The sequence below is a fragment of the Duganella alba genome (genome assembly GCF_009674495.1).
Lineage (GTDB): Bacteria > Pseudomonadota > Gammaproteobacteria > Burkholderiales > Burkholderiaceae_D > Rugamonas > Rugamonas alba.
This window is the reverse complement of record NZ_WKJN01000007.1, coordinates 1-115,343: the sequence shown is the minus strand read 5'-3', so window position 1 is coordinate 115,343 and position 115,343 is coordinate 1. Positions and strand designations below refer to the sequence as shown.

102 protein-coding genes (1 of these 102 running past the window's edge) are annotated in these 115,343 nt (G+C 60.3%); 70 read left to right on the top strand and 32 right to left on the bottom strand.

The genetic code is table 11. The annotated features are described in order from the left end of the window. Positions 1 to 224: the final stretch of an amidohydrolase gene (locus GJ695_RS09115; RefSeq protein WP_154364008.1), read on the top strand. Its footprint begins 1,042 nt before the window's first position; the window shows 224 of its 1,266 coding nt (coding positions 1,043-1,266); the start codon falls outside the window, past its left edge; its stop codon occupies positions 222 to 224. On the opposite strand, the gene GJ695_RS09110 is transcribed toward GJ695_RS09115, so the two are convergent. From GJ695_RS09110 to GJ695_RS09095, 4 genes are all read right to left on the bottom strand, one after another. Further along, entirely contained in the window at positions 172 to 1,581 is a 1,410-nt protein-coding gene (locus tag GJ695_RS09110) for a DUF3999 family protein (RefSeq protein WP_154364006.1), read from the bottom strand. The two genes, GJ695_RS09115 and GJ695_RS09110, sit on opposite strands and share 53 nt — an antisense overlap. Then, positions 1,578 to 4,847, bottom strand: coding sequence for a DUF2339 domain-containing protein (locus GJ695_RS09105; RefSeq protein ID WP_154364004.1), 3,270 nt, complete (start codon positions 4,845 to 4,847; stop codon positions 1,578 to 1,580). The genes GJ695_RS09110 and GJ695_RS09105 overlap by 4 nt, the downstream gene beginning before the upstream one ends. An 80-nt stretch (positions 4,848 to 4,927) precedes the next feature. Beyond that, positions 4,928 to 6,760, bottom strand: coding sequence for a DUF885 domain-containing protein (locus tag GJ695_RS09100; RefSeq protein WP_154364002.1), 1,833 nt, complete (start codon positions 6,758 to 6,760; stop codon positions 4,928 to 4,930). A 64-nt stretch (positions 6,761 to 6,824) separates the two neighbouring features. Then, positions 6,825 to 7,256, bottom strand: coding sequence for an acyl-CoA thioesterase (locus tag GJ695_RS09095; protein WP_308492540.1), 432 nt, complete (start codon positions 7,254 to 7,256; stop codon positions 6,825 to 6,827). A 161-nt stretch (positions 7,257 to 7,417) separates the two neighbouring features. On the opposite strand from GJ695_RS09095, the gene ychF reads away from it, so the two are divergent. The 6 genes from ychF (at position 7,418) to GJ695_RS09065 (ending at position 14,589) form a co-directional block, all read left to right on the top strand. Beyond that, a complete protein-coding gene (gene ychF / locus GJ695_RS09090; protein WP_154363998.1) occupies positions 7,418 to 8,509 on the top strand; it encodes a redox-regulated ATPase YchF in 1,092 nt (363 codons plus the stop codon). A gap of 158 nt (positions 8,510 to 8,667) precedes the next feature. Further along, positions 8,668 to 9,573, top strand: coding sequence for a flagellin N-terminal helical domain-containing protein (locus GJ695_RS09085; protein WP_154363995.1), 906 nt, complete (start codon positions 8,668 to 8,670; stop codon positions 9,571 to 9,573). A gap of 148 nt (positions 9,574 to 9,721) precedes the next feature. Continuing rightward, on the top strand, positions 9,722 to 11,278 hold the full coding sequence (locus GJ695_RS09080; RefSeq protein WP_154363993.1) for an NYN domain-containing protein: 1,557 nt from the start codon (positions 9,722 to 9,724) through the stop codon (positions 11,276 to 11,278). Positions 11,279 to 11,282: 4 nt separating this feature from the next. Further along, a complete protein-coding gene (locus GJ695_RS09075; RefSeq protein ID WP_154363991.1) occupies positions 11,283 to 12,134 on the top strand; it encodes an MOSC domain-containing protein in 852 nt (283 codons plus the stop codon). A 66-nt stretch (positions 12,135 to 12,200) separates the two neighbouring features. Beyond that, positions 12,201 to 13,370 (top strand): GGDEF domain-containing protein, encoded by a 1,170-nt coding sequence (locus GJ695_RS09070; protein WP_154364198.1) that lies wholly within the window; start codon positions 12,201 to 12,203, stop codon positions 13,368 to 13,370. A gap of 100 nt (positions 13,371 to 13,470) precedes the next feature. Next, positions 13,471 to 14,589 carry an L-dopachrome tautomerase-related protein gene (locus GJ695_RS09065; protein ID WP_154363989.1) on the top strand — a complete coding sequence of 373 codons (1,119 nt, stop codon included), beginning with the start codon at positions 13,471 to 13,473 and terminating at the stop codon, positions 14,587 to 14,589. Between the two features lie 133 nt (positions 14,590 to 14,722). Here the strand turns inward: GJ695_RS09065 and GJ695_RS09060 are convergent, their stop codons facing one another. After that, complete coding sequence (locus GJ695_RS09060) at positions 14,723 to 16,705, bottom strand: monovalent cation:proton antiporter family protein (protein ID WP_154363987.1); 1,983 nt, start codon at positions 16,703 to 16,705, stop codon at positions 14,723 to 14,725. Between the two features lie 139 nt (positions 16,706 to 16,844). Here GJ695_RS09060 and GJ695_RS09055 point away from each other — a divergent pair, with 139 nt between their 5' ends. From GJ695_RS09055 to GJ695_RS09015, 9 genes are all read left to right on the top strand, one after another. Then, complete coding sequence (locus tag GJ695_RS09055) at positions 16,845 to 17,834, top strand: KpsF/GutQ family sugar-phosphate isomerase (protein ID WP_154360317.1); 990 nt, start codon at positions 16,845 to 16,847, stop codon at positions 17,832 to 17,834. Beyond that, entirely contained in the window at positions 17,834 to 18,364 is a 531-nt protein-coding gene (locus GJ695_RS09050) for a KdsC family phosphatase (RefSeq protein WP_154363985.1), read from the top strand. Before GJ695_RS09055 ends, GJ695_RS09050 begins: the two co-directional genes overlap by 1 nt. Positions 18,365 to 18,376: 12 nt before the next feature. Continuing rightward, positions 18,377 to 18,970 (top strand): LPS export ABC transporter periplasmic protein LptC, encoded by a 594-nt coding sequence (gene lptC, locus GJ695_RS09045; protein WP_154363984.1) that lies wholly within the window; start codon positions 18,377 to 18,379, stop codon positions 18,968 to 18,970. 12 nt (positions 18,971 to 18,982) lie between these two features. Continuing rightward, a complete protein-coding gene (gene lptA / locus GJ695_RS09040) occupies positions 18,983 to 19,573 on the top strand; it encodes a lipopolysaccharide transport periplasmic protein LptA (protein WP_154363983.1) in 591 nt (196 codons plus the stop codon). Between the two features lies 1 nt (position 19,574). After that, positions 19,575 to 20,327 carry an LPS export ABC transporter ATP-binding protein gene (gene lptB / locus GJ695_RS09035; protein ID WP_154360313.1) on the top strand — a complete coding sequence of 251 codons (753 nt, stop codon included), beginning with the start codon at positions 19,575 to 19,577 and terminating at the stop codon, positions 20,325 to 20,327. 6 nt (positions 20,328 to 20,333) lie between these two features. Next, the gene (locus GJ695_RS09030) at positions 20,334 to 21,806 is read left to right on the top strand and encodes an RNA polymerase factor sigma-54 (RefSeq protein WP_154363982.1); all 1,473 of its coding nucleotides are present in this window, start codon (positions 20,334 to 20,336) and stop codon (positions 21,804 to 21,806) included. Between the two features lie 74 nt (positions 21,807 to 21,880). After that, positions 21,881 to 22,240: a ribosome hibernation-promoting factor, HPF/YfiA family gene (gene hpf, locus GJ695_RS09025; protein ID WP_154360311.1), complete on the top strand. Its 360-nt coding sequence runs from the start codon at positions 21,881 to 21,883 to the stop codon at positions 22,238 to 22,240. Positions 22,241 to 22,297: 57 nt separating this feature from the next. Beyond that, complete coding sequence (locus GJ695_RS09020; RefSeq protein ID WP_154363981.1) at positions 22,298 to 23,215, top strand: alginate lyase family protein; 918 nt, start codon at positions 22,298 to 22,300, stop codon at positions 23,213 to 23,215. Between the two features lie 9 nt (positions 23,216 to 23,224). After that, positions 23,225 to 24,316 (top strand): enoyl-CoA hydratase/isomerase family protein, encoded by a 1,092-nt coding sequence (locus GJ695_RS09015; protein WP_154363980.1) that lies wholly within the window; start codon positions 23,225 to 23,227, stop codon positions 24,314 to 24,316. A gap of 101 nt (positions 24,317 to 24,417) precedes the next feature. On the opposite strand, the gene rapZ is transcribed toward GJ695_RS09015, so the two are convergent. The 4 genes from rapZ to GJ695_RS08995 form a co-directional block, all read right to left on the bottom strand. Then, positions 24,418 to 25,278: an RNase adapter RapZ gene (gene rapZ / locus GJ695_RS09010; RefSeq protein WP_154363979.1), complete on the bottom strand. Its 861-nt coding sequence runs from the start codon at positions 25,276 to 25,278 to the stop codon at positions 24,418 to 24,420. A 24-nt stretch (positions 25,279 to 25,302) separates the two neighbouring features. Next, positions 25,303 to 26,238: an HPr(Ser) kinase/phosphatase gene (hprK, locus tag GJ695_RS09005; RefSeq protein WP_154360307.1), complete on the bottom strand. Its 936-nt coding sequence runs from the start codon at positions 26,236 to 26,238 to the stop codon at positions 25,303 to 25,305. Positions 26,239 to 26,293: 55 nt separating this feature from the next. After that, complete coding sequence (locus GJ695_RS09000) at positions 26,294 to 26,776, bottom strand: PTS sugar transporter subunit IIA (protein ID WP_154360306.1); 483 nt, start codon at positions 26,774 to 26,776, stop codon at positions 26,294 to 26,296. 283 nt (positions 26,777 to 27,059) lie between these two features. Further along, positions 27,060 to 27,977: an AraC family transcriptional regulator gene (locus tag GJ695_RS08995; RefSeq protein WP_154363977.1), complete on the bottom strand. Its 918-nt coding sequence runs from the start codon at positions 27,975 to 27,977 to the stop codon at positions 27,060 to 27,062. A 90-nt stretch (positions 27,978 to 28,067) separates the two neighbouring features. Between GJ695_RS08995 and GJ695_RS08990 the strand changes: the two genes are divergently transcribed. Continuing rightward, positions 28,068 to 28,904: an SDR family oxidoreductase gene (locus tag GJ695_RS08990; protein ID WP_154363975.1), complete on the top strand. Its 837-nt coding sequence runs from the start codon at positions 28,068 to 28,070 to the stop codon at positions 28,902 to 28,904. Here GJ695_RS08990 and queF read toward each other — a convergent pair whose 3' ends face one another. The 3 genes from queF to ilvA form a co-directional block, all read right to left on the bottom strand. After that, entirely contained in the window at positions 28,905 to 29,738 is an 834-nt protein-coding gene (gene queF, locus GJ695_RS08985; protein ID WP_154363973.1) for an NADPH-dependent 7-cyano-7-deazaguanine reductase QueF, read from the bottom strand. Between the two features lie 61 nt (positions 29,739 to 29,799). Continuing rightward, the gene (locus tag GJ695_RS08980) at positions 29,800 to 30,450 is read right to left on the bottom strand and encodes a zinc ribbon domain-containing protein (RefSeq protein ID WP_154360302.1); all 651 of its coding nucleotides are present in this window, start codon (positions 30,448 to 30,450) and stop codon (positions 29,800 to 29,802) included. 161 nt (positions 30,451 to 30,611) lie between these two features. Further along, entirely contained in the window at positions 30,612 to 32,147 is a 1,536-nt protein-coding gene (ilvA, locus tag GJ695_RS08975; protein WP_154363971.1) for a threonine ammonia-lyase, biosynthetic, read from the bottom strand. Positions 32,148 to 32,311: 164 nt separating this feature from the next. Here ilvA and GJ695_RS08970 point away from each other — a divergent pair, with 164 nt between their 5' ends. The 4 genes from GJ695_RS08970 (at position 32,312) to GJ695_RS08955 (ending at position 37,921) form a co-directional block, all read left to right on the top strand. Beyond that, complete coding sequence (locus GJ695_RS08970) at positions 32,312 to 32,803, top strand: YqaA family protein (protein ID WP_154363969.1); 492 nt, start codon at positions 32,312 to 32,314, stop codon at positions 32,801 to 32,803. A gap of 221 nt (positions 32,804 to 33,024) precedes the next feature. Beyond that, positions 33,025 to 37,041 carry a DUF3683 domain-containing protein gene (locus GJ695_RS08965; RefSeq protein ID WP_154363967.1) on the top strand — a complete coding sequence of 1,339 codons (4,017 nt, stop codon included), beginning with the start codon at positions 33,025 to 33,027 and terminating at the stop codon, positions 37,039 to 37,041. Continuing rightward, complete coding sequence (locus GJ695_RS08960) at positions 37,041 to 37,472, top strand: HIT family protein (RefSeq protein WP_154363965.1); 432 nt, start codon at positions 37,041 to 37,043, stop codon at positions 37,470 to 37,472. The genes GJ695_RS08965 and GJ695_RS08960 overlap by 1 nt, the downstream gene beginning before the upstream one ends. Then, entirely contained in the window at positions 37,469 to 37,921 is a 453-nt protein-coding gene (locus GJ695_RS08955) for a gamma-butyrobetaine hydroxylase family protein (protein WP_154363963.1), read from the top strand. The genes GJ695_RS08960 and GJ695_RS08955 overlap by 4 nt, the downstream gene beginning before the upstream one ends. Positions 37,922 to 37,923: 2 nt before the next feature. On the opposite strand, the gene GJ695_RS08950 is transcribed toward GJ695_RS08955, so the two are convergent. The 4 genes from GJ695_RS08950 to GJ695_RS08935 all read right to left on the bottom strand — a co-directional run bounded on the left by GJ695_RS08950 (position 37,924) and on the right by GJ695_RS08935 (position 40,690). Beyond that, positions 37,924 to 38,184 carry a hypothetical protein gene (locus GJ695_RS08950; RefSeq protein ID WP_154363961.1) on the bottom strand — a complete coding sequence of 87 codons (261 nt, stop codon included), beginning with the start codon at positions 38,182 to 38,184 and terminating at the stop codon, positions 37,924 to 37,926. After that, positions 38,147 to 38,656: a PIN domain-containing protein gene (locus GJ695_RS08945; RefSeq protein WP_154363959.1), complete on the bottom strand. Its 510-nt coding sequence runs from the start codon at positions 38,654 to 38,656 to the stop codon at positions 38,147 to 38,149. The genes GJ695_RS08950 and GJ695_RS08945 overlap by 38 nt, the downstream gene beginning before the upstream one ends. A 67-nt stretch (positions 38,657 to 38,723) precedes the next feature. Continuing rightward, a complete protein-coding gene (locus tag GJ695_RS08940; protein WP_154364196.1) occupies positions 38,724 to 39,629 on the bottom strand; it encodes a sulfonate ABC transporter substrate-binding protein in 906 nt (301 codons plus the stop codon). 8 nt (positions 39,630 to 39,637) lie between these two features. Beyond that, complete coding sequence (locus tag GJ695_RS08935) at positions 39,638 to 40,690, bottom strand: LacI family DNA-binding transcriptional regulator (RefSeq protein ID WP_154363957.1); 1,053 nt, start codon at positions 40,688 to 40,690, stop codon at positions 39,638 to 39,640. A gap of 209 nt (positions 40,691 to 40,899) precedes the next feature. Here GJ695_RS08935 and GJ695_RS08930 point away from each other — a divergent pair, with 209 nt between their 5' ends. The 8 genes from GJ695_RS08930 to GJ695_RS08895 all read left to right on the top strand — a co-directional run bounded on the left by GJ695_RS08930 (position 40,900) and on the right by GJ695_RS08895 (position 50,304). Then, the gene (locus tag GJ695_RS08930) at positions 40,900 to 43,134 is read left to right on the top strand and encodes a TonB-dependent receptor (RefSeq protein WP_154363956.1); all 2,235 of its coding nucleotides are present in this window, start codon (positions 40,900 to 40,902) and stop codon (positions 43,132 to 43,134) included. After that, on the top strand, positions 43,134 to 44,399 hold the full coding sequence (locus GJ695_RS08925; RefSeq protein ID WP_154363954.1) for an LLM class flavin-dependent oxidoreductase: 1,266 nt from the start codon (positions 43,134 to 43,136) through the stop codon (positions 44,397 to 44,399). The genes GJ695_RS08930 and GJ695_RS08925 overlap by 1 nt, the downstream gene beginning before the upstream one ends. An 8-nt stretch (positions 44,400 to 44,407) precedes the next feature. Continuing rightward, positions 44,408 to 45,688, top strand: a complete 1,281-nt coding sequence (locus GJ695_RS08920) for an alpha/beta hydrolase family protein (RefSeq protein ID WP_154363952.1) — start codon at positions 44,408 to 44,410, stop codon at positions 45,686 to 45,688. Positions 45,689 to 45,729: 41 nt separating this feature from the next. Beyond that, positions 45,730 to 46,464: a bifunctional demethylmenaquinone methyltransferase/2-methoxy-6-polyprenyl-1,4-benzoquinol methylase UbiE gene (gene ubiE / locus GJ695_RS08915; RefSeq protein WP_154360290.1), complete on the top strand. Its 735-nt coding sequence runs from the start codon at positions 45,730 to 45,732 to the stop codon at positions 46,462 to 46,464. Positions 46,465 to 46,478: 14 nt separating this feature from the next. Beyond that, positions 46,479 to 47,387: a Tim44 domain-containing protein gene (locus tag GJ695_RS08910; protein ID WP_154363950.1), complete on the top strand. Its 909-nt coding sequence runs from the start codon at positions 46,479 to 46,481 to the stop codon at positions 47,385 to 47,387. Between the two features lie 153 nt (positions 47,388 to 47,540). After that, complete coding sequence (locus GJ695_RS08905; protein WP_154363948.1) at positions 47,541 to 48,140, top strand: ubiquinone biosynthesis accessory factor UbiJ; 600 nt, start codon at positions 47,541 to 47,543, stop codon at positions 48,138 to 48,140. Continuing rightward, positions 48,137 to 49,705 (top strand): ubiquinone biosynthesis regulatory protein kinase UbiB, encoded by a 1,569-nt coding sequence (gene ubiB, locus GJ695_RS08900; RefSeq protein ID WP_154363946.1) that lies wholly within the window; start codon positions 48,137 to 48,139, stop codon positions 49,703 to 49,705. The genes GJ695_RS08905 and ubiB overlap by 4 nt, the downstream gene beginning before the upstream one ends. A 5-nt stretch (positions 49,706 to 49,710) precedes the next feature. Next, the gene (locus GJ695_RS08895; RefSeq protein WP_154363944.1) at positions 49,711 to 50,304 is read left to right on the top strand and encodes a methyltransferase domain-containing protein; all 594 of its coding nucleotides are present in this window, start codon (positions 49,711 to 49,713) and stop codon (positions 50,302 to 50,304) included. Positions 50,305 to 50,310: 6 nt separating this feature from the next. On the opposite strand, the gene GJ695_RS08890 is transcribed toward GJ695_RS08895, so the two are convergent. The 3 genes from GJ695_RS08890 to GJ695_RS08880 form a co-directional block, all read right to left on the bottom strand. Further along, complete coding sequence (locus tag GJ695_RS08890) at positions 50,311 to 50,676, bottom strand: YXWGXW repeat-containing protein (RefSeq protein WP_308492425.1); 366 nt, start codon at positions 50,674 to 50,676, stop codon at positions 50,311 to 50,313. Between the two features lie 99 nt (positions 50,677 to 50,775). Next, positions 50,776 to 51,066 (bottom strand): hypothetical protein, encoded by a 291-nt coding sequence (locus GJ695_RS08885; RefSeq protein ID WP_154363942.1) that lies wholly within the window; start codon positions 51,064 to 51,066, stop codon positions 50,776 to 50,778. 65 nt (positions 51,067 to 51,131) lie between these two features. Then, positions 51,132 to 51,338 carry a hypothetical protein gene (locus GJ695_RS08880; RefSeq protein ID WP_154363940.1) on the bottom strand — a complete coding sequence of 69 codons (207 nt, stop codon included), beginning with the start codon at positions 51,336 to 51,338 and terminating at the stop codon, positions 51,132 to 51,134. 242 nt (positions 51,339 to 51,580) lie between these two features. Here GJ695_RS08880 and GJ695_RS08875 point away from each other — a divergent pair, with 242 nt between their 5' ends. From GJ695_RS08875 to GJ695_RS08810, 14 genes are all read left to right on the top strand, one after another. Then, complete coding sequence (locus GJ695_RS08875) at positions 51,581 to 51,868, top strand: FmdB family zinc ribbon protein (RefSeq protein ID WP_154363937.1); 288 nt, start codon at positions 51,581 to 51,583, stop codon at positions 51,866 to 51,868. Positions 51,869 to 51,896: 28 nt separating this feature from the next. Next, complete coding sequence (locus GJ695_RS08870) at positions 51,897 to 52,532, top strand: DUF502 domain-containing protein (RefSeq protein WP_154363935.1); 636 nt, start codon at positions 51,897 to 51,899, stop codon at positions 52,530 to 52,532. 37 nt (positions 52,533 to 52,569) lie between these two features. Next, the gene (gene aspS, locus GJ695_RS08865) at positions 52,570 to 54,369 is read left to right on the top strand and encodes an aspartate--tRNA ligase (RefSeq protein WP_208023382.1); all 1,800 of its coding nucleotides are present in this window, start codon (positions 52,570 to 52,572) and stop codon (positions 54,367 to 54,369) included. A 50-nt stretch (positions 54,370 to 54,419) separates the two neighbouring features. Beyond that, positions 54,420 to 54,872, top strand: coding sequence for a dihydroneopterin triphosphate diphosphatase (gene nudB / locus GJ695_RS08860; protein WP_154363931.1), 453 nt, complete (start codon positions 54,420 to 54,422; stop codon positions 54,870 to 54,872). 75 nt (positions 54,873 to 54,947) lie between these two features. After that, entirely contained in the window at positions 54,948 to 55,121 is a 174-nt protein-coding gene (locus GJ695_RS08855; protein WP_154363929.1) for a DUF4160 domain-containing protein, read from the top strand. Continuing rightward, complete coding sequence (locus GJ695_RS08850) at positions 55,114 to 55,380, top strand: DUF2442 domain-containing protein (RefSeq protein ID WP_154363926.1); 267 nt, start codon at positions 55,114 to 55,116, stop codon at positions 55,378 to 55,380. Before GJ695_RS08855 ends, GJ695_RS08850 begins: the two co-directional genes overlap by 8 nt. A 51-nt stretch (positions 55,381 to 55,431) precedes the next feature. Beyond that, positions 55,432 to 56,247, top strand: coding sequence for an endonuclease/exonuclease/phosphatase family protein (locus tag GJ695_RS08845; protein WP_154363925.1), 816 nt, complete (start codon positions 55,432 to 55,434; stop codon positions 56,245 to 56,247). Positions 56,248 to 56,256: 9 nt separating this feature from the next. After that, the gene (gene clsB / locus GJ695_RS08840) at positions 56,257 to 57,420 is read left to right on the top strand and encodes a cardiolipin synthase ClsB (RefSeq protein ID WP_154363924.1); all 1,164 of its coding nucleotides are present in this window, start codon (positions 56,257 to 56,259) and stop codon (positions 57,418 to 57,420) included. Then, positions 57,417 to 57,788 (top strand): RNA-binding S4 domain-containing protein, encoded by a 372-nt coding sequence (locus GJ695_RS08835; RefSeq protein WP_166455097.1) that lies wholly within the window; start codon positions 57,417 to 57,419, stop codon positions 57,786 to 57,788. Before clsB ends, GJ695_RS08835 begins: the two co-directional genes overlap by 4 nt. A 205-nt stretch (positions 57,789 to 57,993) precedes the next feature. Next, a complete protein-coding gene (locus tag GJ695_RS08830; protein ID WP_154360278.1) occupies positions 57,994 to 58,617 on the top strand; it encodes a TetR/AcrR family transcriptional regulator in 624 nt (207 codons plus the stop codon). 37 nt (positions 58,618 to 58,654) lie between these two features. Beyond that, positions 58,655 to 60,445, top strand: a complete 1,791-nt coding sequence (locus GJ695_RS08825) for an acyl-CoA dehydrogenase C-terminal domain-containing protein (RefSeq protein ID WP_154363923.1) — start codon at positions 58,655 to 58,657, stop codon at positions 60,443 to 60,445. 12 nt (positions 60,446 to 60,457) lie between these two features. Then, entirely contained in the window at positions 60,458 to 62,860 is a 2,403-nt protein-coding gene (locus tag GJ695_RS08820; RefSeq protein WP_154363922.1) for a 3-hydroxyacyl-CoA dehydrogenase/enoyl-CoA hydratase family protein, read from the top strand. Between the two features lie 11 nt (positions 62,861 to 62,871). Further along, positions 62,872 to 64,068 carry an acetyl-CoA C-acyltransferase gene (locus GJ695_RS08815; RefSeq protein WP_110846491.1) on the top strand — a complete coding sequence of 399 codons (1,197 nt, stop codon included), beginning with the start codon at positions 62,872 to 62,874 and terminating at the stop codon, positions 64,066 to 64,068. A gap of 56 nt (positions 64,069 to 64,124) precedes the next feature. Beyond that, positions 64,125 to 64,898 (top strand): enoyl-CoA hydratase, encoded by a 774-nt coding sequence (locus GJ695_RS08810; RefSeq protein ID WP_154363921.1) that lies wholly within the window; start codon positions 64,125 to 64,127, stop codon positions 64,896 to 64,898. An 815-nt stretch (positions 64,899 to 65,713) separates the two neighbouring features. Here GJ695_RS08810 and GJ695_RS08805 read toward each other — a convergent pair. Both GJ695_RS08805 and GJ695_RS08800 read right to left on the bottom strand, forming a co-directional pair. Continuing rightward, entirely contained in the window at positions 65,714 to 66,100 is a 387-nt protein-coding gene (locus GJ695_RS08805) for a hypothetical protein (RefSeq protein WP_154363919.1), read from the bottom strand. A gap of 7 nt (positions 66,101 to 66,107) precedes the next feature. After that, positions 66,108 to 66,602: a hypothetical protein gene (locus GJ695_RS08800; RefSeq protein ID WP_154363917.1), complete on the bottom strand. Its 495-nt coding sequence runs from the start codon at positions 66,600 to 66,602 to the stop codon at positions 66,108 to 66,110. Between the two features lie 224 nt (positions 66,603 to 66,826). Here GJ695_RS08800 and GJ695_RS08795 point away from each other — a divergent pair, with 224 nt between their 5' ends. The 7 genes from GJ695_RS08795 (at position 66,827) to GJ695_RS08765 (ending at position 75,353) form a co-directional block, all read left to right on the top strand. Next, positions 66,827 to 67,075: a helix-turn-helix domain-containing protein gene (locus tag GJ695_RS08795; RefSeq protein WP_154363915.1), complete on the top strand. Its 249-nt coding sequence runs from the start codon at positions 66,827 to 66,829 to the stop codon at positions 67,073 to 67,075. Between the two features lie 203 nt (positions 67,076 to 67,278). Further along, positions 67,279 to 69,288, top strand: a complete 2,010-nt coding sequence (locus GJ695_RS08790) for a hypothetical protein (RefSeq protein ID WP_154363913.1) — start codon at positions 67,279 to 67,281, stop codon at positions 69,286 to 69,288. Positions 69,289 to 69,592: 304 nt separating this feature from the next. Then, a complete protein-coding gene (locus GJ695_RS08785; protein ID WP_154363911.1) occupies positions 69,593 to 69,805 on the top strand; it encodes a hypothetical protein in 213 nt (70 codons plus the stop codon). Further along, positions 69,805 to 71,847 carry an AAA family ATPase gene (locus GJ695_RS08780; RefSeq protein ID WP_154363909.1) on the top strand — a complete coding sequence of 681 codons (2,043 nt, stop codon included), beginning with the start codon at positions 69,805 to 69,807 and terminating at the stop codon, positions 71,845 to 71,847. Before GJ695_RS08785 ends, GJ695_RS08780 begins: the two co-directional genes overlap by 1 nt. Then, complete coding sequence (locus tag GJ695_RS08775) at positions 71,844 to 73,337, top strand: FtsK/SpoIIIE domain-containing protein (protein WP_154363907.1); 1,494 nt, start codon at positions 71,844 to 71,846, stop codon at positions 73,335 to 73,337. The genes GJ695_RS08780 and GJ695_RS08775 overlap by 4 nt, the downstream gene beginning before the upstream one ends. After that, the gene (locus tag GJ695_RS08770) at positions 73,334 to 74,476 is read left to right on the top strand and encodes an AAA family ATPase (protein ID WP_154363905.1); all 1,143 of its coding nucleotides are present in this window, start codon (positions 73,334 to 73,336) and stop codon (positions 74,474 to 74,476) included. Before GJ695_RS08775 ends, GJ695_RS08770 begins: the two co-directional genes overlap by 4 nt. Further along, the gene (locus GJ695_RS08765; protein ID WP_154363903.1) at positions 74,469 to 75,353 is read left to right on the top strand and encodes a hypothetical protein; all 885 of its coding nucleotides are present in this window, start codon (positions 74,469 to 74,471) and stop codon (positions 75,351 to 75,353) included. The genes GJ695_RS08770 and GJ695_RS08765 overlap by 8 nt, the downstream gene beginning before the upstream one ends. 69 nt (positions 75,354 to 75,422) lie before the next feature. Here the strand turns inward: GJ695_RS08765 and dndE are convergent, their stop codons facing one another. The 4 genes from dndE to dndB are packed head-to-tail and all read right to left on the bottom strand — an operon-like array spanning position 75,423 to position 80,369. Then, positions 75,423 to 75,809, bottom strand: coding sequence for a DNA sulfur modification protein DndE (dndE, locus tag GJ695_RS08760; RefSeq protein WP_154363901.1), 387 nt, complete (start codon positions 75,807 to 75,809; stop codon positions 75,423 to 75,425). Further along, positions 75,799 to 77,778 (bottom strand): DNA sulfur modification protein DndD, encoded by a 1,980-nt coding sequence (gene dndD, locus GJ695_RS08755; protein ID WP_154363899.1) that lies wholly within the window; start codon positions 77,776 to 77,778, stop codon positions 75,799 to 75,801. The genes dndE and dndD overlap by 11 nt, the downstream gene beginning before the upstream one ends. A gap of 9 nt (positions 77,779 to 77,787) precedes the next feature. After that, positions 77,788 to 79,248: a DNA phosphorothioation system sulfurtransferase DndC gene (dndC, locus tag GJ695_RS08750; RefSeq protein ID WP_154363897.1), complete on the bottom strand. Its 1,461-nt coding sequence runs from the start codon at positions 79,246 to 79,248 to the stop codon at positions 77,788 to 77,790. Next, complete coding sequence (gene dndB / locus GJ695_RS08745) at positions 79,245 to 80,369, bottom strand: DNA sulfur modification protein DndB (protein WP_154363895.1); 1,125 nt, start codon at positions 80,367 to 80,369, stop codon at positions 79,245 to 79,247. The genes dndC and dndB overlap by 4 nt, the downstream gene beginning before the upstream one ends. 825 nt (positions 80,370 to 81,194) lie before the next feature. On the opposite strand from dndB, the gene GJ695_RS08740 reads away from it, so the two are divergent. From GJ695_RS08740 to GJ695_RS08715, 6 genes are all read left to right on the top strand, one after another. Beyond that, entirely contained in the window at positions 81,195 to 81,578 is a 384-nt protein-coding gene (locus GJ695_RS08740; RefSeq protein ID WP_154363892.1) for a helix-turn-helix domain-containing protein, read from the top strand. Between the two features lie 309 nt (positions 81,579 to 81,887). Beyond that, entirely contained in the window at positions 81,888 to 82,649 is a 762-nt protein-coding gene (locus tag GJ695_RS08735) for a PDDEXK family nuclease (RefSeq protein WP_154363889.1), read from the top strand. Then, positions 82,646 to 84,649 carry a TnsB C-terminal domain-containing protein gene (locus GJ695_RS08730; RefSeq protein ID WP_154363887.1) on the top strand — a complete coding sequence of 668 codons (2,004 nt, stop codon included), beginning with the start codon at positions 82,646 to 82,648 and terminating at the stop codon, positions 84,647 to 84,649. Before GJ695_RS08735 ends, GJ695_RS08730 begins: the two co-directional genes overlap by 4 nt. Before the next feature lie 2 nt (positions 84,650 to 84,651). Further along, positions 84,652 to 85,632 (top strand): TniB family NTP-binding protein, encoded by a 981-nt coding sequence (locus GJ695_RS08725; RefSeq protein WP_154363885.1) that lies wholly within the window; start codon positions 84,652 to 84,654, stop codon positions 85,630 to 85,632. Between the two features lie 6 nt (positions 85,633 to 85,638). Continuing rightward, complete coding sequence (locus GJ695_RS08720) at positions 85,639 to 87,762, top strand: TniQ family protein (protein WP_154363883.1); 2,124 nt, start codon at positions 85,639 to 85,641, stop codon at positions 87,760 to 87,762. A 437-nt stretch (positions 87,763 to 88,199) separates the two neighbouring features. After that, positions 88,200 to 91,364, top strand: a complete 3,165-nt coding sequence (locus tag GJ695_RS08715; RefSeq protein WP_154363881.1) for a glycosyltransferase — start codon at positions 88,200 to 88,202, stop codon at positions 91,362 to 91,364. A gap of 316 nt (positions 91,365 to 91,680) precedes the next feature. Here the strand turns inward: GJ695_RS08715 and GJ695_RS08710 are convergent, their stop codons facing one another. The 4 genes from GJ695_RS08710 to GJ695_RS08695 all read right to left on the bottom strand — a co-directional run bounded on the left by GJ695_RS08710 (position 91,681) and on the right by GJ695_RS08695 (position 94,016). After that, positions 91,681 to 92,058 (bottom strand): DUF427 domain-containing protein, encoded by a 378-nt coding sequence (locus tag GJ695_RS08710; RefSeq protein ID WP_154363879.1) that lies wholly within the window; start codon positions 92,056 to 92,058, stop codon positions 91,681 to 91,683. A 20-nt stretch (positions 92,059 to 92,078) separates the two neighbouring features. Beyond that, entirely contained in the window at positions 92,079 to 92,348 is a 270-nt protein-coding gene (locus tag GJ695_RS08705) for a hypothetical protein (protein ID WP_154363877.1), read from the bottom strand. Between the two features lie 80 nt (positions 92,349 to 92,428). Beyond that, positions 92,429 to 93,643 carry an MFS transporter gene (locus tag GJ695_RS08700; RefSeq protein ID WP_154363875.1) on the bottom strand — a complete coding sequence of 405 codons (1,215 nt, stop codon included), beginning with the start codon at positions 93,641 to 93,643 and terminating at the stop codon, positions 92,429 to 92,431. Positions 93,644 to 93,869: 226 nt separating this feature from the next. Continuing rightward, the gene (locus tag GJ695_RS08695; RefSeq protein WP_154363873.1) at positions 93,870 to 94,016 is read right to left on the bottom strand and encodes a hypothetical protein; all 147 of its coding nucleotides are present in this window, start codon (positions 94,014 to 94,016) and stop codon (positions 93,870 to 93,872) included. On the opposite strand from GJ695_RS08695, the gene GJ695_RS08690 reads away from it, so the two are divergent. The 10 genes from GJ695_RS08690 to pnuC all read left to right on the top strand — a co-directional run bounded on the left by GJ695_RS08690 (position 94,003) and on the right by pnuC (position 108,584). Next, positions 94,003 to 95,946, top strand: coding sequence for a DUF3500 domain-containing protein (locus tag GJ695_RS08690; protein WP_154363871.1), 1,944 nt, complete (start codon positions 94,003 to 94,005; stop codon positions 95,944 to 95,946). The genes GJ695_RS08695 and GJ695_RS08690 overlap by 14 nt on opposite strands. 1 nt (position 95,947) lies before the next feature. Continuing rightward, positions 95,948 to 97,027, top strand: a complete 1,080-nt coding sequence (locus tag GJ695_RS08685) for a HupE/UreJ family protein (protein ID WP_166455098.1) — start codon at positions 95,948 to 95,950, stop codon at positions 97,025 to 97,027. 81 nt (positions 97,028 to 97,108) lie between these two features. Beyond that, a complete protein-coding gene (locus GJ695_RS08680) occupies positions 97,109 to 98,218 on the top strand; it encodes a catalase family protein (protein ID WP_154363867.1) in 1,110 nt (369 codons plus the stop codon). Between the two features lie 150 nt (positions 98,219 to 98,368). After that, on the top strand, positions 98,369 to 99,148 hold the full coding sequence (locus tag GJ695_RS08675; protein WP_154363866.1) for a DsbA family protein: 780 nt from the start codon (positions 98,369 to 98,371) through the stop codon (positions 99,146 to 99,148). A gap of 57 nt (positions 99,149 to 99,205) precedes the next feature. Next, positions 99,206 to 100,180 (top strand): hypothetical protein, encoded by a 975-nt coding sequence (locus tag GJ695_RS08670; protein WP_154363864.1) that lies wholly within the window; start codon positions 99,206 to 99,208, stop codon positions 100,178 to 100,180. Then, a complete protein-coding gene (locus tag GJ695_RS08665) occupies positions 100,177 to 101,838 on the top strand; it encodes a hypothetical protein (RefSeq protein WP_154363863.1) in 1,662 nt (553 codons plus the stop codon). The genes GJ695_RS08670 and GJ695_RS08665 overlap by 4 nt, the downstream gene beginning before the upstream one ends. Before the next feature lie 127 nt (positions 101,839 to 101,965). Next, positions 101,966 to 104,662: a type II secretion system protein GspD gene (locus GJ695_RS08660; RefSeq protein WP_166455099.1), complete on the top strand. Its 2,697-nt coding sequence runs from the start codon at positions 101,966 to 101,968 to the stop codon at positions 104,660 to 104,662. A 145-nt stretch (positions 104,663 to 104,807) separates the two neighbouring features. Beyond that, a complete protein-coding gene (locus GJ695_RS08655) occupies positions 104,808 to 106,724 on the top strand; it encodes a hybrid sensor histidine kinase/response regulator (protein ID WP_166455100.1) in 1,917 nt (638 codons plus the stop codon). A 69-nt stretch (positions 106,725 to 106,793) separates the two neighbouring features. Next, positions 106,794 to 108,002, top strand: a complete 1,209-nt coding sequence (locus tag GJ695_RS08650) for a M48 family metalloprotease (protein ID WP_154363858.1) — start codon at positions 106,794 to 106,796, stop codon at positions 108,000 to 108,002. 15 nt (positions 108,003 to 108,017) lie between these two features. Then, entirely contained in the window at positions 108,018 to 108,584 is a 567-nt protein-coding gene (pnuC, locus tag GJ695_RS08645; protein ID WP_154363856.1) for a nicotinamide riboside transporter PnuC, read from the top strand. Here the strand turns inward: pnuC and GJ695_RS08640 are convergent, their stop codons facing one another. Continuing rightward, positions 108,585 to 109,370 (bottom strand): response regulator transcription factor, encoded by a 786-nt coding sequence (locus GJ695_RS08640; protein ID WP_154363854.1) that lies wholly within the window; start codon positions 109,368 to 109,370, stop codon positions 108,585 to 108,587. Between the two features lie 182 nt (positions 109,371 to 109,552). On the opposite strand from GJ695_RS08640, the gene GJ695_RS08635 reads away from it, so the two are divergent. Genes GJ695_RS08635 through GJ695_RS08625 form a run of 3 tightly spaced genes read left to right on the top strand, consistent with a single transcriptional unit; the run spans position 109,553 to position 113,628 of the window. Next, positions 109,553 to 110,293, top strand: coding sequence for a fimbrial biogenesis chaperone (locus GJ695_RS08635; RefSeq protein ID WP_229261288.1), 741 nt, complete (start codon positions 109,553 to 109,555; stop codon positions 110,291 to 110,293). Between the two features lie 6 nt (positions 110,294 to 110,299). Next, entirely contained in the window at positions 110,300 to 112,621 is a 2,322-nt protein-coding gene (locus tag GJ695_RS08630; RefSeq protein WP_154363851.1) for a fimbria/pilus outer membrane usher protein, read from the top strand. Continuing rightward, positions 112,618 to 113,628: a Csu type fimbrial protein gene (locus GJ695_RS08625; RefSeq protein ID WP_154363849.1), complete on the top strand. Its 1,011-nt coding sequence runs from the start codon at positions 112,618 to 112,620 to the stop codon at positions 113,626 to 113,628. Before GJ695_RS08630 ends, GJ695_RS08625 begins: the two co-directional genes overlap by 4 nt. 12 nt (positions 113,629 to 113,640) lie before the next feature. Here GJ695_RS08625 and GJ695_RS08620 read toward each other — a convergent pair whose 3' ends face one another. Beyond that, the gene (locus tag GJ695_RS08620) at positions 113,641 to 113,943 is read right to left on the bottom strand and encodes a hypothetical protein (protein ID WP_154363846.1); all 303 of its coding nucleotides are present in this window, start codon (positions 113,941 to 113,943) and stop codon (positions 113,641 to 113,643) included. A gap of 427 nt (positions 113,944 to 114,370) precedes the next feature. Between GJ695_RS08620 and GJ695_RS08615 the strand changes: the two genes are divergently transcribed. Continuing rightward, positions 114,371 to 114,868 carry a winged helix-turn-helix transcriptional regulator gene (locus GJ695_RS08615; protein WP_154363844.1) on the top strand — a complete coding sequence of 166 codons (498 nt, stop codon included), beginning with the start codon at positions 114,371 to 114,373 and terminating at the stop codon, positions 114,866 to 114,868. Between the two features lie 12 nt (positions 114,869 to 114,880). Here the strand turns inward: GJ695_RS08615 and GJ695_RS29585 are convergent. Continuing rightward, a partial coding sequence (locus tag GJ695_RS29585) for an anti-sigma factor family protein (protein ID WP_166455393.1) occupies positions 114,881 to 115,343 on the bottom strand: 463 nt, incomplete at its 5' end.

Sequence of the window (115,343 nt, the reverse complement as noted above, 5' to 3'; positions counted from 1 at the left end):
AAGATTTTTCGCAGTACGTGAACCAGGGCGTGCCGGGCATGTTCTTCTTCACCGGCGTCTATGATCCGAAAGCGGTGGCGGAAGCGGAGCACGGCGGCAAGCCGGTCGCCTTCAACCACTCGCCATACTACGCGCCGGTGCCGGAACCGTCGATCAAGACCGCCGCCCAGGCTATGACGCTGGCGGTGATGAACGTGATGGCCGCACCAGCCGCCAAACCATAAAGCCCAGCACGGCCACGCCCAGCAGCAGCACGCCCCACAGCGCGATCAGGCGCCGCTGGGCCGCCGTAGCGGCTTCCAGGGCCGCGCTGGCGTCCTGCGCGCCGCTGCCTTGCTGCTGCGTGGCAGCGCCGGCGCTGACCTGCTCCAGCTTCTGCAATTCCGAATCCGAAAAACCCGGCGCCACCTGCGACAGCTCGCGCACCGCAGGCACGGCGCGTTCGCGGCCGACCGCCAGCGTGTAGGGGCCGTTGCCGCTGGCGAGGAACACCAGCGTGGCCGGCGGCCAGTTCAGGCGCAAGGCCGGCTTGACCGTCGCCGCTGCGTTGGTACGCAGCACCCATTGCGTCGCGTGCACCGGCGGCACATCCAGATCGCCGGAACTACGCGTCTGGTCATCCTGCATGATGCGGTAGAAGGTCGAGCTGACCAGCGGATCGAAACGCCACGTCGCGCCTTGGCCCACCTGGCGCGCCGGCAGTTCGCGGTACACGCCCAGCGTGCCTGCCAGTACCACATTGGTTTCGCTGAACTGCAAGCCGGCCGTGGCCGGCGCGATGGCGGGCGGCGTGGCGTACACCAGATCCTGCGGCTGCTTGCCAGTGGCGGCCGGAATCACCAGTTGCTCGCCGGCTGGCGCGGTGCTGGTTTCGGTCGGTTGTTCGGCGATGATGCCGGCGAATTGAACCGGCGTGCCGCTGCGCCAGCTCAGGCGCGCGTAATGGAAGCTGCGAGCGTCGAAGGCCAGGCGGTCGTTGGCCAGCGTTTGCGCATCCTTGTTCACCAGCCAGTTCAGCTCGGCCGCGCCGACGGTGTCCCAGCGCTTCATGTCGTTGCTGGTTTCCAGCCAGACCTGCGCGCTGTATTCCTGCACGCCGGCCGGCAGCGTGAAGCGCAGCGCGTCGATCGGTTTGGTGGCCGCGTCCTTGCCCAGATCCAGCACCAGCGCCGCCAGCTGCGGTTGCGCCGTCGAGGCGCCGGCTTCCGGCTTCAGCTTGACGGACAAAAGGCGGCCATCGGTCGAGGTGCTGACGTCCAGATCCATTTTGGATGCGGCGCCGGCTGTGCTCATCAGCGGGAAGATGGTCAGAGACCTGTCGCTGTGGCTGACGCGGGTGGCGAAGCTGGGCGTGCGCAGCGCGAACGGTTGCGGCGTGCCGCTGGCGTCGAACACGCGCAGGTCGTCCAGCATCGGCGAGCGCGCATGCAGGTAGACGTCCTTGGGCAGGCGCAGTTGCAGCACGCCCTGTTTGGCGCTGGTGGTCAGCGGCAGCACGTGGGTGTAGTCCTGCGGCGTGTCGCTGGCCGAAGCGGCAGTCGTCAGTGCGCCGGCGTATGCGGCGATCAGTATTTTCTTCATGCGGTCTCCGCTGTGTTTTCGGTTTGCGTCGGATACGGCGCCAGGTAGCCGATGCCGACCATCAGCGCACCAACGCCGACGAAGGATACGATGCGTTCGACGCCGCCCACGTTCGACAGGTCCACCAGGAACAGCTTGGCTACCACCAAGGCCAGCAGCGTGGCGCCGCCGATCCACACGGTGCGGATCGAACGCTTGGCCGCGAAGCGCATCAGCAGCAGCGCGGTGACGCTCCACACCAGCGACAGCATGGCCTGCACAAACTGCGAGCCGAACATGGCGTCGAATTCGTACGGAATGTTCATGTAGTTCGACACCGTGCGCAGCAGCGCCAGATTGAACCAGCCGTAGGCGACCAGCGCACCTGCCAGAGGCAGCACCCAGGCGGGCAACAGCGTCGCCGGCGTCTGGTGCAGCAGGCGGTAGCAGCTGTTGGCCAGCAGCAGGGCAAAGCAGGTGGTCAGGTCCAGCGGATTGGCCAGCGGGAGGTAGGGCAGCGGCGCCATGGCGCCGTTCTGCGACAGGTTCCAGACGGCGACCAGCAGCAGCGCCCACGTGCACGCCAGCGGGGTCAGGCGGCGCTGATACCACTCTGCAATCGGCGCGACCGGCCATGTGCCGGCACGGCTGCGCTGCATCAGCCAGCCGATCACGCCCATCATCAGCCAGGCTGGAATGAAGCGTGCCCAACTGGCGCTGGTTTCCCAGCCGGCCTCGGCCAGCATGCGCGCTTCCTCGCTGTCGCCGCCGTGCAGCCAGCGCGTGATCCAGATGGCCGCGACCGGCCAGATCATCAGCCACAGGCCGCCGGTGCGCAGGCTGTGCACCAGGCGCAGCGGCACCGCGCCGAGTTGCCAGCCGTTGGCGGGCCAGAGGCGCAGCATCCATTCGCCCGCCAGCCACAGCGCCGCATACGCCAGCCAGACCGAGGCGCGCGGCAGATGGTTGTCGAAATACAGTTGCACCAGCATGCCGGCGGTGGCGACTGCCAGTCCGATCCAGGCCGGCGTCGCCAGCACGCGCAGCGATGGCCATTGCAGGCGTTTCGCCAGAAGCGTCGCCGGGATGGCGCTGGCGGCCACCAGCATGCCGTAGACGGCCATGGCCAGCACGTCGGCGCCGTACCAGTTGTCTTTGCTCAGCAGCTCGTAGCGCACGGCCAGCCAGCCGGCCAGGTCCGGCGCGCTCATGATGTACCACCACAGGCCGCCCCACAGCATGGTGATACGCGACAGCGCGTGATTGACGGTGCCCGGCTTGGCACCGTTGTTGCGCATCAATGCCCAGCTGCTGAACAGGCCGGCTGCGCAGATCAGCAGCGCACCCAGGATGGGCTTGTCGAACAGGTTCGGCGAGACATGAAGCCAGTCTCCTTGCTGCGAGAACAGCACCTCCAGCGACACCAGTACGCCTAGCATCACGCCAACAATGGCTTGCGCGACCAGGGCGAGCGTGCTGGCCAGGCGCCACGTCATCTTGCGGGCGATAAAGTACAGCACCAGCGACGCCAGCAGTGCACTGATCACCAGCAGGTTGGCCTGCGCCACGCCGTTGGTGCGCAGGAAGATCTCCGTCCACGCGCCGGCGATCAGCCACACCGAGGCAAACGCCAGGAACACCGACGCCAGCATGGCAAACAGCCGGGTGCTACTGTCGTCCTGCGCACGGAAGCGCGTCGCCATCAGGAAGGCGGTGATGGATAGCAGGATAAAGCCCAGCCACAGATTCGATTCGATCGCCAGTTGCGGCGACAGGCCGGTGACAGTGCCGAAGAACGAGATCCATGCACCCGCCTGCACCAGCAGGCCGAACATCCACGCCATCTTCTGTTTCTGGCGCAGGCCGATCCAGACGATGCCGGCGCCTTCCAGCGCCCAGGCGCCGGAAGTCCAGCGGCCGTCGAGCGCGAACGGAATCGCCAGCGTGCCGAACACCACGCCCAGCGCGAGGAAGGCGTCCGACAGCAGCGCCAGCTTCGGCCGGCGGCGCAGCATGGTGGTCAGGCCGATGTAGAACAGGCCCAGCGTCAGCGCGGAAAACGCCACGCCGAATTGCATGTCCTTCACCAGGCTGAACTGCAAACCGAAGCCAGCCATCGGCGTGCCGAACACCAGCGTGCCGTCAACGTAGTTCTTCAGCTTGACCGACTGCTGGCGCGCATATGCCAACGGGATCGACACGTAGAAGGCAAAGAACAGCAGCAGGAACAGTTGCACCGACAGGTAGTTCTCCGGCGTGTAGCGCAGCACGCCCCAGGTGGTGCCGATGGCGAAGGTAAAGGCGAAGCCAAGCAGGTTCAGCGGACGCCACGAACGGTACAGCGCCAGGTACAGCACGCCGGCGTTCAGCAGTGCGTAGTAGCTGAACAGCCCGATGTGGCTGCCGCCGCCGCTGGACGCGAGAATAGGTGTGGCGAAGCCGCCGACGATGCCGAAGATCGCCAGCCACATCGCATCCTGCAGCACCGCCAGCAGGCATGTAAAGACGGTCAACACCAGCAACAGCGCGAACGCCATGCCGCCGGGGATCAGGTGGTAGAGCCGGAAGGCGCCGAAGGTGACCAGCATCAGCACCGCCAGCGCGGCGCCTTGCACCGGCAGGCTGATGGCGGGCCGGCGCAGGCGGATGCGCCAGGCCCAGGCCAGCGCCGCGATGTCCGCCAGGACGATGCCGGCCAGACGGAATTCGATCGGCAGGGTGACGCGCGCGGCGGTGTACTTGAGCAGGAAGCTGACGCCGATGAACAGGATCAGCAAGCCGAGCTTGGCGACCAGATTGCCGCCGAAGAGCCAGGTTTTGGCGGCCAGCAGCCATTTCGGCGGTTGGCTGGGCGGCGGTGGCGTGCGGATCGGCAGGCGCGGCGTTTCAGGGACGTCCGCCGGCAAAGTCTCGGCGTCTGGCACCGATGAGGCAGTTGCCGCGGCGCCGACCGCAAGCGCGGCCTCAGCGAGCGACTCCTCCGGCGCAACATGTGCCAGTGGCTCCGGCGTTGCAAGCGACTCCGACGGCGTTGCAGGCTCGGCCGCCGCCGGCGCAACTGATGTCGGTGGCTTGGGCTGCGCGGCTGCTTGCGCGGAACGCGCGACCACCACCGCATCTGGCGTCGTGGGCATCGGCTTGGTGGACGCCGCAGGCAAAGCATCGCGCAACGTCGCCAGCTCCTGCTGCAACTTATTGGCGATCCGTCTCGCTTCGCGGGCTTCGTTGCGCGCACGCCAGGCAACGCCCAGCGTGAACACGCCAAATACAAACAGCAGGAATTCCATCCGGCGGCTCCCTTGAGGCAATATCGCAAACTATCATATTTGCAACATTGTCTCAATCCAAACCGTCAATACGCATCAGCTCATTTTGTGCTTGCGATCCAGCGGTCGACACGCTGCTCCAGGATCGGCAGCGGCAGGGTGCCGTCGCCAATCACCACTTCATGGAATTTCTGATAACTGAATTTGTCGCCCAAGGCCATCTGCGCGCGGGCGCGCAGTTCCAGGATTTTGAGCGAACCGATCTTGTAGCTCAACGCCTGCGCCGGCCACACCATGTAGCGCTCGATCTGGTTGCGCGCGCGCGGCTCGCTCCAGCCCAGCGTATCGACCAGATAGGCGATGGCTTGCTCGCGCGACCAGCCCTTGGCGTGCATGCCGGTATCGACCACCAGGCGCGCCGCGCGCAGCATCTCCGCGTTCAGATGGCCGTAATAGGCGACCGGATCGTCGTACAGGCCCATCTCGCGGCCCAGCGTTTCGCAATACAGCGCCCAGCCTTCGGTGTACGCCGCGCTGTTCGGATTCTCGGTGCTGAACTTGCGGAAGTCCGGCAGGTCCAGTTCCTTCAGCAGCGCCGCGTGCAAGTGGTGGCCCGGCACGCCTTCGTGCAGGAACAGGCTGACCATGTCGACGCGGCTGTATTTCTTCGGGTCGTTCACCACCGGCCAGAACACGCCGGGATGCGAACCGTTGGCGGCCGGCGGCGTGTAGTGGTCGGAGGCGGTGGCGCGTGTCAGTTCCGGCTCCAGATGCAGTTCCAGCTTCGCTTTCGGGATCAGGCTGAAATAGGTTGGCAGCTTGGCCTGCACTTGCGCGTAGATGGTGCGGTAGGCGTCCAGCACCTGTTCGTCGGTGGTGAAGATGTCGAATTTGGTTTGCGCGCCGACCCATTGTGGCAGCTGCTTCTCCGGGCCGTCGTAGCCCAGCTTGGGACCGAGCACGGTCAGCTGCTGCTGGATGCGCGCCACTTCCTTCAGGCCCAGCGCGTGGACTTCGTCCGGCGTCAGCGGCAGATTGGTGCTGTCCTTGATGTGGGCCGCGTACCAGGCCATGCCGTTCGGCAGCGAACTCCAGCCGGTGCTGGCGCGGCTGGCCGGCAGGTACTGGTGTTCGAGGAAGTCGACCAGGCGGGTCAGCGCCGGTGCGATCTTGCTGTCCACCGTTTTCAGGTAGGCGGCGGTCAGTTGTTTTTTCTCGGCGTCCAAGAACGAGGCCGGGAAGCGCGTCACCGGCGAATAGTAGACGCTGGCTTCCGGCGTGGCGGCGCGCAGGTTCTGTAACTGCGGCAGCATGGCGACGGTGATCGCCTTCGGCTGCACGACGCCGGTGCGGATGCCTTCCTTCATGTTGGCGATGGCCTGGTCGATCCAGCCGGGCAGCTGGTTCAGGCGGCTCAGGTAAGCCTGGTATTGCTTGACCGTTTCCAGCGGCTGCGAACCGGTGCCGCCGGCGTAGTTGGCCAGCGTGCTGGGGACGTTGTCGAACTGGTTCAGCGGCAGCAGATGGTCGGGGAAGGACTCCAGCTGCATCGCGTTGTTCAGCTCATAGGTGAGCAGATCGTAGGTCAGCTGCTCCTGCGCGCCGAGCTGGTCGCGGCGCACCGCCATCAACTGCTTCTGCATGCCGCGGTACAGCGTGAATTGCGCCGCGCGCACCTTGGGCGAAATCGCCAGGCCGAGCTGATCGTCGTAGCGGCTGTCGCCGTTTGCGGTGGCAAACAGCAGTGGATCGAACTTGCAGCGCGCGGTATGGAAGGCCGCCGCGATCTTCGCCAACTGCTTCTGCGCCTGGTTGGTCTTGACCGCCGCCACCGCCGGCGTCGCCTGCACCGGCAAAGTATAAGCACCAGCCAGCATCAGGCTGGCAATCAGAACGGAGGTACGCAGCGGCGCGCGGCAACGAGAAAATGGCATGGGGCTTTCCTGATGAAGATGAATTATTTGAGTGCGACGACGAATGAGTCTAGCATCAAACAAGTCAGCCAAGAACAGCCAGCGTATTCAGCACTTCGCGCACGGCGGGTGGCACTGGGACAGCACGATTGCTGACGCGGTCGACGTAGACATGGACGAAGTGGCCGGCGGCGGCGGGCAGGGCGTCGTCGTTGCGGTAGAGGGCGACTTCGTAGCGGACGCTGGAATTGCCCAGCTTGGCGACGCGGATGCCGGCGTGCACCAGGTCCGGAAAGGCGATCGGGCTGAAGTAGGAGCAGCCGCTGTCCACCACGAAGCCCACCACTTCGCCCTGGTGAATGTCCAGCACGCCCGCCTCGATCAGGAACTGGTTCACCGCCGTATCAAAATATGAGTAATAGACAACGTTGTTCACGTGGCCATAGATATCGTTGTCCATCCAGCGGGTCGGAATGGCCTGAAAGTGGCGGAACTGGTCTCGTCCGGCGTCGCGCATCGTCATGCGGGCTCCTGTTTTTTGAAGAGTGGGGGCAAGGGAGGTACAATGGACCCTTGAACGCTGTAATCAGCTAGAACAGCAAGAATATCCAAAAACGCTGCCTGTGGGCCGTTTTCACCAGCCGCTTGCCGGCCATATTGATAATTTAAAGGTTTTTCATGAGTCTCCAATGCGGCATCGTCGGCTTGCCTAACGTCGGCAAGTCCACCCTGTTCAACGCCCTGACCAAGGCCGGCATCCCGGCCGAGAACTATCCGTTCTGCACCATCGAGCCGAACGTCGGCGTGGTCGAAGTGCCGGACCCGCGCATGGCCGCGCTGTCCGACATCGTCAAGCCTGAGCGCATGGTCAACGCCATCGTCGAATTCGTCGACATCGCCGGCCTGGTGGCCGGCGCGTCGCAGGGCGAGGGCCTGGGCAACCAGTTCCTGTCGCACATCCGCGAAACCGACGCCATCGTCAACGTGGTGCGCTGCTTCGAAGACGACAACGTGATCCACGTGGCCGGCAAGGTCAGCCCGCTGGACGACATCGAAGTGATCCAGACCGAGCTGGCGCTGGCCGACCTGGGCACCGTGGAAAAAGCCATCCACCGCGAAAACAAGAAAGCCCGTTCGGGCGACAAGGACGCCGCCAAGCTGCTGGCCATCATGGAACGCATCGTGCCGCACCTGAACGAAGCCAAGCCGGTGCGCGCCATGGGCCTGGACGCCGACGAGCTGGCCCTGATCAAGCCGCTGTGCCTGATCACCGCCAAGCCGGCCATGTACGTGGCCAACGTGTCGGACTCCGGCTTCACCAACAACCCGCTGCTGGACCAGCTGACCGCCTACGCCGCCACCCAGAACGCGCCGATTGTCGCCATCTGCGCCTCGATCGAAGCGGAAATCGCTGACCTGGACGACGCCGACAAGAGCGCCTTCCTGGCCGACATGGGCATGGAAGAGCCAGGCCTGGACCGTCTGATCCGCGCCGCCTACAAGCTGCTGGGCCTGCAAACCTACTTCACTGCCGGCGTGAAGGAAGTGCGCGCCTGGACCATCCACATCGGCGACACCGCCCCGCAGGCGGCCGGCGTGATCCACACCGACTTCGAACGCGGCTTCATCCGCGCGCAAACCATCGCCTACGACGACTACATCCAGTACAAGGGCGAGGGCGGCGCGAAGGAAGCCGGCAAGATGCGCGCCGAGGGCAAGGAATATGTCGTCAAAGACGGCGACGTGCTGAATTTCCTGTTCAACGTCTAAGCGCTCCCGAGCGGCAGTGCAAGGAGGCCCCGCAATGCGGGGCTTTTTTGTTGCAGCGGATGTTTTGAGAAAAAAACCAGCGGTATCCTTAATCTCCTTACAATTGGTGTCGCCTCTATGTAATATAGAAACATTTTCGTAAAGAATGATTGCTTGAAATGCTTAGTCTTCGTACCAGCCTCGCATCGTTGTCCAGTCAAAATGCGCTACGTCGCGCCAGTAGTACCCTGGCCACCTCGCAAACGCGCCTGAGCACCGGCTACCGCGTCAACTCCGCCATGGACGATGCCGCCGGTCTGCAATTGGCGACCCGGCTCTCGGCCCAATCGAGCGGGATGGCGGTCGCCATGCGCAACACCCAAAACGGTATTTCCATGTTGCAGACCGCGGACGGCATGCTCGATGAGGTCAGCAATTTACTGACGCGCTTGGGAGAGCTGGCGGTGCAGGCGGCGGACGGTTCCAGCACCCAGGCAGATCGGGATGCGCTACATGCCGAGTATGTCACGCAAAGCAAGCAGATCGATCAGATCATTAACGAGGGGGTGTACGCGGGCAAATACCTGATGCGATACATCGTTGCGCCGTCCGGTCCCGACGGCCCGGGCACACTGGGGGATAGCGCGATCACCTTCCAGACCGGCGCATCCGCGAAGGAAACCATCAATATCGATTTCCGTCCGTTCCTGGGACGGCTGAATGGTTCGCTGTATTACGCGATCGACGACGAAAGCCTGTCCGGCTTTCCGGTCGACGGCCCCGGCACCGAATTGACCTCGGCCGAGTCCGCCAATGCGCTGATCGGCAAGATCGCCGAGGCGGCGGACGATGTGGGCGCGCTGCGCGCGCAATTGGGCGCTACCAGCAATCGCCTCAACAGCGTCTTCCGCAACCTCGCCAATGTCCGCAACAACACGGAGGCGGCGCGGGGGCGCATCGTCGATACCGATTTCGCCACCGAGGCGGCCAACGCGACCCAAGATCAAATGCTCACGCAGAGCGCCAGCGCCATGCTGAAGCAATCCAATAGCCTGTCCCAACTGGTCATTACCCTGGTCCAGTAAGCGGTGCGCCTGTGCACCGCCGCGCAACGCAAGCTGTGCCGATAGCCGTGCGCGCACCGTTGTTGGGTATAATCGTCGGATTGCCGGATCGCTGGACCGCCGCGTTTGCCTCCCGCCCCCCTCACTCCTATACAAGAAAATACTTTTCATGGCATCTTCCAACGAAAACGTCAGCATGGCGCTGTTCTGCGATTTTGAGAACGTGGCGCTCGGCGTGCGCGACGCTAACTACGACAAGTTCGACATCAAGCCGGTGCTGGAGCGCTTGCTGCTCAAAGGCAGCATCGTGGTCAAGAAAGCCTATTGCGACTGGGACCGCTACAAGGGCTTCAAGGCGCCCATGCACGAGGCGAACTTCGAGCTGATCGAAATTCCGCACGTGCGCCAGTCCGGCAAGAACTCGGCTGACATCCGCATGGTGGTCGATGCGCTGGACTTGTGCTACACCAAGTCGCACGTCGATACCTTCGTCATCATTTCCGGCGATTCCGATTTTTCGCCGCTGGTGTCGAAGCTGCGCGAGAACGCCAAGAAGGTGATCGGCGTCGGCGTCAAGCAGTCCACCTCGGACCTGCTGGTGGCCAACTGCGATGAATTCATCTTCTACGACGACCTGGTGCGCGAGAGCCGCCGCGCCAAGCGCGAAAGCAGCGGCGCCACCGACAGCAAGCCGCAGGTCAAGCGCACGCCGGAAGAGGAACGCGCCCGCCGCGACGAGATGGAAAAACGCCGCAACCAGGCCGTGGAAATCGCCGTCAATACCTTCGAGGCGCTGGTGCTGGAGCGCGGCGACAGCGGCAAGATATGGGCGTCCGTGCTGAAGGAGGCGATCAAGCGCCGCAAGCCGGATTTCAGCGAGTCCTACTATGGTTTCCGCACCTTCGGCAATCTGATCGAGGAATGCAAGGCGCGCGGCTACCTGGAGTTCGGCCGTGACGAAAAATCCGGCGCCTACGTTTATCGCGGTAACGGCGTGCCGCAGGCCGCCGCCGAAGCGCCGCCGAACGCGGAAGGCGCGGCGCCAGCCGCAGCGCCAGCCGAAGGCGGCCAGCAGGAATCGCGCCGCAGCCGCAATCGCGGCCGTACCGCCGCCGAACGCTTTGCCGAGCGCCAGGCGCTGCGTCAGGGCCAGCCACAGCGCGGCGGCCAGCCGCAAGCGGATGCGCCTGCCAGCGAGGTGGTTGAAGTGGTGGCCGCGCCGGAAGTCGTGGCGCCGGTCGAGCCGGCGCCCGTGGTGTTGGAGAACGCGGCGCCAGCCAAGAAAAAGAATGGCGCCAAACCGCCTGCACGCAAGGTGAAAACCGCTGCCAAGAAGGGCAATGCGTCGACCGACGTCGAGGCGCCAGCCGTGGTGCAGGAAGCCGCGCCGGCCCCTGCGCCGACGCCGGAACCCGTGGCTGCCGAAGCCGCACCGGCACAACGTCCGGCCGGCAAGCAGAACGGCGGCAAGCAAAACGCCCGCAAGCCGAACGGCCGCGCCAACGGCGGCAAGCAGAACGCCAAGCCGCAGGCCGATGACGTGGTCGTCGCGGTGGCGGCGCCGGTCGCCGCCCCGGTTGACGCCGCGCCGGAAGCCGCCGCCGACAAGCCGGCCAAAGCCAGGCCGAAGGCCAAGCCTGCCGCCGCCGACAAGCCGGCGCGCAAGCCAGCCGCCCCGCGCGCGCCACGTCCGCCCAAAGCCGCCGCCACGCCAACCGAAGAGTAAGCCGATGCCAGTACTGTCCGCCATTACGCTGTACCCGATCAAATCCTGCGCCGGCATCTCGCTGGACGAAGTCACGCTGACCCCGCTGGGCCTGATGACCGAGCAGATTTACGATCGCGAATGGATGGTGGTGGACGGTAACGGCAACTGCCTGACCCAGCGCGAACATCCGCGCATGGCGCTGATCAAGCCCACGATCAAGGCCACCACGCTGGAACTGCAGGCGCCCGGCATGCTGCGCCTGGAAATTCCGCTGGGTCTGCCGGACCCGGCCAGCGCTCCATCGCTGAACGTGCGGTTGTGGGACGACACGGTCCAGGCCTACGACTGCGACGCGCTCACCGCCGAATGGATCAGCAACGCGGTCGGCGCGCCGTGCCGGCTGGTGCGCTTTCACGCCAATGCCGAACGCCCGGTCAGCACCAAGTGGACCGACGGCGTGCAGGCCACCACCATGTTCTCCGACGGCTATCCGATCCTGGTGGCCGGCAGCGCCTCGCTGGACGACCTGAACCAGAAACTGGTGGCCGCCGGCCGCCAGGCGCTGCCGATGAACCGCTTCCGTCCCAACCTCGTCATCGACGGCATCGAAGCCTTCGAGGAAGACTATGCGGAAAGCTACCAGATCGGCGAGGTGGTGCTGAAGCCGGTCAAGCCATGCCCGCGCTGCCCGATGCCGTCGGTCGACCAGGCCACCGGCGAGTTCGGTCCCGATCCGATGGACATCATGCAAAGCTACCGCGCCAAGCCGGAACTGGAAGGCGCGCTGTGCTTTGGCATGAATGCGATTTTGATTGCCGGCGACGACCAGCGTGTGCGCGTAGGACAAGAAATTGAAGTTACCTTGGCATTTTGATACCTCGGGGCATTCCCAAGCGCCGCAACTTGGCGTAAGGTGAGGGGTACGCAAGAAAGGCCAATGATGACGCACACCGCAACCGGGAAACTACCGCCAGACACCGATCACGCCGACGCTGCGCATGATCTGGCGGCCGAGAACCGGGCTTTGCGCGCGCGCATGGCCTATCTGCTGGAGCAGGCCGAACGCAACCACTCGATCATGACGCGCCACCAGGCCTTCGACCTGGAAATCGTCGGCGCCGGCAATTTCCCTGAACTGGTGGGCACCATCTTCCGCGTGCTGCCCGTCATCTCCGAGCTCGACAGCGTGACGCTGACGCTGATCGACGAAGACGCCGACATCCGCACCGTGATGCTGAAGCTGGATGTGGTGTTCGAAGATTTCCCCGACCTGATTTTTGTTGAAACGCTGGACGAGCTGGGCCTGGACCTGGCGCGCCGCACCGCCTATGCGCCGACGCCCAAGCCGCTGCTGGGCATGTATGACCGGCTGCGCCATGCGTCCACCTTCCCCCACGCGCCGGCCGGCCTGCAAAGCGTGGCGGTGGTGCCGCTGCTGCGCAACAAGCGCATCATCGGCAGCCTGAATCTGGGCAGCTGCGATCCGACCCGTTTCACGCCGAGCCTGGGCACCGATTTCATCGAGCACATGGCGTCCATCATCGCCATCTGCCTGGAAAACGTCATCAGCAACGAGATGCTGAAGTACATCGGCCTGACCGATTCGCTGACCGGCGTCTACAACCGCCGCTACATCGACCGCCGCCTGCTGGAAGAGATTGCGCGGGCGCGCCGCCAGCAGTATCCGATTTCCTTCATGTACATCGACATCGACCACTTCAAGCGCGTCAACGACACCGTCGGCCACGGCGGCGGCGACGAGGTGCTGCGCGAGGTGGCGGCGCGCATCAAGAACGAGCTGCGCACCTCGGACGCGCTGGCGCGCTTCGGCGGCGAGGAATTCGTGGTGCTGCTGATCGACGCCAACCTGGAAAGCGCGGCCTTCGTGGCCGAGCGTATCCGCGCCAGCGTGGCCGGCAGCATGATTACGCTGTCGCCGGAGCTGCAGCTGTCGGTGACCGTGTCGATCGGCGTGGCCTGCCTCGAGGTGGGCATGGCGGAGGGCGATCCGGAAGCCATCGCCCGCAACCTGATCGAGCGCGCCGACGGCCTGCTGTACGACGCCAAGGAAAATGGCCGCAACCGCGTCATCAGCTATCGGGCTGAATGATTTTCGCGATTTCATTGAAAGAGTTAGCTGATTAAGGGGATTTATCTGCGTTGATGCTGGAATAACATGGCTGCAACTTCATTCTCTTTGAAAGGCTGCCATGAAAACCCTGCGTATCGCCGCCGCCCTGGCGCTGGCTTTTTCCCTCCATGTCCAAGCCGCCGAGCCGGTGCCGCAGGAACGTCCTGTCGGCCAGGCCGAGCGCGTGTTTGTCTTCACCGGCGCCATGCCGACCGGTGTCAGCGTCTCCGAGACCGGCCGCATCTTCGTGAATTTCCCGCAGTGGGGCGATGACGTGCCGTTCGGCGTCGGCGAGATCCGCGATGGCCGCGTGGTTGCTTATCCGAGCGCCGCCGCCAACCGCGATTTCTCCAGCGTGCAGAGCGTGGTGGCCGACGGCCAGGGCAAGCTGTGGGTGCTGGATACGGCCGCGCCGGGCTTTGCCGCGCCGAAGGCGGGCGGCCCGAAATTGGTTGCCGTCGATCTGAAGACCGACAAGGTGGCGCAGACGGTGGTGTTTCCCTCCAACGTGATCCTGCCGACCACCTATGTCAACGACGTGCGTTTCGATTTCCGTACCGGCACCGCGTATGTGACCGATTCGTCGTTGAGCGGGCCGGGCGCGATCATCGTGCTGGACCTGGCCAGTGGCGCGGCGCTGCGGCGCCTGAGCGGCCATGCGTCGACCTCGGCCGATCCGGCCTTCGCGCCGATCGTGGAGGGGGAAAACATGAAGGTGCGCAATGCCGATGGCAGCACGCAAGCATTCACCGTGGCGTCCGACGGCATCGCCTTGTCGGCCGATGGCGCCACCTTGTATTACAGTCCGCTGTCCAGCCGCCACCTGTATTCCGTGCCGACGCGCCTGCTGCGCGATCCGGCCGTCAGCGAGCAGCAACTGGCGGCGGCGGTGAAAGACCTGGGCGAGAAGGGCGCATCGGATGGTCTGGAGGCGGACGCCGATGGCGCGGTGTACGCCAGCGACTACGAGCACAACAGCATCCGCAAGCGCGCGCCGGACGGCAGCTGGAGCACGCTGGCCAGCGATGGCCGGTTGCTGTGGCCGGATACGCTATCGATCGGTCCGGATGGCTATTTGTACTTCACCGCCAACCAGCTGCACCGCCAGGCCGGCTTCCATGGCGGCAAAGACTTGCGTGAAAAAGCCTATGGCTTATTCCGCGTGAAAATTAACGCGAAGCCGGCGCCGACGCGATAGCATGACGGGGTAAGTCGCGTGAAAAAGACGCGACGCCAGCGCCGACCCGATAGCATGCTGTCACCCCCAAGCGGCGCGCCGCCGTCGGGGTCTGACCCCGCAGGGGTCAGACCCCTTTCTGGCCCTGCGGGGTTCAGCGTAAAAGGCGTTGCTCCGCGCGGTTGACTGCGTCGGCTTCGCCGCGCAGCACCACCACATCGCCGGCTTGCAGCACAGTTTCCGGCGCCACTTCCAACCCACCCTTGCCGCGCCGGATGCTGGCCACTTCCGCTCCGCACCCCGCCACATCCACCGACCCCAGCGTCCGCCCGACACTGCTGGCGCTGCCCGTCAGCGTCACCGTATGCAACCTCTCCGGATCGGTCTCCTCGTCCGCATCGGTAATCCCGGGGAAATACCCGCGCAGCGACGCATACCGCTCCTCACGCGCCGCCTGCACCCGGTGCACCACGCGCCGCAGCGGCACGCCCAGCATCACCAGCGCATGCGAGGCCAGCATCAGGCTGCCCTCCATAATCTCCGGCACCACCTCGGCCGCACCGGCTGCCTTCAGCTGATCCAGATCCGTATCATCATGCGAGCGCACGATCACCGGCAGCGCCGGCGTCAGCTCGTTCACCTGGCGCAGCACGCGCAGCGCCGAGGCCGTGTCGGCATACGAAATCACCACCGCGCTGGCCCGGTAAATACCCGCCGCCACCAGACTCTCGCGCCGCCCGGCATCGCCATACGACACATGCGCGCCGGCCGTCTGCGCCTCCTGCACCCGTTCCGGATCAAGATCCAGCGCGTGATAATCGATCTTCTCCTCGGCCAGCAAGGTCGCCAGGCGCTGGCCGCTGCGGCCGAAGCCGCATACGATCACGTGCTTGTTGGTGGACATCGCCCGGCTGGCGATCTTGGTCAGCTGCAGCGACTGCATCATCCACTCGTTGCTGGAGAACTTCATGACGATCTTGTCCGACTGCGCGATGATGAACGGCGCCACCAGCATCGACAGCACCATCGACGCCAGCACCACCTGCACCACATACGATTCCATCAGGTTATGCCCGGCCGCCAGGTTGAGCAGCACGAAGCCGAACTCGCCCGCCTGCGCCAGCGCCAGGCCGACCCGCATCGACACGCCGTCCGACGAGCCGAACAGCTTGGCCAGGCCGGCGATCAGCGCGAATTTCATCAGCACCGGCACGCACAGCAGCAACAGCACCAGCCACCAGTTTTCCAGCACCAGGCGCAGGTTGAGCAGCATGCCGATGGTGATGAAGAACAGTCCCAGCAGCACATCGCGGAACGGTTTGATGTCTTCTTCCACCTGGTGCTTGTATTCGGTTTCGGAAATCAGCATGCCGGCCACGAAGGCGCCCAGCGCGAGCGACAGGCCGGCGCGCTCGGTGATCCAGGCCGCGCTCAGCGTCACCAGCAGCAGGTTCAGCATGAACAGTTCCTGCGAGCGGCGCTTGACCACGATGGTGAACCAGCCGCGCGTGACCTTGTGGCCGACCACGAACAGCAGGGCCAGCACCACCACCGCCTTCAGCGCGGCCCAGCCCAGCGTTTCCATCAGCGCGTCCGGGCGCTCGCCCAGCGACGGGATCAGGATCAGCAGCGGCACCACCGCCAGGTCCTGGAACAGCAGGATGCCGATGATCTTGCGGCCATGTTCGCTTTCCAGCTCCAGCCGCTCGGTCAGCATTTTCGAGACGATGGCGGTGGAGGACATGGCCAGCGCGCCGCCCAGCGCAAACGCGGCCTGCCAGCTCAGATGCAGCATGGTCGGCAGCTGGGTGGCGATGGCCCAGCCCAGGATCATGGTGGCGACGATGGTGAGCACCACCTGCGCCATGCCCAGCCCGAACACGATGCCGCGCATGGCTTTCAATTTGGGCAAGGAAAATTCGAGGCCGATGGAGAACATCAGGAACACCACGCCGAACTCGGCCAGGCCGTGGGTGGTTTCGCTCTGCTCGGCCAGGCCCAGCGCGTGGGGACCGATCAGGATGCCGACCGTCAGGTAGCCGAGCATCGGCGGCAGGTGCATCATGCGGAAAGCCACCACGCCAAGCACGGCGCTTCCCAACAGCAACAGTGTTAATTCCAGAGGTGAAAACGTCATTTCAACATCGCCGGTAAAGGTAAAGTTTTGTTGTTTGTGGGCCTATCCAGGCATCCAAGGGCGTTATGTTGCGACTGGCAAGTTTTTTGCTTTCTCAATTCGGCTATACTTGGGCATGAGTGTAACCCATGAAAAAACAATGCTGAAAGCTTTTGATGCAAAAACGGCACTGCGTCTTGCCCGAGACACGCTGCAAAACGAAGCGGATGCCATCAATGCCCTGAACGCGCGTCTGGAAGACGACGACAGCGTGGTGCAGGCCATCTCGCTGCTGCTGAACTGCACCGGCCGCGTGGTCGTGTCGGGCATCGGCAAGTCCGGCCACATCGGCCGCAAGATCGCCGCCACCCTGGCCTCGACCGGCACGCCGGCGCTGTTCGTGCACCCGGCCGAAGCCGCGCACGGCGACCTCGGCATGGTGACCCGCGACGACGCCTTCATCGCCATTTCGTATTCCGGCGAAAGCTCGGAGCTGATGACCATCCTGCCGGTCGTGAAACGCATGGGCAGCAAGGTCATCGCCATGACCGGCAAGCCCGGCTCCAGCCTGGCCACCATCGCCGACGTCCACCTGAACGTGGCCGTGGCCAAGGAAGCCTGCCCGATGAACCTGGCGCCGACCACCTCGACCACCGTCACGCTGGCGCTGGGCGACGCGCTGGCCGTGGCGCTGCTGGACCTGCGCGGCTTCAAGGAAGAAGATTTCGCCCGCTCGCATCCGGGCGGCGCCCTGGGCCGCCGCCTGCTGACCCACGTCAAGGACGTGATGCGCAGCGGCGACGCCGTGCCGAAGGTGCGTGCCGACGTCAAGCTGACCGAGGCGCTGCTGGAAATCACGCAGAAGGGCATGGGCATGACCGCCATCGTCGACGCCGACGACAAGCCGCTGGGCGTGTTCACCGACGGCGATCTGCGCCGCATGATCGAAAAAGTGCAGGACTTCACCCAGGTCGTCATCGGCGACGTGATGCACGCCAATCCGCGCAGCATCTCGCCGGAAAAAATGGCGGTGGACGCCGTGGCCGTGATGGAGCAGTACCGCATCAACCAGATGCTGGTGACCGACGCCGACGGCAAGCTGGTCGGCGCGCTGCACATCCATGACCTGACCCGCGCCAAGGTGATCTGATGACCGCCATGACCTATCTGGAGCGCGCCGCGCGCGTCAAGCTGATGATCTTCGACGTCGACGGCGTGCTGACCGACGGCAGTCTGCATTACGGCGCCGACGGCGAAGCGCTGAAGACCTTCAACGTGCACGACGGCCTGGGTATCAAGCTGATCCAGGAAGCCGGCATCGACACCGCCATCATCAGCGCGCGCAAGTCGCCGCAGGTGATCAAGCGCGCGGCCGACCTCGGCATCAACCACCTGCACCAGGGTGGCCACGACAAGCTGACGCCGTTCAACGCGCTGCTGGAAAAAACCGGCCTCACCGCCGAGCAGGTCGGCTTCATCGGCGACGATGTGGTGGACCTGCCGATCCTGTCGCGCGTCGGCTTTGCCGTCGCCGTGCCGAACGGCCGCCAGGAAGTGCTGGAGCGCGCGCACCACACCACCGTCGCGTTCGGCGGCCGTGGCGCGGTGCGCGAAGTGTGCGAACTGTTGATGCACGCGCAAGGCAGCTACGAGCGCGTGATGGCACAATTCCTGGTTTAACAAGGACGAGTCATGCGTAAAAGAACAGCACATCGCTGGCAGCTGACGTTGATCATGATGGTCGGCGTGTTCGTGGCCCTGGGCAGCTTCTGGCTGGTGCAGGTGGTCGACCAGGCCGGGCAGAAGGCGCAGGCCGACCGCTTCCGCGACGAGCCGGACTACATCATTGAGCGCTTCAGTACGGTACGCATGAACATGAAGGGCCAGCCGGCCTACATCATTTCCGGCGACAAGCTGACCCATCATCCCACCGATGATTCGTCGCTGATCGACAAGCCTTACGTGCACAGCCTGACCAGCGAACAGCCGCCGATGAATATCCACGCGCTGACCGCATATATCGATCAGGGCAATACGCGCGTCAAGCTGAGTGGTAATGTGGACGTGGTGCGACCCGCCACCAAGCAAGCGCAGGAGCTGCGCCTGAAGACCAGTACGCTGACCGTGTACCCGGACGAGGAGCGCATGCAGACCGACGCCGCAGTGGAGATGCTGTCCGGGCGCTCGACCGCCACCGGCACCGGCATGACGGCGAACAACGCCACCCGCCAGATCACGCTGGGCGGACGCGGAACTATTACGATGCCGCCGCGCGCGGCACATTGAGGAACGAGAGAGATGAACCGAATCAAGACCAACAAACTGATGCTGGCCGCCACGCTGCTGCTGGCCGCTGCCGCCGCCGGCGTCACGCACGCGGAAAAAGCCGACTCCAGCAAGCCGACCCAGATCACCTTCGACCAGCTGGACGCCGATGACGTCAAGCAGATCAAGACCTTCACCGGCAACGTGGTGCTGACCCGCGGCACCCTGCTGATGAAGTCGCCCAAGGCGGTGGTGACCGAAGATCCGGAAGGCTACCAGTACGTGGTGCTGAACAGCGCGCCCGGCGTGCAGGCCACCTTCCGCCAGAAGCTCGACGGCGCCGGCGACCAGTGGGTCGAAGGCAAGGCCGACCGCATCGAATACGATGGCAAGACCGAGCTGGTCAAGCTGTTCGCCAAGGCCGAGATCAAGAAGCTGGAAGGCCCGAAAGTCGCCAGCCAGGTCGATGGCGAATTCATTTCCTACGACAGCCGCAAGGAGTTCTTCGCCGTGAAGAACACGCCGGGCGGCGAGGGCAAGGTCGGCGGCGGCCAGAGCACGATGGTGATCCAGCCGTCGAACAAGCAGCCGGCGCCTGCCACCCAGCCTGTACCGGGGAAATAAGATGGAACCATCCTGCGGTAGCACCCTGATCGTCAAGGGCCTGCAAAAGACCTACGGCAAGCGCCAGGTGGTGCATGACGTGTCGTTGCAGGTGGAGTGCGGCGAAGTGGTCGGCCTGCTGGGGCCGAACGGCGCCGGCAAGACCACCTCGTTCTACATGATCGTCGGCCTGGTGCCGTCGGACGCCGGCAGCATCGATATCAGCGGCACCGATATCTCGTCGCTGCCCATCCATCGCCGCGCGGCGATGGGCTTGTCGTACCTGCCACAGGAAGCGTCGGTGTTCCGCAAGCTGACTGTGGAAGAAAATATTCGCGCCGTCCTCGAAATTCAGAAGGTGAACGGCAAGTCTTTATCCAAGGCTGAAATTGATGAACGGCTGAATACCCTGCTGGCCGATTTGCAAATCGAGAAGTTGCGCGAGAACCAGGCGCTGTCGCTCTCCGGTGGCGAACGCCGCCGCGTGGAGATCGCGCGCGCCCTGGCGACCAATCCGCGCTTCGTGCTGCTCGATGAACCATTCGCCGGGGTCGACCCGATTGCCGTGATTGAGATCCAGCGCATCGTGCGCTTCCTCAAGGAACGCAATATCGGCGTCCTCATTACCGATCACAATGTGCGCGAGACGCTGGGCATCTGCGACCGCGCATATATCATCAACCAGGGCTCGGTGCTGGCATCAGGCCGTCCGGACGACATCATCGCCAACGAATCGGTGCGTCGTGTCTACCTGGGTGAACACTTCCGCATGTAACCCCTAATGAAACAGTCTCTGCAACTGCGCACGTCGCAGCACCTGGCGTTGACGCCTCAACTGCAACAGTCGATCCGGCTGCTGCAATTGTCGACGCTGGAGCTGCACCAGGAACTCGAACAGCTGCTGACCGATAACCCGCTGCTGGAACGTCTCGACGATCCGCTCGACCATTCGCTGCGGCTGCTGTCCGACGGCGCCATCAGCCAACAGGCGCCGGTCGGCGACGCGCCGCCCGAAGGGCCGCCAGGCGACGCGCCGGCGCCGGAAGGCGACGCCTACGAAGGCCCGGCCGCCGACACCGAAAGCACCACCGCCGAAGCCGACGTCGACTGGAGCGACGCCGGCCGCAGCAAGGCGCCCGACGATGAAGACGCGCGTCCGCAACTGGAGGCGCACCACTGTACGCTGCGCGAACATCTGATGGAACAGATGCGCGTGACGGTGCTGGAAATGCGCGACCGCGCGCTGGTCGAACTGATCATCGACGCGCTCGACGAGAACGGCTATCTGGAAGAATCGCTGGAGGACATCCACGCGCGCCTGCCGGAAGAACTGGACGTCGAGATCGAGGAATTGCAGACGGCCTTGAGCATGCTGCAAAGCTTCGATCCGATGGGTGTCGGCGCGCGCAACGCGGCCGAGTGCCTGGCCTTGCAGATCAAGCGTTTGCCTTGCGTGCCGATGGTGACGCGGCGCATGGCGCTGGCCATCGTCGAGAATCACCTGACGTGGTTTGCGCAGCGCGATTTCAACAAGCTGAAGAAAGCGCTGCTGTGCGACGACGAAGATCTGCGTGAAGCGCAGGCCGTGATCCGCCAGTGCAATCCGCATCCGGGCGCGGCCTTCGCATCGGACGTGTCGGACTACGTGGTGCCGGACGTGATCGTGAAAAAATCGCGCAACGGCTGGCAGGTCAGCCTGAACAACGACGTCATGCCGCGCCTGCGCGTCAACGCCATGTACGCCAACCTGCTCAAGCAGGGCAAGGGCGAAGGCGCGATGGGCGCGCAGCTGCAGGAGGCCAAGTGGCTGATCAAGAATATGCGCCAGCGTTTCGACACCATCCTGCGCGTGGCACAGGCGATAGTAGAAAGACAAAAGAACTTTTTCTCGCACGGCGCGGTCGCCATGCGTCCCCTTGTGCTTCGCGAAATTGCTGATACACTGGGTTTACACGAGAGCACCATTTCTCGCGTAACAACTCAAAAATATATGCTGACCCCGCACGGCATGTTTGAGTTGAAATATTTCTTTGGTAGCCATGTCGCCACCGAAGCTGGCGGGGAAGCAAGTTCGACGGCGATACGTGCCTTGATAGTGCAATTGACAGGAGCTGAAGACCCTAAAAATCCTTTATCCGACAGTAAGATTGCGGACATGCTGGGTGAACAGGGCATGGTGATTGCGCGACGCACTGTTGCCAAATATCGCGAAGCCCTCAAGATCCCACCAGTCAGCCTCCGCAAGTCTTTGTAGTGTGTGGTTCCTGCGCGCCCGGCGGCAATGGGCGCAGCACTAACCGTCAAGCGACATCATCTTTAGGAGTGTGTATGAATCTCACCATCAGTGGACATCATCTCGAAGTGACCTCGGCTATTCGTGAGTACGTGCAGAACAAGCTGGAACGCGTCACCCGCCACTTTGATCAAGTGATTGATATTGCTGTCATCCTGACCGTAGATAACCTTAAAGAGAAAGAGAAACGTCAAAAGGCTGAAATCAACCTGCGTATGTCCGGCAAGACCGTGTACGTGGAGAGCCTGTCGCAAGACCTGTATGCCGCCATCGATACGCTGATCGACAAGCTGGATCGGCAGGTCATGAAATACAAAAACAAGGTGCAACAGCACGGGCATGATGCGATCAAGCATATTCCCGACAGCTACGAACCCGCCGCCGCCGCCGTCTGATTAGCGGTTTTGGCATCAACAACTAAGGGCGCCCTGAGCGCCCTTTATTGAGGTCTTATGGTTAAACGTTTAACTCTGATGATTTCGCTGGCGCTGGCCGGCGCTTCCGCCATGGCCGCCTGCGAGGCGCCGCCTCCGGCCCGGATCGACATCGACGCCAACAGCTATTACTCGGATGCCCATCACTCGGTGATCGATCCGGTGCTGCGGGCGCGCAATATCGCCAATACCAAGCCGATCGAGGATTTCCTGGCGCAGGTGGCCAAGGATGCCAACGCCGGCGGCGACGCCGCCTGTGCGCTGTCCTGGCTGACCAGCTGGGGTGAACAGAAGGCCATGCTGGGCAAGCTGTCCAGCGAGCAGGCCTACTACGTGCGCAAGTGGACCCTGGGCGGCCTGGCGCTGAATTACGCGCGTGTGCAGGCGCAGGCGACGCCGGCGCAGCGGACGGTGATCGATGGCTGGTTCAGGACGCTGGCAGACGCCACCATGGCGCATTCGGATGCCAAGAAGGGCGGCCGCAACAACCACTACTACTGGGAAGGTCTGGCGGTGACGTCGGTGGGCGGCGTGACCGGCGACAAGCGCTATCTGGACTGGGGCCGCAAGGTGCTTGAGCATGCGCTGGGGCAGATGGCCGAGGATGGCTCGCTGCCGGCCGAGATGGAGCGCGCCGGCAAGGCCTTGCACTACCAGGTGTTTGCGGCGACGCCGCTGGTGTTCATCGCCTCCATCCTGGACGTGCACGATCCGCGCCTGGATACGCTGGTGGCGTTCACCGTGGCGAGTTCGGCCGATCCTTCCGGCATCGCCAGGCGTACCGGCTTTGAGCAGGAGCCGGTGGGCAGCCGCGAGGTGACGATGGTTTACAACCGTCACGAGGGCAAGGCGCCGCCGCCGCGCGGCAAGGCGCTGTGGCAGCCGCGCATGGGCGGTTCGCTGGACGTGCCCAATCCGCTGGAGCATCTGAAGTAGAATATTCGCATGAGCGAATATATCCACACCAGTATCAGCAACGGCACCGGCTTGATCGTGCTCGATCGGCCGAAGGCCTTGAACTCCCTGTCGCTGGAGATGGTGCGCGCGATCACGCGCGTGCTGCGCGATTGGCGCGACGACGACAGCGTCGCCGCCGTGCTGATCCGCAGCAGCAGCGAGAAGGCGTTCTGCGCCGGCGGCGACATCCGTTTCTTCCACGACGTGGGGCGATCGACGCCGCAGGGCGGCAGCGCGCTGCTGGAGGATTTCTTCACCGAGGAATATTCGCTAAATCATTTAGTCCATTTTTATCCCAAGCCTTACATCGCGCTGATGGACGGCGTGGTGATGGGCGGCGGCATGGGCATAGCGCAGGGCGGCGTGCGCATCGTCACGGATAAGACCAGGATGGCGATGCCGGAGGTGAATATCGGCCTGTTCCCGGATGTGGGCGGCAGTTATTTCCTGTCGCGCGCGCCGGGGGCGTTGGGCTACTACCTGGGCGTGACTGGCGTGACGATCAATGCCGCAGATGCGCTGTATGCCGGGCTGGCGGATCATTATGCGCCGATGGCGGATCGTGCCGCACTGGATGCTGTGCTGTCCGCGACGCCGGGCGCTGAACTTGTGTCCGCACTTGCCGCCTACGCTGCCACGCATAACGCCGGTGACAGCCAGCTGGCTGCCGACCGCGCCGCCATCGATCGGCATTTCAGCGCTGGTTCCGTGCCTGCCATCGTCGCATCGTTGAAAGCTGATGACAGCGCCTTTGCCGCGAAAACGCTGCAACTGCTGTCGACGCGCTCGCCGCTGATGATGTCGGTTACCCACGAACTGATCAAACGCGGCGCCGCGCTCGATGTCGCCGATTGTTTGCGCATGGAGCGCACGCTGGTGCGTCGCAATTTTGAAAACGGCGAGGTCATTGAAGGTGTCCGGGCGCTGGTGGTCGACAAGGATAATGCGCCACAGTGGCAGCCGGCCACGCTGGAAGAAGTTACTACAGAAATGGTGCAGGGGATGTTTCAGCCGGTATGGCCTGATTATGCGCATCCGCTACGCCACCTGTCTACCCCGCAGGGCCACAGAGGGGTCTGACCCCGTACGGGGTCAGACCCCGGCGGCGGCGCACCGCTTGGGGGTGAAAGCATGCGCTGGCAAAATAAGCATGCGTTTTCACTGCGCTCCGCAGCGCCCCCTTATTGCTCGCGGTGGCGGAGAACGACGCGTTCGGTGGCGTGGAAGTAGGCGGCGAGTTTTTCGGCCATGTACACCGAGCGGTGCTGGCCGCCGGTGCAGCCTAGCGCCACCGTCAGGTAGCTGCGGTTATCCGTCTTGAACGATGGCAGCCATTTTTCCACGAAGCCGCGGATGTCGTTCAGCATCTCGCCCGCGCTCGGCTGGGCGTCGAGGAAGTCGATCACCGGCGCGTCGCGGCCCGTCAGCGGACGCAGCGCCAGGTCGTAATAAGGATTCGGCAGCGCGCGCACGTCGAACACGAAATCCGCATCCATCGGCACGCCCAGCTTGAAAGCGAACGATTCAAAGAACAGGGTCAGCGGCGCATGCTCGGTCAGCACCAGGTCCTTGACCCAGGCGCGCAGCTTGTTGGCGCTCAGTTCGGAGGTGTCGATCACATGGCCCAGCTGCTCGATCGTCGACAGCCGCTCGCGCTCTTCCATGATGCATTCGATCAGCGTGCGGCGCGCGCCCGGATTCTGGCCCGGACGCAGTTCGTGCGACAGCGGATGGCTGCGCCGCGTCTCGGAGAAACGCGCCACCAGCGAGTGCGTGTTCGCGGTCAGGAACATCACCTTGACGTCGTGGCCGAGCTCGCGCAGGCGCTGCACGTCGACCGGCAACGAGGCCAGCGATTCGGCGCTGCGGGCGTCAACCGCGACAGCGAGCGCCTGCAACCCTTCGTCCGTCAAGGTCTTGACGAGGCTGGAGAGCAGGGCGGGCGGCAGGTTGTCGACGCAATAATGTCCCGTGTCTTCCAGGACGTTGAGGGCGACGGATTTGCCGGAGCCGGAGATACCGGTGATGAGGACGATGCGCATAGCTTACGATGATACCATCGCGCGTTAGTCGCCGCTCATCGCTTGTCTCTGGCGCTCCATGAACTCCTGCAGCGTATCGATGCCGCGTAGTTGCAGGATGGTGTTGCGCACGGCGGCTTCCAGCAGCACCGCGATGTTGCGGCCGGCCGCCACCGGAATCACCACCTTGCGGATCGGCAGGCCCAGCACGTCCTCGGTCGGGAACTGGAATGGCAAACGCTCCACTTCCTCATCCGACGCGCCACGGCGCACCAGGTGCACGATCAGCTTCAGGCGCATCTTGCGCCGCACCGCCGTCTCGCCGAAGATGGCCTTGATGTCCAGCAGGCCCAGCCCGCGCACTTCCAGCAGATTCTGCAGCAGCGCCGGGCAGCGGCCCTCGATCATGTTCGGCGCGATGCGCGAAAACTCCACCGCATCGTCGGCCACCAGGCCGTGCGAGCGCGAAATCAGCTCCAGGCCCAGCTCGCTCTTGCCGAGGCCGGAATCGCCGGTGATCAGCACGCCCACGCCCAGCACGTCCATGAACACGCCGTGCATGATGATGCGTTGCGCCAGCTTCTTCGACAGGTACACGCGCAGGAAGTCGATCACCTGCGCGGCCGGCAGCGGCGTCGAGAACAAGGGGATATTTTTCTCGTCGCAAATCGCGAGAATGTCGGGCGGCGTTTCCAGGCCCTGGGCGATGATCAGCGCCGGCGGACCGCCAGCGATCAGTTCGCCAATGACGTGCGCGCGCGTCAGCGACTTCAGGCGCTGGTAGTAGTTGATTTCCTGGTGCCCGAAGACCTGGATACGGCCCGGGTGAATGGTGTTCAGGTGGCCCACCTGGTCGGCGGCCGAAGCGACGTCGCCGGAGATCAGGCGTTCGCCGCCGGGGAAGCCGGCGAACCAGCCAAGCTGCAAACTTTCGCGATTGTCGTCGTAAAGCCTTTGTATCGTCAGCGGAGTTTGCAGCATGGGGCGTCTTTATCGAATAGGTTGAACTGTCCTTAGTTTAACCTATTGTCAGACGTCAGCCAGCGGCTTGGAGGCTGGGCAGCCAGTTGATGATGCGCGAATGCACCGATTTCGGATCGTCGTCGGTGCTCAGCGCCACGCGGAAGGCGTCGTCCGAGAACATCTCGGCGATCTCCGACAGGATCTCCAGGTGCTGCTGGGTCACGTGGTCCGGAATCAGCAGGAAGAACAGCAGGTTGACCGGCTTGCCGTCCGGCGACTCGAACGGAATCGGCTCGGCCAGGCGCACGAACGCGGCCAGCGGCGACTTCAGGCTCTTCATGCCCTTGATGCGGCCGTGCGGCACGGCGACGCCGTGGCCCAGTCCGGTCGAACCGAGGCGCTCGCGCGCGAACAGGTTGTCCGAGACGGTGGAACGGGCGATGCCGCAGTTGTTTTCGAAGATCAGACCAGCTTGCTCGAAAGCGCGCTTTTTACTGGACACTTCCAAATCCAGCAGCACGTTCTCCAGAGAGAGTATTTTGCTCAGGTTATTCATAATACGAATGTAATGTTGCACCGCACAAGGGTGGCACGCGAGCAGAATTATAGGCTGGTTTCTGCGCCATGTAACATGAAATCGCTCATGCCGACGTTGCGTTTATGCCCGAACCGGGCGCAGCCACAGGCTGTTAAAAATGCACTAAAGAAAGAATCGCTATTTCTGATTAGAAATCGTGAAAAACGCCGGTTTTTCGCCAGAAGCCGGGGCATTTCGCCGTTTTTTGTCGTTTTCGCGCCGGCAACACCAGCTGGCGTAGCAACAGGCGTTGTAGATCACATCATACGCCTGATTGGGCGTTTCGGTAGTGTTTGGGGGCGACGCCAATCAAACGTTTGAAGGCATTGCTGAACGCGCTTTCGGAACTGTAGCCCAGCCGCTGCGCCAGCACGGCGATGGTGACCGCTTCGCTGCGCAGCGCGCGCTCGGCCAGCCGCATGCGCCATTGCGCCAGGTAGGCCAGCGGCGCCACTCCGGCCACCGCCTTGAAATGCGCGGCGAAGCTGGCGCGCGACATACCGGCCGCGTCGGCCAGCTCGGCCAGTTGCCAGCCGCGGCCCGGCTCCGCATGCAGCATGCTCAACACCGGCGCCAGGCGGCGGTCGCTGGCGGCCCGCAGCCAGCTGGCCGCGCCCGGTCCGGCGTCGGCCACGTGGGCGCGCAGGATCTGAATGAACAACAGGTGTACCAGCTGCGCCGAGGCCGCCGCCGTGCCGGGCAGGGCGGTGGCCTGCTCCTGCACGATCTGTCGCAGCAGCCATTGCATGCCGGCGGCGTGCGGCGTCCCGGCGCGGATGTGCAGCGTGGCCGGCAGGGCGTCGAGCAGCAGCTTGCCGCTGACCGCGTCCAGCGCGACTTTACCGCCAAGCATGAAGAAATCGTCGCCGTCGCCGAGCTGGCTGATGCCGTTCGCCTTGTTGGTCACCACGGTGTACAGGTCGACCGGCGTGGCGCCGGGATCGCTGCACAGCACCAGCTTGCGGTGCGCCGAGCGCAGGAAGATGTCGCCGGCGCCGATGCGCTGCGGCGCTTCGCCTTCGTGGATCAGCCAGCAGCTGCCGCGCAGGATGCCGAAAAAGTTGATGGTGCCGACGGCGGGAAAGGCGATCGCCCATGCGCCGCCCGCAGCCAGGCCGCCGGAAACCACCGAGTGCGCGCTGACGAGGCGCAGGACATCTGACAGGGGATCATCTTGCATGGATTGGATTATTACGCATGAAAGACCGACTTTCAAGCATTCAAAGTCTGGACGGCGCACGCTATCGTGGTGTTTTCACAGGAGCTACCCATGACACAACGTACCTGGCTGATCACCGGCATCAGCAGCGGCTTCGGCCGCCATATGAGCGAGCAACTGCTGGCGCGCGGCGAGCGCGTTGCCGGCACCGTCCGCACCCTGTCCAGCGTGGACGACCTGAAAGCGCGCTACGGCGACCAGCTGTGGCTGGCCCGCCTCGACGTTACCGACACGCCGGCCATCCGCGGCGTGGTCGACGCGGCGGTTGCCGCCCTGGGTCGCATTGACGTGGTGGTCAACAACGCCGGCTATGGCTTGTTCGGCGCGGCCGAAGAAGTGACCGACGAGCAGATCACGCAGCAGATCCAGACCAACCTGATCGGCTCGATCCAGGTGGCGCGCGCGGTGCTGCCGCATCTGCGCGCGCAGGGCGGCGGCCGCATCCTGCAAATCTCCACCGTGGGCGGGCAGGCGGCGTTTCCCGGCGCGTCGCTGTACCACGCCGGCAAGTGGGGCATCGAAGGCTTTGCCGACGCCTTGCAGCAGGAGGTGGCCGGCTTTGGCATCGGCGTCACCATCGTCGAGCCGGGCGGCGCGCGCACCGAGTTCCGCTACGGCAGCTCGCAACTGGCGCCGCGCATCGCCGCCTACGACGGCACGCCGGCCAGCATGGCGCGCCGCATGCTCGAAGAGCGCAAGGCGGTGCCGCCGGGCGATCCGGCCAGGATGGTGGAACTCATGATCGCCAGCGTGGACCAGCAGCCGGCGCCGAAACGGCTGGCGCTGGGCAGCGATGCCTATACCGCCATGCAGCGCGCGCTGTCGGCGCGGCTGGCGGAACTGGAGGCGCAGAAAGACCTGGCCTTCTCGACCGACTTTCCGGCCTGATTACTGGCGGGCGCCGCGCAGGTTCGGCGGTTTCTGCGCGGTGCTGAAGTTGCTGCGCCACGGGTTGATGTCCAGCCCGCCACGGCGGGTGTAGCGCGCGTACACGGCCAGCTGCTGCGGCTGGCACTGGCGCAGGATGTCGACAAAAATGCGCTCCACGCACTGCTCGTGGAATTCGTTGTGCTCGCGGAAGCCAATCAGGTATTTCAGCAGGCTTTCCTGGTCGATCTGCGGACCGCTGTAATGGATCTGCACGCCGGCCCAGTCCGGCTGGCCGGTGACCAGGCAGTTCGATTTCAGCAGGTGCGACACCAGCTTCTCTTCGACCGGCTCTTCATCGAGCGCGGCCTTCAGGATGTCCGGCGACGGGCTGTAGTTGTCGACCTCGATGTCAAGGCGGTCCAGCAGCAGGCCATCCAGTTCGCCCATGGCGATCATGCCGAATTCTTCCGGCTGGGTCAGCGTGATGTGGACGCTGGCGCCGGCCGCGTCGGACAGATCCTGTTGCAGCAGCATCTTCAGCGCGGCCACGCTGTCGAGCTTGGTCTGGTTGAAGGAGTTCAGGTACAGCTTGAACGACTTCGATTCGATGATGTTCGGCGAATCGGACGGGAAAGTCACGCGGGCGATCGCCACCTGCGGCTTGCCGCGCTGGTTCAGCCACGAGATTTCATACGCGTTCCAGATATCGACGCCGAAGAACGGCATCGTCCCCGACAAGCCCAGCTCGTCGCGTTTGCCCTGGCGCGGAATCGGGAACAGCAGTTCCGGCGCGTAATCGGTGCGGTAGGCGGAGGTTTTCCCCAGCGGGGACTGGTCGGCGGAATTGGTCATGGTGCGTGGAGCGAAATGGAGTAAGCGTCATTGTAACGCGGGCGCGGCACTCGGGCTGCGCTCACGCCTGGCGCTGGCCGCAATCGGTGCAAAACTTGGTACCCGGTTCCAGCATGGTCGAGCACGCGCTGCACGCGACCTGCTGCGCGGTCTTGTGGCCGCACTCGGGGCAAAACTTGGCGCCGTGGGTCTCCGTGCGGCACTCCGGGCACACCAGCTGCATCGTTTGCGTGACGTTGCGCTGCGCGCCGCGCGTCTTGCCTTCCTCGGTGGCCAGTTCGGACGCGCCTTGCACTTCGCCCTGCGCGCGGGCGCGGGTGATGGCGACGTTGACGTTGGGGGCGCAATTGAAGCACAGGCCGTTGGCGCTGTCGAAGCACGGGCTGCACACGTAACGGTGGCAATCGCCGCAGCGGTTGAAGTGGGCCTTGCCGGCGGCTACGGCGCCGGTGAAGGCGTCGTCGCGGGCGCTGTGCCAGCCGGCTTCGGCCACGCCGTTCAGCACACTGCTGGCGCTGCCGAGCAGGCCGCCAAACAGGCTGGCGCCTTTCTGCACCCAGCCCGAGGCCTGGCCGCTGCGGTAGGGTTCAAAACGGGTGCGCCAGCGGTCGTTGCAGCGCTGGCAGTAGAACTCGAACTGGAAGCCGGCGTCGACGCCGGAGGAATTGCTGAGATCCTGGTAGTTGCTTGAAAACTGCATATCGGTCGACATGGCTCTCCCGCCCTTAAGATAACCAGATGTAATTATATTAAGATTGTGGCGGAGGTGCTTTCAACCGTGCGCGGGCTTTTACCCCAACGCAAGGTGGGGTCGGACCCTGCGGGTCCGACCCCTAAGTGGTCACGCTGGCTTTGCCGCTGAAGGTTGCGGGGTCAGCCCAGGAACAGCTTGTAGACCGGGTTCAGGCTTTCATCCCAGTAGCGGTAGCCCAGGGTTGCCAGGAACTGGGCGAAGTCGCTCATTTCCTCCGGCGGCACCTGCAGGCCGATGACGATGCGACCGACGTCGCCGCCCTGGCTGCGGTAGTGGCACAGCGAGATATTCCAGTTCGGCGCCATCGAATCCAGGAAGCGCATCAGCGCGCCGGGACGCTCCGGGAACTCGAAGCGGTACAGCAGCTCGTTGTCCGCCAGCGCGCTCTTGCCGCCGACCAGGTGGCGCAAGTGGGTCTTGGCCAGCTCGTCATGGGTCAGGTCCAGCGCCTTGAAGCCGTGCTCCTCGAAGCGGCGGGTCAGCGCGCCGGATTCGTTGCGGTCGGCGATCTGCACGCCGCAGAACACGTGCGCATCGTCCTTGTCGCTGATGCGGTAGGTAAACTCGGTGACGTTGCGCGCGCCCACCAGCTGGCACAGGCGCTTGAAGCTGCCGCGCTGCTCCGGCAAGGTCACCGCGAACAGCGCCTCGCGCGCTTCGCCCAGCTCGGCGCGCTCGGCCACGAAGCGCAGACGGTCGAAGTTCATGTTGGCGCCGCTGGCGATGGTGATCAGCGTTTCGTTCTTGATCGGGTCCTTGGTCAGCGCGGCGCGTTCGATGTAGGCCTTGGCGCCGGCAATCGACAGCGCGCCGGACGGCTCCAGGATGCTGCGCGTATCGGTGAACACATCCTTGATGGCGGCGCTGATGGCGTCGGTGTCGACCAGGATCACGTCGTCCACGTACAGCTGCGCCAGGCGGAAGGTTTCCTCGCCGGCCAGGCGCACGGCGGTGCCGTCGGCGAACAGGCCGACATCGGTCAGCGTGACGCGTTCGCCGGCCTTCAGGCTGCGCGCCATGGCGTCGGAATCCAGCGACTGCACGCCGATGATCTTGATGTCCGGGCGGATCTGTTTGATGTATGCGGCAATGCCGGAGATCAGGCCGCCGCCGCCGATCGGCACGAAGATGGCGTGGATCGGGCCGGAATGCTGGCGCAGGATTTCCATGCCGATGGTGCCCTGGCCGGCGATCACGTCCGGATCGTCGAACGGGTGGACGAAGGTCAGCTTCTGTTCTTTTTCCAGCGTCAGCGCGTGGTTGTAGGCGTCGGTGTAGGACTCGCCGTGCAGCACCACCTCGACATCGGCACCGCCGCGCGCCTTGACCGCATCCACTTTCACCTGCGGCGTGGTGGTCGGCATCACGATGACGGCGCGGCAGCCCATGCGGGCGGCGGACAGCGCCACGCCCTGGGCGTGGTTGCCGGCCGAGGCGCAGATCACGCCGCGCTTGCGCTGCGCGTCGGTCAGGTGGGCCATCTTGTTGTAGGCGCCGCGAATCTTGAAGCTGAACACGCTCTGCATGTCCTCGCGCTTGAAAAAAATTCGGTTCTCGAAGCGCTGCGACAGGGTCGGCGCGAGTTCCAGCGGGGTTTCATCAGCGACGTCGTAGACGCGCGCGGTCAGTACTTTCTTCAGATAGTCGGTCGTCATGGTATGCAAGCAAAGTGATTCGGAGGGCTTCGATGCTAACTATCCGGCGGGTGACCGGGTGGAGCAGGGGCGCAGATCCTTGGCGGGTGGGCTCGGATCGGACTGTTCAATCGTGCGGTGTGCGGATCATTATAATGGCACCTTTGCCCTACACCCAATAAACAATGATCGAATCCGCAATTACCTGGCTGCTGCATGTGCTCGCCGCGCCCGAGGTAGGCCTGACATCGGTCTTCATCATCAGCCTGGTCTCGGCCACGCTGGTGCCGCTGGGTTCGGAGCCGGCGGTGTTTGCCGTCATCAAGGCCAACCCGGCGATGTTCTGGAGCGTGATCGGCGTCGCCACCGTCGGCAACACGCTGGGCGGCGCCATCGATTACTACATGGGCTGGCAGGCCAAGCAGAGCTTCGCCAAGGAGCGCAAGAGCCGCTGGTTCCACTGGCTGGAGCGCTATGGCGCCAAGACCATGCTGCTGGCCTGGGTGCCCGGCATCGGCGATCCGCTGTGCACCCTGGGCGGCTGGCTGCGGCTGCCGTTCTGGCCCAGCCTGGCCTACATGGCCATCGGCAAGCTGCTGCGCTACATCACCATGACCACGCTGCTGTTGTACGTGCCGGACGGCGTGTGGCACCGAATCGGACAAATGCTGGGCTAATTTGGTGCAAGTTATCCTCTTGCCGCATAAGCTTATGCATAAATTTCATTCAGTGTGATGCGTTGATTTGGCATCTTATTGCGCGGTGACGGGGCTATTTTCGAATTTTTGCCGGTTTTTGCACCCTTGCAGAGTCCCTCGGCGGCCTAAGGCTGTTCCCGCGTGGTGCGCTGCAATAGGCTAGAATGATCCTCCCGGTGTCTGTCTATAGTCCCTGCATAATGAACGCCCCTGCACAAATTCAAGCTCTGCTGGCGGAAACGCCTCACGGTCCGGAGGCCACGCGCCTGCGGGAAATTCCTTATAACTACACGTCGTTTTCCGATCGCGAGATCGTGATTCGGCTGCTGGGCGAGGAGTCGTGGAGCTTGCTGGATGCGCTGCGCGGCGCACGCCAGACCGGCCGTTCGGCGCGCATGCTGTACGAGGTGCTGGGCGATATCTGGGCGGTGCGCCGCAATCCGTATCTGCAGGACGACCTGCTGGATAACCCGAAACGCCGCCAGGAACTGATCAACGCGCTGCATCACCGTCTGGCCGAGGTGGACAAGCGCCGCCTGACCGTCGACGACAGCGAAGCCCAGACCGACGAAGCCGCGCGCCAGCGCAGCGCCAATGTCGCCAAGCTGCTGCGCGCGGCCGGCAAGGCCGTGGCCGACTTCGGCGAAGAATTCAAACAGGTGTACGACCTGCGCAAGCGCACCTACAAGGTGCTGGGCCGCTACACCGACAAGCACAACATCTGCTTCGATGGCATGAAGCGCATCTCGCACGTGACCGACGCCACCGACTGGCGCGTCGAATATCCGTTCGTGGTGCTGACGCCGGACAGCGAAGAGGAAATGGCCGGCCTGGTCAAAGGCTGTATCGAACTGGGGCTGACCATCATCCCGCGCGGCGGCGGCACCGGCTACACCGGCGGCGCGATTCCGCTGACGCCGATGTCGGCCGTCATCAACACCGAAAAGCTGCTCAACATCGGCGCGGTCGAAATGAAGGTGCTGCCCGGCCTGCAAAAAGACTACGCGACCATCTACACCGGCGCCGGCGTCATCACCAACAAGGTGTCGGAAGCGGCCGAGAAGGCCGGCTTTGTGTTCGCGGTCGATCCGACCTCGGCGCACGCCTCCACCGTCGGCGGCAACATCGCCATGAACGCGGGCGGCAAGAAGGCCGTGCTGTGGGGCACGGCGCTGGACAACCTGGCCTCATGGCGCATGGTCGATCCGAACGGCGACTGGCTGGAAGTCACGCGCCTCGACCACAACCTGTCGAAGATTCACGATACGCCGCTGGCCCGCTTCCAGCTGGAGTGGACCCATCCGAGCGCGAAGGGCGAAGCCAAGGGCGCGCCGTTCAAGACCGAGCTCCTGGAAATCGCCGGCCGCGTGTTCCGCAAGGAAGGGCTGGGCAAGGACGTCACCGACAAATTCCTGGCCGGCCTGCCGGGCATCCAGAAAGAAGGCTGCGACGGCCTGATCACCTCGGGCCGCTGGATTCTGCACAAGATGCCGAAGTTCACCCGCACCGTCTGCCTGGAGTTCTTCGGCCAGGCGCGCGATGCGATTCCATCGATCGTGGAAATCAAGGATTACCTGGACGGTCTGCCAGCCAAGGGCGAAGAGTTCGCCACGCTGCGCCTGGCCGGCCTGGAGCACCTGGACGAGCGCTACCTGCGCGCGGTCGGCTACGCCACCAAATCGAAACGCGGCGTGCTGCCGAAGATGGCGCTGTTCGGCGACATCGTCGGCGACGATGAAAACGCCGTGGCGCTGGCCGCCTCGGAAGTGGTGCGCCTGGCCAACACCCGCGTCGGCGAAGGCTTTGTTGCCGTCAGCCCGGAAACGCGCAAGAAATTCTGGCTGGACCGCGCCCGCACCGCCGCCATCGCCAAGCACACCAACGCCTTCAAGATCAACGAAGACGTGGTGATTCCGCTGAACCGCATGGGCGAGTACACCGACGGCATCGAGCGCATCAACATCGAGCTGTCGATCAAGAACAAGCTGCAACTGGTCGATGAACTGCAAGCCTTCTTCGCCGCCGGCAATCTGCCGATCGGCAAGAGCGACGATGCCGACGACAGTGTCGGCGACGCCGAAATGCTGGGCGACCGTCAGCAGCAGGCGGAAGCGCTGCTGACGCAGGTGCACGCGCGCTGGACCTATCTGCTGGCCGAGCTGGACAAGCCGCTGGTGGCGATTACCGCCGAACTAGCCGATCACGGTATGAACCGCCTGCTGCCGGTGTTCGAAGAGCGCCTGAAAACGCAGCCGGACGCCACGCTGTTCGACGTGGTGCAGGACCGCACCATCCGCGTCACGTGGAAGCAGGAAATCCGCGCCCAGCTGCGCCAGATCTTCAACGGCGCCGCCTACAAGCTGATCCTCGACGAAGCCACCGCCATCCACAAGCGCGTGCTGCGTGGCCGCGTGTTCGTGGCGCTGCACATGCACGCCGGCGACGGCAACGTCCACACCAACCTGCCGGTCAACTCGGATCACTACGAGATGCTGCAACTGGCGCACCAGGCCGTCGCGCGCATCATGACGCTGGCGCGTTCGCTGGACGGCGTGATCTCGGGCGAACACGGCATCGGCATCACCAAGCTGGAATTCCTGAACGAGGATGAAATCGGCCCGTTCCGCGACTACAAGCTGCGCGTCGATCCCGAAGGCCGCTTCAACAAGGGCAAGCTGCTCAACCTGGACGGCATGGAGGCCGACCTGTCCAACGCCTACACGCCGTCGTTCGGCCTGATGGGCCACGAATCGCTGATCATGCAGCAGAGCGATATCGGCGCCATCGCCAACAGCGTCAAGGACTGTCTGCGTTGCGGCAAGTGCAAGCCGGTGTGCTCGACCCACGTGCCGCGCGCCAACCTGCTGTACTCGCCACGCGACAAGATCCTGGCGACCTCGTCGCTGATCGAAGCCTTCCTGTACGAAGAGCAGACCCGCCGCGGTATCTCGATCAAGCACTGGGAAGAATTCGAGGACGTGGCCGATCACTGCACCGTCTGCCACAAGTGCGTGACGCCCTGTCCGGTCAACATCGACTTCGGCGACGTGTCGATGAACATGCGCAACCTGCTGCGCAAGATGGACAAGAAGACCTTCAATCCGGGCAAGGCGGCGGCCATGTTCTACCTGAACGCCACCGATCCGGCCACCATCAACGCCACCCGCGCGGCGATGATCGGCATCGGCTACAAGGCGCAGCGCCTGGGCAATGATTTGCTGAAGAAATTCGCCAAGAAGCAGACCAAGGCGCCGCCGCCGACCGTCGGCAAGCCGCCGGTGCGCGAACAGGTGATCCACTTCATCAACAAGAAGATGCCGGGCAACCTGCCGAAGAAAACCGCGCGCGCGCTGCTGGACATCGAAGACGACAAGGTCATTCCGATCATCCGCAATCCGAAGGCGACCACGGCCGATACGGAAGCGGTGTTCTACTTCCCTGGCTGCGGCTCGGAGCGCCTGTTCTCGCAAGTGGGCCTGGCAACCCAGGCCATGCTGTGGGAAGTGGGCGTGCAGACGGTGCTGCCGCCGGGCTATCTGTGCTGCGGTTATCCGCAACGCGGCTCGGGCCAGTACGACAAGGCCGACAAGATGATGACCGATAACCGCGTGCTGTTCCACCGCATGGCGAATACGCTCAACTATCTGGACATCAAGACCGTGCTGGTCTCGTGCGGCACCTGCTACGACCAGCTGGCCACCTACGAGTTCGACAAGATCTTCCCTGGCTGCCGCATCATGGACATTCACGAATATCTGAACGAGAAGGGCGTCAAGCTCGAAGGCGTGACCGGCACGCGCTATATGTACCATGAGCCGTGCCACACGCCGATGAAGCTGCAGGAAGCGACCAAGACCGTCAACTCGCTGATCCAGACGCACGACAACGTCAAGATCGAAAAGAACGACCGCTGCTGCGGCGACTCGGGCACGCTGATGGTGGCGCGTCCCGACATCTCGACGCAGGTGCGCTTCCGCAAGGAAGAGGAAGTCATCAAGGGCGCCGACAAGCTGCGCGCCGATGGCTTCGACGGCGAAGTCAAGATCCTGACCAGCTGCCCGGCTTGCCTGGGCGGCGTGTCGCGCTACAGCGAAGACGCCGGCACCACCGCCGACTACATCGTGGTGGAGATCGCCAAGCATCTGCTGGGCGAAAACTGGATGCCGGAATACGTGAAACGCGCCAATGACGGCGGCATCGAGCGGGTGCTGGTGTAATGGCCTGCGATCTGTGTCACCTGCTGGCGGCGCCGGGCGCCGCCTTGATCTGGTCCGATGACCGGGTGTCGGTGGTGGCGGTGGACGAGGCGGAATATCCCGGTTTCACGCGCGTGGTATGGAATGCCCACGTCAAGGAAATGACCGATCTGGCGCCGGCGGACCGCGTGCGCGTGATGGACGTGGTGTGGGCGGTCGAGTCCGCGCAGCGTGAGGTTTTGGCGCCGGAAAAAATTAATCTGGCCAGTTTTGGTAATATGACGCCGCACGTGCATTGGCACGTTATCCCGCGTTACCGCGACGATGCGCATTTCCCCAACCCGACCTGGGCTGTGGCGCAGCGCGCTTCGTCGGCGGAGGTGCTGGCGGCGCGTCGTGCGCTGTTGCCAACATTGCATGCGGCCATCGTCGAAAAAGTGAAAGCATTATGAGCAAACCTGTCCCTACCGGCCTGACGGTCCGCAACGTCTCCAAACTGCTGGAGATTGAATTTGATGACGGCAAATCGTTTTCGATTCCGTTTGAACTGCTGCGCGTGTATTCGCCGTCGGCGGAGGTGATGGGCCATGGTCCGGGCCAGGAAGTGCTGCAGGTTGGCAAGCGCGAAGTGGGCATTGCCGGCGTTGAGCCGGTGGGCAATTACGCGGTACAGCCGACGTTCTCGGACGGCCACAACACCGGCATCTTCACGTGGGAATACCTGTACAAGCTGGGCAGCGAGAAAGATGTGCTGTGGGCAGGCTATATGGACCGCCTGCACGCCTCCGGCTTCGAAGGCGACAGCGGCCGCGAAACCGGCATGTCCCTGACCGGTCCCTCGACCGCGCCGAAAAGCAGCGGCGGCGGTTGCGGCAGCGGCAGCTGCGGCTGCAAGTCCTGATTCTAAACCGTAACTTGAGCCCTCAGCATATAAAGCACCTTGGCGCGCGCTAACGGTTCAAGCTTACGAAGTGTGTTAATGCTGACGGTCACCGGCTTGCTGGGCTCTGGGCTTTCAGTTAATGCTGTGCGTGAGCCATCTTCCTCTATTTCCTCATAGTGGCGATGTAACGATGCATGTAACGCATCTATTTCCGCTATGGTTTCAGCACTAAGCTCCGGTACGTTAATGTCCTCTGGGATTTCTACGCCATCGAGTTTCATAGCTATTCTCCATTAATTCAAAAGGCGTTACGAGCTCAGGTAGCCAATACTCTCCATCGTCGACTAGCAGTCTTAGTAAGCCAAATTTTCGTGCGTTGGCGATATCTGCGCAGTTCCAAGTCAACAAAATTTCACAATGGTTAAAAGCGGCACAAGCAATGTGCTCTGCTGCTCGCTCAGCCTTCGCGGTTAGTCCACCTCCAAGCATTAAAAGTTCCGCCTTATTTGTTATATCCACAGATTTTGGGTATTTAGCGAGATGCTGTATCGCTTCAAGGCGTCGTCGTGCCCGTAGGGGATCGGCGCTTTCGATCTCGTCGCTCACATAGCTTGAGATGAATGTTCGAGACGGATCGCAGCGGGTGTGCCACCACAGTTGCGTTAGCTGTTGGCAGGCGCGGGTGATGGGATTGGTGCTTGGCGGATCGGTCAGATGGCAAATGACTGACGTTTCAAGATAGACGGTTGGCATGATGCCCTCGCTGGCTGAGTTGCCAGTGTGGGCGTCTCAGCGGGCGGGGGCTTTAGGTGGATCAAACTTACTTCGGTTGCCAGGCCCAGACGCGGCTGGCGATGTTGACTTGTTTTGGGATCAGCTTCTGCTGGTAGAACAGATCGGCCACGCGCTGCTGGTTGGCGACGATGTCCGGCGTGACGGGCGTGGCGCCGAAGCGCGAACGGCCCATCCACGTGGCCACAATGTCGGCCGGCACGCCGGTCTGCTGCGTCAGCAAGGTGCTGACTTCTTTCGGATGCCCGCTGGCCCATTTGCCAGTCAGCTTCACTTGCTCCAGCAACGCCGATACCAGTTGCGGCGATTGTTCGGCGAACTTGCGCGACGCCAGATAGAAACCATTCGCCAGCGGCAGCCCGGTGTAGTCGCTCAACACGCGCGCCTGGTAGGCCTTCTGCGCTGACGCCAGGTACGGATCCCACACCACCCACGCATCAATCCCGCCGCCGACAAACGCCGCCCGCGCATCCGATGGCGACAGGAAGACCGGCGTGATATCGCTGAACTTCAAGCCCGCTTTCTGCAACGCGGACGCCAGCAGAAAGTGCGAACCCGATCCCTTCTGAAACGCCACACGCTTGCCCTTCAAATCCGCCACCGTGCGCAGCGCCGAATCCTTCGGTACGATAATCGCCTCGCTGTTCACAGGCGCCGGCTCCGCGCCGGCGTACAGCAGATCCACACCGCCCGCCTGCGCAAACACCGGCGGCGGCGCGCCCGTGCTGCCGAAATCGATACTGCCCGCATTCAGCGCCTCCAGCATCTGTGGGCCGGCGGGGAATTCAATCCATTTGATCGTATGACCGGGCAGCGACGCGCCCTGCGTCTTCATCATGCTCAGCAAACCGGCGCTTTTCTGGAAACCGATACGCACTTCAGCGGCCGACGACAGCAGCGGCGCCACGAGCAACAAGCAAATCCATTTCTTCATCATCGTCCTTATGCGCTTTCGCGCTCTATCAATTCGCAGGCCAGCAGATTCAAACGCGAATCCGGTGCCGACGCGGGCAGCACACCCAGTTGTTCAAGAATGCGCAACGCGGCGATCTCGCCGATCTCGCGGCCCGGCGGGCGGATGGTGGTCAGGCTGGGCAGCAGCAGCGGCGAGAAGGCATAGTCGCCAAAGCCGACAATTGCGCATTGCCCCGGTATCTTCAGACCTGCGCGCTGGCCGGCGAGTAGAGCGCCCGCCGCCAGATTGTCATTGGCGAAGATGATTGCTTCCACGGGCCGCGCACGGCGCGCTGGGGACAACGCCAAGGCCTCAATCGCCTGCTTGCCCGCATCGAAAGGCGCCTCCGCTGTCGGCGCATAAATGATCGGCTCAAGACCGTGCTCGCGCATCACCGTCGCATAGCCGTCGCTGCGGTCCACCGCGCTCAAGTCGCCGGCAAGGCTGTTCTGCACAAAGGCGATGCGGCGATAGCCCTTGCCATACAAATAGCGCGTCGCCTGTTCGCCGACCGCGTTGTTGGAGTAGCCGACCTGTATCGGCTTGCGGCGCGGTTGGTAGTCCCAGGTCTCGACGACGGGAATGCCGGCGCTGGTGAGCAGCTTTTCCGTGGCGCGGTTGTGAAAGCGTCCCACCACTGCCAGCGCGGCGGGATTCCAGCCGAGGAAGGCGCGTACCGCGCTCTCTTCCTGCCTGGCCGAAAAGTAGCTGGACGCCAGCAGCAACTGGTAGCCATGGCGGTTCAGCGTGTCGCTGAACGTCTGAATGGTGTTGGCGAAGATCGGCCCGGAGATATTCGGGATCACCATGCCGACGATGCGCGCGCGCGAGGACGCGAGACCGCCCGCCGCCAGGTTCGGCACATAGCCCAACTCCTTCACCGCCGCCGCAATGCGCGCGCTGCGCTTGGCCGCCACGCGTCCCGGTTCGCTGAAGTAGCGCGACACCGTAATCGATCCCACTTCCGCCAGCCGGGCCACATCGTGAATGGTGGCGCGGCCCGATCCGCGGCGTTTTCGTGGTGCTGTTGGTTCGCTCATGTACGCATATTCCGAAAAGACATATCGATGATTTTTTTAATTCTTTGACTTCAAACCGGGCCGCCACGACACTAAAAAAAGGTACCGGTACCACTTAATTGTAGCGAAGCAGCTGACGCGCACTAAGCTGGTTCTTCGCCGATCAAAGCAGGTTTTCCGAATAAGACACAAGCGGCGCAAGGCGCGCTTTCCAATCAAGGGATCACAGCATGAAGAGCAATAAGAAAATTTTTTGCGCGCTGACCGTCGGCGCTTTGCTGGTGGCGACGGCGTATGCAGGCGCCGAGGAGACCGATCCAACGCCGCTCAAGAGCCGCGACGACAGCGCCGCCGTGCCCAGCGTGACGGTCAGCGCCACGCGCCGCAACGCCTCGCTGCAATCGGTGCCGGTGGCCGTGTCGGTGCTGGATGGCGATGCGCTGACCAACGCCAACCGCACCAGCATCGACACCATCGTGCAGGAAGTGCCGAGCGTGACCTTCCGCCAGCAGGGCGGCAACAAGGATTCCACCATCTTCGTGCGTGGTATCGGTACCATCTCCACTTCGCCGGGCGTCGAGCCTACGGTTTCCACTGTGATTGATGGCGTGGTGTATGCGCGTCCGGGCCAGGCCACGCTGGACCTGCTGGACATCGAACACATCGAAATCCTGCGCGGCCCGCAAGGTACGCTGTTCGGCAAGAACGCTTCGTCCGGCGTGCTGAATGTGATTGGCCGCAAATCGACGCAGGAAACCGCCGGCTTTGTCGATGCATCCTGGTATGAGGGTAATGAAAGGCGTGTGCGCGCCGGCGTCTCCGGCGCCATCCAGCCGGGCGTGGTCAGCGCCTCGGTCACCGGCCTGTATGCGGACTATGACGGCAACGTGAACAACGTCCACGCCGGCGGCGGCAAGCTGAATGGCTACGACCGCAAAGGCGTGCGCGCCCGCGTCGACATCACGCCGACCAGGGATCTGGATATCGCGCTGATCGCCGACTACCTGCGTTCGACGTCGTCGCCAACCTTCACCGCCTACAAATCGACGGCTGCCGCGTTCAACGCCGGCATTGCGCCGGTGTTGGCGGGCGCCGAGAACCGCCAGGTCAACACCGATATCCCGAGCGATATCCGCGACAAGAACAAAGGCCTGTCGGCGCAGGTGGACTACCGCTTCAACGGCTACACGCTGACCTCCATCACGGCGGTGCGCGACTGGGACAACACGCAGTACACCAGCACCTCGGCCATCGGCAACGCGGCGGAAGCGTCGCGCATCACGGCGGCGTTCCCGGCCACGCGCGACATCGGCACGGTGGAATTCAGCCAGGCGTCGCAGGAGCTGCGCCTCGCTTCGCCGAAAGACCAGTTTGCGGACTACGTGGTCGGCGCCTATTACCTGCACGGCAAGGACCGCGAGGTCTATCAGCGCATCGTCAACAACGGCACGGCCATCAATTCCGGTCGCGCGGATTACGGCGTGAAGAACGACAGCTACTCGCTGTTCGGCGAGAGCACGCTGAACTTCGCTGCGAACTGGCGCGCCATCGCCGGCGCGCGCTGGACGCGGGACGACCTGTCCTACGACCACGCCCGCACCTCGACGCAGACCGTGGCCTTCGCCGGCGTGCAGCCAGCCACGCAAAGCACCGGCTCCACCAGCGAGGATGGCTACTCTGGGCGCGTCGGCCTGCAATACGACATTGCGCGCGACGTGAACACGTATGCGACCTACTCGCGCGGTTACAAAGGGCCGGCCTACAATGTCTTCTTCAACATGTTGAGCCGCGATACGCTGGCACTGAAGCCTGAGACCTCGGATTCGTTTGAGCTGGGCCTGAAAGCCAGCGCCTTCGACCGCAAGCTGACCGCCAACATCGCCGTGTTCAACACCAGGTACTCGAACTACCAGGCCAACTTCTATGACACCGTGGCCGGTGCCGTGGTCACGCGGCTGATCAATGCGGGCGATGTCTCGACCAGGGGCGTGGAGCTGGATCTGAGTGCGCGTCCGACGCGCGAATTGACGCTGACGCAATCGCTGGCCTACACCGACGCGAAGATCGACAGCTTCAACTGCCCGGCCGCCGCTGCCGCATCCTGCAACCTGAATGGCCAGCCGTTGCCGTTCTCGCCGAAGTGGAAGTCCTTCACCCGCGCCAACTACGCGCTGCCCTTGCAGAATGGCCTGATTGTCGACTTGGGTGCGGACTACACCTGGCAGGCCAAGACGCAGTACGACCTGTTCCAGTCGCCGGATGCGATCCAGGGTGCGTATGGCGTCGTCAATGCGAGTGTGGCGCTGTCGTCGCCGGTGGGCGGCTGGCGCATTGCGCTGGTGGGCAAGAACCTGGCGAACAAATCGTATGCCACCAACCTGGTCACCTCGACGGGCTACGTCACCCGCGCCGTGCCGCGCGACGACGAGCGTTACTTCGGCATCACCGCCCGCAAGGAGTTCTGATGTCCAAGCAGTTGAGTATCGCCGCATTCATGATGCGCTATGGCCACCACGTCGCGGCGTGGCGGCATCCGGATACCGATCTGGAATCGAATCCGTTCAAGGTGTTCCGCGAACAGGTGCGCAACGCGGAGAAGGCCTGCCTGGACGCGGTGTTTTTCGCGGACAGCGTGGCGCTGACCGGCGCGCCATCACTGGAGCCTTTGACGCTGCTGTCGGCGCTGGCCGCATCCACCGAGAACATCGGCTTGATCGGCACCGCCACCACCACCTACAACGAACCGTACACGGTGGCGCGCCAGTTCGCATCGCTGGATCTGCTGTCGGATGGCCGGGCGGGATGGAACCTGGTCACCTCGGATAACGCGGCGGAAGCGGCCAACTTCGGCCGCGAGCAGCACGTGGCGCATGCCGACCGCTATGCGCGGGCGCGGGAATTTCATCAGGTTGTCACAGGACTGTGGAATAGTTGGGAACCCGGTGCGTTCGTCAACGACAAGCGCGGCGCGCTGCCTTACGATCCGGCCAGGGTGAAAAAGCTGAATCACCGCGGCGAGCATTTCGCCGTGGCGGGGCCGCTGAACGTGGCGCCTAGTCCGCAAGGACGGCCGGTGGTGGTGCAGGCGGGGAGTTCCGAGACCGGTCGCGATCTGGCGGCGGCAACGGCGGAGATGGTGTTCACCGCGCAGCCATCGCTGGCGAAGGCGCAGGCGTTCTACAGCGATCTGAAACAGCGCGTGGTGGCGAAAGGCCGCAGGCCGGAGTCGCTGAAGATCATGCCGGGATTGTTCGCGGTGGTCGGCCGCACGCAGGCGGAAGCGGATGCGAAGTTCGCGCAGCTGCAGGCGCTGATCGAACCGAAAGCCGGCCTGGCGCTGCTGGGGCGGATGATCGGCAATTTCGATTTGTCCGGCTATCCGCTGGACGGCCCCTTGCCGGATCTGCCGGAAACGCAGGACGGCCAGCGCAGCCGCCAGCAGTTGCTGACCGATCTGGCGCAGGGCGAGAATTTGACGATACGCCAGCTCTACGAACGTATCGCCGGCGGCCGCGGGCACTTCACCGTGGTCGGCACGCCGGAGCTGGTGGCGGATCAGATGCAGCAGTGGTTTGAGCAGGGCGCGGCGGACGGCTTCAATTTCATGGCGCCGGCGCTGCCCGGTGGCTTGGATGATTTCCTTGAGCTGGTGATTCCCGAGTTGCAGCGGCGCGGCTTGTTCCGCACCTCGTACTCGGGCAGCACCTTGCGCTCTCATTTGGGTTTATAGGAGAAGGCATGATAGGCAGGATGTTGGTGTTGGTGGCGGCCCTGGTCGCGGTGCCGGTGGGCGCGCAGGAATATTACGGCGACATGCGTCCGGATGCGCCGGAGCTGGCGGCGCGCGGCCCGTTGCAGGTCGGCGTGCGCACGCTGGTGGCGGAGCATAAGGACCAACTCGATATCCTGCATGCCAGCGCGGAACAGCCGAACCCGCGCTACAGCCGCAAGCTGACGCTGGAAGTCTGGTATCCGGCGCGCCTGGCCGCCGGCCAGAAAGAGCATACGGTCTACACCGACGTGCTGGGTTCCGGCCCCAACGATCCGGCGCGGCCGAACACGCCGTTCCAGTTCAACGGCCGCGCCGCCCGCGACGCCGCGCCGGCCGCAGGGCAGGGGGGCCGCTATCCGCTGGTGATCGTCTCGCACGGTTATCCCGGCTCGCGCCTGCAAATGAGCTACCTGACCGAGAACCTGGCGTCGAAAGGCTACGTCGTGGTCGCCATCGACCATCCCGAATCCACGCGCGCCGACAAGGCCGGCTTCCCCAGCACGCTGCTGAACCGCCGTCTCGACGACCTGTTCGTGCTGGATACCGTCGCCGCATGGGCCAAGCCGGGCAGCGGCAATTTCCTGGCCGGCGTGGTCGATGCGGACAACTCCGCGTTGATCGGCTACTCGATGGGCGGCTACGGCGCGCTGAACACCGTCGGCGCCGGCATCAGCGCTTCGGCGGTGGCCTATGTGCCGGGCGGTGCGCTGGCCGTCAACCAGCAAGGCAACGCGGAATATGAAGCGGCGCGCGATCCGCGCATCAAGGCCGTGGTGGCGTTCGCGCCATGGGGCGGCGCGCACAAGGTGTGGGACGAGGCCGGCCTGGCCGGGGTGCGCACGCCGATCCTGTTCATCAGCGGCGACCAGGATGACGTGGCCGGTTATAAAGACGGCGTGTTCAGGCTGTTCCAGGGCGCGGTGCACGCGGACCGCTACCTGCTGACCTACGTCGGCGGCCGCCATAACTCGGCGCCGAATCCGCCGTCGCCAGCCGCGTGGAGCAACTTCGACGACTTCATGGCCTATTCCGAGCCGGTGTGGGACAGCCGCCGCATCAACAACATCAATCAGCACTTTGTGACGGCTTTTCTGGGCATCCAGCTCAAAAAACAGCCCTTGCAGGCCTATCTGGAGCTGACGCCGCTGGGTGCGGATGGCACGATCAAGCCCGATCCGGGCCTGTGGAAGGGCTTCCCCAAGCGCGCCGCACTCGGACTGGAGTGGCTTCACCTCGTTCCGCAATAAGGGTCTTGTATAATGCAGGCAAACTAACAGGCCTGCATACCATGACCAATACCACTCACTTCGGTTACAAAACCGTCGCGGAAGAAGATAAAGTCCGCGAAGTTGCCAAGGTTTTCCATTCTGTCGCCGCCAAGTACGACATCATGAACGACGTCATGTCGGCTGGCCTGCACCGCATCTGGAAGATCTTCACCATCGCCAACGCGGCCGTGCGCCCTGGCTTCAAATGCCTGGACATCGCCGGTGGCACGGGCGACCTGGCCAAGGTGTTTGCCAAGCAGGCCGGCCCGACCGGCGAGGTCTGGCTGACCGACATCAACGAGTCGATGCTGCGCGTGGGCCGCGACCGCCTCTTGAATCGCGGCCTGTTGACCCCAACATTGTTGTGTGACGCCGAAAAACTGCCGTTCCCGGACAACTACTTCGACCGCGTCAGCGTGGCCTTCGGCCTGCGCAACATGACGCACAAGGACCAGGCGCTGAAAGAAATGCGCCGCGTGCTGAAGCCGGGCGGCAAGCTGCTGGTGCTGGAGTTTTCGAAAGTGGCCGAGCCGCTGCAAAAGCCCTACGACATCTACTCGTTCAAGGTGCTGCCGTGGATGGGCCAGAAGATCGCCGGCGATGCCGAGAGCTATCGCTACCTCGCGGAATCGATCCGCATGCACCCGGACCAGGAAACGTTGAAAACCATGATGGAAGAAGCCGGCCTGGAACGCGTCACGTATTACAACTTGACGGCAGGTGTGGCCGCTTTACACACCGGTATCAAAATGTAATGACTGGAAAGACCATGAACCTGAAGAAAATCCTGATTGGCGCGATCATCGCCGTCTCCGCCATGTCGATGCTGGCGGAAGCGACTGCGCGTCCAGCCGGCGGCGGCCGTTCGATTGGCCGTCAGTCGCAAAACGTCAACCGCATGCCGGCCCAGCCTGCGCCGCAGGCGCCGCGCCAGGCCGCGCCTGCGCCAGCGCCGAATACGCCGCCGCCAGTGGCGCCGCGTCCTAGCCCTTGGAAGGGCATCCTGGGCGGCGCGCTGCTGGGTCTCGGCCTGGGCGCCCTGTTCTCGCACTTCGGCCTGGGTGGCGCGCTGGGTGGCGCCATCGGCTCGATCATCATGCTGGCCCTGCTGGCGGGCGTGGTGTTCTTCATCTTCCGCCTGATTCGCGGCAAATCGCAGCCATCGGCCGCGCCTGCCGCGTTCGGCGGCAGCCAGAATGTGTACCCGATGCCGACGCAAGGCGGTTCGGCGACGCCGGAAATCGGCTCGCGCCTGCAGCCGGCGCCTGCCGCTGCGCCAGTCCAGCCAGCGCATCAGCAGTGGGGCGTGCCTGGCGACTTCGACCAGGCGAGCTTCCTGCGCGTGGCCAAGGGTAACTTCATCCGCCTGCAAGCCGCCTGGGACAAGGGCGACGTGGCTGATATCCGCGAATTCACCACGCCGGAAGTGTTTGCCGAGATGAAGCTGCAGATCACCGAGCGCACCGTGGCAGACTACACCGACGTGGTCAGCATCGACGCCGAGCTGCTGGGCATCGAGACCAGCGACACCGAGTATCTGGCGAGCGTCAAGTTCACCGGCATGATCAAGCCTGCGCCGGACGCGCTGGCCGAGCCGTTCCACGAAGTGTGGAATCTGGCCAAGCCGGTCAACGGTTCGAGCGGCTGGCTGTTGGCTGGTATTCAGCAGCTGGCCTGAAACCCCGCAGGGCCACAGAGGGGTCAGACCCCGTACGGGGTCTGACCCCGGCGGCTGCGCACCGGTTTGGGGCTAAAGCTGGCTTAACTGGTAAGATCAAAACCGCCCGCTTTTCCGGGCGGTTTTGTTTTCAACGGCTAGAACATGATTTCAATGAATCCAGGCAGTTTCTCCGCGGCGCCCGCCAGCGCCGCCATCAACCATTTGCTGGCGCAGGAGCCGTGGGCGCGCCAGGAGTTGCAGCGCCACGCCGGCAAGACCGCCAGCATCGACGCCGGCTCGGTCGCGCTGCGCCTGCGCGTGACGGCCGACGGCTATCTGGAACCGGCGCCGGCTGACGAGGCGGCCCGCGTCACCATCCGCGTCAAACTGTCGGATGTGCCGCTGATCCTGCAAAACCGCGACCGCGCCTTCTCCTACGTACAAATCGAAGGCGACGCCGAATTCGCCAACGCCATCTCCAGCCTGAGCAAGTCGCTGCGCTGGGAAGCCGAGCACGACCTGGAAAAAGTGGTGGGCCCGATCGCCGCCGTGCGCGCCGTCTCCGGCGCCAGGGCCGCGTTTGAAGCGGTGAAAAATGGCCATCAGAAACTGGCGGAAAACGTCGCCGAATTCCTGCTCGACGAAAAACAGGTGCTGGTGCGGCCGCAAACCGTGGAAGCTTACTCGGCCGACGTCACCCGCCTGCGCGACGACGTCGAGCGCGCCGCCAAGCGCCTCGCCAAACTGGAACAGAAACTGGGATCACAATGATGCGGAAATTCTTGCGCCTGCTGAAAATTCTGCGGGTATCGGTACGTTACGGCCTCGATGAAATCGCCATCTCCGGCTTGAAGAAACCGCGCATCACCAAGCTGATCGACACGGTATTTTTCTGGCGCGACCTGTCGGCGCCGCGCGGCGTGCGGCTGCGCATGGCGCTGGAGGAACTGGGACCGATCTTCGTCAAGTTCGGCCAGGTGCTGTCGACCCGCAGCGACCTGATTCCGGCCGACCTGGTGATCGAGCTGTCGCGCCTGCAGGACCGCGTGCCGCCGTTCGATTCCGATCTGGCCATCGCGCAGATCCGCAAATCGCTGGGCGCCCATCCGGATGAACTGTTCGCCACCTTCGAGCGCACGCCGGTGGCCTCGGCCTCGATCGCGCAGGTGCACTTCGCCACGCTGAAGGACGGCCGCCAGGTGGCGGTCAAGGTGCTGCGTCCGGGCATGAAGAAATCCATCGACGAGGACGTGGCGCTGATGCACATCGCCGCCGAGTGGATCGGCAACGTCTGGGCCGACAGCAAGCGCCTGAAGCCGAAGGAAGTGGTCGCCGAGTTCGACAAGTATCTGCACGACGAACTGGACCTGATGCGCGAGGCCGCCAACGCCAGCCAGCTGCGCCGCAACTTCGCCGATTCCCAGCTGCTGCTGGTGCCGGAAATGTACTGGGATTACTGCTCCAACAGCGTGATCGTCATGGAGCGCATGCACGGCATTCCGGTGTCGCAGATCGACCGCCTGGAAGCGGCCGGCGTGGACCTGAAAAAGCTGTCCAGCGACGGCGTGGAAATCTTCTTCACGCAGGTGTTCCGTGACGGCTTCTTCCATGCCGATATGCATCCGGGGAACATCCTGGTGTCGATCGAACCGGAGACCTTTGGCCGCTACATCGCGCTGGACTTCGGCATCGTCGGCACGCTGACCGACTACGATAAAGATTATTTGTCGCAGAACTTCCTGGCCTTCTTCCGCCGCGACTACAAGCGCGTGGCCGAGGCGCACATCGAATCGGGCTGGGCGCCGAAAGAGACCCGCGTGGACGAGCTGGAATCGGCGGTGCGCGCCTGCTGCGAGCCGATCTTCGACCGTCCGCTGAAGGACATCTCGTTCGGCCAGATCCTGCTGCGTTTGTTCCAGACCTCGCGCCGCTTCAACGTCGAAGTGCAGCCGCAACTGGTGCTGCTGCAAAAGACGCTGCTCAATATCGAAGGCCTGGGCCGCCAGCTCGATCCCGACCTGGACCTGTGGAAGACCGCCAAGCCCTATCTGGAAAACTGGATGGGCGAGCAGGTCGGCGTCAAGGGCTTCATGCAGCGCCTGAAGGCCGAGGCGCCGCGCTACGCCCACATCTTCCCGCAGCTGCCGCGCCTGGTGCACCAGGCGCTGGAGCGCCATGCCGAGCGGCCCAACGATAATACCGAGCTGATCAAAGTGCTGATCAGCGAACAGCAGCGCACCAATCGCCTGCTGAGCCTGGTGATCTACGTGGTGGGCGCCGTCGCGCTGGGCGTGGCCGGCTTCCAGCTGTACCACCGCTTCCATCACCTGCTGTAAGCGCCATGGCGGATTTCCAGCAGCGCGACCCAAGGTCGCCGGCGTTCTGGGATGAGCGCTTCGAGCGCAACTTCACGCCGTGGGACAAGGGCGGCGTGCCGCAAGCCCTGCGCGATTTCGCCGCCGGCAGCGGGCCGCTGGTCACGCTGATACCGGGCTGCGGTTCGGCCTACGAACTGGCGTTTCTGGTAGGACAGGGATGGGATGCGACCGCCATCGATTTCTCGCCGGCCGCCGTGGCGCAAGGCAAACACGCGGCCGGCGAGTATGCGGCGCGGGTGGTCGAGGCGGATTTTTTCGCATGGCAGCCGGAGCGGCCGCTGCAACTGATCTACGAGCGCGCCTTCCTGTGCGCGATGCCGCGCGCCATGTGGCCGCAAGTGGCGGCGCGCTGGGCGCAGCTGCTGGCGCCGGGAGCGCTGCTGGCAGGATTTTTCTTCTTTGACGAGGCGCCCAAGGGGCCGCCGTTCGGCATCAGCCGCGCGCAGCTCGATGACTTGCTGCGCGCGGATTTCGACTGCCTCGCCGACGACGCCGTCAGCGACTCCATCCCGGTGTTTGCCGGCAAGGAGCGCTGGATGGCGTGGCGCCGGCGCTAGTCCGGCTTAGTCGCGGCGCGGATTGTTGGGATGGTCGTCGCGGCCGTTCGGCACGCCGTCGTGGTCGTTGTCGCCACGGGCCCAGCTGCCACGCGACATTTCCCAGTGGCCGTTACGCTCGACCCAGGCTGGCTGATGATAGACATAGCCGCGGCGCTCGCGTTCCCAGTGGCCCTTGGTCCACACGTGGCGATTGTTGCGCCAGTCCCAGTAGCCCGGCGCCCAGACATAGCCGTGGCGTGGCGGCGGCACCACTTCATCGCGCGGCGGCGGCGGCGCGGTTTGCACCACGATCACGGCGGCGGATGCGGGGACGGTGAACGTACCAGCGGAAGCCGCGATGGCGGCGGCAAGCAGTAGTTTCTTCATCATAATGAACTCCTCCTTTAACGGTGTGCTTACCGTTATAAAGAGCCTGGCCGGCGTTGTCTGTGCGAGCGGCCGCTTATCGGCCCGATCTGCGGCCAACCGCTACGGGGCGCGGTTCGAGAACGCTTCTTCCGGCTTTTTATGCGCCACCAGGAACAGCAGCAGTGCGCCGCACACCATCAGCATCCAGCCGGACGGTTCCGGCACCGGGCTGGCGGCCGGCGGCGGCAGCGCCGCGTGGGGCGGCGCCTCGGCCAGCGGCTGCTCCGGCGCGAGCGTCAGCGCGGCGGCCGTGCCGGGCGCCGACTCCATGCTGATGACCGAGGTGACGCGGTCGGAAGGCAAGGTCACCTGCACGCGCTGGTCGGCGTCGATGAAGTCATGCGCGCGCATGGCCATCGCCGGGGCCGCACTGGCGGCCAGCAAAGCGCCGCACGCGATGAGCGACGCGGAGCGCATCACTTGTTGGTTTTGACTGGGCGACGGGTAGGCAGGTTGGGCATGTGGCGCAAATAATGCAGGCCGACCAGCACCGCCATGCACAACAAAACCGAACGTTTATGCAACGGTTCTTCCGGCGACTGGGCAACGAATTTGTTGTTGGCGGCGAAAACAGGAGCGCTGAGGCATGCGGCGAGGGCGCCGGCAAGCAGGTATTTTTTCATGGTATTTCCCAAAGAATCAAAGAGTTGGAGCGTCGTTCGTCACGGACGGCTAACGATGCGGCGATTCAGGGATTGGGAAATCAGCGCTTGTAGGATTGCATTTAAACATGCCGCAAAACAATTTGCGAATAGTTTTTTGCTATGAAAACGATTAGCCAAGTTGGCGTAACCACAGGAAACAGTCAGATGGCCGGCAAAAGGCTTTATAATTCAGGGTTTTGATGATTTTTGCGGAGTAATTGATGCCGATCTACGCGTACCGCTGCGAGGCATGCGGTTTTGCCAAGGATGTCTTGCAGAAGATTTCCGACCCGCAGCTGACTGTCTGCCCGTCGTGCGGCAAGGAGTCGTTTAAGAAGCAAGTGACCGCTGCCGGTTTCCAGTTGAAAGGTTCCGGCTGGTATGTGACCGATTTCCGCGGCGGCACGCCGCCGGCCACCGGCACCGCGCCAGGCAAGAGCGAGTCGCCCGCGCCTGCGCCGACCCCTGCGCCGACGCCGACGCCATCGGGCGGCTCCAGCGACACCTGAGGCACTCCGTCAACACAGAAGGATTTCGATGCGTAAATATTTCATTACCGGCTTGCTGATCCTGGTGCCCCTGGCGATCACCGCCTGGGTGCTGAACCTGGTGATCAGCACCATGGACCAGTCCCTGCTGTTCGTGCCGGAGCGCTGGCAGCCGCGTACCCTGATCGGCTTCGATATTCCTGGCCTGGGCACCTTGCTGACCATCGTCATCGTGTTCCTGACCGGCCTGCTGACCAACAACCTGGTCGGCAACTATGTGGTCAAGCTGTGGGAAAAGCTGCTGACCCGCATTCCGGTGGTCAGCTCGCTGTATTCGAGCGTCAAGCAGGTGTCCGACACGCTGTTCTCGTCGTCCGGCAATGCGTTCCGCAAGGCGGTGCTGATCCCGTATCCGCACCAGAATTCGTGGACCATCGCCTTCCTGACCGGCGCGCCGGGCGGGGACGTGAAGAACCACCTGGTCGGCGAGTACGTCAGCGTCTACGTGCCGACCACGCCGAATCCGACCTCGGGCTTTTTCCTGATGCTGGCCAAGAAGGATGTGGTGGAACTCGACATGTCGGTCGATGCCGCCCTGAAGTACATCGTTTCGATGGGCGTGGTGGCGCCGGAAGACGCGCCGAAAACCATCGTCCTGGCTGAAACTGAAACCAAGATTAACTGAGTAACTTAACCTGAACCGAGAAATAAACATGTCCTCAATGCGTACTCACTACTGCGGCCTCACCACTGAAGCGCTGCTTGGCCAAACCGTCAGCCTGTGCGGCTGGGTACACCGTCGTCGCGACCACGGCGGTGTGATCTTCATCGACCTGCGCGACCGCGAAGGCCTGGTGCAGATCGTATGCAATCCGGAACAGGCTGAAGTATTCAAAGCCGCCGAAGCCGTACGTAACGAGTTCTGCCTGCGCGTTACCGGCGTGGTCAAGGACCGCCTGGAAGGCACCGTCAACAACAATCTGAAATCGGGCAAGATCGAAGTGGTCTGCTCCGAACTGGAAGTGCTGAACGCCTCCGTGGCCGTGCCGTTCCAGCTGGACGACGACAACCTGTCGGAAACCACCCGCCTGACCCACCGCGTGCTGGACCTGCGCCGTCCGCAGATGCAGAACAACCTGCGCCTGCGCTACAAGGTCACCATGGAAGTGCGCAAGTACCTGGACGAACTGGGCTTCATCGACATCGAGACCCCGATGCTGACCAAGTCGACCCCGGAAGGCGCGCGCGACTACCTGGTGCCGTCGCGCGTCAACGCCGGCAGCTTCTTCGCGCTGCCGCAATCGCCGCAGCTGTTCAAGCAGCTGCTGATGGTCGCCAACTTCGACCGTTACTACCAGATCACCAAGTGCTTCCGCGACGAAGACCTGCGCGCCGACCGCCAGCCGGAATTCACCCAGATCGACTGCGAAACCTCGTTCCTGAACGAACAGGAAATCCGCGATCTGTTCGAGGACATGATCCGCAAAACGTTCAAGAACACCATGGACGTCGACCTGCCTAACCCGTTCCCGGTCATGAACTTCTCGGAAGCCATGGGCAGCTACGGTTCGGACAAGCCGGACATGCGCGTCAAGCTGCAGTTCACCGAACTGACCGACGTCATGAAAGACGTCGACTTCAAGGTGTTCTCGGGCGCCGCCAACATGCCGAACGGCCGTGTGGTCGGTCTGCGCGTACCGAAGGGCGCCGACATGCCGCGTTCGGAAATCGACGCCTACACCCAGTTCGTCGCCATCTACGGCGCCAAGGGCCTGGCCTACATCAAGGTCAACGAGAAAGCCAAGGGCCGTGACGGCCTGCAGTCGCCGATCGTCAAGAACCTGCACGACGCCGCGCTGGCCAAGGTGCTGGAACTGACCGGCGCCGAAGACGGCGACCTGATCTTCTTTGGCGCCGACAAGGCCAAGGTGGTCAACGACGCCATCGGCGCGTTGCGCGTGAAGATCGGTCACTCGGAATTCGGCAAGGCCGCCGGCCTGTTCGACGACGTCTGGTCGCCGCTGTGGGTGATCGACTTCCCGATGTTCGAATACGACGAAGAGTCGGATCGCTGGACCGCGACCCACCACCCGTTCACCGCGCCGAAAGACGGCCACGAAGACTGGCTGGAAACCAATCCGGGCGCCTGCATCGCCAAGGCCTACGACATGGTGCTGAACGGCTGGGAACTGGGCGGCGGTTCGATCCGTATCCACCGCGAAGACGTGCAGTCGAAAGTGTTCCGCGCACTGAAGATCGACGCCGACGAAGCGCGCCTGAAGTTCGGCTTCCTGCTGGACGCGCTGCAATACGGCGCGCCACCGCACGGTGGCCTGGCATTCGGCCTGGACCGTATCGTGACGCTGATGACCAAGTCCGATTCGATCCGCGACGTGATCGCCTTCCCGAAAACCCAGCGCGCGCAGGATCTGCTGACCCACGCGCCGTCGGAAGTGGACGAGAAGCAGCTCAAAGAGCTGCACATCCGTCTGCGCAGCGCCGAGCCGAAAGTGGCCGGCTAAGCAGCAATACAGAAAAGGCGCTGCGGCGCCTTTTCTTTTATCCTTATCGCATGAAGCCTTACAAGATTCCCGAATCGGTGCTGGTGCTGATCCACAGCGCCGACCTGCAGGTGCTGCTGATCGAACGCGCCGACAAGCCGGGCTACTGGCAATCGGTGACCGGCTCGCTGGACGCGCCGGACGAGCCGCTGGCGGCCACCGCCGCGCGCGAGCTGTTCGAGGAAACCGGCATCGTCGCCGACGGCGAGCGCATTGTGCTGCGCGACTGGCAGCTGTCCAACATCTACGAGATCTATCCCATGTGGCGCCACCGCTACGCGCCGGGCGTGACGCAGAACACCGAGCACGTCTTCAGCGTCGAAGTGCCGCGCGACATCGCCATCACGCTCAGCCCGCGCGAGCACATCAACCACGCCTGGCTGCCGTACCTGGAAGCCGCCGACCGCTGCTTCTCCTCCTCCAACGCCGAAGTCATCCTCCAGCTTCCCCGCCGGATCCGCTAGTTTGAGCCGGCTCAATCGGGACATGACAAGCGCGACCTAATATCGGAGGTCAGTCTACTTGGTGTACCGCTTGCCATGCATGTTCACGTGCGCGGCCCCGGCGGAGAAGCCAAAATCTGGCTGGAGCCGGAGGTGCGCTTGGCGAGCTATCGAGGTATCCCGCCCAAGACCTTGCGCGAGCTGCTTCGTCTGGTGCGCGAACAGCGCAGTCTATTTGTCTATTGTTGGAAGGATTACTTTGATGAATAACGCATTGGCAATCAGGCTGTCTTTCGATGAAGAAAACATGTGGGTTCATTTGGTAGATGGCCGTACATTGGGAATTCCTTTGAGTTTTTTCCCTCGCCTGCAAAACGCCACCGTGGAGCAGCGCGCACGATATATTTTCAGCGGTAATGGTCAAGGTTTGCATTGGGATGATCTGAACGAAGATATCAGCGTCGAACATCTTTTGATGGGATATCGCGATACTACGGTGACGAAACGTCAGGCGGCGACCGCTGGTTAATGTGCGCAGGCGCACGCCCGGAAATGCGATCTCGGGAGTAAAATGGGCCGCATGAAGATCCGAGTCGCTACCTACAATATCCACAAGGGCGTTTCCAGCATTCGTGCGGAACCGCGTGTGCTGGCGCTGAAACAGGCGATCGGCATGTTCGATGCCGATGTGGTTTTTTTGCAGGAAGTGCAGGGCAAGCACGACCTCAAGGCCGCCAAATACGGCGCCGAGCAGCTGGGCCACAAGCATTGGCCCGCTGCGGCGCAGCATGAATATTTTGCCGGCGAATCGCGCCACCTGCACGCGGCCTACGGCATGAACGCGATCTATGACCATGGCCATCACGGCAACGCGCTGTTGAGCGCTTTCCCGATCGCCAACCAGGCCAATCACGACGTCTCCGACCACGCCTACGAGCAGCGCGGCATCCTGCACTGCGTGCTGCACACGCCGAGCGGGCCGGTGCATTGCTACGTGGTTCACCTGGGCCTGTTCGAAGGCAGCCGCCGCCGCCAGACCCAGGCGCTGATTTCCGCCGTGCGTGAATCGGCGCCGAACGGCGAGCCGGTGGTCATCGCCGGCGACTTCAATGACTGGCGCAACACCCTCAGCGACGAGCTGCGCAACGCGCTGGGCGTGGTCGAAGCCTTTGATGAAATCGGCTCCAGTTCGGCGCTGGACGGCGTGCTGCGCACGCTGCGCCGCAAATCCAGCGTCAACCCGGCGCGCACCTTCCCGGCCGGCCTGCCGTTCTTCCGGCTCGACCGCATCTACGTGCGCGGCTTCAAGGTGGACACGGCCGAGGTGATGCACGGCAGTCTGTGGGCCAAGCTGTCGGACCACGCGCCCATCGTCGCCTCGCTGACGCTGGCGTGAGCGCGCGCTATGCGTCCAGTCAATTTCATCGCCGATAACGAAGTCACCCTGCTGCACACCGGCACCGATTTTTTCCCGGCGCTGGTGGCCGCCATCGACGCCGCGCAGTACGAAGTCTATTTCGAGACCTATATCTTTGCCGCCGACGACACCGGCAAGCTGGTGCTCAATGCCCTGATCAACGCCGCCCAGCGCGGCGTGCAGGTGCGCATGATCACCGACTGGTGGGGCACCGGCCGCCGCCAGGTCAACAGCATGCATGAACTGCTGCTGGCCAGGGGCGTCGAGCACCGCATGTTCAATCCGTGGTTCAAACGCGGCATCACGCGCACGCACCGCAAGATCTGCGTGGTCGACCGCCAGGTCGCCTATGTCGGCGGCATCAACATCAACGACGACATGTTCTGCGATTACGACCACAGCAAGGCGCTGTCGGCGCCGCGCTGGGATTTCGCGGTGCAGGTGCGCGGCCCGCTGGTGGCCGATATCCAGACCGAGGCCGTCACCCAGTGGCGCCGCCTGGGCAAGCTGGGCCTGATCAAGCGCCTCGGCCTGTACCGCGACATGCGCAAGGTCGAGAAGATCGCCGCCGAACACGCGGTGCAGGCCGGCTTCGTGGTGCGCGACAACTGGCGCAACCGCCAGACCATCCAGCGCGCCTACCTGTACGCGCTGGGCCGCGCGCGCAAGAGCGTGCTGCTGGCCAATCCCTACTTCGCGCCGGGCCGCAAGTTCCGCCAGGCGCTGGCCAAGGCGGCCGAGCGCGGCGTCGAGGTGGTGCTGCTGATCGGCGTCGGCGAAATCTGGCTGCAGGACGCGGTGGCGCATTCTTTTTATCCCAAGCTGCTTGCGGCCGGCGTCAAAGTGGTGGAATATCACAAGACGCAATTGCACGCCAAGGTCGCCGTCATCGACGACGACTGGGCCACGGTCGGTTCCAGCAATGTGGATGGGCTGAGCCTGTTCCTGAACCAGGAGGCCAACGTGGTCATCAAGGATGCGGCGTTTTCGCAAAGCCTGCGCTGCCACATCGAGGAAGCCATTGCCGAAGGCAAGGTGATTACCTATGATGACTTCAAGCACGTCGGCCATGTGCGCCGGATCGGCTACGAGATTGCGTTTGTGTTCTACAAGTTACTAATGCGGGTGTTCGCTGTGGGGAAATACGCGTGAGCGAAGGTGTACGACTGGATAAATGGCTGTGGGCCGCACGTTTCTTTAAAACCCGTTCGTTGGCGACGGAAGCGGTGGACCGCGGCAAGGTCACCGTCAACGGCGACCGCGTCAAGCCGGCGCGCAGTGTGCGCATCGGCGACGTGCTGGAGATCGACAACGGCTCCGATCAGTGGGAAGTCGATGTGATGGGCCTGTCGGACGTGCGGGCCGCCGCGCCGATCGCCCGCAACCTGTACGAGGAAACCGACGTCAGCGTGGCGCGCCGCGCCGCCGTGGCGGAAAACCGCCGCATGTTCCGCGAGCCGAGCGCGGATTTCAAGGGCCGTCCGACCAAGCGCGACCGCCGTCAATTGGGCAAACTCTAACTTAGTTTCCCGTCTGCATTGCTGCGCCGCAGCAATAGAACGCCACCTCTAAAGGTACTGTTTGACATTCACCCTCAAGTGGATAATAGTACGAGCGTTCGCAATTCTTTTCACACAGAGTAAATTTAAGTGGCGCAGAATATTCCTTTCTCTCCAATGACTTTTTACACTGGGATGCAATCTTATTAATACCTCAACTAAATTTATGCGCAAAGGCGAGCTAACCCGCGCGGCAATCCTGGACGTGGCGCTGGACCTGGCCAGCCGTGATGGGCTGGAAGGTCTGACCATTGGATTGCTGGCAGATAAGATGAACATGAGCAAATCCGGCGTGTTCGCGCATTTCGGATCGCGTGAAGATTTGCAGTTGGAAGTGCTGAAGCTGTATCACCATCGTTTCGAGCAGGAAGTGTTCTTCCCCAGCGTGAAGGAACCGCGCGGCATCCAGCGCCTGAAGGCGATGTTTGCGCGCTGGGTCAAGCGGGTCAGCGTGGAAGTGGCTTCGGGCTGCATCTACATCAGCGGCGCCGTCGAGTATGACGACCGTCCGGGCCCGATCCGCGAAGAGCTGATGGCCATGGTGGGCGCCTGGCAGGGCGCGCTGCTGCGCTGCGTGAAGCAGTGCGTCGAATGCGGCGACCTGAAGGCCGACACCGATCCGCAGCAGCTGGTGTACGAGATGTACGGCCTGATCCTGGCCCTGCACCACGATGCGCGCTTCCTGCGCATTCCGGGCAGCCTGGAGCGCGCCGGCACCGGCTTTGTACGCCTGATCGAGACATATCGCAATCCGCAAACACCGGCAGCGGTGCTTGCACAAGCCAATTAATTAATTCAAACACTAAAGTAGTCATCAGGAGAAAAAAATGGGTCAATACGTCGCGCCAATCCGGGATATGCAATTCGTTCTGCACGAGTTCCTGAAAGTGGAAGATGAACTGAAAGCATTGCCGGACTACAGCGAAGTCGATGCCGACATCATCAACCAGGTGCTGGAAGAAGGCGGCAAGTTCACCGCCGGCGTGCTGTTCCCGCTGAATCACTCCGGCGACCGCGAAGGCTGCAAGCACGACGCCGCCACCCATACCGTGACCACGCCAAAAGGCTTCAAGGAAGCGTACAAGCAGTACGTCGAAGGCGGCTGGGCGGCACTGGCCTGCGATCCTGAATACGGCGGCCAGGGCCTGCCGGTAGTGCTGAACAACTCGTTCTACGAAATGCTGAACTCGGCCAACCAGGCCTGGACCATGTACCCAGGCCTGTCGCACGGCGCCTACGAGTGCCTGAAAGAACACGGCACCGCGCAGCAGAAAGAAGTCTACCTGCCGAAACTGGTATCGGGCGAATGGACCGGCACCATGTGTCTGACCGAACCGCACTGCGGCACCGACCTGGGCATGCTGCGCTCGAAAGCCATCCCACAGGACGACGGCTCGTGGAAAATCACCGGCAACAAGATCTTCATCTCCGCCGGCGAACACGATATGTCGGAAAACATCCTGCACCTGGTACTGGCACGTGTACCGGACGCACCGGAAGGCTCGAAAGGCATTTCGCTGTTCCTGGTGCCGAAGTACCTGCCGAAGGAAGACGGCTCGGTCGGCGAACGCAACCCGATCACCTGCGGCGCCATCGAAGAAAAAATGGGCATCCACGGCAACTCGACCTGCCAGATGAATCTGGACGGCGCCAAGGGCTGGATCATCGGCCAGCCGAACAAGGGCCTGAACGCCATGTTCGTGTTCATGAACGCCGCCCGCCTGGGCGTCGGCATGCAGTCGCTGGGCCTGACCGAAGTGGCTTACCAGAACGCCGTGATCTACGCCAAGGACCGTATCCAGATGCGCTCGCTGACCGGCCCAAAAAATCCGGAACAGCCAGCCGACCCGATCATCGTCCACGCCGACGTGCGTCGCATGCTGCTGACCGGCCGCGCCTACGCCGAAGGCGCGCGCGCTTTCACCTCGTACGTGGCGCTGCAGATCGACCGCGAACTGCACCACCCTGACGAAGATGTGCGCAAGGAAGCCGCCGACGAAGTCGCGCTGCTGACCCCGATCGTCAAGGCCTTCATCACCGACAACGCCTGGATCGCCACCTCGGAAGCGATGCAAGTGTTCGGCGGCCATGGCTACATCGCCGAATGGGGCATGGAGCAGTACGTGCGCGACGCCCGCATCAACCTGATCTACGAAGGCACCAACACCATCCAGTCGCTGGACCTGCTGGGCCGCAAGATTCTGGGCGACAACGGCGCCAAGCTGCGCAAGTTCGGTGAAAAAATCAAATCGTTCGTGGAAGAAAACGGCCTGGACGAAAACCTGAGCGAATTCATCACCCCACTGGGCGAGCTGGGCGACAAAGTCACCAAGCTGACCATGGAAATCGGCATGAAGGCCTTCCAGAACGCCGACGAAGTGGGCGCCGCCGCCGTGCCTTACCTGCGCGTTGTCGGTCACCTGGTGTACAGCTACTTCTTCGCGCAAATGGCGAAGATCGCGCTGGAAAAACAAGACAGCACCGATACCTTCTACAAAGCCAAGCTGGCGACCGCGCGTTTCTACTTCGCCCGCCTGCAACCAGAAACCGCAACCCTGATCCGTCAGGCGCGCTCGGGCTCCGCCAACCTGATGGCACTCGACGCCGACCTGTTCTAAGAGGAAACGACAATGACCAATTTCATCGTTAAAAAAGTAGCCGTGCTGGGCGCCGGCGTGATGGGCGCGCAAATCGCCGCCCACTGCGTCAACGCCAAAGTGCCTGTGGTGCTGTTCGATCTGCCGGGCAAGGAAGGCACGCCGAAAAACGGCATCGTGCTGAAGGCCATCGAAAATCTGAAGAAACTGTCGCCTGCGCCGCTGGGCAACAAGGACCACGCCGCGCTGATCGAAGTAGCCAACTACGAGGACGACCTGGCCAAGCTGGCCGAGTGCGACCTGATCATCGAAGCCATCGCCGAGCGCATGGACTGGAAGCATGACCTGTACAAAAAGGTCGCGCCGCACATTGCGCCTAACGCCATCTTCGCCTCGAACACTTCGGGCCTGTCGATCACCAAGCTGTCCGAAGGCTTCGACGCCGACCTGAAATCGCGCTACTGCGGCGTGCACTTCTTCAACCCGCCGCGCTATATGCACCTGGTCGAGATCATCCCGACCGAGTTCACCAAGCCGGAAATCGCCGACCAGCTGGAAGGCTTCCTGACCTCGACCCTGGGCAAGGGCGTGGTCCGCGCCAAGGACACGCCGAACTTCATCGCAAATCGCGTGGGCGTGTTCGGCATCCTGGCCATCGTCCACGAAGCCGAGAAATTCGGCCTGTCGGTGGACGTGGTCGATGATCTGACGGGCGCCAAGCTGGGCCGCGCCAAGTCGGGCACCTTCCGCACTGCGGACGTGGTTGGCCTGGACACCATGGGCCATGTGATCAAGACCATGCAGGATTACCTGCCGAACGATCCGTTCGCCGCCGTCTACAAAACCCCGGCCGTGCTGGCCAAGCTGGTGGAAAAAGGCGCGTTGGGTCAGAAGACCGGCGCCGGCTTCTACAAAAAAGTAGGCAAGGAAATTCAACGCCTGGACTTCGCCACCGGTGAATACGTCGCCGGCGGCGCCAAGGCAGCCGACATCGTCGCCCGCATCCTGAAGGAAAAGGATCCGGTCAAGAAGATGAAAGCGATGCGCGAATCGACCAATCCACAGGCGCAGTTCCTGTGGGCGATCTTCCGCGACGCCTTCCACTACATCGCCGTCCATCTGGACACCGTGGCCGACAACGCGCGCGACATCGACTTCGCCATGCGCTGGGGCTTCGGCTGGACCGTCGGTCCGTTCGAAACCTGGCAGGCCTCGGGCTGGACGCAAGTCGCCCAGTGGGTCAAGGAAGACATCGACGCCGGCCACGCACTGTGCAACGCACCGCTGCCAGCCTGGGTATTCGAAGGTCCGGTCGCTGAAAAAGGCGGCGTCCACACCCCTGAAGGTTCGTGGTCGGCTGTGTCGAAATCGTTCGTGCCGCGTTCGGAACTGGCGGTCTACAAGCGCCAGGAATTCCGTGCCCCGGTACTGGGTTCGGGCGAAGCCACCGGCCGCACCGCCGGCACCACCGTGCATGAAGACGACGACGTGCGCCTGTGGCACTCTGGCGACGACATCCTGGTGATCTCGCTGAAAACCAAGCTGCACGTGATCAGCCCGGGCGTCATCGCCGGCTTCAAGAAAGCCCTGGCGGAAGCCGAGAAGAACTTCAAGGGCCTGGTGATCTGGAGCGCGGACGCGGCCGACGGCGGCGCGTTCTCGGCCGGCGCCGACCTGCAATCGGCACTGCCTGCCTTCATGAGCGGCGGCGCCAAGGCGGTCGACCCGATCATCAAGGAGCTGCAAGACACCTTCATGGCGATGAAATATTCGAACGTGCCGGTGGTGGCGGCGGTGGCCGGCATCGCCCTGGGCGGCGGCTGCGAAATGGCGCTGCACTCGTCCAAGCGCGTGGCGCTGATCGAATCGTACATCGGCCTGGTGGAAGTGGGCGTGGGCCTGATCCCTGCCGGCGGCGGTCTGAAGGAGGCGGCACAACGCGCCTACAAGGAAGCCAAGGGCACCGACATCCTGCAATTCCTGAAAACCGGCTTCACCAACGCGGCCACCGCCAACGTGTCGAAATCGGCACTGGAAGCACAGGCCATGGGCTACCTGAAGGAAGACGACGTGATCGTGTTCAACCCGTACGAACTGCTGTACGTGGCCAAGACCGAAGCACGCGCCATGTTCGACAAGGGCTACCGCGCGCCGCTGAAGGCGCCGATCCAGGTCACCGGCCGTTACGGCTGGGGCACCATCAAGGCGCAACTGGTCAACATGCGTGACGGCGGCTTCATCTCCGCGCACGACTTCAAGCTGGGCGACATGATCGCGCAGATCGTCAGCGGTGGCGACATCGACCAAGGCTCCTTCGTGAGCGAACAGTGGCTGCTGGACATGGAACGCAAGGCCTTCCTGGAGCTGCTGAACCATCCGAAGACCCAGGAACGCATCATGGGCATGCTGCAAACCGGTAAGCCAGTCCGCAACTAAGGAATAAGACAATGAGCAAACAAGTTCAAGACGCATACATCGTCGCCGCGACCCGTACTCCTATCGGCAAAGCGCCGCGCGGCATGTTCAACAAAACCCGTCCGGACGACCTGCTGGTGCGTGTCATCCAGTCGGCGCTGGCGCAGGCCCCTGGCCTGGACCCGGCGCTGATCACCGACGCCATCATCGGCTGCTCGTTCCCGGAAGCGGAACAGGGCTTCAACATCGCCCGGCAATCGGTGCTGCTGGCCGGCCTGCCGAAGACCGTCGGCGGCGTTACCATCAACCGTTACTGCGCGTCGGGCATCACCGCCCTGGCCATGGCGGCTGACCGCATCCGCGTTGGCGAATGCGATGTCATGCTGGCTGGCGGCGTCGAGTCGATGTCGATGGTGCCGATGATGGGCCACCACCCATCGATGAACCTGAACATGTTCACCGACGAAAACGTCGGCATGGCATACGGCATGGGCCTGACCGCCGAGAAAGTGGCCGAACAATGGAAAGTGTCGCGCGAAGACCAGGACGCGTTCTCGGTGGAGTCGCACCGCCGCGCCGTCGCCGCGCAGCAGGCCGGCTTCTTCAAAGATGAGACCACCCCGGTGGAAATCATCACCCGCACGCCGGATCTGGCCACCGGCGAGATCAAGGTCAAGACCCGCACCGTCGATACCGACGAAGGCGCGCGTCCGGAAACCAGCATGGAAACCCTGGGCAAGTTGAAGCCGGTGTTCGCCGCGAAGGGTTCGGTCACCGCCGGTAACAGCTCGCAGATGTCGGACGGCGCCGGTGCGCTGCTGGTGGTCTCCGAGAAGATTCTGCGCGAGCACAACCTGACCCCGTTGGCCAAGTTCTCGTCGTTCGCCGTCAAAGGCGTGCCACCGGAAATCATGGGCATCGGTCCGAAGTTCGCGATTCCGGACGCGCTGAAAGCCGCCGGCATCACCCAGGACCAGCTGGACTGGATCGAGCTGAACGAAGCGTTTGCCGCACAGGCGCTGGCCGTCATCCGCGACCTGGGTCTGGACCCGGCCAAGGTCAACCCGATGGGCGGCGCCATCGCCCTGGGCCACCCGCTGGGCGCGACCGGCGCGATCCGTGCCGCCACCGTGGTGCACGCACTGCGTCGCAACAACCTGAAGTACGGCATGGTCACCATGTGCGTCGGCGCAGGCATGGGCGCGGCAGGCATCATCGAGCGCGTGTAATCACTACACCGCAATAATCAAGGGCGCTGCGGCGCCCTTGTCATTTGGAGACAGACATGGAAATTTTGAGCAGCATTGAAAACGGCATCCTGACGCTGGAATTCAACCGTCCCGAGCGCAAGAACGCCATCACCGCCGCGATGTACCAATCGATGGCCGACGCCCTGACCGCTGCCGAAACCGATGCATCGGTACGCGCGATTCTGCTGGTCGGCAAGCCGGAGATTTTCACCGCCGGCAACGACCTGGAAGACTTCATGAAAAACGCCCCGAGCAGCGGCGCGATTGAAGACCGTTCCGTGTACAAATTCATGATGGCCCTGAGCGGCGCCAGCAAGCCGGTGGTGGCGGCGGTGTCGGGCAACGCGGTCGGCATCGGCACCACGCTGCTGATGCACTGCGACCTGGTCTACGCGGCCGACAACGCCAAGTTCTCGATGCCGTTCGCGCAGCTGGGCCTGTGTCCTGAATTCGGCTCCAGCCTGCTGCTGACGCAAATCGCCGGCTACCCGCGCGCCGCCGAAAAGCTGATGCTGGGCGAAGCCTTCGGCGCGCACGAAGCGCTGGATATGGGCCTGATCTCGAAAGTGCTGCCGGTGGAAGAGCTGCGCGCCTTCGCCGAAGGCCAGGCCGCCAAGCTGGTCGCGCTTCCAGCGAGCTCGATCCGCACCACCAAGGCCCTGATGAAAGCCGCCCGCACCGCGCCCACCGCGCAAGCCATCGCCGAAGAAAACAAACACTTCGGCGCCATGCTGTCGTCGCCGGAAGCCAAGGAAGCCTTCATGGCCTTCTTCCAGAAGCGCAAGCCGGACTTCACGCAGTTCTCGTAAGGCGCTGACGGTCAACGGTCGATGACGTTGAGTGACACAAAAGCCGAGAGTTTCGTCACCTAGTAAGAGATTTTTGCCAAGAGACCTGAGATTGGTGGGGGAACTTTGAATTGGCAGGAAGAATCGGTGGACCGCTTACTTGCAGTGCATTTGCAGCTAAGTATGGCTCGATTTGGGCATGAAATGATTCGCTCTGCAATCCTGTACGTGCGAATGCAGAATAGTTGGAATTTTCCGCTGAATATTTTTTGAACTGTGTCTGGACCAGCTAGTGCGGGCTAATAAGTTCGTAGTCAGGGAGACATCATCAGCTGCTAAGGCGGTGATGTTCTCTCAATAATATCTTGCAGTTGGAGGGTCGTTGCTTCCTGCATCTGGTCGCAGAAAGGGCCGCGCGTATTACTTCCTTGCCTATGTTTTGGGGGATCTTTCCCGTATAGTTATCGCTGCAATCCGCTACGGGGATGATGATCCCGCAAATGCATTCGTTAATTTAAAGCGTGAGCAATGAGTCCTCCATTCACAGCCAGAGACAAAGAAGCAGCAATGCTCGATCGATGCCTACTTGTTGCGCGAGATACTGAAGCGAAAATCGATCCCGCGAGCGGGAGTGAAGCGAACGTTTTCCGCGTCGCCGCAATGGTGATTCAATCTCGGTACCCAGTTGAGGCCAAGGCCTTGATGGAGTGTTCTAATCGATATTTCGCTGTTTATCCAAACGAATGTGGACCCGTAGTCGAAGTTTTGCACCGAGGCGATGTCATAAGTCTGCCGAGACTCCGAGACGCGCTCACCCTGAAATTTCGCGGAGTGATTTAAACTGTTGGCCGGAGCGATTTCTTGATAAGTTCGATTCGTGCAGCACCGGTGCTGGGTTGTTTCACAAGTGGGACGCTTTCCTCGGTACCTAAGGCGCTCGAGCGGAGCCGGTCACGCTCAAGAGACAATGTGCCAAAATTTATCTTTGCTTCGTCATGGTCAATCAAGCCGAGCAATTTCCCCATCCGAACTGCCCCACGTAAATAGTAGATGCGGCAGTCAATTTGGATGAGGACGTCGTGCCTCTCAGATTGCGTGCCAAGCTTTCCAATGGCCTGCTGCAGCTTGCTGCGTTCCGCATCAAGGAGAAGCTCGAAGTAGTTATGAAAATGATCTCTTAGGTCTGACTCGGCAGAAGAATGGGTGCTATGTACCTTAGGCATCGAAATCTTAGTTCTTTGCGTTGATCAAGATTTTGAGCCTTGCAGCAGTTTCTTCTGCGTAACGCACAGACGACATGGGCATCTTAATGACAGGACGTTTTATGTCGTTGGTCGTGATCTCAAGGAAGACTTTGTCCTGCGTGGTATGTGCTGACCCAACAGTCACTATGCCAAACTGAGCGCCGTTGCCACTCGTTTTTTCGCGCCACGTAACTCGCCAAGATTGTACGAATTCGTAGCCAAGTACCTCAATACTCTTACCTCCCCTCGTGAGGTACGCAATCTTTCGGCTGGCCTGATCGAAGGCCAATGCGCCGCCTTCACGCAAGTTAACGCCGACGACCGTCGCTTTATCTTCCGGAGATTTCCCGAAGCTCGTGCCGTAGCGTTCGTTAGTTTCGGCCAGCAGGCGCCAAAAATTGGCGATACCTTTTTTCCACAACACTAGGAGAACCCAACCGAGCAGGATTGCAACCAGCACTACTGAAGTTGTCTTTTCCATCTAAACCTTTCCATCTAGAAGTGAGCGCGCAGATGTCATAGCTCAGAGGCTGCTGCATTACAGTCGCGGGCCTCTTTTGGGCGCTTATGCTTTCGACAGGATGGGCATATAGCAAAGGTAGACCCCCTCTCGAATTAGCAATTTACGCATAAATTCACAATATATTGTGAAGACTAAATAATAGCCGAAGCCCACCATTTCTACCAATATATTGGGAGAAATGTTTGGAGCCTTCTATCGCGTTTGGTCAAGTACTCCGGTCCCTACGACGCGAAGCCGGGCTGTCGCAGGAACAGCTTGCGTTAACCGCTGAGGTCGAGCGGAACTATGTCAGTTTGATTGAACGTGGTGTCAATCAGCCAAGTATCCGAGTGCTTTATAAGCTGGCTGACGCTCTCTGCATACCAGCTTCCCAAATGCTCGTACTTGTTGAGAGGAAGATGCGGGAAGCGTCGGATGCTGAGCGCACTTAGTCCCCTGGGACGTTATGCTGCAACTGATGGGGGATCGCCCCGTAGCTTATCGCTTTCATCCGGCATCTACCACGTGATCATCTAATGCACATGCCTCGCAACTGCTCATTGCCAATCACGCTCAGTATTTCTCATCGGTCGTTATGCCGTAGGCAATTGCCGGGAGCAGCTCAAGAAAATGTGGATACGTACGAGGAGTCGATATGAAGGAAATTAAAGCGATTGATCGCTGGCTTACCTCTTTGCTGCCGGAACTTGAGACCGGGGATAGTGTTTCGTTCGCTCTCAAGCTCGTAGCAGGCCTCACGTCTGACATACTGGTGCGCTTTCGAGAGAGAAAATTAATCCTAAAGGCACCAGCCGAATCAAGGATGGCCATTGCCAGAGTCCTTTATGAATCTACTGAAGCATCGATTGCCCATCCTGAACGAGAACTCTTTTTTAGATATCTTCAACTTGCGATAGTCATCGATTCATCTAGACTAAAATTATTGCAAAAAATACATTTAATGGTTGATGAATGCTCACCGTGCTCTCTGCAAGATTTGTTGGCGGCCGGGCAAGTTAGCTTCGATTGGATTTTGTCAAAATATCAATTCAATCGCGACGAAGAGCTTTCACGTATGTCAGTAGCCGAGCGAGAGCATTATTTGCACGAATTAAATGGGATGCTTAACGATACGACAACGGCGATTGCAAGAGCCATTAATGAATGGAGTCACGTCAATAAGCCGAATAAAGGGATTCGTCTAACAAGAGGTCAAGTTAGAAAAATGTCTAAAACGATGCTTGGGGTTATCAGGCTGGCCAGTGAGGTGAATACATTCGAATGGATCGCGGATTGTGTTACTTACGGTGATTTTATTGTTGATGAGAGTACCGTAACTCCTTTACGCGTACATCGCCTTCAATTTGCTGATGCTCGAAGACAACTATTGCGAAGGCTCGCGATTCGCCGTGAACTAGTGATGAAGTATAGTCAGCGTCGGATAGGTCGCTACGTTCGTGACATGCTTGCGGAGATGGAAAATGCGTCCCTTGACCATGCAGTAAAGCACTATCTTTTAAAATCAGGTCGGCCTATTTCAGACGTAGTTGACTTGGACCATGCACGCGCGACTAGCAAAGCATCTTTGATTCTGATTGATGCGGAGGATGACCTGCTTCTAGCCGCTGCAGAGCTAAGTCCTGACGCTCAATCATATTATTTTGCCGCGATGATTTTAAGGTGGTATACCGCAGGCGCAAACGCTGTAAGTGAAGCGTATCTAGCGATGAACAATGGAACGCGGGAGATTGCCGCTATTCCAGTCGGTAAGATAATTGAAAGTATCGAAGATGGTGCCGACGGTGATCGAATTAAAAATGCACTGCATGCTCAACTCTCTGAACTCCCCGCACCTAGTCATCAAGCGCTTGTTAGTCGTCCGTTCATACGGTTAGATGAGAGCACAGCCATGCCATTGCTTGGAGGACACCTAGGTGTGTGGAATGTAGCTGTGAGGGAATCTCTCATTCAGGGTGGTGTGCTAGGTAAAAATTTTGGAGCAATTTGGGAAGACTTTTTGGCAAAACAATTTGAGCAATCTGATTGGAAAATCGCTGGCCGAAATGTCAAGCTAAAGACAGATGGACGGCTTATTACGGATGTTGATTTGATTTTGCTACGCGGGGATTTGCTGTTGATAGTGCAAATCAAAGCTATGATAGGGTCCGGAATTACAATTTATGATCATTGGAAGAATCGACAGACAATTCAGTTTGGCTGTTCGCAAGCCAAAATTGCGGTCGATTTTTTTAAATCCAATCCTGGCTGGTTGGTATCAATATGTGGGAAGAAGTCGGTCGCAGAAATTAAATATATTCAACCCGTTGTTTTGACAAATGTCGACCAACTTAATGGATGGGTATTTGACGAGGTTCCCGTTATTTCCGAGTTGACGCGAAAGACAATATGTGACGGGTCAAAGGTTAATTACTTTGATGGAAGAACAGGTGAATTGAAACATACGCATCATTTTGTAAAGAAGGAAGATTTAGGTAGTGATGAAATATTGCGATTGATTCGACATTCGGTTGAGTTGGATATTTCTCTCGAGAGCTCAGAAGTTACGCATAGAGAAATAATTATTGGCGATTGTTGTTTCTTGTTGCCTGAATTCCTGATGCGTGAAGAGTCGGATGTCGCTTTTAGTTATGCACCGTCGTCATAAATTTTCAGTAGTGCATCATTTATCTAAAACCACGATAATCTTGCGGGTATTTCTCTTCACTTATTGAGGGACTTATTACCTATCTCACTACCTCACGGTGGATCATGGTAACATGAGGAAATTTTGATAATTTTGCCCAGTGGCATTTGATGGTGTTAAAGTACCGTCAAGATGTCGCACACATGAGGCTATTTCGTAGGAGTAGCGTTTTGTAATGTTGCTATGCGGCATCGAAAATAGACGAGCTTCCTAGCAAGCCTTCGGGTAATGGCTGGGCAGTTGAGGTATCACGAAAGAATACACCATGACCGAACGCCACGACGACGTCGAACTTATTGAGACCGCAGCGCGACGCTTCGGTGTGCCCACTGAGGTTCTCTCGGCCCTTTTGGCGCTTGAAGAATCTTTTCAGAACTTTACGGTATTCGGTACAAAGGCTGAGTTTACTCGTCGAGTCTATACGATTTTGGACGATGCATCGAGCGCGTCGAGTGCATCGAGTAAGGCCGAAAAATAATGGTTGAAACCAGATTCACTAGCATAGAGGTTGAGAATATTTTTGCCTATAGGGGCAGAAGTCGCATCGACCTTAGCGAATGTACTGACGAACGCAATGTAGTGATTGTTTCTGGTCGTAATGGAGCAGGAAAGACTAGCCTCCTTAATGCAATCAAGTTGCTATTTCTAAGCGCGGACAACGAGAACATACGCCGTGTCCTGTTTGCTAAAGCGCCTATAAGCCCTAAGCACTTTGTCGTTGGACTTACGGGCCGTTGGTCTGGGGTCTTTAACACTGCCGCTCCTAAAGATAGTCCTGCACATGTAGCGCTTGAATGGACAGAGAATGGACGAAAACTTCGAGCCGAGCGGGTTTTTGAGCGAGCAAACAATGTGCAAGGTTACACCGAAACACTGAACGTCACAGTTGACGGTAGAGCTGCTGAAGACGGGCCTGCGCTGCTTTTGCAACTTTTGCCTCAGGAAGTCGTTCCCTTCTTTTTCTTTGACGGTGAACAAATTCAATCGCTTGCGGATTCGGAAGTTGGGCGAGAGCAGGTGGAAATTGAGCGGTTGTTAGGTCTTTCGTTCGTGGCGACGATATTGCGGGAAATTGATCTGTATACCAAGGCGAGGTATCGTGCCGGTCTTCCTGGAAGTGTGTCTCTACAAATCACCCAAAACGAGAACAAGGAGCGCGAAGCGGTGGCCAAAATTGAGGCTGCGGAACGCGCTCGAGTCGCGTTAGAGGTTGAGATGCAGGACGAGCGTCGACAGCACTCTAAGCTCGATGAAGAGCGAAACCGTTTGCGCACAGGTATGTCAGAAGCTGAGCGAAATAGGATGATCGCACGCATTCGATTGCTCACTGGTGAGCGGGAAAGATTAGCAGTTGAAATTGCATCAGATTTGCCGCCCGAAGCGCCTTGGCTCACGAACATGGCACTTGTCCGGGATGCATTTAGTGCGCTTGAAGGCTATATGGGCGCTGGAACAGCCCCTGATGTTGCACGACGTCTTCGCAACGAGTTGCCTATTGAATTGCTTCGCCGGTTAGCAAATCAAAATCCGCCTGTTTCGTTAACGAGCGACCAGCAACTACAATTTCATCGCGATGTCGAAGAGGCTCTCAACGTGGCCGGCGTTGTCTCGCAGAAAGATGAGAACCCGATGTTTGCCTCTTTAAGTCCGAAGCAAGTTCGCTCTCTCCACCGAAGATTCTTAGTCTGGACTGATAGTGGCGAAAGCGTGGCATCTGCTCATGCTGATCGTCTCAGGACCATGCGCCAGATGACGCACGAGCAACAGCAAGCTGAACGGAACATGGATGAGGCTGAGATAACGAGCGATGAGTCCAGGCAGGAATTTAATAAGCTCACCGAACAGATGGGTGAGATTGACGCAAAGATTCAGCTAATTTTTCAGACGATCGCTAAGCATCAGTATGAAGAGGAACAGGCTCAAAAAGAACTATCAGCGGCGCGTGAAGCTACTCGTCGATTGCATATCCAATATGAAGAAGTGACTCGGCAAAATCAGGCCTACCAATTTGGTGGGAAAATTTCTCAAGCTCTGGAATACTTTAGAGAGCAAAAGCGCGCGCGCATTCGTCAGTCTGTTGAGGACCGATTAAATGAGCGCGTAGGGACTCTGCTTGCTCCAAGCCAGTTGATCAAATCGGTGGCTTTGGATAAACAATTTCATATGACGTTCTTTGACGAGCGTCAAAAGGAAGTTGCCCGGCGGAGTATTTCTGCAGGCATGAGGCAGCTGGTTGCGATGTCCATGCTGTGGGCATTGAAGGACGAAGCTAACCGTCCTCTTCCCGTCATAATTGATACTCCGTTAGGCCGCATAGATCGCGAGACGAGGGCTCTGTTAATGAGTGAGTATTTCCCTCGAGCCGGAAATCCCCTGATTTTGTTGCCAACAAATAGTGAGTTCAGCACTGAGGATGACCTGAACTTGGCAGGAAGAATTGCTCGGCGCTACCAAATCCAGAACAATGGTGGAGAAGAAGCCCGCATTGTCGCGTTGAATATACATGGACAACCTGCATGAGTAGCCTTTATTTTACTTCTGACGAGCGAGATTTCTTTGAGCGAGTGCGACAACACGGACTATTCCAAAAGGGGGCTCCAGCTTGGTTGACTGTTAGGTTTGCGCTCGCTCATTCCTTGCGCCTGGATACGTTGCCGGATTCAAGCTATGGAGTGCCGACAACTCGGGTTAGCGAGTTAGAGCTTGAACAAATCACGGGGTTTGACAAACCGAACCCGAGTGAAGATTATGACGACGAAATGCGGCTTTTGCTGTCGGTTCGGCATGCGCAAGATCTGTTTGGTGACGACAAGGCTTATCTTGATTGTCTTCAACGCCATGCACGTCGAGGGCTCGAACTAATGAAGGCTGCCTGGCAACCGAGTAGGACTTTTCACGATTATCTTTTGGATGAGCTCTATAGTGATGTTCAAGTCGGCACACAGACGGGCGAAATAGTCTCTTCAAGCTTCGATTTTGACGCGTTGATGCAAGGGTTAAACCAAATTGGAGTTTCGGCAGAAGCGGCTGCGCCTGAACAGGAAGGGCCTCGCCTGAATCGATATAGTTTGAAACTTGGAAGTGTTGAGGACTATGAGCGACTTCGGAAAGGGCTTGACGATTTGGCCTTTGCTATGGGGTTGGGAAATGCAGGCATCGCTTTCGCAAGAGAACACGGCGAAAGGCGCGTAATTGTTGACATACCTCGCCCTGGTGCTAGTTGGCATGACATAAGTTGGCGGAATGTGCGTTCTGCCCTCGAGCACAGGCCAGAGTCCCTTCCAGTCAGTCCGGGTGTGGACGTTCTTGGCAGGCCACTTATCTTTGATCTTGTTGAAGCGCCTCACCTCTTCATTGCTGGCGCAACGGGAAGTGGAAAGAGTGTGTGCCTCAACGCATTGCTGATGTCCTTGCTAGTAGCGAAGCGCCCACCTGAACTGTTGATGATTGATCCTAAGGGGGTTGATCTTACGGAGTATTCGCAGTATGCATTGCTACGGGGCAAACAGGTAATTACCGATATGTCTGAAGCTGTTAATGCACTTCGTGATGTGGTGAAGGAGATGGAGAACCGACAGGCAGTCCTACGGCAATATGACGCGCGTAACTTGGCTGAGGCACAAGCTAACGGAGCACAATTGGAACGCTTGGTAGTCGTGATTGACGAGCTCGCCGACTTTATGATGGGAAAGAGCGGGGCTGAGGAACCTCTTATCCGTTTAGCTCAGAAAGCACGCGCTACAGGCATCCATTTGTTGCTTGCGACGCAGCGACCTGATGCTGCGACGTTCCCAGGTTTACTACGTGCAAACATACCTAGTCGAATCGCATTAACGGTTCAAAAAGCAACAGACTCCAGAATCATCCTTGATGAAGGCGGAGCTGAGAAATTATTAATGCGCGGCGACATGCTAGTTAAGCTGGCAGGACGAGAAACAATGCGTGCTCATGGTGCGCGAATAGATTTGGCAGACATTCGTGCTGCCGTACTAGAGGTGAATAGGCGATGAATGCAAAGCTAAGGCCAACTCAATTTCGACTAGCTGGATTGACACTCGTCGACATGGGGGCACTTCGCGGTATAACAAAGTTTAACTTGTTGAGTCCTAAAGGCGAACCGATCAATATTTATTTGGTGATGGGTCCAAACGGTGCAGGCAAGACGACTATTCTTGATGCCATATTTGGAGCAATGCGATTACTTCAGGCCCGCGAGCATGCTGCGATTGGTATCGATGCAATCGACACCCAAGATGCCGGATTGCAGTTGGACGCTTTGGTTACATTGGACGATGGCGCACGATCGCGCATGTATCTATTGTCGATTGTGGCAGGGACACCAGGTTTGCTTCGAAGCTGGACCGATCAAGAGCTGCAAGATGTGGGGGCGGATACACAAATAGTTTTAATGTATAAACCCCGTCCAAGCGACCAGGTAGTTGTGCGCTCGCCAGAGTCACATTCAGAAGCGATCGAGTTTTCAGAAGCGATCATTGAAAGGATGGGAGAGCAAACTCAGGGCCTGTTCGATGTAGGAAACGGTTTCCCGACAGTTCTCTACTTCCCTTCTGATCGCGGAATTCGCCGCCCGCCGGAGCAGGCACGCGCGGTGACACGCCCTGATGGGCTTGGTTATCGGCCTGCACAAAGATTCGATGCCGATGGTGCGACTTGGGCATCGTCTATTGATAATTTGTTTGTGTGGTTCACATGGCTTGACGACAAGCGAGATGTCTCTTGCCGGGAGTTGGTAAATGAGCTGATTTTTCGCAAAACCAAGAAATTAAAAGCGGTCGATCGTCCCAGTTTAACTGTGCCGGTTGAGGTTGAAGGTGGTGCGACCCATCGACTCGATCAGCTAAGTAGCGGCGAACGACAACTCGTGCAATTCGTTGTGCGTGTAGCTAGCCATATGACTGGATCAACCGTCGTGCTAGTGGACGAAACCGAGCAGCATTTGCATTTGGTGATGCGGCGTCGCCTCATAAACATTATCAAGGAGTGGGCCCGTGATTATGAGGGAATGAGTTTCGTTTTAACTTCCCATCAAGCAGACTCAATGCGGATATTGGCACCAAAGCTAGAAGAGCCTGGCTTGGTTAAGGGAGGTTGTTTGGTAAAACCAAAATTCAAGCTTCAACATGACTAATATCGCAACGTTTGAGGATTTCGACTCTGTAGAACAGATCGCTGCGCATCAAGCTGGATTGGTGCGTGTCATTTTGGAAGGCGATACCGATGTCGAGCTGTTCGAGCGATATTGGTTTATTGGACGCCGCGATGTTTTCGATTTTGTTGAGGCTAAAACACTGGGCGCAGGAGCTGGTTGTACGGCGGTGGCCACTGCTGTGGCCAGCAGCATTGCGGATGGTGTGCCGGCAATTGGTATTGTTGATCGGGACACTCTTTTTCGAAATAAACAGTGGGCTCTGCTGTTTGATACCAATTCTACAGCCCTGAACCAAGGGTGGAATGGTTCAGGCGTCTATACTGCTTCCTTATGGGAGGTTGAGGCATATTTGATTGAGCCCGATCTTTTAAGTGACTGGGTGGGGGCTTCTTATAAAACTCCGCCGGCTCCTCAGGATAAATGTGACGCAGCGCTTCAACGAACGATTGATAGTTGTAAGTTCATGCTGTCAGCAACTCATTACTTTGCAGCGTTACATGAAGAAGGAACCGCCGCACCTAGTGTTAAAGCCTTTTGGGATCAGAGTATAGATAAACTTAATGCGGTCTGCGCGGCAGGTATCGGAGGGACTGGAGCAGCGGGTCATGCAACTGCAGCTGCAGTGTCGGCCCATATTGCTAGCGTACTAGCTGATCTTCCTGGCGCAGAAGCAGATCAGCTTCGTTTTCTCCTACGATACGTGGACACCAAACGATTGCTCAGTAGACTTGGTCACTCTCTTGCAGTTCAACCCGACTCTCATTGGACACTCGCGACTTTTATGAAAAGAGAGGGGCGACGCCCGCTCGAGCTCGACGCCATTCTTAACGACGCGGAAGCGGCGCTCGCTGCTTAGTTTAACTTGGTACTGCGTGTGTGAGGAGGCTGCACACAGTCCCTCGCTTTTTCAGGTGCACACCAACGTCTACGTATCAGCAGACATCAATTCATGCGTCAGGACCATCAATAAATCATCCTCTTTGCGGCTAGCGAGATAGGAGAGTCCCCTGTGTAAATGCAGAGCCAGGGTCTCTCGCAACGTTGCCTCATCAATTGAAATTCCATCGCGAAGCATCCTCAGCGCAAGCAGATTTAGATAAAGTGATTCTTGTCCGCCACTAAAAGTACGCCAATCAATCTCAAGCCCACCATTGAAATTAAAAAATTCTTTCGGCGGGATGGACTCATTTGCTAATGAGATGCAAAATGCATGACGACAAAGCGCATTATTATGCTCAATATTAGTTTTTCTCTTCAATGCAATGAGCTGATTTTTCGCACTCGCAGTTAAACGGATTCGATCAATCGGCATGTGTTGGTTCCTGTTCGTTTATTACGGTAGTTCGGTGTTCATCTTCGCTATACTCGAGTCGATGTTGTGTACCTATGAAAGGACGAAGTGCTTGGTATACGTCGCCATGCACCTCCTCGTCCGTCGATAAAATCAATACCTGATGCGAGATTTTCGAAAAGAAATTGTCGATTAGTGAATTTCTGTGTTTGTTATCCAACCGAGCCAATGGAGTGTCTACCACGACCGGGAAACGACCTTTTCGCTCTCGGATGAGTGCGCTTAGCACCGAAATAGCTAGGATTTGTCGCTCACCGGCAGAGAGACGCTCCATCGGTAGAAGATGTTGTCCAGAACCCTCGATTGAAACCGCATATGTCTGAGGGTCGATCACAACCCGGGAAATCATGTGTTTCTTCCGCAATAGTTTACGGAACTCGGCAGTGATCATTTCCGATAGCCATTGCGCTTTACTTGACATTAGTCGCTCTCTAAACTGAGTCAAGACTTGTTTTGCGCGCCCCGCAGCTTGCAGGCCATGCAGCTCCTGCGCTTCATCTTTAAATTCTGTACGGAGTTTTTCTTTGGCGGTATTTACACGTGACTCAATTTGCAATAGATATGTTCGCATCTCCGCAAGCTCATGCATGCAATCGTGCAATCGGTTTTGAGCATTGGCTAAAGATTGCGAATGCTGCTGTAAGAGCGCAAAGACCTGCGCAAGTTGCTCTTTTGCAGGAATTGTCCCGACAGCTTGCTCAGCCTTCGCAACCACCTTGCTAGCCTTCTCGCTGCCCTTCGCATGTTGTAACAGTAATCTGAGCGCGTCGTTTATTCGTTCGTCAACGTCGTGTGGATTCCCGCCATTTTCGAAGATAGTTGCTCGTCGTGTGGGCAGCCGTAAATCTGCTAAGTCATCCCTAAAAGTTTGCTTCAACAAGTCATAAATCTTTGGTGGTAATTTCAAAGATTTAAGTAGACGTTGGTCTCGCTTCTTAAATTCAGATGATAGAAGCTCTGCATTCCGCGACAACTGTTCCTTGTCCCAGTGGATTTTATACTCTTTCCATATTTCGCCTAGCCAAGCCATAGGTGCGAACGGATCGCTCATGGCCGCTGTTAGTGCCATGCGCGAGTCTTTATATTGCTTAGTAGCTGACTCTGCTTCGCTTTTCAACTTCGCCGCTTGCTCGAATGCTGTCAATCCACTTTTGCTTGCACGCAATTGGTAGCGTTCTAAGTCGATCTTCGCTCGATCGACTGTATTGTTTAACTCAGCTTGTTTCTGCGTGAGAGCAATAATCTTCGCGTGAACACCGTCTCGTTCCTGCTCATACCTTTCGGCCTCTGCTCGCAAATTGAGAAGTTCCGATGAGCCTTCTTTCTTTCGCGTATTCGCTCGCCGTTCAACAGCGCGAAGATCGGTCTCAAGTGCGTCAATGCCACCTAGCCCTAGAAACACTTCAGTGGCGCGTCGCAGAAGGTCAGGAAGACGTTCGGGATTTGCGAGCGCCTCGATCTTCTCCCCGTCGAACAGAAAGAGATGTACCAGTTCCGCAGGTAATATTGTATTTATGAATTCGTCCCAGCCATCAGCAAACTCGGGATCGTCGAGACCATTCGATAGAATAGATAGACTTTCGACTAAGGCGGTGCCGCGTTTTGTCCATTCCCGACGTAACGTTACCGCACGGTGATCACCAGCCATATCAACTGATAGCTTTACTTCGATAACTGAGTTGCCATGTGCGTCACCTCGCTGGAGGCTTGAAATCAAATGCTCGTACTCAGACCGTCGTGCTAGGTTGGCGCCCTTGTGGCCGTAAAGGCCTACTTGGAGCGCAGTGAGGAGCGTTGTTTTGCCGCTACCGTTAAGCGCCTTAACCAACACGACGGGACGTGCAGGCAACACAGCCAAGTTAATTAATTGGCGCTCGCGAAAAGGACCGAAATTCTCGATAGAGATCTCGTCGAAGGTAATTTTTGCCATTGTCAAGCTTTAGTACAAAGGTGTGGGGTTTGCAAGATCATCAGCAGAAGCTTCTTCTTCGTTTTTTTCTTCAAGGGCGACAGCAAAGGCAAGCGCCTCTTCTTCATTTCGGAAACCTTGAGACTGTAATATCGACTCCAGTTTGTCGAGGTGCTTGGACCGTTTTTGAGTTTGAATCGATTGAAACTGTCTCGCCAAAAGAGAGCGAGTCAAACGATAAAGCTGGTCGGCAGCCTCCGGATCGACATCTTTTGCTACCTCTCTCAGTAAGGCCAAGTCGATGCGATCAAGAGGTGTCGGCTCAATTTCTTTTCCTGGATATGGTTCGCCGTACACCTCTTCATAAATTTGAGGGACTAGATCTTCAATTTCCCCTTTATCCTCAACCCAGATGCGCCTAATTTCGTCGAGCTCATCAATGCCAATTAGTTCGACGTTCGGGTATCCTACTTGCTGACCTGCTGCGTGAACTACTCGTTGGGTGGACAACAGCTCAAAAAGCAATTCCCTCCGCTTATCCTGCAAATATGGACCGTGGACCAAAGATCCATTGAATACTTTCAGCTGCCCATTCATTCGTTGAAAATCTCGGACTTCGCGATCAGCTGTAGAGAGTTGCTTGTTACGAAACAAGAGTATCGGTTGCATCCATGCTTTTTGTTCATCGTTCTGTATCATCGCTTGCATGGACTTATCCTGAGTTACCATCGTGCAGACGTAACAGCCAAACCTACTGTCGCCGCAGCTTGGCGTCGTTGTGTCAACAACAATAGGACATTCAGCGTCAGCTGTTGCGCCGCGATAGATATTGAACAATTCTTGATTGTCGATACCCCACGGGTTGTCTTCAGTGATGATGTAATTCCAGACGTCGTCGCTCGTCCAGGACTCGACTGGCAAATAGACCCAAACTCGCGAAAGGCGAGGGTCTTTGTTTCGACTTAGGCGATCACGAGTGCTACCGTTGTACTCATCCATAACTTTGTCGCGGGCGTTACTCTCACCTCTACGCTGGCCTAGGACGAGAATTGCCTCGCCATTTGTCTCCGCAAGGTCTTGAATGAATTGCGTAGAGGCGCTGATTTTCAATCGGTCCGTGCACCAACGAAAGCGATTACGCGGAGCCGGATAGCCCTTTCCTATCAAACTGACCCAAAAGCGATTTTCCAAGCTAGGGGTCAATCTATGAGCCTCGATAGGCAATCCTTGCGTCTGCGCCGCTTGTCGGATGCAGTCTAGCGAGGTTGCGACCCAAGCCGCGATCACTGGATTCTCCACTAATGTATCAGTGCTAATTACATGGATCTTTTTGGTTCGTTCTTCGACACGTAGTGAGGCAATCGCCTTCCATATCAATTGGAGCGATGCAGTTGAATCCTTGCCGCCGCTGTACCCTATGACCCAAGGCATAGAGTCCGATCGATAGAGGTCCTGGATTTCGCGAACAATGTCTGGAACGGAAGTGGTCATTTGTCTGATTTTCTTTGCTTATTAGTGGGCACTCGAGCAGCTTGCAACGCATCCTCTGCAGCCTGTTCGTCCGAAGACAGCTTAAGTCCCAAAGCCTTTTTGATTTCGATTGCAGTTAGCGTGACGTTTTGCGCGGACTTGGCCATTGCTCCCCCAACCATCGCTCGCCCTTCCCACGTCGACGCATTTTGACGTGACCAGTCGATGTTTTTGAGCTTCGCAAGCGTCCGCGATAGATTCGGTGCTGGTAAATCGTAAATTGCTTTTCCAACTCTACCAAGAGCCTGGAGGACTATCGCGTGGGAGTGGATAAAGTCTCTTCGAACATCGCCGGATGTGATGGCAGAAATTCGAACTTGGTTCCACTCAGGAATTTGCTTGCCGACTTCTTCCCAAAAGGCATGACACTTCTTTGTCGCGCTTGAAAAATCCTCAAGCTCTTTTTCGGTGAGCATTTCTAAGATTGAAAAATACAGAGCACTTAGCGTGAACAATTTGCGCGAGCGAGGGGAAAGCGAAGACCGCTCGGTTTCGATCAAGTTCTGAAAAACCTTGGATGTGAGGCTCAAGTGCTTGGCTACGTTGGCTGCAGCATTCCGATGCTCGTACAGCACTCCAATTGAAGCGGACGGTCTTACAGCATAGCGATTCAAATCGGCAAACATCTGCTGCGATCGCTCTAGGCCTCGGTCTATAAAAAATACTACGGCGATCGTCTCCTCACCAAGTTCCGGAGCTATTTGCAGTGCTCCCTTGATGGCGGCTTGTCGATGCTGTCCATCATTCACCACAAATTTTGCATCCATCGACACTTTCAAAGTGCCCATTCGCAAAGTGGTCACATTATGCTCGCCTTGAGCATCGAATTGAACCTGACCGTCGATCGACGCAGTGATGGCGGAAAATGTGTAGTCGTCTTTGTTGTTGACGATGTAACGTGACATTTCTGGAATTCGGGATCGATTCAACGTTCTCTGAGCGCGAAGTTCCGGCACGAGCTCCTCATCGTCAAAGACAAAGATCTTTGACAGTAGGCGGAGAGGGCACATCGAAACGTAATATTCGCGTCCAGCTTGAATACCCCTGATTGCGGGGAAGAGGTATGAGAAGTTGTCTGCCATAATCGACGCATTTTACCATGTTTGTCTACAGATAAACAAACGTATGGGTTATGTGCTGATTGCGCGCAACCAATGTACTCATCAAGGTAACTCTATACGCGGAAGTTGCTACACCAACATCAAATGCATCGCTTAAGAAACTGTGCGGGAAGGCAACTGTCGGCGATCCGATTGCATTAGTCTCAGCGGACAAGCAGCATCTTGCGAAAGTCTACGTGACATCTCAGGACGGCGAAGACAGTCGGAGTTACACAGCTTGCATAGTATATGGGTCGTCCGGTACAGGAAAAACACGTCTGCTTGGCAGCCACTTTGATAATCAATAGGCATTTCCGAATAGAGATCCGTGACCACAAGATAAGAAATGTGTCGAAGCTTACTAGCCTCGAAGCGATGGGCATATGAGACGCCTGTCGTCTGTGCGGCTGAGCGGAATTCTCGATCATCGCTGGCCTGAGCAGCTTCTCGACAGCTCCTGCAAAGAGAATACCAAACCAAGTTGTTGACCAACATTGGACACGTAAGATTATAGATTGCTGTTGTGAATAGACAACAAGATAAAGACTGATAAAAATGGCTTTTTACTCTATTTTACTTTTCCTAACTTTGTAGTAATAGATCATTTTCCCTGTGAGTTTGATTTGTTTTTTTGAAATATAGTTATCGCACCGTAAGAATATAAAATTAAATTTCTTCGTTTTCTCTCCAATTTCTATTTTTAACGAAAATAAAATATAGCTTGGCATATCTTAGAACGAATTATTGTGCTGGATATTTTCTGTTGGTCAATTTACAGTTGCGATATTTAACAACAATCGCTCTGTCATGACTACGCCGTTTGGACGATTTATTCATCGAGTACGAACTGCGAGAAGGCTCAGTCAGAAGCAGTTGGCTTTTCAGCTCGGCGTTCACCCTTCTTATGTGAATAGGATAGAGAGTGGTTTGAAATCTCCCTCAAATCACAACTTCCTCGAATCCGTTGTGCATGCGCTTCAGCTTCCAGCTGACGAGGCTGCCGAACTATTCAGCGCGTCTAAAGCTTCCCAAAATGCAGTACGCCTTCCGCCGTCATCGACGGAACGTGGTCGTCTGTTGGTGAGAAAACTAGTGTCTAGTTTGCCGCAGCTTAACGATCCGCAACTGGCCTTTCTGGAATTAGCAGTTGATGCTATCAATGCCGGAGCGATTGGTAACTCTGCCAAATGACAAAAGGAGGCACCATGTAAAGAAAAAGCGCCACAAACCGATAGGCCCGCAGCGCTCTTGGTGAAGCACTCCTCTGGCGAGAGGAGCTTTGAAGCACATCGAACTTCAAGTTTCTCCCTTGTAGCCTGCACCGTCAAGTCTTTCTTCCGGTTGAGAAAACAGCAGCATTAACGTAGTGACCTTCGTAGGTCACTACGAAGGGGTTGGCTCGTCCGCAAGTTTTGTAATTAATGTGCACTAAAAATCATCCCACGCGAGTCTTACTCGGGATGGTATCGCTCGATAGTTACTGGGGGAAAAAGGAAAACTATGAAGTTGCAGAAACAACTAAACAATCAATTCATGGAGCTCGGCCAAGGAGCCGTTTCCACTAAGCAGGAAAATACAAGTTCAATACTTGAGCAAATTTTTTCCGCATTTGACAAGCGGCCACAGTTGGATCACGTATTCCATGGGGTGCGTCGCATCAAATTGGGCAAGCACGGTTCACGGTCTTCACTGTTTTATAGCAAGAAATGCGGAGGATTCATTCCTGTGGAATCCCGTCTTGAACTCCGACATTGCTATCAGCTTGAAGCAGATAGAACAGTCAAAAGATATCGTACTCAAGCGATCAAGATACCTCGCGCCGGAAAGTATCTGGTTCCTGACTTCCTTATTGAATTTGTTGATGGAAAATTTGAGGTGCACGAAGTGAAGTTGGACGTGAGGCTTGGGAATGAGGCACTAAGACTAAAGCTGCAATTCGCATTGGAATTCCTGTTGGCCGATGGGCTGGCATATCGCGTGATTACAGAGAAAAATCTTCCGCAGTCGCACGTCGAGCAAAACATTGTGATGCTATACGATCGAGGTGGACGTCTCACTGTTTCCGAGTTGCAGCTGGACCTTTTGCGGAAATTGGTGCTGGCTATACTGCCGGGGGAAAGAACCGTTTGCCGGATACGTGAGGAATTACGGCGTGTAGGTATGCCATCATTTTTGCTGGAAAATGCATTGTTTTCTGGAGTACTGAGCTGCGAATTGGCTCATCCCATTCGCTCCCAGTCGCTGGTCGAGGTGCCAGCATGAATAGCTTTGCTCCGCACGCACTGGTTGCGGGTACCCGATTTTCATTGATGAACTCAGAATTCGAAATTTCGTTTGTCGATGCCGCGACAATTCGGTACTCGTCGTGTCATGGGGGAAATCAATATCGCGTCCCACTTGCGGTGTTTTGGAAGATGGTCGACGAGAACTCGATTGGCTTCTTGGCAGTTGGCAAGAATGGTTCATCTACAGCAGTTAATGCACCTAGCTCTCGCATACTCTCTGATACTGCGCAAGCTGAAATGTTAAGGCGCTATGACTACGTGAGGCGGACACTTGCGGCACCAAGAGCTCCACTTTCTCGAAGGAATCTACTTCATGCTATTCAGCAAACATATGAGAAACACGTCGCGAGAGCACATCATGCTGGCGGTATCGTTGAGGACGCTCCTGGGGTGTCGACCTTAGCTCGGTGGGTGAAGCGATACGTCAATTCGGGCGGCAGTCCAATGGCGTTGGCACCTAGGTCAAGTAAAAATATTCGGCGGGCCACGGGATTTTCCATCGAGGTCGAGACCGCTATTTCTCGTGCTCTTGAAATGCACCTTACAGACAATCGCCCATCCGGGGTGCAAACATATTGCAATCTCGTTGGATTGATACTAGAGGGAGGTTTGTTATCAAACGGAGAAAAAATTCCATCAAAAAGAACTATTTACAGGAGACTCGCCTCTGTAGACCCGTATGTGAAGACTCTAAAGCGACACGGCAAGAGGATTGCTGATACCCGATTTCGTGCTGCGGGCATCGGTTTCGAAACCTCAAGGGCAATGCAGACAGTCATGATAGATGGCCATCATATGGATGTCATTGTCGTTGATGAACAGAGCCGTGAGACCGCGGGTCGAGCTAATTTGGTTTGCTTGTTTGACGTCGAGACGCGCACGATTGTTGGGTGGTATATCAGTCTACTGCCATTTTGCAGTTCATCCGCATTAGCCGCGATAAAAGACATGTGCAGTCGAGATCCGCAGCTCGGGCCAGGAGGTGTGCCGGAAGCAGTGACGCCTGACAACGGCCGCGATTTAGTGAGCAACGCCATACTTAGCCTTTGTTCAAAAATTCCTATGCACTTCACGCCAGCCAAGTCATATTCGCCCGACGATAAGGCTCATTTGGAACGATTCTTTCGCACATTGAATGAGCAACTGGTGCATATGATTCCGGGATCAACTTTTTCTTCACCTAGACAGCGAGGGAATTATGATTCTCAGGGCATGGCGTGCTGCACTTTGACCGAGTTGCGCGAACTCTTTCGCAAATGGGTCAATGAGGTTTATCACAAAAATATTCACTCTGCTACTTCACGTGCACCACTTTTGGCTTGGCGAGACCGACAAGCCGAAAGCCCTGCGATTCATTTTTCGGCTGCCGAGATCGACATGTTTGCGAGAATTCCCTATCCAAGAAAAATTAATAACGGACGTGTTTTGCTGGATCATCTTTTCTACAAATCGCATGTCCTGGCGACGTGGGAAGTTCAAGGTAAAAAGGATGTTGTCGTGCTTTCTGACGAATTAGACCTTAGCTTCGTCTATGTTTATCACCCCGATGAACCGGAAAAAATTGTGCGAGCAGACTGCACAAAGGCGAAGTATGCCTCGTCTCTTACTAAGTTCGAACACGATCAAGTACGAGCTCAACTCAGAGATCAGGCAGTCAAAGATCGTCAGGAAGTTGGCGACTTTGCCTATGAGGTAGCGCGTTGGAAAATGTGGAACGAAATACAGGGAATGAAGACGCAGCGCGCTGCACGGAAGCTTGCGCGGCTGAGGAGTTCGATCAAGGCAGAGGCCTCCGCTAGTTACAGTAGAAATAATGATATATCACGAAAATTTGATGAGGACCGAACAGGTATTAGTGGTGAACATATCGGGATAGTGATTCCGCGTGGGCCTGAAGAGTTAAGTGTTGAGCCAACACAAAATATGCACGGAGATCATGATGATCTCGATACATTTGAAATAGCCGAGGGCGATTGATCATGAGCAAAACAGGTCGGCTATTAGCATACCAAGCTGCGGCACATCACATTGCACAGATTGATACTACTATCGTGAATCACTCCAAACTACGTGCGGCGCATGAGGGGCTAGATGAATGCATCGCTTGGTCGGAAGCAAATCGAGAACCTGCTGGCGCGGTTTTAGTTGGAGAAGGTGGAATGGGAAAGACAACAATCTGTAATGCGATCCTTCGCCGATATCCACCGAGTATTAAAAAAACTGCATCTGTTGAGGTGAGCATAGTACCAGCATTTTATGCCTCAGTTCCTAGCCCCAGTTCTATCAAGTCGCTGGCAGCAGAACTACTAAAGAGGCTTGGGGCCCCACGTCCAGGTGCGGGAACAGCAAGCTCGCTCACAGAGCGGTTGATCGTTCTTTTAAAGATAGCGGAAACGAAGATCATTTTATTGGACGAGTTCCAGCACCTTCTTGCCGATTCGAAGGTCGGAGATGCCAGGTCAAATAATGTGTGCGATTGGATCAAGACTCTGATTAACAATACAGGAGTGACGATTTGTTTAGTAGGGACACCTGCTTGCGAAGCGCTTGTCAATTCAGACCTCCAACTAGCAGGAAGATTTGCGCGTCGCTTTAGACTCTATCCGTTGAATATAGGGACTTCAGAAGAGCGCGGTGAGCTGGAACGTTTTTTGATAGCTATAGTTGAAAAATTTAAGGAGCGCTTAGGATTTTTGACCACTTTAGATTTTTCCGATCACTCAAATTCAGTACGAGTTTGGGCTGCAACTAGCGGTAATCCCCGCTTTGTAATGCGTTTGCTAAAAGAAGCAGCCGTGCTGGCATGGGCTGCGGGTCGAAAAAATTTAACTATTGGAGACTTGGCGGAAGCGTATGCAAAAGGTATTACGCAATCGGCTTCAAAATTTAATGGAAATCCCTTTGTTGTTACCTACGAAGCTCTGTCAAACGCGCTACGCGATTCAAAATTAAAAATGTGAGAATTTATGTTAGTTGCGAAACCAATATTCCAGCCGGATGAATCTCCTTTGAGTGTTCTATTGCGGGCTGCCGCCATAAATGGATGGAAAGAAATTCGGCATATGCTTAGCGTTTGTCGTCCGCTTACCCCAGATATAAGAAGCGCACTTAGCTCCTGCTATAAATTTGAGGATTATGCTCTACTTCTCGGCATTCCATTGCCTGATAGAGACGTTTTTCAAAGCGTTCGAATTGGCGGAACAACATGTCGAACTTTTCTAAGAACTACCTGTCGCTTACCCGAATGGGCATTCCGAGCACATGGTGGAGCTGTTTGCCCAGCTTGCCTCTCAGAAGGCGACGTTCCCTACCTACGCCCAATATGGGAGCTTAAAATATATCGAACTTGCGTATTGCATGGCATGCTTCTTGTAGAAAAATGTAGTGCGTGCAACCTCTCGCTTGGCTGGAAAAGAAGGGCGCCGCATCTATGTGAATGTGGACATGATTTAAGAGGAGAAATCGGCGCTGATGGCGACATTCACGTTGCCAACGTCATTAGCACTAAGGTTTGGCGAGAAGATCAGCTCTGGCTAAATACGATGAGTCGTTCTTTTAAAGCCGCTGTGGATGCGCTCGAAATCGTGGAAGACCCCGGCAGGCAGGATGATGTACTCGTCGCACTCCACAATGGTGGCAACGAGTTCGAGGACTTGTTGAAAATACATATTAAAATTAAAGCCGACATCCTACATCCGCGAATCATATTGTTGCCGTTCTTGAGAGATAATTCGTTGTCGAATATAGCGCATAAGATACTTCGCCAAAGCGTTGCATTTTCGATGGCAGAGAATTCTGCAGCTCCCGTTTACAGAACTTTATCGAGTCGTGATGCAAGCATTGTTCTGGGCGTATCGGAAGAAATTTTGTCCGTTTTATGTGCATCAGATTTTCTAAAATTTGTTAAATACTCATCAGTATCGCGCAGGGATACACCACTAGAGGGTATTTGCCAGAATAGCTGCGATGTAGTGCTACGCAAATTTTGGCGAAACGATGTACCTCAGTCGATAAAAAGACGTACACGGCCACCAATCATGTCGTTTAAGGACTTTGCCAGTCACTTAATGAAATCGCCGAAAGACTGTGGCGGATACGATTTATATTCTGGACTAAGCTCGTTGCGTATGCTCGGGCCGTCTTTGAAACCTGTTTTAACGAGTGGTAATGAGATCGCAAGAGCAGATTTTTTGACAATAAAAGCTACTGCTGATGTTTTGCACATCGAAATATATCTTGCTAGAAACTTGATCGCGAAGGGGTGGCTTACCACCATTATTGATCCGCACAATCCGCCAGCAAAGCTAGTCGCGAAAAGTAGTGTTGTTAAGTTTAATGATTGGTATATTTGTTCCACTAGATTAGCGAAGGAAAATGGATTTAAGCCATCGGCAGACTTTACCCGGAGACTAAGAAATTTAGGAATTTCGCCTGAAGGTGGGCCGGATGTGGATGGAACAAAGGTTTACATATTGCGTAGAAGCGAGTTACTAAATATTGATTTTCACAAAAAAAATACGCAAGAAGATATTTCGCAGAGCCCCCGTCTTTGCGAATCTGCTGTCATTGATTGTGGGTTTCAACACGACTCAATTTCCATGTCTGATGCCGCAAAAATTCTCTCGATTACGCTATACAAAATTAAGAAGCTAGTGAATTCCGGTTACCTGTGCAGGGTAGAAAGCGGTTCGATTGAAGTAAGGATTCTACGAAGTTCTTTCGATGCTTTTTTGAGGAAATGGACAAGAAAAGGATATGTCGAGCTGAGTCGTGCTGCATCGATGTTAAATGAAACAAAAGTGCAATTCATAATGCGATGGGTGTCCACAGGGTTTGTGAAGACATTGGATCTGGGACTTAGGGAATGTGTCCGCTATGACGCGGTTAGACGAGTACGCAACGTGAAAGAGAGCTACATTCTTGCACCGGATTGCGTGCGAATGTGGAAAGTCGGCCGTTTCACATTGCCGAACTTGGAGTCTAGGGGACTAATCAAGTCCACCCGTATTTGCGATGGAAAGATCAGGCTATACGCCCGTACAGATGTGGAAGCCCTATTAGGGCCGATGCCTTGGAATGCTACTGGCTAGACGTATGCTGGTCCTCGGTCAAGGCAACAGCGTTTTGACGGGGAATCGCATACTTCTAAGCGCCAGCGTGTAGTGCCAAAGCTCACCGTTCTAGCGATTGTGTCGACGGTGATGGCCGGTGCCACAACTGCCAGTAGAAATTCCTTGACAGGGCAATTCTCTGGGCTACCAGTGATGACTTAGCGTCTTGAGTGCGGTTCTGTCGTCATTACGTCAAACCTACATCACCTCACTTTAATTCTGAGCCAGTGCGATACCATCCTGTTCGTTAGACTCCCAAACTCACAATCTGTGACAATCTGTGACAATGCGCGCTTTTTCCAAGCGGAAATTTTGTTATTGTTATGATTCAGGCTGGTCCTTCAGCGAGTGACAACCCCCTCCCAGCATTCTTACGCTAATTAGGAAGTGTCATTGGAAATTAAAGCGAGAGTCTAATGTATAAAAAAGCCTTTGGAGCACAGCGGCAGGAGCTGCTTGAGTGGCTGAAAACAACTTGGCTGCGATCTGGCCCCCCGATATGTATCGTGGAGGGGTTTCCTGGCGTCGGTAAAACAGCATTGGCCAGCGACCTTTGTGATGTGGCTAAACAGGATGATTCGCGCCAAATATGCTTCGAGGAAGTCATCAATAGGCCGACCCCTTCTCTTACGGACTTATTTCTGGACTTGGCTGCGAATTTGACAGGACATTGTCATCAGCCGGACATGGAGGCCGCGCTCCTCGCAGATGGGGAGCTGAGCTTAGCCCGAGCACTAGACCGCGCCCTTCGCAATGACGTACTAATTGTCATCGATGACATCCAGCGACTTTTCAAAAGTGACAGTGGCGAAGTGACCGAGGAGTTGGCAGGTGTCTTATCCTCGATCGGATCTAACAGGGGACATAGGGGGCGCTTATTGCTACTCAGCGACCGATTATTAGCTCGCGGAAGGTGGTCCGAAGATATCCCTATTAAGCGACTCAATGAACTTCAGCCCCAAGAGGCGGTAGACCTACTGGACGATCGGCTTATCGCTGCGTCCATTTGTGATGCCGTGCCCGATGATCGAAAGCTTGATCTCGTCCACGTGCTCGGAGGCAATCCAAGGGCAATCGAGACGCTTGTTTCAACCCTTGCATTTGAATCGCTCGACGACGTCGTCGGTCGACATCCTGGATTCTGGTCAGTGCAAGATCGTAGCGTTTCTGGTGATTTTTTAAAGGTCTTGGAGCGAGATCTGCTGGAACGCTCTGTCGAGCGCCTTAGCCCAGAGCACTACAAGCGGCTAATACTCTTGAGTGTGCATAGGAAGAATTTTGAGGTACCTGTATTTCAATTACTATGCGATGGAAAACGCAATGAAAGCCGAGCTCTAGCTCATGCTTTAGTAACTCATTTTTTATTAAATCATGTTGGAGGATGGTACTCCGTTCAGCCCGTAGTTAGGGAAATCGGACTTGCGCACCTGCGGAAGCATGAAGCAGACTTCAAGCAGGCGCATGCGCGTGCTGCAGAATATTACGTGCGTCCTCTGAAAGCTCGTGATTCTAGTGGATTTAACTCACGGCTTGTAACCTCCTTTGCTGAGGCGAGATATCATCTGTACCAGGCCGAGAAGAACGAAGAGCTTCGCGACTTACTGGTACAAATGATGGATGTCGCGCGTGCTGAATTAAATACCACAGCCGCAGTTCCAAATAATCCCGAAGTTTTAAACGAGCGGATCGGAATTTTAACAATATTGCTTGAGGGTAGTAACTATGGGGGGCTGCATTACTATATGGCTCGATGTCTCAGAGCACGAAAAGGGCCAGGAGACCTCAAAAAGGCGGTGGGACATGCTCGCTTAGCTACAATAGGCCGACGAGGATCTGTTGACGCATGGATTCTGCTTGCACAGCTACTTGAGGAGGCTGGCGATCCCGCTGGTGCTATAGACGTGGTCTACAAAGCACTGGATTCTGTTCCTTCGGAAGACAAGCGTTTCGCGCTTTATCATTATGGCGCTGGCATTCTGGCGCAGGGTGGAAAAACAGCCGACGCCTTAATTCTCTTACAGGAAGGGATTTTAAACGTCCCTGTGGAGAAATCTGTCGCTCCTCTTTATCTGAAGGCTGCAGAACTGTATACGAAGACCCATCGCGTTGATATGGCGATCGGACTTCTTCAGGATGCAGTGCGACGAGTTCCAATTAAGCAAAACGTTATAACGCTATACCGAGGGCTTGTCCAAGCACTCATCAAGGGAGACCGAAACTCTGAAGCGGACGTACTTATGACAGAAGTAATTCGAGAGAAAAAATTTGATGGCCCCGACATGGAAATTGCCCAAGAACTCTTGCGCGAGATCAAGAAGAAAAAGCCGAGCGATAAAGCTAAAAAATCAAAGGATTTGATTCAAACAAATGAGATAATTGTGCCGGCTGAAGAAGAAATTCCTAGTATCCATAGGGATATTTTGGTATTGGCCACCGAATGGACGGCAAGACACGGCGGGCTTTCTACTTTCAATCGAGAGCTATGTAAATCGCTTGCGTCGCTTGGACATGATGTTGTTTGTGTCATTCCTCGAATTGAGGTTGGCGAGGCTGAGTCAGCTCAGGAAGCAAACGTTCGTTTGATCAGTGCGCTTCCTGGCGGAGATAACCAAGCGGGCAGTCTGTTGCGCCGCTTACCGATTGATGGTTTTACTCCAGATTTGATTATCGGGCATGGTCGAATTACGGGAGAAGCTGCCCGTGTACAGCAACAAGACTCGTATCCAAAGGCGAAGCGAATACATTTTGTTCATATGGCTCCCGGCGAGATCGAGTGGTATAAGGGAAAAGCAGATGCCGCACAGTCGGCAGAAAAACGGGAGGAACTTGAGTTAGACCTTTGCAAAGATGCCGATCTCGTTGCGGCCGTGGGGCCCAGATTACATCTCGAGTTCGGAACTCTTGTTTCCGGTTTAAAAGTACCTCCCAAGTTATTTCAATTCGTCCCCGGCCTAAGAGGGATTGAAGAGCGCCAGCCTTCACCAAAGGTGCTTTGCCTTGTATTGGGGCGGGCTGAAGACATCGAGTTGAAGGGGCTTGATATTGCTGCGCTGGCCGTGGCAAAACTTCTTGATTCTGGTTCAGAGTTTGATTCGACACCAGAACTGGTCGTAAGGGGGGCACCAACTGGAACAGGGACAGCGTTAAGAGAGTCGCTGCGAAAACTCGTTCATCCTAGTGATCTCTCTATTCGAGTGAAGGAATATTCGTCCGAAATGGATGCAATAGAGCAAGATTTGCGTCGCGCCTCCGTTCTCTTGATGCCGTCTCGGCGCGAAGGATTTGGACTGGTCCCTCTTGAGGCTTTACAGGCTGGAACACCAATTTTGGTCAGTAACAAAAGCGGCTTCGCTGAGTTCCTGAAAACCAAAATTTCGAGTGCGAGCCAGTTGCAACAGTATGTGGTACGCACGGTAGATGATCGTACAGAATCTGCGGAGGAGTGGATGAAGGCTCTAGATTTCGTCTTGCGGGATCGAAGAGCAGCATTTAGGAGAACAAGCGAGCTTAAAGATATCTTTGCGGATTGTACTTGGGAGAAAGCGTCAGAGTCTATGCTGAAAGAACTGTTTAATCAGTAGCTATTGATTTATTGACATCAATCGAGATACCGTCGATTAGGGATCAATTAACGTGTCATCCGATTTACGTGTGGAAGGCCCTCATGGATAGGCGCTCGATACCGTCTGGACGTATTGAGGACTCGTGCAAACGCGACCGATACTGAACTCAGGGTTACTGGACCTTGCCGTAAAAGTGAGCAGGTCGAGTAATCTCATTTTTGGTGACAAGATTGCGAGAAATCTCAGTTACTCTGGCAGTTAGTCTCAATTTAACAGACAAGTCTGCTGCTAAGTAATTGAAAATCTCTCATTTCGGTCTCATTTTGAGTGTCACTCAACGGATGATGATCTCGTCGACCCGGTCCGGATAAAACGCCAGGTGATCCCTGATGGTCGCCACCGCCGTGTAAGGCTCTTCGTAGGTCCACACGGCGTTGATGGCGCGCTCGCCGCCGGAAGGAATGCTGTAGTAGCTGCATTCCCCCTTGTAGGGGCAGTAGGTGGCGTGGTCGCTGCGTTGTAGCAGCTCCATGTTCACCTCCGAGCGCGGCAGGTAGTACACCTGCGGATAAGCCGCTTCGCGCAGCGTCAGCGCGTTGACGCTGTCCGCCACCAGCCGCCCGGCGACGAGGACGCGCACGCGGCCGCCGCTGGCTTCAATGATGATCGGATGATCCGGGCCGGGGATTTTGACGGTACGTTGCGTGGTCATGCTGATTCACCTTTCGACTTTCAGTGCGGAAGATATCGTAGCACGGTGATGATCAGGCTGGCCTGCGCGATGGAGATGGCGAAGAACCACTTCAAGAGATCCGACTTTAACTGCTGGGTTTGCTCTTTCACATATAGCTCCACCCATGTTTTTAATGTCATCACATCGTCTTTTGTAGCGACCTGGCTCATCACCTCAGCTAAAACTTGTGCATGTACCTCCGCCTGCCGTCGCGGTACACGGACCGCTTCCAGGCGCTTGTAGTAATGCAGGGTGTCGAGAGAGTTCATTCGAACAGTATGTGCGTTTCTCCGACGATTGCAAGGCACGCACATTGACACAGATCAGGCCGAGTGGCGCAGTGCCGTGGCTAAACGCTGACCATCGCTTGAGCCGGCTGGCGCTGCTCCAGCAACACCGATACGCCCAGCACCACGATGCCGCCCAGGGCCAGCATGGCGCCCACCGGGCCGGTCGACTGCAGGCTCATGCCGTGGGCGATCGCCAGGCCGCCGCACCAGGCGCCGGCGGCGTTGGCGCAGTTGAAGGCGGAGTGGTTGAGCGCTGCCGCCACCGTCTGCGCATCGCCCGCCACGTCCATCAGGCGCGTCTGCACGGCGGGACACACGGCGATGCCGCAGCCGATGGCGAACAGGTTCAAGGCCACCGCCCACACATTGCTGCTGGTGTAGTAGAACGCCGCCAGCGCCGCCGCATTCCACACCAGCGCACCGAAGATGGTCCACAGGCGCGAGCGGTCGGCAAACCAGCCGCCCACCACATTCCCCACCGTCATGCCGACGCCCATCATGGCCAGCAGCACCGGCACCAGCGCCGGCGACACCTTGGTCACTTCCAGCAAGGTCGGTGTCACATAGGTGTAGACCGCGAACAGGCCGCCGAAGCCGACCGACACCATCAGCAGCGTCACCCACACCTGCAAACGGCGGAACACGCCCAGCTCGCGCTGCGGACTGGCGTCGCCGGGAGCGATCCACGGCACGTAGCGGCGCACCATCAGCGCCGTGGTCACGCCCAGCACGCCGACCACCAGGAAGGTCGAGCGCCAGCCGAAGCCCTGGCTCAGCCAGGTCGCCAGCGGCACGCCGAAGATGTTGGCGATGGTCAGTCCCATCAGCACGCGCGACACCGCTTGCGCGCGTTTCTCCGGCACCGCCATCGAGGCGGCCACCAGCGCCGCCACGCCGAAGTAGGCGCCGTGCGGAATGCCGGCGATGAAGCGCGCCAGGATCAGCGAGGCGTAGCCCGGCGCCGCCGCGCTCAGCAGGTTGCCCACCGCGTACAGCGACATCAGCATGATCAGCATCGCGCGGCGCGGCATGCGCGCCAGGAAGATGGTGATCAGCGGCGCGCCGAACACCACGCCGAGCGCGTAGGCGCTGATCATGTGGCCCATGTCGGGCAGGCTGGCGTGCAGGTCGCCCGCCACCACGGGCAGAATGGTCATCGAGGCGAATTCGCCGGTGCCGATGGCCAGGCCGCCGATGGCCAGCGCCAGGTTGGCCATGCCGGCGCCACGCGGCGCGATGATGAGGGGAGTATCGGAAATCGGTTCGGAGTGCATGGAGGAGGGGCGAAACGGTGGCAAAAAGCCGGCAACAATAGCATGTTTGGCGCGCCGCCGCTGGCGCCGCTCTCGTCGTGGCGGTGCAACGGTCAACTGTTAAACAGCGTAAATCGGGGAAAAACGAAAATAAGTATCACCTACGCCCCTGGCGGCGTGGATAAAGTTGGCTTTCTTTCATTTCGGAGCCAGTCACCATGCATACATCCCGCCGGGCGCTTGCCGTCTACGCCACTTCGCTGTCGCTGCTGTTATCGGCGTGCAGCGGCGGTTCGGATTCGTCGTCTTCGTCGTCGACGACGGCCGCCAGCAGCGCCAGCGCGCCATCGATCACCTTGCAGCCGGCATCGGCGACGATCGTGGCGGGTTCCAACAGCGTGCTGTCGGTGGTGGCCAGCGGCAGCAGCCTGACGTATCAATGGTATCTGGCCGGCGCGGCGATCAACGGCGCCACCGCCGCCACCTACACCGCGACCGACGCCGGCACATATTATGTGGTGGTGACGTCGTCCGACGGCTCGGTCACCAGCGCCAATGCGGTGATCACCGTCAGCAGCGCGCCGGTGATCACCGCGCAGCCGTCCGGCGCCACTATCCTGACCGGCACCAGCCAGACCTTGTCGGTCACGGCGGACGGCCTGGAGATGGGCTACCAATGGTACAAGGACGGCACCGCCATCGATGGCGCGACGCATCCAGCCTATTCCGCATCGGCGGCGGGCAGCTACACGGTGGCGGTGACCAATACCGCCGGCACGGTGACGTCCACGGCGGCGACGATCGCGGTGTCGTCGTCGGTGACGGCGCCGGCCATCAATGTGCAGCCGGTGGCGCAGACCGTCAACGCCGGCGCCGGCGCGACCTTGTGGGTGGCGGCGAATGGCGTCAGCCTGTCTTACCAGTGGTATCGCAATGACGTGGCGATCGCCGGCGCCACCGATCGCCTCTACAAAATCACCACGACCAACGCCAACAGCGCTGGCGACTACAAGGTGGTGGTGACCAATACCGCCGGCGCCGCAACCAGTACGAGCGTCGCGCTGAAGGTGAATGTGATCAGCGCCGGCGCCAACACGCCGGCTGTGGTAAACGCGGCCAACGCCTTCCTCGCCACACTGGCTGCCGATCAGAAGACGGTCGCCACTTCGGCGACATCGGCCACCACGGTGCTGTTCGATTACGCGCTTGCCAACGCCAACCAGTGGACCAATCTTCCGGGCGCCCGCCATGGCCTGCGCCTGAACACGACAACGCTGACTGCGGCGCAGCTGGCTGCCGCCAATGTGGTCATCGCCAAGGCGCTCAGTGCGACCGGCATCACGCTGCTGAATGAATTGCGCGCGGCGGACCAGGTGCTGGCCGGTGGCATGGCGGCGGGCGGCGGTGCAGGAGCGGGTGGTGGCGGTGGCGGGACTGGCATGCCGGGAACCGGCACCACGCCGCCGGACGGCACGTTCACGCCGCCAGCTGATGGTACGGGCGTGCCGCCGGCCGGCACCGATCCGGGCGCTGGCGCAGGAGGCACCGGGCTGGCGCTGGACTACGGCGCCGATCTGTATTCAATCGCTTTCGTCGGCACGCCGTCGGCCACCTCGCCGTGGATCTTGCAGATCGCCGGCCATCATCTGGCCTACAACATCACCTACAATACCGGCAAGGTCAGTGCGACGCCGAATTTCGTCGGCGTCGAGCCGCCCAACTGGACCGTCGCCGCCGACGGCACGGTAACGGTCACCAGCAACGCCGCCAGTGCTGGCAAGGCGCACGCGCCGATGGAGAAGCAGCGCGCCGCCGTCTACGACCTGGCTGAAGCCATTTACGCCGACAGCAGCACCTCGGCAGCGGCCAAGCTGACCGGCACCTTCACCGACGTGGTCATGGGCGCATCCGGCAACAGCGACGGCAATTTCAAATCGCTGGTGTATCCGACCAGCGGCCGTGGCTTGCAGTACTCGGCGATGAACGCGAAACAGCAGTCGTATGTGCGGACGGCGATCGAGGCCTGGGTGAACACGCAGGCTTCCGATGTGGCCAGCACGCTGCTGGGCGCCTACCTGGCCGATGATGCGCTGGCCAATACCTACGTTGGTTACGGCGTCGGCCAGAACGGCGTGAAGGCCGACTTCAGCGCGTATCCGAATTCGGTTTCGTCGCCGCTGGAGGCGCAGCGTTCCTACATCCGCATCGACGGTCCGCGCGTGTGGATCGAGTTCGTGGTCCAGCAGGGCATCGTCTACGGCACCGACGTGCACTACCACACCATCTGGCGCGACAAGACCAACGACTATGGCGGCAGCTTCTAAGATGAGCCGCCTGATCGCCGCCTGCGCGCTGATGTGGGCGATGGCGGCGTGGGCGCATCCTTCGCCGCAGTCGGAGGTGCTGCTGGAGAGCCGGCAGGACAGCATCCGCGCGGAACTGGTGCTGCCGCTCGATGAACTGGCGCTGGCGCTGCCCGGCGCCGCGCACGCGACCGAGGCGCAGATGGCGGCTTACCTGGCCGCCCACATTCGCCCGGTCGCACCGGACGGAAGGGCATGGGTGGTCAAGGTCGAGCAGGTACACTGGCTGCTGTCGCGGCAGCCGGCGGACGTGGTGGCGGCGATGACGCTGCGTCCGCCGGCAGGCGCGCCGCTGGACCGCTTCACCTTCGCCGACGACGCCATTTCGCACCAGGTGCAAAGCCATCTCACCGTGGTGGCGCTGCGCAGCGCGCCGGATGCACCATCGCGCGTGCTGGGCACCCTGCACTACGGGCAGCGCAGCCTGCCAGTGCAGGGCGCCGATCCGCGTTGGTGGAGCGGCTGTGCCGACCTGTTCCGGCTTGGCGTCGAACATATCGCCGAAGGCACCGATCACCTGCTGTTCCTGCTGACGCTTTTGCTGCCGGCCGCGCTGCTGGTCAAGGATGGCAGGTGGGCCGGCTTCGGCGGCACGCGCCATCTGCTGGTTTATTTGCTGAAGGTGGTGACGGCGTTCACGCTGGGCCACTCGGTCACGCTGATGCTGGGTGCGTTGGGCACGGTACGGCTGCCGGAGCAGCCTGTGGAATTTGCGATCGCCTTGTCGATCCTGTTTTCGGCGCTGCATGCGTGGCGGCCGGTCTTCCCGCGCCGTGAGGGCTGGATCGCCTTCGGCTTTGGGCTGGTGCATGGTCTGGCGTTCGCATCGGCCATCCGCGAGCTGCAATTGAACGGTGCGCGGCTGGTGACGGGTATCCTCGCTTTCAACCTCGGCATCGAAGCGATGCAGATGGCGGTCATCCTGGTTGCTGCGCCGCTGCTGATACTGCTGGCGCGCCGCCCATCGTATCACCTGGTGCGGCAGGCTGCCGCGCTGATGTCGGCGGTGATGGCCATCGTGTGGATGGTGCAGCGCGTGTGATTTCATTGCTAGGTGCGACACGCCACAGACGCGCGGCGCGCCGGCAGCCATGATGGCGGGAGCCAACCGCCGAGGGTCATCATGGACTTCCCTACCAGACATTTAGTGCAGCCGCTGCCCTACGACCCGTCCTATGAAGTGCCGGAGGAGGGCGAGGCCGACACCATCGCCGGCCTGACCGATGCCATGCACGGCATCGCCGACACCGTCGATAAGGACACCGGCCACGCGCCGCGCGGCGTGCACGCCAAGAGCCACGGCCTGCTGCGCGGCGAGCTGCGCGTTCTGGACAATGTGCCGCCGGATTATGCCCAGGGCCTGTTCGGCCATCCCGGCGGCGCCTGGCCGGTGGTGATGCGGCTGTCGACCACGCCGGGTGATCTGCTCGACGACAAGGTGTCGACGCCGCGCGGCATGGCGGTCAAGGTCATCGGCGTGCCGGGCGAACGGTTGCCGGATGGCGTCGGCGACACCACCCAGGATTTCGTCATGGTCAACGGGCCGACCTTCCAGGCGCCGAGCGCCAAGCAGTTCCTCGGCAGCGTCAAGCTGCTGGCGTCCACCACCGACAAGGCGCCGGGCCTGAAGAAGGCGCTGTCGGCCGCGCTGCGCGGCGTGGAAAAAGTGGTGGAAGCGGTGGGCGGCGAGAGCGCCGCCATCAAGGGCCTGGGCGGCCATCCGGAAACGCATCTTCTCGGCGAGACTTTCTTCTCCGCCGCGCCCATCCTTTACGGCCGCTACATGGCCAAGCTGTCGCTGGCGCCGGTGTCGCCGGAACTGCAGGCGCTGAAGGACAAGCCGGTCGACCTGGACCACAAGCCCAACGGCCTGCGCGGCGCGGTGGTCGACTTCATGACCGAACACAGCGCCGAGTGGGAACTGCGCGTGCAGCTGTGCACCGACCTGGCCGAGATGCCGATCGAAGATTCCACGGTGGAGTGGACGGCGCCGTGGGTGGCGGTGGCGCGCATCAAGGCCGAACCGCAGGCTGGCTGGACGCACGGCCTGTCGGTGCTGGTGGACGACGGCATGCAGTTCAATCCGTGGCACTGCATCGCCGCGTTCCGGCCGATCGGCTCCATCATGCGCGTGCGCCGTGCGGTGTATGCCGCCTCGGCCCGTTTCCGCGCCGAGCGCAACGGCGCGCCGCTGGCCGAGCCGCACAATCTCGACAACTGGCGCGAGCACTGAACACCGAGATGTAACACCAACGCTGCCTGCCGGCGTTGGTGCCGCGCCACAAATGCGCAGCGCCGCATAGTGGTGTAGCACGTTTGTGCTACATACACATTTCCATTCCGCAAATATCATTCGCGCTTTCTCCCTCCAGGAAGCGACACCATGAATTTCATCCAGCGCGCACTTTGCAGCGGCCTGATTGCGTCCGCATTCAGCCTGACCGCTCACGCCGCCGCACCCGCCAAGCCAGCCAAGGCACCCGCCTTGACGCCGGACCAGGTGGAAGCCATCGTCCACGACTACCTGCTGAAAAATCCCGGCATCCTGCGCGAAGCCAGCATGCTGCTGCAACGCCAGGATCTGGAGCAGGCGCAGAAGCAGGCGTCCGCCGCCGTCGAAATGATGAGCAGCGATTTACTGTCGGTATCGTCTTCGCCGGTGGGTGGCAATCCGGCCGGCGATGTCACGGTGGTGGAATTCTTCGATTACCACTGCGGCTACTGCAAGCGCGTGGCGCCGGCCATCAAGGAACTGCTGGCCAGCGATCCCAAGGTTCGCCTGATCTACAAGCAGTTACCGATCCTGGGACCGGATTCGATCGTCGCCGCGCGCGCCGCGCTGGCCGCCAACCGCCAGGGCAAATACCAGGACTTCCATGACGCGCTGTTCGCCGCCGATTCGCTGGCCGAGCCGGCCATCATGGCGCTGGCCGCCCAGCACGGGCTGGACGTCGAGCGCCTGCGCGCCGACATGAACGACGCACAGATCAATGCCGAGCTGGAGAAGAACGTGGCCATGAGTTCGCCGTTGGGCATCAACGGCACGCCGGGCTTCGTCGTCGGCAACACCGTGGCGCCGGGCGCGCTGGACCTCGAAGGTCTGCGCCAGATGGTGGCCAAGGTACGCAAGGAACAGCAGCATCAAGCCTCGCTGTCTCAGTAAGCAGTCCAAGCAGTCTCTCCGCAGTTTCCTACAACAACACTTTCAATCGGAACCGCCATGTTCAAACGATTTATGCTGACGGCGCTCGCGCCGTTGCTGGCAATGATGATGGTCATCTTGCCGCTGACGGCCCTCGCCGGGCCGGACTTTTGCTGGAAGGCCAGCTATGGTCGCGGCGTCGGCACCATCCCGCCTAGCTGCAACTCCGACCGTGCCAAGGAAGTCGGCATGTGCTACACGCCGTGCAAAGAGGGCTACCAGGGCGCGGTCACCATGTGCCTGCGCACCTGCCCGCCGGGCTATGTCAACACCGGTCTGTTCTGCCACATCGACAAGGCGCTGCTGGTGCCGGCCTCGGTGAATGTCTGCGCTGCCTCGACCAGCTGCCCGAGCGGTTACACCAACGCCGGCCTGATCTGCGGCCTGACGCCGGTCAGCAAACCGTCCGGCTGGAATGGCACCTACCTGGACCTGATCCGCGACACCTATGACCGTGGCATCGGCCTGGCGCCATCGGTGTGCGACAGCGACAAGGAAAACAGCAGCGGCCTGTGCTACCCGCGCTGCAAGCCCAACTTCTCAGGCATCGGCCCGGTATGCTGGGGCACCTGTCCGGCCGGCTGGACCGATTGCGGCGCCGGTTGCGCGCCAGGCACGGGCAACGGCGGCGTCGGCAAGTGCGCCGCCGTGATCGGCAACCAGGTCTGGGGCGTGGTGTCGGCCGCCAAGGACATTGCCAAACTGGTGTCGACGCTGGGCGTATCCGCCGCCACCAAGCCGGCGGAGAACTCGGGCGCGCTGGCCAAGGCCGTCGCCGACCTGAAGAAACTGATGGAGCAGTACAAGGCGCAAATGCAGGCCACGATGGGAGCCGCCACCTACGCCTCCGCCAGTGCACAGCTGGCTGATGCGGTAACGCCGGAAGAAATCGCCCAGGCATCGATGCGCATTGCCGGCCTGGTCGATCCGACCGGCCTGGCGACGATGGCTTCCAACTTCACATACCCGACCTGCGACAAGGTGACGCCATGATCAACAGCATCTACAACCGTTATTCCCTGTTCCGTCTTCTGGCGCTGCTGGTACTGATGCTGGGCGGCCGTGCCGCGCTGGCGCAGTCGCCGCCGCTGCAGGTGATGGCCGCCTGGTACGGCACCGAGACCAGGAACACCGCCATGGTCAACAACGTGCCGATCATCGACCGGCTGCGCGGCAGCATCAGCAACGGCATCCTGCAGGTGCCGTCGAATATGAACGTGCTGTTCGGCGGCGACCCGTACTTCGGCGTCAAGAAGGTGCTGGCGGTACAGGTGCTGTATCAGGGCCGCACCTACAACCTGCGCCAGGAGGAGGGCAAGAACCTGATCTTCCCTGGTGTCGCCGGCCAGACCTATCTGCTGGCGCCGGTCGACTCGCCGGTGGAGGTGCTGGGCGCCTGGTATGGCGTGGAAGGCGGCAGCACCGGCAACGGCACCGTGGCGCTGGACAAGGTCCGCAAGGGCATGGTCAGCGGCAATGTCTACGTGCCGTCCAATATGAACGAGTTCTTCGGCGGCGATCCGGCAGCCAACAAACTCAAGCGCGTTGCGGTGGCGGTGCGCTACAAGGGCCAGACGCTGAACCTGCGCCAGACCGAGGGCAAGGCGCTGCTATTCCCGGGTGTCGAAGGCGTCGACTTCATGATCAAGAAAGAAGCACCGCTGGCCGAGATCCAGAAGTTTTTCAAGCCGGACTTTTATGTGCTGAAATATCCGGATCTGCAGGAAGCGTTCGGTAGCAACGCCGCCGCGGCCTGGGACCACTATGTCAAGTTCGGCGCGCGCGAAGGCCGCGACCCGGCACCGGAAATCAGCATTGCCGCGTTGAAGATGCGCTACCCCTACCTGGCCGAGCTGTATGGCGACGACAACGCCGGATATATTCACCACTATGTGGCATCGCCGGGGCAGTTCAATGCCGATCCGTTCGTCACCGGCATGGCGGACAAAGGCTTGTTCGCCAGCCCGGCGCTGGCCTACTTCGACGTCAGCTACTACTACACCAAGAATCCGGAAGTGTGCTCCGATCCGGACATGAGCATTCCACGCGGCAGCAGCAACTGCAACGGCGGCCTGCTGATGAATGTGGTGCACATCACCGAGCACTATCTGCTCAAAGGCGCGGCGGCCGGCTACAAGCCGAACAATATTTCCAACAGCCAGGCGCCGCAGTCGGCCAACGGCAAGGAAACCATGCGCGCCGGCGACTGGCTGGGTGTCGGCGAGTACCTGATTTCGCGCAGCGGCGGGTTCATCGCGGTGATGCAGGCCAACGCCGACTTCGCGGTCTACCATCGTAAACCGGGATCGAATCCGCCAACCAACGGCAACTATGCCGACGTGCATACCGGCTTCAACCAGCCGGGCATCCCGGAAAGCTATTTTGTGACCATGCAAAAAGATGGTCGCCTGTGCACCTACAAGGGCACCAATCCAAGCAATAACAAGGGCTTTGTCGGCTGCTCGGGACCGGAGCAGCCACCAGGCGACTACTACGTCCATCTGCAAAGCGACCACAACCTGGTGTACCGCGCCGGTACCTCGATGTTCAACGACCGTGGCTATGTCTGGGATTTCATCTCGACCCGTCCGTCGAAGAGCATCTGGTCGAAGATCCTCAATCCGATCAAGGTGATCCTCGGTTGTAACTAAAGCTGCACCGCCAGCCGGCACATGCCGGCTGGATTTTTACCGCGATGTGAACATGACTATGGCTTTTCCTCTACAAAAGCGTCTGCGCCCCTGGGCCCGGACGCTTTGCTGCATTCTGATCGTTGCCTTGCCGGCCCACGCGCAGACGCCGATGACCGTGCTGCCGGTCGATATGACAACGCCGCAGGCCGCTGCGCCGCCCGAGACCGCAGCGGCCGCGTCGGCCCACGGCCCGGCGCTCGGCAGCAGCGGCCGCCTGATACCGCTGGCGCGCATCCCGGAAGCGCAGATCCGCGAACTGATCGGCGACCTGGTGGCTTATTTCGAAACCAATCAGAGCCTGTACCGCATGGCCGGCAGCGGCAGCCCGCTGTCGGCGCCGCCGGTGCCGGAACCCGTCAAGGGCCTGATCAATCTGGCGACCGAGCAGGCGCCGCTGGTGCCGGCGCTGCGCATCGGCTATGTCAACATGGCGCGCCGCGTGCCGCAGTTGTGGATCGACGGCGCCAACATGGGCCAGTTCGACGAGGGCTTGCGCAAGGTGCTGGAGGAGCGCGGCCAGACCCGCTCCAACCTGCGCCTGCGCGAGCTGGATTCGCAGATCATCCATCTCAGCTACATCGATGCCGACGACGCCCTGTTCGCGCTGCGCGCCATGGGCTACTCCGCCATCACCGACGAGAATTCCCCGCTGGCCGATGAACTCAGCAGCCCCGACGTGGCCGAAGTGCCGGGTTACGGCCCGGTGGGCGGCGCCACCGGCGGCAACTGGACCGGCGGCGTCAGTCCCACCACCGGCACCGGGGCCAGCACCAGCGTCGGCTTCACCGGCGGCGGCTACGGCGCCCAGGACCAGGCGACCTCCAAGTTCAAGTCGCTCAAAAGCCTGCCGAAGAGCATCGGCATGGACAAGCTGCCGCTGGTGATCCGCATGCCCAATCCGGAACGCAAGGAGCTGGGCCTGGTCGGCGGCGTGGAAGGCAATAACGCCCAGGTGCAGCGCGACCAGCTGGGCATGACCAACATCCTGCCGAACGCCGCCTCCGACCTGTCGCAGACGGTGGCCAACGGCATCCATGAACTGCTGGTGCTGTACCACCCGGACTCGCCGGAGCAGTTCCAGCATCTGAAGCACCTGGTGGAAACCACCATCGACCGGCCGGCGCGCCAGGTGTACATCGAGGGGCTGGTGCTGGAGATTAACAGCGACACCCTGCGCGACCTCGGCGTGCAGTGGTCGGGCAAGCGCGGCGCCTATGGCCTGACGCTGGGCACGCTGGCGGCGGTGCCGCGCGGCGGCTCGGCGCTGACGGCCAGCCAGAATTCGCTGCAGGCCGTCAATCCGATCGAGGTGCTGAACCGCATCAATGCGCTGGTGGAAACCAACCGCGCCGAAGTGCTGTCGCGCCCCAGCGTGATGACCATCGACAACCGCCAGGCCACCATCCGCATCGGCACCGACATTCCGATCGCCACCAGCATCGACTCCGGCAACGGCTCGGGCGGCGGGCGGGTGTCGTTCAGTTTCCAGTACATCCCGACCGGCATCCTGCTCAACGTGCGGCCACGCATCAACCAGGACGGCAGCGAGGTCAGCATGCTGATCGACGCCAGCGTCTCGGCCTCGGTGCCGAACCAGGACCTGAAGGTGCTCGATTCCACCACCAACGCGGTGCTGGCCTCGGCGCCGACGATTTCCACCCGTCGCGTGCAGACCTATGCGCGCATCCGCGACAACATGCCGCTGATTATCGGCGGCCTGGTCAGCCGCGACGCCAGCAGCAGCAGCGACAAGGTGCCGGGCCTGGGCGAGTTGCCGGTGCTGGGCAAGCTGTTCGGCCACGAAGGCAAGGAAGAGAACAAGCGCGAGGTGATCGTGGTGCTGACGCCGTCGGTGGTGACCGAGGACGTGCGCCAGACCAAGTCGCAGTATCCGAAGGACGACGGCCGCTTCGACCTGACCGACACCACGCTGATGCGCGAGCATTTCCGCATCCAGGCCGAGGACATCGTCGATGCCCAGTTCATCCTCGGCAATCCGCGCTTCACCCGCTACCAGCAGGTGGTCAAGCAGGTGATCCAGCGGCAGCCGGGCCTGGCGCAGCAACTGCCGTTCTCGGCGTTTGACGGCGACCATGTGCCGGCCGAGTTCATCTTCGTCTCCGGGCTGATCGACCGCCTGCTGATGCGCCACAAGGAGGGCGGTGACAACCTCGACATCAACCGCATGGTGTTCTTCGAAGGCTTGCGCGGCGATGATTTCCACCCGCAGTCGCTGGGCGGGCTGATGGCCAGCCTGGGCGATGGCAAGGACCCGCTGAGTTTCTTCGCGCGCAACAAGGGCAAGGCGCTGGCGTTGACCTACCATCCGCTGGCCGGCACCGAGCACGACGCCACCGACATGTTTGCCGAGCCGGTGCCCGAGATCAGCATGATCGACTGCCCGGACCGCGATGCCTGGCGCCGCAAGCTGTGGGAGCTCAACCACCCATCGTCGGGCACCCGCTTCACCATCCTGATCCAGGACCAGAGCGACCTGGCGCGGGTCAAGCTGGCGCTGGCGCTGAAGAACACCATCATGATCAACGGCAAGGAACCGGCCATCACCTTCCGCAACTTCCAGCCGGGGCGCATGGTGCAGATCCAGCGTTCGCAGCCGAACTGGGACCAGTCGCTGGAAGGCACGGTGGCGCGCAACTTCTTCATCGGCGAGTTCTTCTATCCCTACTTCATCGAGGAGCACGAACGCATGCTGCGCGAGCTGGATACGGCGCTGAAACGGCCCGAACTCAAGCCGTATCTCGACGGCCTGCAATTGCCGTGACGGAAAGGTCTATTGTGCGCCACCGAACGGTACAGTTGCTACACTTTGGCTTTCTGATTCGGAAGCATTTATGTTGGCTCAGTCCCTTACGTCCTTTCCCGACGCCGCCGCATGCCTGCCGCGCTGCATAGGCGCGGGAACGCCCATGCGTGACCGCGTGCAGGCCTACGATTGGGACAACACCCCGCTGGGGCCGATCGCCGGCTGGCCCGGCTCGCTGCGCGCGGCGGTCAGCATCGTCATGCACTCGGTGCAGCCGATGTTCCTGTGGTGGGGCGAGGAGCTGATACAGATCTACAACGATGCCTATGTGCCGTGCTTCGGCGTCGGCAAGCATCCGGCGGCGCTGGGGCAGGGCGGGCGCGCATGCTGGCCGGAGATCTGGCCCATCATCGGGCCGCAGATCGACGCCGTGCGCCACGGCCGCGAAGCGCGCTGGTATGCCGACAGCCTGGTGCCGATCTGGCGCAACGGCCGCATCGAGGATGTGTTCTGGAGCTATACCTACACCCCCGTGTTCGACGAGCAGGACCAGGTCGGCGGCGTGCTGGTGGTGTGCACCGAAACCACCGACAAGGTGCTGGCCGAGCGCCGCCGCCACGCGCTCGATCTGCTGGCGCGCCGCCTGCTGGGCTGCCGCAGCGAGGACGAGGTGCGAGCCGCCGTGGTGCACGCGGCGTCCGACAATCCCGGCGACCTGCTGGAAGTGGTGCTGCTGATCGGCGAGGAGGCGATGGCCCATCCGCCGGCCGACCTGCTGACCATCCGCGGCGCCGAGCTGCAATTGTGCGACGAGCTGGCGCTGTCGTTCCGGCTGTCGCCGCGGCTGCCGCTGGACGGCGCCTACCGCCAGTTCCTGGAACAGTTCACCGCCACCGTGTGCGCCACCCTGAGCCGGCTGCAAAGCGACCGCGCGCTGGCGCAGGCGATGGCCGAGAGCGACCGCCTGAACACCGACCTGAATCTGTCGTCGCGCATCAAGGATGAATTCCTGGCCATGCTGGGCCACGAGCTGCGCAATCCGCTGGCGCCGATCGTCACCGCGCTCAAGCTGATGAAGCTGCGCAGCGGCAGCAACAGCGAAACCGTGCACGAGCAGGAGGTGATCCAGCGCCAGGTCGACCACCTGGTGCGGCTGGTGGACGATTTGCTCGACGTGTCGCGCATCGCCAGCGGCAAGGTCGAGCTGCGCAAGGAAACCGTGCCGCTGGCCGATGTGCTGAACAAGGCCATCGAAATGGCCAGCCCGCTGCTGGAACAGAAGCAGCACCGGCTGCTGGTCGACGTGCCCACCGTGCGCTGGCATGGCGATCCGGCGCGGCTGGCGCAGGTGGTGTCCAACCTGTTGAGCAACGCGGCGCGCTACACGCCGGCCGGCGGCCATGTCACGCTGGCCACGCGCATCAAGGGGAGCACGGTGCAGATCCAGGTCACCGACGACGGCAACGGCATTCCTGCGCAGCTGCTGCCGCACATCTTCGACCTGTTCGTGCAGGGCAACCGCCAGCTGGACCGCGCCAAGGGCGGCCTCGGCATCGGCCTGGCGCTGGTGCGCAACCTGGTGCAGATGCATGGCGGCGAAGTCAGCGCCTACAGCGCCGGCGCAGGACGCGGCAGTACCTTCACCATCACGCTGCCCGATTCGGTGGCGGCCGAGACCGCGCCGCCGGCAAGCCTTGCCCACAGCGCGCCGGCGCCGGAGCAGGGCGCCGGCCTGCGCGTGCTGGTGGTGGACGACAACCAGGACGCCGCCGATTCGCTCAGTGAACTGCTCGGCGCGCTCGGCTACCGGCCCGAGGTGGCCTACGATCCGGTGCAGGCGATCGCGCTGGCCGCCGCCGGCATGCAGGACGTGGCCATCCTCGACATCGGCCTGCCCGGCATGGACGGCTTCGAACTGGCCGGCCACCTGCGCAAGCTGCCGGGCGGCGACGCGCTCAAGCTGGTGGCGCTGTCCGGCTACGGCCAGGAGAACGACAAGACGCGCAGCCGCCAGGCCGGCTTCGCCGCCCACCTGGTGAAACCGATCAATATCGCGGAGTTACAAATTTCATTGTCATAAAGAGTTGCATTTCTTGTAAATCAACGCGTAAAATAGCTTTCGGGAAACTTTTATCGGGCCGGGAGCTGTATGAATTTGGTGTACAAGAATGAAAAGACGCTGTTCGGCATCATGCTGGCCGTCTCGCTCCTGATCTGGGCGCTGCTGGTGGTCGGCACGGTGGGCATGGCCTTGCTGTGGGGGCTGCTGTTCTTCATCAGCTACTGCTTCGCGCAGTCGGCGCTGGTGTCCTACCTGCGCGGCACGGCGGTGCAGATCACGGCGGCGCAGTTCCCCGACCTGCACCAGCGCATCGAGGCCTGCTGCCAGCGCCTGGGCCTGGAGCAGGCGCCGGAAGCCTATCTGCTGCAGATGGGCGGCGTGTTCAACGCCTTCGCCACGCGCTTCCTCGGCCGTCACTTCATCGTGCTGTATTCCGACGTGGTCGACGCGCTGGAAGAGCGGCCGGACGCGATCAACTTCTACATCGGCCACGAGATCGGCCACATCCGCCAGCACCACCTGCGCTGGTCGGCGCTGCTGGCGCCGGCGGCCTGGCTGCCGCTGCTGGGACCGGCCTACGCGCGCGCCCGCGAATACACCTGCGACCGCCATGGCTTCCACGCTTGCGACGACCTGAAAAGCGCGCAGGTCGGCCTGGCCGCGCTGGCGGCCGGCGGCAAGCGCTGGCGCCAGCTCAGCGTCGGCCAGTACACGGCGCAGGCGCAGCAGAGCGGCGGTTTCTGGATGTCGTTCCACGAACTGGTCGGCGATTATCCGTGGCTGGTCAAGCGCATGGCGGTGGTGCGCGCACTGGCGCAGGGCAACGAGGTGACGCAGCCGGGCCGCCATGGCCTGGCCTACCTGCTGGCGCTGTGCGTGCCGCGCCTGGGCGTCGGCGGCGCCGGCTCGGTGCTGGGCGTGATCGCGCTGGTCGGCGTGCTGGCGGCGGTGGCGATTCCGGTCTACCAGGATTACCTCGTCAAGGCGCGCATGGCGCAGGCGATCAACGTCGGCCACGAGGCGACGGCGGCGGTGGAGCGCTATTTCTACGCCAACGGCCGCGGCCCGGCCACGCTGGAGGCGGCCGGCTACGCGATGGACGATCCGAACCACGCGGTGCAGGACATCAGCGTCGATCCGGGCAACGGCATGGTGCGCGTCTATCCATCCGACCTCAACTATCGCGGCAAGGCTATTGCGTTCACGCCCCGGGTGGACGAGAATAAGCGCGTCGTCTGGCAATGCGCCGGCGGCGACATTCCCGCCCGCGTGCTGCCGCCGGAGTGCCACAACTAACTGCAAGGATTGCTGTTGATCTCACCACTGGAAATCGCCGCCAACGCCGTCATGGCCGTTTCCATCGTGCTGTCGGGACGCAACAGCATCCATTCATGGTGGCTGGGCGTGGTCGGCTGCGCGATGTTTGCCGCGCTGTTCTACAGCGTCAACCTGTACGCCGACGTCGCGCTGCAACTGTTCTTCATCGTCACCTGCCTGATCGGCTGGCTGCAATGGCTGCGCGGCGCCGGCGGCGCGCCGCTGCCGATCACCCGCGCGCGCGTGCCGGCGCTGGGCTGGATGGCCGTCATCGGCGTGCTCGCCACCGCCGCCTACGGCCTGATGCTGCAGGCCTACACCAACGCCTACGCGCCCTTCATCGATTCCGCCGTGCTGATGTTCAGCGTGGTGGCGCAGTTGCTGCTGATGGGGCGGCGGCTGGAAACCTGGCCGTTCTGGCTGCTGGTGAACACGGTCTCGGTGCCGCTGTACGCCAGCCGCGGCCTGTACCTGACGGCCGCGCTGTACGCCGGCTACTGGCTCAACGCGCTGGCCTCGTGGTTCTTCTGGCGCCGCCAGATGCGGGCGCAGGCGGTCTGATTATTTTTTCTGGATCGCCTGGCGGTAGGCGGTGGGCGTGACGCCCATGCGCTCGCGGAAGGCGGTGGCGAAATTGCCGGCGTTGTTAAAGCCGATCAGCAGGGCGATGTCCTGCACGTCGATATCGGTGTCCTTCAATAATTCTTCCCCGCGGCGGATGCGCTCCTCGCGGATAAAGCCGAACACCGTCATGCCGGTCTGTTCGCGGAACACCTGCGACAGTTTCTCGCGGTAGGTGCCGACGCTGCGCGCGATCTCCGCCAGGCCCGGCAGCGCCGCCAGGTTGTCGGCGATCAGGCGCTTGACGGCGTTGACCAGCACCGCGTCCGGATCGCTTTCGGCTTCCGGCTCGGCCGGCTCGGCGCTGGCGGGCGGCGGCTGCGCGTGCTGGCGCCGCGCCAGGTTCAGGTGCACCTGGATGCGCGCCGTCAGCTCGCCCGGCGAAAACGGCTTGGAGACGAAATCGACGCCGCCGATCGACAGGCCGAGGATGCGGTCGTCGTCGGCGTCGGCGCCGCTCAGGAAGATCACCGGAATGTCCTGCGTCACCGGATTGGCCTTCAGCAGGCGGCAGGCGGTGTAGCCGTCCATATTCGGCATGCGCACGTCGAGCAGGATCAGGTCGGGGCGATTGGCCAGCGCCAGCTGGTAGCCCTGCAAGCCATTGAAAGCGACCGAGACTTTGTACGGCATCTCGCTCAGCAAATCTGCCAGCATGCGCTGCTCAAACGCGGAATCGTCCACGATGAGGATCTTGCTTCGGTTGCCTTCAAGGGTGGTTTGCATTGCGTCCCCCGGAATTTCGTTGATAAAGTTTTATCACTCCGTGTTGCGTATTATGCCTATCTTTTAAATATTTTTGATAGTTTTCTACGCTTGCAAAACAGTTGTCGCTTCCTTCAAAAGCAGGCTTTTTTTAGATCATTAATAATCGAATCGAGTGTTGATGGTAAGCAACCGGAGGTGCAATGACGGGGACGCGCGCACGGATCGCAGGACTGATGGCGGCAGTATGGCTGGCCTTGCCGCTGGCGGGGGCGGTGCGTGCGGCCAACCTGCAGATCTCGCCGGTGATGATCAACCTGCGCGCCGGCCAGGGCGCCACCGGCATCACCATGCAGAACATGGGCGAGGCGCCGGTCTACGGCCAGGTGCGGGTCTTCCTTTGGGAACAGAAAGACGGCGACGACGTGCTGACGCCGACCCAGGACGTGGTGGCCAGCCCGCCCATCATCCAGATCGCGCCGAAAAGCAGCCAGATCATCCGGCTGGTGCGGCGCAGCGAGCAGTTGCCGGCGGCCGAGCTGACCTACCGCATCCTGATCGACGAGATTCCCAAGGACGAGAACGGTCCCGTCAGCGGCGTCGACATCCGGCTGCGCTATTCGGTGCCGATGTTCGTGCTGCCGGCCGACGAGCGCGCGGCGCCGGCGCTGGCCTGGGCGGTGTTCAAGAAGGATGGTTTTTGGATGTTGCGAGTCCGCAACAGCGGCACCCAGCGCGCACAGATCGGCGCGCTGGAACTGAGCAACGCGGCCGGCAAGCAGTTTGAAATCGCCGCCGGCCTGTTCGGTTACGTGCTGGCGGGTAAGGTGCGCGAATGGCGCCTCCCCACGTCTGGCGACGCCGATCTGAACGGGACGTTGGCGGTCAAGGCCAACATCAATTCCCGCCCGACCAGCGCCAGTACCGTGGCCAGGGTGGACTAAGCCGGCATGCGGCGCCGGTTCCCCTGGTGGTGGCTGTTGGCGTGGTGGCTGGTCATGGGCGGCGCGCTGGCGCAGACGCCGGCGGCGCCGCCACCGCAGGACGAAGAGCTTTTTCTGGAGGTAAGCTTGAACGGTGAAGCGACAGGACTGATATTGCGTTTTACCCGGGGCAGCAGCTCGGGTCTGCGCAGTGCCGTGCAGAATCTGCGCGACCTCGACCTTGAGCCCAAGCTGTTCGGGGTCGAGGGCCGCCAGGAGTTCGACCTCGACCAGATCAAGGGCCTGAGCTACACCTACGACCCGGCGCGCCAGGCCATCGCGCTGCGCGTCGACGATGCGCTGCGGGCGCCGATCGCCTATTCGGCGCGCACGGTGCGCAAGCCCGCCGCCGCCACCGTCACGCCGGGCGCCATCATCAATTACGACGCCTACACGCGGCTGGGACAGGACCGCAGCACCTCGATCTCCAACGAGGTGCGCTACTTCAACGCCGGCGGCGTGTTCAGCAGCACCGGCGTGTTCAACTACAGCCACCAGCTGCGCCAGTTCGTCCGCTTCGACAGCGCCTGGGTGCATTCCGATCCGGACACGCTGGAAACCTGGCAGGTGGGCGACCTGATTTCGTCCTCGCTGACCTGGACCCGGTCGCTGCGCATGGGCGGCGTGCAATGGCGCCGCAGCTTCGACCTGCGGCCCGACCTGCTGACCTTCCCGGCCGCCACGCTGGGCGGTTCGGCGGTGGTGCCGAGCGCGGTCAGCCTGTACGTGGACGGGGTGCGCCAGGTCGACACGGCGGTGCCGTCGGGGCCGTTCGTCATCAACCAGGTGGCCGGCATCAACGGCGCCGGCCAGGCCACGCTGGTGACGCGCGACGCCAACGGCCGCGCCGTCAGCACCACGGTGCCGCTGTACGTCGACACGCGGCTGCTGGCCACCGGCCTGACCGACTACTCGATCGAGCTCGGCGTGCTGCGGCGCAATTACACCACCGAGTCGTTCAGCTATGCGCGCACGCCGGCCGTCAGCGCCTCGTTGCGGCGCGGCCTGAGCGACACCTTCACGCTGGAGGCGCACGGCGAGGCCGGCCGCGGCGTGCTCAACGGCGGCGGCGGCATGCTGTGGCGGATGGGCCAGGCCGGCGTGCTGACCGGCTCGCTGGCGGCCAGCGGCGGCGGCAGCGGCGCCAGCAACCACCGCGGCGGCCAGGCGGCGCTGGGCTATCAGTACCTGAGCACGCGTTTCAGCGTGGACCTGCAATCGCAGCGCGCCACGGCCAACTACAGCGACCTCGGCACGGCGGAGGGCGCGCCGGTGGTGCGCGCCAGCGACCGCATCAACTTCAACCTGGCGCTGTTCGGCGGCCAGGGCGTGGGCATCAGCGCGATCAGCCAGCGCGTGCCGCTGGTGGCGCCGGCGCGGGTGATGGCGCTGAATTATTCGGCCACGCTGGGCCTGGGCTTGTACCTGAGCGTCAGCGCCTTCCGCGATCTGCGCGACGAGAAGGCGCGCGGCGTGTTCTTCAGCGTCAGCGGCAGCTTCGGCGACCGGATCTCGGCCAACATCAGTCGCAGCCGCCAGAACGACGTGCGCAGCACCACCACGACCTTGGCCCGCTCGGCCGACTACAGCGGCGGCTTCGGCTGGGGCCTGCAATCGGTCAACACCAACGGCGCGCCGCTGCGCCAGGCGCAGCTGACCTACCTGGGCAACTACGGCCAGGCCACCGCCTACACCTTCGACACCGGCAGCAGCCGCAGCACCTCGCTGGACCTGAACGGCGCGCTGGTGCTGATGGACGGCAGCGTGCACGCGGCGCGCCAGGTCGGCGCCGGCTTCGCGCTGGTGTCCACCGACGGCGTCTCGGGCGTGCCGGTGCTGCAGGAAAACCAGGTGATCGGCCGCACCAGCGGCAGCGGCTACCTGCTGGTGCCGAATCTGAGCCCGTATCTGCAGAACCAGCTGGGCATCGACACCACCCGCCTGCCGCTCGACGCCCGCGTCGCCAGCAGCAGCCAGACAGTGGTGCCGGCGCGCCAGTCCGGCGTGCTGGTGCGCTTCCCGGTCGAGACCTACGAGGCCGCCAGCGTGGTGCTGAACGACGCCGATGGCAAACCGCTGCCGGTGGGCACGCCGGTCAGGCACCTGGAAAGCGGCGGCGACAGCGTGGTCGGTTTCGACGGCGTGGCCTTTGTCGACCACCTGCAGGCGCTCAACCACGTGCAGGCCACGGTGAACGGCGTCACCTGCGTGGCCGAGTTCAGCTACGCGCCGGTCAAGGGCAACGCCATGGGCACCATGGGACCGTTCGTGTGCCGGAGCGTCCAATGATCAGCCTGCGCCACTGCCTGGCCTTGCTGGGATTGCTGCTGGCGCTGGCCAGCGGGCAGGCGCGCGCCGACAGCTGCTCGGTGGCGCAAAGCGATATCGTGTTTCCCACCGTGAGTTCGATCAGCAGCACCGATGTCTACGCCAGCGCCAACTTCAAGGTCACCTGCACCTGGACCAGCTTTCTCGCCGGGCTGCTGTTCCCCAACGCCACCGTCTGCCTGTACCTGGGCAACGGGTCGGGCAACGGTGCGTCGATGGTGACGGTGCCGCGCCAGATCGCCAACGGCGCCAAGACGGTCAACTACAATATTTACACCGACGCCAGCTATTCCGCCGCCAAGGTGTGGGGCGGCTGGGCCGGCACCACCACCGCCGCCAACCTGATCACCTTCACCTTCAACAAGACCGGCGGCGTCGGCTCGCTGTCGCAGGACGTCAATCTATATGCCAAGCTGAACGCCGACGCCGCGCTGTCGAGCATGAACGTGGGGCCGGACAACCTGACCTTCACCTCGGACTTCTCCGGCGGCAACGTGCTGTTCCGTTATATGTTTTTCCTGACCGGGCTGGGCGACTGCACGCTGGGCACCTCGGTGGCCATGCCCTTCCAGGTGCGGGCGACCGTGATCAATGACTGCAACATCAATGTCGGCAATCTGGCATTCCCCAACAGCAGCCTGCTCACCAGCGCGGTGCGCACCACCGCCAACCTGGCGGTCCAGTGCAGCAACAATACGGCCTACAGGATTGCGTTTTCGGGAGGCAGCAACGGCACGGTGAGCGCGCGCAAGATGCTCAATGCGGCCTCGATGGAAGTGATTAACTATCAGCTGTCCAGTTCACTGGACGGGCCCAGTCTGGGCGATGGCACGGCCAGCACGGTGATTGTGAGCGGAACGGGAGATGGTACAACCAGGAGTCAAACCTTGTTCGGCCTGGTGCCGTCGCAGACGACGCCGTCGCCGGGGGATTACAAGGACACGATTACCGCGACGGTGCAGTTCTGAGCAGGAGGGCGGTCAGAAGGTGATGGTCCATTCGCCGGCAGCGGTTTCCTGGCGGATGGCGGTGGCTTGGGAGGTGGTGCTGTTGGCGGCGACCGCCTGGGTGCGGGTCATGGCGTACGGGCTTTTCAGCTGGCAGGCGACGGCTGGCGTGGCCTTGGTGGCGGCAGCGGCGGCAGCGGCCGAGGTCTGCACGTTGCAGGACTCTTTCACCTCAAAGCTGACTTGCATGGACGCGGTCGAGATTTTCCCGGCGGCGCTGGCCAGCAGTGGCAGGCTAAACAGAACGATGGCAAATGCTTTAGTAAAAGTTTTCATTTTTCACACACGTTGTTGAGGTGCGCAGCCTTGTTGGGTGGCTACGTTCAGGGGTAGCCAACAAGGTTGAGTCGTTGATCTACAGGAAGAATTTTATCCCGTAAAAACAATCTCTCGAATGTTCACATTTTACACAGAAATTTACGTGTGGAAATAAAGTGATTTTTGGAGAGTTTTGAGTGAGATTTTTTGCGCCATTTATGAAGCAAAAAAGCAGGGCGAAATACCGGGGTTTTCATAGGGAAAAGTAGCAAAAACAGTGGGTAGAAAAGGAGACGAAATTGAAGATTGAAAATACACACATTGTCACAGCAGTTCCATCACCTACAAAAGTCACACTTTCTTGCATCGAACATGCAAGTCACTCGGTCTGACCGCGTCGCGATTTGACGATTTTTGTTGAAAACCTTACATGAGGAGTAGCAAAATGAAACATACCGACTTTGGCAGCATGCCTTGCCCGATTGCTCGCAGCCTGGGAAAAGTAGGCGAGTGGTGGAGTATCCTGATCCTGCGTGACGCCTTCTACGGGCTGACGCGGTTTGACGAATTCGAGAAGAGCCTGAAGATCGCCCCGAACATGCTGACCCGCCGCCTGGCCGGGCTGGTCGAGGGCGGGCTGATGGAGCGCCGCCAGTACAGCGCCCGTCCGCCGCGCTATGAATACGTGCTGACCAAGGCGGGGCGCGACTTCAAACCGGTGCTGCTGGCCTTCGTTGCGTGGGGCAACGACCACTTGGCGCCGGAAGGGGCCAGCCTGCTGGTGGTGAGCCGCGAAACCGGCAAGCCGGCCGACCAGGTGCTGGTGGACGCCAACAGCGGCCTGGCCATCAACGACGAGGACTATATGTTCGCGCCGGGACCTGCCGCCACCGACGTCATGCGCTCGCGGCTGATCCAGATCAACCAGCCGGTCCGCGCCTAAGGTGTGAGATTGTCACGCGCCCGGCGCCAGCTGGGCGTACACGGCGTTGGCCAGGCTGGCCAGCGCCGCCTTGTCCAGGTTGCCGGACAGGGCATAGCCGAATTGTCCATCTATCCAATAAAACACCGCCACCTCGCCTTCCTGCGCGTAGCGGAAGCCGGTGTCGTGGTTGTGCGTCTGCTCGGTTGACACATACAAGGTCAGGCGCGCGCCCGCCGCGTCGCGGTACATGAATTGCGCCACCGGACCGCTCTGGCCCGGCAGCAGCCTGCCGCCCTCCAGCTGATAGCCCTGCGCGCCCAGTTGCGGCGGCTTGAGCGGCGCGCCCAGGCGTTTCGACAGCCAGGCCACCAGGTGCGCCTGCTGGTCGGCGCCAACCTCCACCGGATGCCGCACCTCGGGCGTGTAGACGGCGTGCGCCAGCGCGGCGCGGCGCGGCAGTTCGGCGGCGGCGCTCAGCGGCGCGTCATCGGCA

Coding starts and splice junctions, on each gene's coding strand:
- GJ695_RS08735 (WP_154363889.1), top strand. CDS start 81,888: ATGAAGTTGCAGAAACAACTAAACAATCAATTCATGGAGCTCGGCCAA.
- GJ695_RS08625 (WP_154363849.1), top strand. CDS start 112,618: ATGATCAGCCTGCGCCACTGCCTGGCCTTGCTGGGATTGCTGCTGGCG.
- GJ695_RS08850 (WP_154363926.1), top strand. CDS start 55,114: ATGAATAACGCATTGGCAATCAGGCTGTCTTTCGATGAAGAAAACATG.
- GJ695_RS08930 (WP_154363956.1), top strand. CDS start 40,900: ATGAAGAGCAATAAGAAAATTTTTTGCGCGCTGACCGTCGGCGCTTTG.
- GJ695_RS08715 (WP_154363881.1), top strand. CDS start 88,200: ATGTATAAAAAAGCCTTTGGAGCACAGCGGCAGGAGCTGCTTGAGTGG.
- GJ695_RS08920 (WP_154363952.1), top strand. CDS start 44,408: ATGATAGGCAGGATGTTGGTGTTGGTGGCGGCCCTGGTCGCGGTGCCG.
- GJ695_RS08630 (WP_154363851.1), top strand. CDS start 110,300: ATGCGGCGCCGGTTCCCCTGGTGGTGGCTGTTGGCGTGGTGGCTGGTC.
- GJ695_RS08770 (WP_154363905.1), top strand. CDS start 73,334: ATGAATGCAAAGCTAAGGCCAACTCAATTTCGACTAGCTGGATTGACA.
- GJ695_RS08950 (WP_154363961.1), bottom strand. CDS start 38,184: ATGAAACTCGATGGCGTAGAAATCCCAGAGGACATTAACGTACCGGAG.
- GJ695_RS08875 (WP_154363937.1), top strand. CDS start 51,581: ATGCCGATCTACGCGTACCGCTGCGAGGCATGCGGTTTTGCCAAGGAT.
- GJ695_RS09030 (WP_154363982.1), top strand. CDS start 20,334: ATGAAACAGTCTCTGCAACTGCGCACGTCGCAGCACCTGGCGTTGACG.
- lptB (WP_154360313.1), top strand. CDS start 19,575: ATGGAACCATCCTGCGGTAGCACCCTGATCGTCAAGGGCCTGCAAAAG.
- hpf (WP_154360311.1), top strand. CDS start 21,881: ATGAATCTCACCATCAGTGGACATCATCTCGAAGTGACCTCGGCTATT.
- GJ695_RS08825 (WP_154363923.1), top strand. CDS start 58,655: ATGGGTCAATACGTCGCGCCAATCCGGGATATGCAATTCGTTCTGCAC.
- GJ695_RS08685 (WP_166455098.1), top strand. CDS start 95,948: ATGAGCCGCCTGATCGCCGCCTGCGCGCTGATGTGGGCGATGGCGGCG.
- GJ695_RS08650 (WP_154363858.1), top strand. CDS start 106,794: ATGAATTTGGTGTACAAGAATGAAAAGACGCTGTTCGGCATCATGCTG.
- GJ695_RS08870 (WP_154363935.1), top strand. CDS start 51,897: ATGCGTAAATATTTCATTACCGGCTTGCTGATCCTGGTGCCCCTGGCG.
- ubiB (WP_154363946.1), top strand. CDS start 48,137: ATGATGCGGAAATTCTTGCGCCTGCTGAAAATTCTGCGGGTATCGGTA.
- GJ695_RS08995 (WP_154363977.1), bottom strand. CDS start 27,977: ATGCAAGATGATCCCCTGTCAGATGTCCTGCGCCTCGTCAGCGCGCAC.
- lptA (WP_154363983.1), top strand. CDS start 18,983: ATGAACCGAATCAAGACCAACAAACTGATGCTGGCCGCCACGCTGCTG.
- hprK (WP_154360307.1), bottom strand. CDS start 26,238: ATGCTGCAAACTCCGCTGACGATACAAAGGCTTTACGACGACAATCGC.
- GJ695_RS08720 (WP_154363883.1), top strand. CDS start 85,639: ATGTTAGTTGCGAAACCAATATTCCAGCCGGATGAATCTCCTTTGAGT.
- dndD (WP_154363899.1), bottom strand. CDS start 77,778: ATGGCAAAAATTACCTTCGACGAGATCTCTATCGAGAATTTCGGTCCT.
- GJ695_RS08700 (WP_154363875.1), bottom strand. CDS start 93,643: ATGCACTCCGAACCGATTTCCGATACTCCCCTCATCATCGCGCCGCGT.
- GJ695_RS08830 (WP_154360278.1), top strand. CDS start 57,994: ATGCGCAAAGGCGAGCTAACCCGCGCGGCAATCCTGGACGTGGCGCTG.
- clsB (WP_154363924.1), top strand. CDS start 56,257: ATGCGTCCAGTCAATTTCATCGCCGATAACGAAGTCACCCTGCTGCAC.
- rapZ (WP_154363979.1), bottom strand. CDS start 25,278: ATGCGCATCGTCCTCATCACCGGTATCTCCGGCTCCGGCAAATCCGTC.
- GJ695_RS09070 (WP_154364198.1), top strand. CDS start 12,201: ATGACGCACACCGCAACCGGGAAACTACCGCCAGACACCGATCACGCC.
- GJ695_RS08945 (WP_154363959.1), bottom strand. CDS start 38,656: ATGCCAACCGTCTATCTTGAAACGTCAGTCATTTGCCATCTGACCGAT.
- nudB (WP_154363931.1), top strand. CDS start 54,420: ATGAAGCCTTACAAGATTCCCGAATCGGTGCTGGTGCTGATCCACAGC.
- dndE (WP_154363901.1), bottom strand. CDS start 75,809: ATGCCGATTGATCGAATCCGTTTAACTGCGAGTGCGAAAAATCAGCTC.
- GJ695_RS08740 (WP_154363892.1), top strand. CDS start 81,195: ATGACTACGCCGTTTGGACGATTTATTCATCGAGTACGAACTGCGAGA.
- GJ695_RS08980 (WP_154360302.1), bottom strand. CDS start 30,450: ATGTCGACCGATATGCAGTTTTCAAGCAACTACCAGGATCTCAGCAAT.
- GJ695_RS09110 (WP_154364006.1), bottom strand. CDS start 1,581: ATGAAGAAAATACTGATCGCCGCATACGCCGGCGCACTGACGACTGCC.
- GJ695_RS09000 (WP_154360306.1), bottom strand. CDS start 26,776: ATGAATAACCTGAGCAAAATACTCTCTCTGGAGAACGTGCTGCTGGAT.
- GJ695_RS08800 (WP_154363917.1), bottom strand. CDS start 66,602: ATGGAAAAGACAACTTCAGTAGTGCTGGTTGCAATCCTGCTCGGTTGG.
- GJ695_RS08620 (WP_154363846.1), bottom strand. CDS start 113,943: ATGAAAACTTTTACTAAAGCATTTGCCATCGTTCTGTTTAGCCTGCCA.
- GJ695_RS08820 (WP_154363922.1), top strand. CDS start 60,458: ATGACCAATTTCATCGTTAAAAAAGTAGCCGTGCTGGGCGCCGGCGTG.
- GJ695_RS08965 (WP_154363967.1), top strand. CDS start 33,025: ATGAACGCCCCTGCACAAATTCAAGCTCTGCTGGCGGAAACGCCTCAC.
- GJ695_RS08705 (WP_154363877.1), bottom strand. CDS start 92,348: ATGAACTCTCTCGACACCCTGCATTACTACAAGCGCCTGGAAGCGGTC.
- GJ695_RS08765 (WP_154363903.1), top strand. CDS start 74,469: ATGACTAATATCGCAACGTTTGAGGATTTCGACTCTGTAGAACAGATC.
- GJ695_RS08615 (WP_154363844.1), top strand. CDS start 114,371: ATGAAACATACCGACTTTGGCAGCATGCCTTGCCCGATTGCTCGCAGC.
- GJ695_RS08970 (WP_154363969.1), top strand. CDS start 32,312: ATGATCGAATCCGCAATTACCTGGCTGCTGCATGTGCTCGCCGCGCCC.
- GJ695_RS08655 (WP_166455100.1), top strand. CDS start 104,808: ATGCGTGACCGCGTGCAGGCCTACGATTGGGACAACACCCCGCTGGGG.
- GJ695_RS08790 (WP_154363913.1), top strand. CDS start 67,279: ATGAAGGAAATTAAAGCGATTGATCGCTGGCTTACCTCTTTGCTGCCG.
- GJ695_RS08780 (WP_154363909.1), top strand. CDS start 69,805: ATGGTTGAAACCAGATTCACTAGCATAGAGGTTGAGAATATTTTTGCC.
- GJ695_RS08805 (WP_154363919.1), bottom strand. CDS start 66,100: ATGCCTAAGGTACATAGCACCCATTCTTCTGCCGAGTCAGACCTAAGA.
- GJ695_RS08940 (WP_154364196.1), bottom strand. CDS start 39,629: ATGAAGAAATGGATTTGCTTGTTGCTCGTGGCGCCGCTGCTGTCGTCG.
- GJ695_RS09015 (WP_154363980.1), top strand. CDS start 23,225: ATGAGCGAATATATCCACACCAGTATCAGCAACGGCACCGGCTTGATC.
- GJ695_RS09100 (WP_154364002.1), bottom strand. CDS start 6,760: ATGCCATTTTCTCGTTGCCGCGCGCCGCTGCGTACCTCCGTTCTGATT.
- GJ695_RS08815 (WP_110846491.1), top strand. CDS start 62,872: ATGAGCAAACAAGTTCAAGACGCATACATCGTCGCCGCGACCCGTACT.
- GJ695_RS08880 (WP_154363940.1), bottom strand. CDS start 51,338: ATGAAAAAATACCTGCTTGCCGGCGCCCTCGCCGCATGCCTCAGCGCT.
- GJ695_RS08680 (WP_154363867.1), top strand. CDS start 97,109: ATGGACTTCCCTACCAGACATTTAGTGCAGCCGCTGCCCTACGACCCG.
- GJ695_RS08845 (WP_154363925.1), top strand. CDS start 55,432: ATGAAGATCCGAGTCGCTACCTACAATATCCACAAGGGCGTTTCCAGC.
- GJ695_RS09085 (WP_154363995.1), top strand. CDS start 8,668: ATGCTTAGTCTTCGTACCAGCCTCGCATCGTTGTCCAGTCAAAATGCG.
- GJ695_RS09105 (WP_154364004.1), bottom strand. CDS start 4,847: ATGGAATTCCTGCTGTTTGTATTTGGCGTGTTCACGCTGGGCGTTGCC.
- GJ695_RS09060 (WP_154363987.1), bottom strand. CDS start 16,705: ATGACGTTTTCACCTCTGGAATTAACACTGTTGCTGTTGGGAAGCGCC.
- GJ695_RS08895 (WP_154363944.1), top strand. CDS start 49,711: ATGGCGGATTTCCAGCAGCGCGACCCAAGGTCGCCGGCGTTCTGGGAT.
- GJ695_RS08910 (WP_154363950.1), top strand. CDS start 46,479: ATGAACCTGAAGAAAATCCTGATTGGCGCGATCATCGCCGTCTCCGCC.
- dndB (WP_154363895.1), bottom strand. CDS start 80,369: ATGGCAGACAACTTCTCATACCTCTTCCCCGCAATCAGGGGTATTCAA.
- GJ695_RS08710 (WP_154363879.1), bottom strand. CDS start 92,058: ATGACCACGCAACGTACCGTCAAAATCCCCGGCCCGGATCATCCGATC.
- GJ695_RS08785 (WP_154363911.1), top strand. CDS start 69,593: ATGACCGAACGCCACGACGACGTCGAACTTATTGAGACCGCAGCGCGA.
- lptC (WP_154363984.1), top strand. CDS start 18,377: ATGCGTAAAAGAACAGCACATCGCTGGCAGCTGACGTTGATCATGATG.
- GJ695_RS08810 (WP_154363921.1), top strand. CDS start 64,125: ATGGAAATTTTGAGCAGCATTGAAAACGGCATCCTGACGCTGGAATTC.
- GJ695_RS09095 (WP_308492540.1), bottom strand. CDS start 7,256: ATGCGCGACGCCGGACGAGACCAGTTCCGCCACTTTCAGGCCATTCCG.
- GJ695_RS09080 (WP_154363993.1), top strand. CDS start 9,722: ATGGCATCTTCCAACGAAAACGTCAGCATGGCGCTGTTCTGCGATTTT.
- GJ695_RS09020 (WP_154363981.1), top strand. CDS start 22,298: ATGGTTAAACGTTTAACTCTGATGATTTCGCTGGCGCTGGCCGGCGCT.
- GJ695_RS08855 (WP_154363929.1), top strand. CDS start 54,948: ATGCATGTTCACGTGCGCGGCCCCGGCGGAGAAGCCAAAATCTGGCTG.
- GJ695_RS09075 (WP_154363991.1), top strand. CDS start 11,283: ATGCCAGTACTGTCCGCCATTACGCTGTACCCGATCAAATCCTGCGCC.
- GJ695_RS08675 (WP_154363866.1), top strand. CDS start 98,369: ATGAATTTCATCCAGCGCGCACTTTGCAGCGGCCTGATTGCGTCCGCA.
- GJ695_RS08885 (WP_154363942.1), bottom strand. CDS start 51,066: ATGCGCGCGCATGACTTCATCGACGCCGACCAGCGCGTGCAGGTGACC.
- queF (WP_154363973.1), bottom strand. CDS start 29,738: ATGACCAATTCCGCCGACCAGTCCCCGCTGGGGAAAACCTCCGCCTAC.
- GJ695_RS08935 (WP_154363957.1), bottom strand. CDS start 40,690: ATGAGCGAACCAACAGCACCACGAAAACGCCGCGGATCGGGCCGCGCC.
- dndC (WP_154363897.1), bottom strand. CDS start 79,248: ATGACCACTTCCGTTCCAGACATTGTTCGCGAAATCCAGGACCTCTAT.
- GJ695_RS08990 (WP_154363975.1), top strand. CDS start 28,068: ATGACACAACGTACCTGGCTGATCACCGGCATCAGCAGCGGCTTCGGC.
- GJ695_RS08955 (WP_154363963.1), top strand. CDS start 37,469: ATGAGCAAACCTGTCCCTACCGGCCTGACGGTCCGCAACGTCTCCAAA.
- GJ695_RS08925 (WP_154363954.1), top strand. CDS start 43,134: ATGTCCAAGCAGTTGAGTATCGCCGCATTCATGATGCGCTATGGCCAC.
- GJ695_RS08905 (WP_154363948.1), top strand. CDS start 47,541: ATGAATCCAGGCAGTTTCTCCGCGGCGCCCGCCAGCGCCGCCATCAAC.
- GJ695_RS09050 (WP_154363985.1), top strand. CDS start 17,834: ATGACCGCCATGACCTATCTGGAGCGCGCCGCGCGCGTCAAGCTGATG.
- GJ695_RS08725 (WP_154363885.1), top strand. CDS start 84,652: ATGAGCAAAACAGGTCGGCTATTAGCATACCAAGCTGCGGCACATCAC.
- GJ695_RS08670 (WP_154363864.1), top strand. CDS start 99,206: ATGTTCAAACGATTTATGCTGACGGCGCTCGCGCCGTTGCTGGCAATG.
- GJ695_RS08640 (WP_154363854.1), bottom strand. CDS start 109,370: ATGCAAACCACCCTTGAAGGCAACCGAAGCAAGATCCTCATCGTGGAC.
- aspS (WP_208023382.1), top strand. CDS start 52,570: ATGCGTACTCACTACTGCGGCCTCACCACTGAAGCGCTGCTTGGCCAA.
- ychF (WP_154363998.1), top strand. CDS start 7,418: ATGAGTCTCCAATGCGGCATCGTCGGCTTGCCTAACGTCGGCAAGTCC.
- GJ695_RS09065 (WP_154363989.1), top strand. CDS start 13,471: ATGAAAACCCTGCGTATCGCCGCCGCCCTGGCGCTGGCTTTTTCCCTC.
- GJ695_RS08730 (WP_154363887.1), top strand. CDS start 82,646: ATGAATAGCTTTGCTCCGCACGCACTGGTTGCGGGTACCCGATTTTCA.
- ilvA (WP_154363971.1), bottom strand. CDS start 32,147: ATGACGACCGACTATCTGAAGAAAGTACTGACCGCGCGCGTCTACGAC.
- GJ695_RS08635 (WP_229261288.1), top strand. CDS start 109,553: ATGACGGGGACGCGCGCACGGATCGCAGGACTGATGGCGGCAGTATGG.
- GJ695_RS09055 (WP_154360317.1), top strand. CDS start 16,845: ATGCTGAAAGCTTTTGATGCAAAAACGGCACTGCGTCTTGCCCGAGAC.
- GJ695_RS08960 (WP_154363965.1), top strand. CDS start 37,041: ATGGCCTGCGATCTGTGTCACCTGCTGGCGGCGCCGGGCGCCGCCTTG.
- GJ695_RS08665 (WP_154363863.1), top strand. CDS start 100,177: ATGATCAACAGCATCTACAACCGTTATTCCCTGTTCCGTCTTCTGGCG.
- GJ695_RS08890 (WP_308492425.1), bottom strand. CDS start 50,676: ATGATGAAGAAACTACTGCTTGCCGCCGCCATCGCGGCTTCCGCTGGT.
- ubiE (WP_154360290.1), top strand. CDS start 45,730: ATGACCAATACCACTCACTTCGGTTACAAAACCGTCGCGGAAGAAGAT.
- GJ695_RS08775 (WP_154363907.1), top strand. CDS start 71,844: ATGAGTAGCCTTTATTTTACTTCTGACGAGCGAGATTTCTTTGAGCGA.